Annotated in this window: 107 protein-coding genes, 1 other RNA gene, 1 pseudogene and 1 riboswitch (2 of these 110 cut by a window edge); of the genes and pseudogenes, 61 read left to right on the top strand and 48 right to left on the bottom strand. The window is 59.2% G+C overall.

Translation table 11 applies throughout. The annotated features are described in order from the left end of the window. Window positions 1–454, top strand: partial view of an acyloxyacyl hydrolase gene (locus tag PspR84_RS24155; protein WP_141127540.1) — the 3' portion only. 65 nt of this gene lie to the left of the window's left edge; only the last 454 of its 519 coding nucleotides appear in the window; its start codon lies beyond the left edge, outside the window; its stop codon occupies window positions 452–454. 92 nt (window positions 455–546) lie between these two features. On the opposite strand, the gene PspR84_RS24150 is transcribed toward PspR84_RS24155, so the two are convergent. The 12 genes from PspR84_RS24150 to PspR84_RS24095 form a co-directional block, all read right to left on the bottom strand. Beyond that, window positions 547–852: a YkgJ family cysteine cluster protein gene (locus tag PspR84_RS24150; protein WP_077574517.1), complete on the bottom strand. Its 306-nt coding sequence runs from the start codon at window positions 850–852 to the stop codon at window positions 547–549. 52 nt (window positions 853–904) lie between these two features. Further along, window positions 905–1,396 (bottom strand): DUF2878 domain-containing protein, encoded by a 492-nt coding sequence (locus PspR84_RS24145; protein WP_160059391.1) that lies wholly within the window; start codon window positions 1,394–1,396, stop codon window positions 905–907. Next, a complete protein-coding gene (locus tag PspR84_RS24140) occupies window positions 1,389–2,654 on the bottom strand; it encodes a cyclopropane-fatty-acyl-phospholipid synthase family protein (RefSeq protein ID WP_160059390.1) in 1,266 nt (421 codons plus the stop codon). Before PspR84_RS24140 ends, PspR84_RS24145 begins: the two co-directional genes overlap by 8 nt. Further along, window positions 2,641–3,456 (bottom strand): DUF1365 domain-containing protein, encoded by an 816-nt coding sequence (locus PspR84_RS24135; protein WP_160059389.1) that lies wholly within the window; start codon window positions 3,454–3,456, stop codon window positions 2,641–2,643. Before PspR84_RS24135 ends, PspR84_RS24140 begins: the two co-directional genes overlap by 14 nt. Next, window positions 3,453–4,700 (bottom strand): FAD-dependent oxidoreductase, encoded by a 1,248-nt coding sequence (locus PspR84_RS24130; RefSeq protein WP_160059388.1) that lies wholly within the window; start codon window positions 4,698–4,700, stop codon window positions 3,453–3,455. Before PspR84_RS24130 ends, PspR84_RS24135 begins: the two co-directional genes overlap by 4 nt. Next, window positions 4,697–5,479, bottom strand: a complete 783-nt coding sequence (locus PspR84_RS24125; RefSeq protein WP_160059387.1) for an SDR family NAD(P)-dependent oxidoreductase — start codon at window positions 5,477–5,479, stop codon at window positions 4,697–4,699. Before PspR84_RS24125 ends, PspR84_RS24130 begins: the two co-directional genes overlap by 4 nt. After that, window positions 5,476–5,898, bottom strand: coding sequence for a nuclear transport factor 2 family protein (locus PspR84_RS24120; RefSeq protein ID WP_016987206.1), 423 nt, complete (start codon window positions 5,896–5,898; stop codon window positions 5,476–5,478). The genes PspR84_RS24125 and PspR84_RS24120 overlap by 4 nt, the downstream gene beginning before the upstream one ends. Further along, window positions 5,891–7,336 (bottom strand): deoxyribodipyrimidine photo-lyase, encoded by a 1,446-nt coding sequence (gene phrB, locus PspR84_RS24115; protein WP_174244480.1) that lies wholly within the window; start codon window positions 7,334–7,336, stop codon window positions 5,891–5,893. The genes PspR84_RS24120 and phrB overlap by 8 nt, the downstream gene beginning before the upstream one ends. A gap of 20 nt (window positions 7,337–7,356) precedes the next feature. After that, entirely contained in the window at window positions 7,357–8,298 is a 942-nt protein-coding gene (locus PspR84_RS24110; RefSeq protein WP_160059385.1) for a MerR family transcriptional regulator, read from the bottom strand. Beyond that, a complete protein-coding gene (locus tag PspR84_RS24105; protein ID WP_160059384.1) occupies window positions 8,298–9,260 on the bottom strand; it encodes a DUF523 and DUF1722 domain-containing protein in 963 nt (320 codons plus the stop codon). Before PspR84_RS24105 ends, PspR84_RS24110 begins: the two co-directional genes overlap by 1 nt. A 213-nt stretch (window positions 9,261–9,473) precedes the next feature. Next, complete coding sequence (locus PspR84_RS24100) at window positions 9,474–9,689, bottom strand: TIGR02450 family Trp-rich protein (protein ID WP_160059383.1); 216 nt, start codon at window positions 9,687–9,689, stop codon at window positions 9,474–9,476. Beyond that, window positions 9,686–10,672, bottom strand: coding sequence for an FAD-dependent oxidoreductase (locus tag PspR84_RS24095; RefSeq protein WP_160059382.1), 987 nt, complete (start codon window positions 10,670–10,672; stop codon window positions 9,686–9,688). Before PspR84_RS24095 ends, PspR84_RS24100 begins: the two co-directional genes overlap by 4 nt. A gap of 197 nt (window positions 10,673–10,869) precedes the next feature. Here PspR84_RS24095 and PspR84_RS24090 point away from each other — a divergent pair, with 197 nt between their 5' ends. Together PspR84_RS24090 and hemH are read left to right on the top strand one after the other, a co-directional pair. Further along, on the top strand, window positions 10,870–11,772 hold the full coding sequence (locus PspR84_RS24090; protein ID WP_160059381.1) for a TIGR01777 family oxidoreductase: 903 nt from the start codon (window positions 10,870–10,872) through the stop codon (window positions 11,770–11,772). Between the two features lie 13 nt (window positions 11,773–11,785). Next, window positions 11,786–12,811 carry a ferrochelatase gene (gene hemH, locus PspR84_RS24085; RefSeq protein WP_160059380.1) on the top strand — a complete coding sequence of 342 codons (1,026 nt, stop codon included), beginning with the start codon at window positions 11,786–11,788 and terminating at the stop codon, window positions 12,809–12,811. Window positions 12,812–12,913: 102 nt separating this feature from the next. Here the strand turns inward: hemH and PspR84_RS24080 are convergent, their stop codons facing one another. Next, the gene (locus PspR84_RS24080; RefSeq protein WP_077574503.1) at window positions 12,914–14,188 is read right to left on the bottom strand and encodes a uracil-xanthine permease family protein; all 1,275 of its coding nucleotides are present in this window, start codon (window positions 14,186–14,188) and stop codon (window positions 12,914–12,916) included. A 2-nt stretch (window positions 14,189–14,190) separates the two neighbouring features. Next, window positions 14,191–14,829 (bottom strand): uracil phosphoribosyltransferase, encoded by a 639-nt coding sequence (gene upp / locus PspR84_RS24075; RefSeq protein ID WP_007912842.1) that lies wholly within the window; start codon window positions 14,827–14,829, stop codon window positions 14,191–14,193. 162 nt (window positions 14,830–14,991) lie between these two features. Here upp and PspR84_RS24070 point away from each other — a divergent pair, with 162 nt between their 5' ends. The 3 genes from PspR84_RS24070 to PspR84_RS24060 all read left to right on the top strand — a co-directional run bounded on the left by PspR84_RS24070 (window position 14,992) and on the right by PspR84_RS24060 (window position 16,512). Continuing rightward, a complete protein-coding gene (locus tag PspR84_RS24070; RefSeq protein ID WP_064387625.1) occupies window positions 14,992–15,549 on the top strand; it encodes a hypoxanthine-guanine phosphoribosyltransferase in 558 nt (185 codons plus the stop codon). A gap of 132 nt (window positions 15,550–15,681) precedes the next feature. Continuing rightward, window positions 15,682–16,161 (top strand): hypothetical protein, encoded by a 480-nt coding sequence (locus tag PspR84_RS24065; RefSeq protein ID WP_137219522.1) that lies wholly within the window; start codon window positions 15,682–15,684, stop codon window positions 16,159–16,161. Between the two features lie 63 nt (window positions 16,162–16,224). After that, entirely contained in the window at window positions 16,225–16,512 is a 288-nt protein-coding gene (locus PspR84_RS24060; protein WP_127929737.1) for a PA4642 family protein, read from the top strand. A gap of 67 nt (window positions 16,513–16,579) precedes the next feature. On the opposite strand, the gene mqo is transcribed toward PspR84_RS24060, so the two are convergent. Next, window positions 16,580–18,088 (bottom strand): malate dehydrogenase (quinone), encoded by a 1,509-nt coding sequence (gene mqo, locus PspR84_RS24055; RefSeq protein ID WP_160059379.1) that lies wholly within the window; start codon window positions 18,086–18,088, stop codon window positions 16,580–16,582. Window positions 18,089–18,796: 708 nt separating this feature from the next. After that, window positions 18,797–19,030 (bottom strand): hypothetical protein, encoded by a 234-nt coding sequence (locus PspR84_RS24050; protein ID WP_007912834.1) that lies wholly within the window; start codon window positions 19,028–19,030, stop codon window positions 18,797–18,799. A gap of 204 nt (window positions 19,031–19,234) precedes the next feature. On the opposite strand from PspR84_RS24050, the gene PspR84_RS24045 reads away from it, so the two are divergent. After that, a complete protein-coding gene (locus tag PspR84_RS24045) occupies window positions 19,235–19,819 on the top strand; it encodes a YajG family lipoprotein (protein WP_160059378.1) in 585 nt (194 codons plus the stop codon). A gap of 241 nt (window positions 19,820–20,060) precedes the next feature. On the opposite strand, the gene PspR84_RS24040 is transcribed toward PspR84_RS24045, so the two are convergent. Then, complete coding sequence (locus PspR84_RS24040; protein WP_008083982.1) at window positions 20,061–20,267, bottom strand: hypothetical protein; 207 nt, start codon at window positions 20,265–20,267, stop codon at window positions 20,061–20,063. A 193-nt stretch (window positions 20,268–20,460) separates the two neighbouring features. On the opposite strand from PspR84_RS24040, the gene PspR84_RS24035 reads away from it, so the two are divergent. Further along, complete coding sequence (locus PspR84_RS24035; RefSeq protein WP_077574500.1) at window positions 20,461–20,739, top strand: hypothetical protein; 279 nt, start codon at window positions 20,461–20,463, stop codon at window positions 20,737–20,739. 60 nt (window positions 20,740–20,799) lie between these two features. Here PspR84_RS24035 and PspR84_RS24030 read toward each other — a convergent pair whose 3' ends face one another. Next, window positions 20,800–21,963 carry a 1-acyl-sn-glycerol-3-phosphate acyltransferase gene (locus tag PspR84_RS24030; RefSeq protein WP_174244479.1) on the bottom strand — a complete coding sequence of 388 codons (1,164 nt, stop codon included), beginning with the start codon at window positions 21,961–21,963 and terminating at the stop codon, window positions 20,800–20,802. A 142-nt stretch (window positions 21,964–22,105) separates the two neighbouring features. Between PspR84_RS24030 and PspR84_RS24025 the strand changes: the two genes are divergently transcribed. The 3 genes from PspR84_RS24025 to PspR84_RS24015 are packed head-to-tail and all read left to right on the top strand — an operon-like array spanning window position 22,106 to window position 23,218. Next, window positions 22,106–22,288 (top strand): CPXCG motif-containing cysteine-rich protein, encoded by a 183-nt coding sequence (locus PspR84_RS24025; RefSeq protein ID WP_160059376.1) that lies wholly within the window; start codon window positions 22,106–22,108, stop codon window positions 22,286–22,288. 9 nt (window positions 22,289–22,297) lie between these two features. Continuing rightward, window positions 22,298–22,558: a DUF2007 domain-containing protein gene (locus PspR84_RS24020; RefSeq protein ID WP_007912819.1), complete on the top strand. Its 261-nt coding sequence runs from the start codon at window positions 22,298–22,300 to the stop codon at window positions 22,556–22,558. Between the two features lie 36 nt (window positions 22,559–22,594). Then, on the top strand, window positions 22,595–23,218 hold the full coding sequence (locus PspR84_RS24015) for an SOS response-associated peptidase (RefSeq protein WP_160059375.1): 624 nt from the start codon (window positions 22,595–22,597) through the stop codon (window positions 23,216–23,218). A gap of 77 nt (window positions 23,219–23,295) precedes the next feature. Here PspR84_RS24015 and PspR84_RS24010 read toward each other — a convergent pair whose 3' ends face one another. Next, complete coding sequence (locus tag PspR84_RS24010) at window positions 23,296–25,437, bottom strand: methyl-accepting chemotaxis protein (RefSeq protein WP_160059374.1); 2,142 nt, start codon at window positions 25,435–25,437, stop codon at window positions 23,296–23,298. 262 nt (window positions 25,438–25,699) lie between these two features. Between PspR84_RS24010 and PspR84_RS24005 the strand changes: the two genes are divergently transcribed. Then, window positions 25,700–26,518: a M48 family metallopeptidase gene (locus PspR84_RS24005; RefSeq protein ID WP_007912815.1), complete on the top strand. Its 819-nt coding sequence runs from the start codon at window positions 25,700–25,702 to the stop codon at window positions 26,516–26,518. Window positions 26,519–26,533: 15 nt separating this feature from the next. Here the strand turns inward: PspR84_RS24005 and PspR84_RS24000 are convergent, their stop codons facing one another. The 4 genes from PspR84_RS24000 to PspR84_RS23985 form a co-directional block, all read right to left on the bottom strand. Then, window positions 26,534–27,070, bottom strand: coding sequence for a hypothetical protein (locus PspR84_RS24000; protein ID WP_160059373.1), 537 nt, complete (start codon window positions 27,068–27,070; stop codon window positions 26,534–26,536). Window positions 27,071–27,204: 134 nt separating this feature from the next. Further along, complete coding sequence (locus PspR84_RS23995) at window positions 27,205–27,792, bottom strand: TMEM165/GDT1 family protein (protein WP_160059372.1); 588 nt, start codon at window positions 27,790–27,792, stop codon at window positions 27,205–27,207. Window positions 27,793–27,880: 88 nt separating this feature from the next. Beyond that, a riboswitch (yybP-ykoY riboswitch) is annotated at window positions 27,881–28,003 on the bottom strand. Window positions 28,004–28,054: 51 nt separating this feature from the next. After that, on the bottom strand, window positions 28,055–29,053 hold the full coding sequence (locus tag PspR84_RS23990; RefSeq protein WP_160059371.1) for a class I SAM-dependent methyltransferase: 999 nt from the start codon (window positions 29,051–29,053) through the stop codon (window positions 28,055–28,057). Between the two features lie 32 nt (window positions 29,054–29,085). Beyond that, window positions 29,086–30,051 (bottom strand): 2-hydroxyacid dehydrogenase, encoded by a 966-nt coding sequence (locus PspR84_RS23985; protein WP_160059370.1) that lies wholly within the window; start codon window positions 30,049–30,051, stop codon window positions 29,086–29,088. A gap of 91 nt (window positions 30,052–30,142) precedes the next feature. Here PspR84_RS23985 and PspR84_RS23980 point away from each other — a divergent pair, with 91 nt between their 5' ends. Then, the gene (locus PspR84_RS23980) at window positions 30,143–30,772 is read left to right on the top strand and encodes a LysE family transporter (RefSeq protein ID WP_129395456.1); all 630 of its coding nucleotides are present in this window, start codon (window positions 30,143–30,145) and stop codon (window positions 30,770–30,772) included. Between the two features lie 88 nt (window positions 30,773–30,860). On the opposite strand, the gene PspR84_RS23975 is transcribed toward PspR84_RS23980, so the two are convergent. Beyond that, complete coding sequence (locus PspR84_RS23975; RefSeq protein WP_160059369.1) at window positions 30,861–31,625, bottom strand: helix-turn-helix transcriptional regulator; 765 nt, start codon at window positions 31,623–31,625, stop codon at window positions 30,861–30,863. A gap of 85 nt (window positions 31,626–31,710) precedes the next feature. Here PspR84_RS23975 and PspR84_RS23970 point away from each other — a divergent pair, with 85 nt between their 5' ends. The 5 genes from PspR84_RS23970 to PspR84_RS23950 all read left to right on the top strand — a co-directional run bounded on the left by PspR84_RS23970 (window position 31,711) and on the right by PspR84_RS23950 (window position 41,390). Next, window positions 31,711–32,895: an MFS transporter gene (locus tag PspR84_RS23970; protein WP_160059368.1), complete on the top strand. Its 1,185-nt coding sequence runs from the start codon at window positions 31,711–31,713 to the stop codon at window positions 32,893–32,895. 146 nt (window positions 32,896–33,041) lie between these two features. After that, window positions 33,042–34,724 carry a fatty acid--CoA ligase gene (locus PspR84_RS23965; protein WP_160059367.1) on the top strand — a complete coding sequence of 561 codons (1,683 nt, stop codon included), beginning with the start codon at window positions 33,042–33,044 and terminating at the stop codon, window positions 34,722–34,724. Between the two features lie 337 nt (window positions 34,725–35,061). Continuing rightward, the gene (locus tag PspR84_RS23960; RefSeq protein ID WP_160059366.1) at window positions 35,062–36,951 is read left to right on the top strand and encodes a DUF1302 domain-containing protein; all 1,890 of its coding nucleotides are present in this window, start codon (window positions 35,062–35,064) and stop codon (window positions 36,949–36,951) included. A gap of 26 nt (window positions 36,952–36,977) precedes the next feature. Continuing rightward, on the top strand, window positions 36,978–38,342 hold the full coding sequence (locus PspR84_RS23955; protein WP_160059365.1) for a DUF1329 domain-containing protein: 1,365 nt from the start codon (window positions 36,978–36,980) through the stop codon (window positions 38,340–38,342). A gap of 315 nt (window positions 38,343–38,657) precedes the next feature. Next, on the top strand, window positions 38,658–41,390 hold the full coding sequence (locus PspR84_RS23950) for a LuxR C-terminal-related transcriptional regulator (RefSeq protein WP_160059364.1): 2,733 nt from the start codon (window positions 38,658–38,660) through the stop codon (window positions 41,388–41,390). Window positions 41,391–41,490: 100 nt separating this feature from the next. Here the strand turns inward: PspR84_RS23950 and PspR84_RS23945 are convergent, their stop codons facing one another. Then, complete coding sequence (locus PspR84_RS23945; protein ID WP_160059363.1) at window positions 41,491–46,023, bottom strand: M10 family metallopeptidase C-terminal domain-containing protein; 4,533 nt, start codon at window positions 46,021–46,023, stop codon at window positions 41,491–41,493. Window positions 46,024–46,224: 201 nt separating this feature from the next. Here PspR84_RS23945 and PspR84_RS23940 point away from each other — a divergent pair, with 201 nt between their 5' ends. Further along, window positions 46,225–46,869: an MBL fold metallo-hydrolase gene (locus PspR84_RS23940; protein ID WP_160059362.1), complete on the top strand. Its 645-nt coding sequence runs from the start codon at window positions 46,225–46,227 to the stop codon at window positions 46,867–46,869. 118 nt (window positions 46,870–46,987) lie between these two features. Continuing rightward, the gene (locus tag PspR84_RS23935; protein ID WP_160059361.1) at window positions 46,988–47,725 is read left to right on the top strand and encodes an OmpA family protein; all 738 of its coding nucleotides are present in this window, start codon (window positions 46,988–46,990) and stop codon (window positions 47,723–47,725) included. Between the two features lie 226 nt (window positions 47,726–47,951). Here PspR84_RS23935 and PspR84_RS23930 read toward each other — a convergent pair whose 3' ends face one another. Then, window positions 47,952–48,386, bottom strand: a complete 435-nt coding sequence (locus PspR84_RS23930; protein WP_160059360.1) for a DUF1043 family protein — start codon at window positions 48,384–48,386, stop codon at window positions 47,952–47,954. A 144-nt stretch (window positions 48,387–48,530) separates the two neighbouring features. Here PspR84_RS23930 and PspR84_RS23925 point away from each other — a divergent pair, with 144 nt between their 5' ends. From PspR84_RS23925 to zapE, 3 genes are all read left to right on the top strand, one after another. Then, complete coding sequence (locus tag PspR84_RS23925; RefSeq protein WP_160060136.1) at window positions 48,531–49,160, top strand: alpha/beta fold hydrolase; 630 nt, start codon at window positions 48,531–48,533, stop codon at window positions 49,158–49,160. Between the two features lie 24 nt (window positions 49,161–49,184). Further along, window positions 49,185–50,540 (top strand): tryptophan--tRNA ligase, encoded by a 1,356-nt coding sequence (locus tag PspR84_RS23920; RefSeq protein WP_160059359.1) that lies wholly within the window; start codon window positions 49,185–49,187, stop codon window positions 50,538–50,540. A 90-nt stretch (window positions 50,541–50,630) separates the two neighbouring features. Next, window positions 50,631–51,725 carry a cell division protein ZapE gene (gene zapE / locus PspR84_RS23915; RefSeq protein WP_160059358.1) on the top strand — a complete coding sequence of 365 codons (1,095 nt, stop codon included), beginning with the start codon at window positions 50,631–50,633 and terminating at the stop codon, window positions 51,723–51,725. 186 nt (window positions 51,726–51,911) lie between these two features. On the opposite strand, the gene PspR84_RS23910 is transcribed toward zapE, so the two are convergent. Next, the gene (locus PspR84_RS23910; RefSeq protein ID WP_174244530.1) at window positions 51,912–52,808 is read right to left on the bottom strand and encodes a GlxA family transcriptional regulator; all 897 of its coding nucleotides are present in this window, start codon (window positions 52,806–52,808) and stop codon (window positions 51,912–51,914) included. A gap of 249 nt (window positions 52,809–53,057) precedes the next feature. Here PspR84_RS23910 and PspR84_RS23905 point away from each other — a divergent pair, with 249 nt between their 5' ends. Beyond that, complete coding sequence (locus tag PspR84_RS23905; RefSeq protein WP_160059356.1) at window positions 53,058–54,194, top strand: acyl-CoA dehydrogenase family protein; 1,137 nt, start codon at window positions 53,058–53,060, stop codon at window positions 54,192–54,194. A 101-nt stretch (window positions 54,195–54,295) separates the two neighbouring features. Here PspR84_RS23905 and PspR84_RS23900 read toward each other — a convergent pair whose 3' ends face one another. After that, window positions 54,296–55,336, bottom strand: coding sequence for an NADP(H)-dependent aldo-keto reductase (locus PspR84_RS23900; RefSeq protein WP_160059355.1), 1,041 nt, complete (start codon window positions 55,334–55,336; stop codon window positions 54,296–54,298). A 245-nt stretch (window positions 55,337–55,581) separates the two neighbouring features. Between PspR84_RS23900 and rplM the strand changes: the two genes are divergently transcribed. The 7 genes from rplM to PspR84_RS23865 all read left to right on the top strand — a co-directional run bounded on the left by rplM (window position 55,582) and on the right by PspR84_RS23865 (window position 60,467). Continuing rightward, window positions 55,582–56,010 carry a 50S ribosomal protein L13 gene (rplM, locus tag PspR84_RS23895; protein ID WP_007917032.1) on the top strand — a complete coding sequence of 143 codons (429 nt, stop codon included), beginning with the start codon at window positions 55,582–55,584 and terminating at the stop codon, window positions 56,008–56,010. A gap of 14 nt (window positions 56,011–56,024) precedes the next feature. After that, a complete protein-coding gene (gene rpsI, locus PspR84_RS23890; RefSeq protein ID WP_008080273.1) occupies window positions 56,025–56,417 on the top strand; it encodes a 30S ribosomal protein S9 in 393 nt (130 codons plus the stop codon). 270 nt (window positions 56,418–56,687) lie between these two features. Further along, complete coding sequence (petA, locus tag PspR84_RS23885) at window positions 56,688–57,281, top strand: ubiquinol-cytochrome c reductase iron-sulfur subunit (RefSeq protein WP_160059354.1); 594 nt, start codon at window positions 56,688–56,690, stop codon at window positions 57,279–57,281. Continuing rightward, window positions 57,281–58,492, top strand: coding sequence for a cytochrome bc complex cytochrome b subunit (locus PspR84_RS23880; RefSeq protein ID WP_034156481.1), 1,212 nt, complete (start codon window positions 57,281–57,283; stop codon window positions 58,490–58,492). The genes petA and PspR84_RS23880 overlap by 1 nt, the downstream gene beginning before the upstream one ends. After that, entirely contained in the window at window positions 58,492–59,274 is a 783-nt protein-coding gene (locus tag PspR84_RS23875) for a cytochrome c1 (RefSeq protein ID WP_160059353.1), read from the top strand. Before PspR84_RS23880 ends, PspR84_RS23875 begins: the two co-directional genes overlap by 1 nt. A gap of 145 nt (window positions 59,275–59,419) precedes the next feature. Continuing rightward, on the top strand, window positions 59,420–60,037 hold the full coding sequence (locus PspR84_RS23870; RefSeq protein WP_007917025.1) for a glutathione S-transferase N-terminal domain-containing protein: 618 nt from the start codon (window positions 59,420–59,422) through the stop codon (window positions 60,035–60,037). 16 nt (window positions 60,038–60,053) lie between these two features. Continuing rightward, a complete protein-coding gene (locus tag PspR84_RS23865; RefSeq protein ID WP_007917024.1) occupies window positions 60,054–60,467 on the top strand; it encodes a ClpXP protease specificity-enhancing factor in 414 nt (137 codons plus the stop codon). A gap of 134 nt (window positions 60,468–60,601) precedes the next feature. Here PspR84_RS23865 and PspR84_RS23860 read toward each other — a convergent pair whose 3' ends face one another. The 4 genes from PspR84_RS23860 to PspR84_RS23845 all read right to left on the bottom strand — a co-directional run bounded on the left by PspR84_RS23860 (window position 60,602) and on the right by PspR84_RS23845 (window position 64,048). Further along, on the bottom strand, window positions 60,602–61,180 hold the full coding sequence (locus tag PspR84_RS23860) for a BON domain-containing protein (RefSeq protein WP_007917023.1): 579 nt from the start codon (window positions 61,178–61,180) through the stop codon (window positions 60,602–60,604). Further along, the gene (locus PspR84_RS23855) at window positions 61,177–61,770 is read right to left on the bottom strand and encodes a phosphoheptose isomerase (RefSeq protein WP_007917022.1); all 594 of its coding nucleotides are present in this window, start codon (window positions 61,768–61,770) and stop codon (window positions 61,177–61,179) included. The genes PspR84_RS23860 and PspR84_RS23855 overlap by 4 nt, the downstream gene beginning before the upstream one ends. Before the next feature lie 104 nt (window positions 61,771–61,874). Next, the gene (locus PspR84_RS23850; RefSeq protein WP_160059352.1) at window positions 61,875–62,237 is read right to left on the bottom strand and encodes a YraN family protein; all 363 of its coding nucleotides are present in this window, start codon (window positions 62,235–62,237) and stop codon (window positions 61,875–61,877) included. Beyond that, window positions 62,237–64,048, bottom strand: a complete 1,812-nt coding sequence (locus PspR84_RS23845; RefSeq protein ID WP_016985144.1) for a penicillin-binding protein activator — start codon at window positions 64,046–64,048, stop codon at window positions 62,237–62,239. The genes PspR84_RS23850 and PspR84_RS23845 overlap by 1 nt, the downstream gene beginning before the upstream one ends. A gap of 177 nt (window positions 64,049–64,225) precedes the next feature. Here PspR84_RS23845 and rsmI point away from each other — a divergent pair, with 177 nt between their 5' ends. From rsmI to lpxC, 18 genes are all read left to right on the top strand, one after another. After that, the gene (gene rsmI, locus PspR84_RS23840; protein WP_160059351.1) at window positions 64,226–65,131 is read left to right on the top strand and encodes a 16S rRNA (cytidine(1402)-2'-O)-methyltransferase; all 906 of its coding nucleotides are present in this window, start codon (window positions 64,226–64,228) and stop codon (window positions 65,129–65,131) included. Between the two features lie 73 nt (window positions 65,132–65,204). After that, window positions 65,205–65,558: RNase P RNA component class A (gene rnpB / locus PspR84_RS23835), an RNA gene on the top strand. A gap of 402 nt (window positions 65,559–65,960) precedes the next feature. Next, complete coding sequence (gene mraZ / locus PspR84_RS23830) at window positions 65,961–66,416, top strand: division/cell wall cluster transcriptional repressor MraZ (protein ID WP_090286131.1); 456 nt, start codon at window positions 65,961–65,963, stop codon at window positions 66,414–66,416. A gap of 2 nt (window positions 66,417–66,418) precedes the next feature. After that, on the top strand, window positions 66,419–67,360 hold the full coding sequence (gene rsmH, locus PspR84_RS23825) for a 16S rRNA (cytosine(1402)-N(4))-methyltransferase RsmH (protein WP_086935987.1): 942 nt from the start codon (window positions 66,419–66,421) through the stop codon (window positions 67,358–67,360). Further along, complete coding sequence (gene ftsL / locus PspR84_RS23820) at window positions 67,357–67,650, top strand: cell division protein FtsL (protein WP_007917008.1); 294 nt, start codon at window positions 67,357–67,359, stop codon at window positions 67,648–67,650. The genes rsmH and ftsL overlap by 4 nt, the downstream gene beginning before the upstream one ends. Further along, window positions 67,650–69,389 (top strand): penicillin-binding protein 2, encoded by a 1,740-nt coding sequence (locus PspR84_RS23815; RefSeq protein ID WP_174244529.1) that lies wholly within the window; start codon window positions 67,650–67,652, stop codon window positions 69,387–69,389. The genes ftsL and PspR84_RS23815 overlap by 1 nt, the downstream gene beginning before the upstream one ends. Beyond that, the gene (locus tag PspR84_RS23810; protein ID WP_160059350.1) at window positions 69,389–70,852 is read left to right on the top strand and encodes a UDP-N-acetylmuramoyl-L-alanyl-D-glutamate--2,6-diaminopimelate ligase; all 1,464 of its coding nucleotides are present in this window, start codon (window positions 69,389–69,391) and stop codon (window positions 70,850–70,852) included. Before PspR84_RS23815 ends, PspR84_RS23810 begins: the two co-directional genes overlap by 1 nt. Continuing rightward, a complete protein-coding gene (gene murF, locus PspR84_RS23805; RefSeq protein WP_160059349.1) occupies window positions 70,845–72,212 on the top strand; it encodes a UDP-N-acetylmuramoyl-tripeptide--D-alanyl-D-alanine ligase in 1,368 nt (455 codons plus the stop codon). Before PspR84_RS23810 ends, murF begins: the two co-directional genes overlap by 8 nt. Further along, on the top strand, window positions 72,212–73,294 hold the full coding sequence (gene mraY / locus PspR84_RS23800) for a phospho-N-acetylmuramoyl-pentapeptide-transferase (protein ID WP_008082775.1): 1,083 nt from the start codon (window positions 72,212–72,214) through the stop codon (window positions 73,292–73,294). The genes murF and mraY overlap by 1 nt, the downstream gene beginning before the upstream one ends. Before the next feature lie 5 nt (window positions 73,295–73,299). Further along, complete coding sequence (murD, locus tag PspR84_RS23795) at window positions 73,300–74,646, top strand: UDP-N-acetylmuramoyl-L-alanine--D-glutamate ligase (RefSeq protein WP_160059348.1); 1,347 nt, start codon at window positions 73,300–73,302, stop codon at window positions 74,644–74,646. Between the two features lie 2 nt (window positions 74,647–74,648). Next, the gene (ftsW, locus tag PspR84_RS23790; RefSeq protein WP_174244528.1) at window positions 74,649–75,860 is read left to right on the top strand and encodes a putative lipid II flippase FtsW; all 1,212 of its coding nucleotides are present in this window, start codon (window positions 74,649–74,651) and stop codon (window positions 75,858–75,860) included. Then, window positions 75,850–76,920 (top strand): undecaprenyldiphospho-muramoylpentapeptide beta-N-acetylglucosaminyltransferase, encoded by a 1,071-nt coding sequence (murG, locus tag PspR84_RS23785; protein WP_064392864.1) that lies wholly within the window; start codon window positions 75,850–75,852, stop codon window positions 76,918–76,920. Before ftsW ends, murG begins: the two co-directional genes overlap by 11 nt. Then, window positions 76,913–78,373 carry a UDP-N-acetylmuramate--L-alanine ligase gene (gene murC / locus PspR84_RS23780; RefSeq protein ID WP_160059347.1) on the top strand — a complete coding sequence of 487 codons (1,461 nt, stop codon included), beginning with the start codon at window positions 76,913–76,915 and terminating at the stop codon, window positions 78,371–78,373. Before murG ends, murC begins: the two co-directional genes overlap by 8 nt. Beyond that, window positions 78,370–79,329, top strand: a complete 960-nt coding sequence (locus PspR84_RS23775) for a D-alanine--D-alanine ligase (protein ID WP_160059346.1) — start codon at window positions 78,370–78,372, stop codon at window positions 79,327–79,329. The genes murC and PspR84_RS23775 overlap by 4 nt, the downstream gene beginning before the upstream one ends. 4 nt (window positions 79,330–79,333) lie before the next feature. Continuing rightward, complete coding sequence (locus PspR84_RS23770; RefSeq protein WP_160059345.1) at window positions 79,334–80,200, top strand: cell division protein FtsQ/DivIB; 867 nt, start codon at window positions 79,334–79,336, stop codon at window positions 80,198–80,200. A 15-nt stretch (window positions 80,201–80,215) separates the two neighbouring features. Continuing rightward, a complete protein-coding gene (gene ftsA / locus PspR84_RS23765; protein ID WP_007916987.1) occupies window positions 80,216–81,475 on the top strand; it encodes a cell division protein FtsA in 1,260 nt (419 codons plus the stop codon). 104 nt (window positions 81,476–81,579) lie between these two features. Next, on the top strand, window positions 81,580–82,776 hold the full coding sequence (ftsZ, locus tag PspR84_RS23760; protein ID WP_016986475.1) for a cell division protein FtsZ: 1,197 nt from the start codon (window positions 81,580–81,582) through the stop codon (window positions 82,774–82,776). Between the two features lie 112 nt (window positions 82,777–82,888). Then, window positions 82,889–83,800: a UDP-3-O-acyl-N-acetylglucosamine deacetylase gene (lpxC, locus tag PspR84_RS23755; protein WP_007916984.1), complete on the top strand. Its 912-nt coding sequence runs from the start codon at window positions 82,889–82,891 to the stop codon at window positions 83,798–83,800. A 178-nt stretch (window positions 83,801–83,978) separates the two neighbouring features. Here lpxC and PspR84_RS23750 read toward each other — a convergent pair whose 3' ends face one another. The 7 genes from PspR84_RS23750 to PspR84_RS23720 all read right to left on the bottom strand — a co-directional run bounded on the left by PspR84_RS23750 (window position 83,979) and on the right by PspR84_RS23720 (window position 94,038). After that, window positions 83,979–85,487: a sensor domain-containing diguanylate cyclase gene (locus tag PspR84_RS23750; RefSeq protein ID WP_160059344.1), complete on the bottom strand. Its 1,509-nt coding sequence runs from the start codon at window positions 85,485–85,487 to the stop codon at window positions 83,979–83,981. Window positions 85,488–85,696: 209 nt separating this feature from the next. After that, complete coding sequence (locus PspR84_RS23745; RefSeq protein WP_160059343.1) at window positions 85,697–87,013, bottom strand: OprD family porin; 1,317 nt, start codon at window positions 87,011–87,013, stop codon at window positions 85,697–85,699. 197 nt (window positions 87,014–87,210) lie between these two features. Then, window positions 87,211–87,432, bottom strand: coding sequence for a hypothetical protein (locus tag PspR84_RS23740; RefSeq protein ID WP_122599107.1), 222 nt, complete (start codon window positions 87,430–87,432; stop codon window positions 87,211–87,213). A 294-nt stretch (window positions 87,433–87,726) separates the two neighbouring features. Continuing rightward, window positions 87,727–89,091, bottom strand: coding sequence for a heavy metal sensor histidine kinase (locus PspR84_RS23735; RefSeq protein ID WP_160059342.1), 1,365 nt, complete (start codon window positions 89,089–89,091; stop codon window positions 87,727–87,729). Further along, window positions 89,081–89,758 (bottom strand): heavy metal response regulator transcription factor, encoded by a 678-nt coding sequence (locus tag PspR84_RS23730; RefSeq protein WP_007916978.1) that lies wholly within the window; start codon window positions 89,756–89,758, stop codon window positions 89,081–89,083. Before PspR84_RS23730 ends, PspR84_RS23735 begins: the two co-directional genes overlap by 11 nt. Before the next feature lie 9 nt (window positions 89,759–89,767). Then, window positions 89,768–92,881, bottom strand: a complete 3,114-nt coding sequence (locus tag PspR84_RS23725) for a multidrug efflux RND transporter permease subunit (RefSeq protein ID WP_160059341.1) — start codon at window positions 92,879–92,881, stop codon at window positions 89,768–89,770. After that, the gene (locus tag PspR84_RS23720) at window positions 92,878–94,038 is read right to left on the bottom strand and encodes an efflux RND transporter periplasmic adaptor subunit (protein ID WP_160059340.1); all 1,161 of its coding nucleotides are present in this window, start codon (window positions 94,036–94,038) and stop codon (window positions 92,878–92,880) included. Before PspR84_RS23720 ends, PspR84_RS23725 begins: the two co-directional genes overlap by 4 nt. 1,177 nt (window positions 94,039–95,215) lie before the next feature. On the opposite strand from PspR84_RS23720, the gene PspR84_RS23715 reads away from it, so the two are divergent. The 4 genes from PspR84_RS23715 to PspR84_RS23705 all read left to right on the top strand — a co-directional run bounded on the left by PspR84_RS23715 (window position 95,216) and on the right by PspR84_RS23705 (window position 96,463). Continuing rightward, window positions 95,216–95,578 (top strand): DUF6124 family protein, encoded by a 363-nt coding sequence (locus PspR84_RS23715; RefSeq protein WP_093430677.1) that lies wholly within the window; start codon window positions 95,216–95,218, stop codon window positions 95,576–95,578. Between the two features lie 229 nt (window positions 95,579–95,807). Beyond that, window positions 95,808–95,993: a hypothetical protein gene (locus tag PspR84_RS29735; protein ID WP_238785167.1), complete on the top strand. Its 186-nt coding sequence runs from the start codon at window positions 95,808–95,810 to the stop codon at window positions 95,991–95,993. After that, window positions 95,990–96,112, top strand: coding sequence for a hypothetical protein (locus PspR84_RS29815; RefSeq protein ID WP_275113757.1), 123 nt, complete (start codon window positions 95,990–95,992; stop codon window positions 96,110–96,112). Before PspR84_RS29735 ends, PspR84_RS29815 begins: the two co-directional genes overlap by 4 nt. A gap of 111 nt (window positions 96,113–96,223) precedes the next feature. Then, window positions 96,224–96,463 carry a hypothetical protein gene (locus tag PspR84_RS23705; protein WP_102901568.1) on the top strand — a complete coding sequence of 80 codons (240 nt, stop codon included), beginning with the start codon at window positions 96,224–96,226 and terminating at the stop codon, window positions 96,461–96,463. Window positions 96,464–96,567: 104 nt separating this feature from the next. Here PspR84_RS23705 and PspR84_RS23700 read toward each other — a convergent pair whose 3' ends face one another. The 5 genes from PspR84_RS23700 to norR all read right to left on the bottom strand — a co-directional run bounded on the left by PspR84_RS23700 (window position 96,568) and on the right by norR (window position 101,149). Further along, the gene (locus tag PspR84_RS23700) at window positions 96,568–97,317 is read right to left on the bottom strand and encodes a YkgJ family cysteine cluster protein (RefSeq protein WP_160059339.1); all 750 of its coding nucleotides are present in this window, start codon (window positions 97,315–97,317) and stop codon (window positions 96,568–96,570) included. A gap of 83 nt (window positions 97,318–97,400) precedes the next feature. After that, window positions 97,401–97,727, bottom strand: coding sequence for a hypothetical protein (locus PspR84_RS23695; protein WP_160059338.1), 327 nt, complete (start codon window positions 97,725–97,727; stop codon window positions 97,401–97,403). A 147-nt stretch (window positions 97,728–97,874) separates the two neighbouring features. Continuing rightward, a complete protein-coding gene (locus tag PspR84_RS23690; RefSeq protein WP_160059337.1) occupies window positions 97,875–98,333 on the bottom strand; it encodes an N-acetyltransferase in 459 nt (152 codons plus the stop codon). A 27-nt stretch (window positions 98,334–98,360) separates the two neighbouring features. Then, complete coding sequence (locus PspR84_RS23685) at window positions 98,361–99,263, bottom strand: chemotaxis protein (RefSeq protein ID WP_007916955.1); 903 nt, start codon at window positions 99,261–99,263, stop codon at window positions 98,361–98,363. A 326-nt stretch (window positions 99,264–99,589) separates the two neighbouring features. After that, window positions 99,590–101,149 (bottom strand): nitric oxide reductase transcriptional regulator NorR, encoded by a 1,560-nt coding sequence (gene norR / locus PspR84_RS23680; protein ID WP_160059336.1) that lies wholly within the window; start codon window positions 101,147–101,149, stop codon window positions 99,590–99,592. A gap of 164 nt (window positions 101,150–101,313) precedes the next feature. Between norR and hmpA the strand changes: the two genes are divergently transcribed. The 8 genes from hmpA (at window position 101,314) to PspR84_RS23640 (ending at window position 109,817) form a co-directional block, all read left to right on the top strand. After that, window positions 101,314–102,495, top strand: coding sequence for an NO-inducible flavohemoprotein (hmpA, locus tag PspR84_RS23675; protein ID WP_160059335.1), 1,182 nt, complete (start codon window positions 101,314–101,316; stop codon window positions 102,493–102,495). Between the two features lie 255 nt (window positions 102,496–102,750). Continuing rightward, window positions 102,751–103,260 (top strand): disulfide bond formation protein B, encoded by a 510-nt coding sequence (locus tag PspR84_RS23670; protein ID WP_160059334.1) that lies wholly within the window; start codon window positions 102,751–102,753, stop codon window positions 103,258–103,260. Between the two features lie 840 nt (window positions 103,261–104,100). Further along, window positions 104,101–105,042: a ubiquinol oxidase subunit II gene (cyoA, locus tag PspR84_RS23665; protein WP_007916947.1), complete on the top strand. Its 942-nt coding sequence runs from the start codon at window positions 104,101–104,103 to the stop codon at window positions 105,040–105,042. Between the two features lie 3 nt (window positions 105,043–105,045). Then, complete coding sequence (gene cyoB / locus PspR84_RS23660) at window positions 105,046–107,076, top strand: cytochrome o ubiquinol oxidase subunit I (RefSeq protein WP_007916945.1); 2,031 nt, start codon at window positions 105,046–105,048, stop codon at window positions 107,074–107,076. Between the two features lie 3 nt (window positions 107,077–107,079). Further along, window positions 107,080–107,703, top strand: coding sequence for a cytochrome o ubiquinol oxidase subunit III (gene cyoC, locus PspR84_RS23655; RefSeq protein ID WP_016985612.1), 624 nt, complete (start codon window positions 107,080–107,082; stop codon window positions 107,701–107,703). After that, window positions 107,703–108,038: a cytochrome o ubiquinol oxidase subunit IV gene (gene cyoD / locus PspR84_RS23650; protein WP_007916940.1), complete on the top strand. Its 336-nt coding sequence runs from the start codon at window positions 107,703–107,705 to the stop codon at window positions 108,036–108,038. The genes cyoC and cyoD overlap by 1 nt, the downstream gene beginning before the upstream one ends. An 11-nt stretch (window positions 108,039–108,049) precedes the next feature. Further along, window positions 108,050–108,937, top strand: coding sequence for a heme o synthase (gene cyoE, locus PspR84_RS23645; RefSeq protein ID WP_007916939.1), 888 nt, complete (start codon window positions 108,050–108,052; stop codon window positions 108,935–108,937). A gap of 388 nt (window positions 108,938–109,325) precedes the next feature. Next, a complete protein-coding gene (locus tag PspR84_RS23640; RefSeq protein WP_034156086.1) occupies window positions 109,326–109,817 on the top strand; it encodes a RidA family protein in 492 nt (163 codons plus the stop codon). Between the two features lie 288 nt (window positions 109,818–110,105). On the opposite strand, the gene PspR84_RS23635 is transcribed toward PspR84_RS23640, so the two are convergent. The 4 genes and pseudogenes from PspR84_RS23635 to PspR84_RS23625 all read right to left on the bottom strand — a co-directional run. Beyond that, window positions 110,106–110,807, bottom strand: a complete 702-nt coding sequence (locus tag PspR84_RS23635) for a hypothetical protein (protein ID WP_095048382.1) — start codon at window positions 110,805–110,807, stop codon at window positions 110,106–110,108. A gap of 117 nt (window positions 110,808–110,924) precedes the next feature. After that, window positions 110,925–111,089 (bottom strand): annotated as a pseudogene (locus PspR84_RS29730) (two-component sensor histidine kinase); the annotation flags it as partial. Between the two features lie 39 nt (window positions 111,090–111,128). Then, the gene (locus PspR84_RS23630; RefSeq protein WP_160059333.1) at window positions 111,129–111,644 is read right to left on the bottom strand and encodes a DUF6622 family protein; all 516 of its coding nucleotides are present in this window, start codon (window positions 111,642–111,644) and stop codon (window positions 111,129–111,131) included. Window positions 111,645–111,704: 60 nt separating this feature from the next. Then, on the bottom strand, window positions 111,705–111,852 hold the final stretch of the coding sequence (locus PspR84_RS23625; RefSeq protein ID WP_160059332.1) for a GNAT family N-acetyltransferase. Its footprint extends 257 nt past the window's final position; the window shows 148 of its 405 coding nt (coding positions 258–405); the start codon falls outside the window, past its right edge; it ends in the stop codon at window positions 111,705–111,707.

Raw genomic sequence — 111,852 nt, 5'->3', positions numbered from 1 at the left:
AGCGGCAGGTGTTGAGTTCGCAGTGGGGGCCACCAGCGACTCGACCATGACGTACCGCCTGGGCATGAATTTCGACTGGGACAAGAGCTGGCTGCAAAGTGATGTCGGTCGTCTGACCGGTTACTGGAGCGGCGCCTATACCTACTGGGAAGGTGACAAGACGTCGAGCAACAACAGCCTGTCGTTCTCGCCGGTGTTTGTTTACGAGTTTGCCGGTCAGTCGGTCAAACCGTATATCGAGGCGGGGATTGGCGTCGCGGCGTTCTCCAACACCAAGTACGAGTCGAATAACCTCGGCGGCTCTTTCCAGTTCGAAGACCGTTTCGGGTTTGGCCTGCGTTTCAATGGCGGGCATGAAGTCGGGATTCGTGCGACACACTATTCCAACGCCGGCCTGGCCAGTGACAACGACGGTGTAGAAAGTTACTCGCTGCATTACACGATGCCGCTCTAAAAAAGATCAAAAGATCGCAGCCTTCGGCAGCTCCTACATGGGAATGATTTCTCCTGTAGGAGCTGCCGAAGGCTGCGATCTTTTGCTTTAAATCAGCGGTAGGCAGTCGTGATGCCTTTGCGCTCTTCAATGCACTCTGGCGCGCCCATCTCGAACTCGCGGCAAATCAGCGGACGCTTTTCGTAAATCGTGCACATCATCGTGTCGCGATCCAGCGCCGCGCACCAGCCGTCGTCAAGACGCAGCATCACTTCGCCGCCCCATTCATCGGTATCGATAAAGCGATCAGGCACGCCGGTGTCGGTGATCAGCATCACTTCGAGCTGGCAGCAGCACGCCGCGCAGGTCGAGCAGGTGACTGCAGGCTCGGTGATTTGCTGGTGGGGAATGGTTTTCATGGCGGCAGTGTAAGGCAGTCGCCGCCGTGCGTGTGAAAGCTCTGACAGACGCTCAGTGCACCAACCGCCGCGCCATGGAGTGCAGCAGCGGAAACAGCAGTGCCCAGAGCAGTCCGATGCCGATCAATGTCGGCAGTTCACCATAGGGAAATTGCACCCCGGCCAGTCGCCCGCCAGCGTAATACGACAACGCGCCGCCGACCGCGCCCAGCACGCTGGCCAGCCACCACGGCCTGGCGCTCCATTGCAGGCAATGGCGCAATGTGGTCGCTAGCAGCGCCCAGAGCAGCATCAGCCACAGCGGAATCAGCGGCGACTGATCCTCAAACTCGAACACCCCGACACCACGCAACACACTGTCCACGGCTGTGCCGACAATCACCACGCTCAAAATCAAACGGCCTTCAGCCGCCCAACTGCTGATCCAGCGCAGATGAATCACCAGCACCGCCAACGCGACCAGCAACCACAAACTGTTGCCGCCGAGCACGCAGGTCAGCCAGCCGATCTGGAACAACAAGGCATTGGCGACACGCTCAAGCATCGAAGCGTCCGAGCAGCGGTGCGGTCATTGCGGCCGGTTTGGCCAGCAGCAATTGCGCGGTGCCAATGGTGCGTTCGAGGAATCCACCTTCGCAGTAACACAAGTAAAACTCCCACAGCCGCAGGAAATAATCGTCGTAACCCAACTCGCTCAAACGGCCGTGGGCGCGGCGGAAGTTCTCGTGCCACAGGCGTAGGGTTTTTGCGTAATGCAGGCCAAAATCTTCCATGTGCAGCAGGTTCATGTCGGTGTCGCGGCTGACCACTTCGAGCATTTTCTGCACGCAGGGCAGGGCGCCGCCGGGGAAGATGTAACGCTGGATAAAGTCGACGCCACGCTTGGCTTGTTCATAGCGTTGTTCGCGAATGGTGATCGCCTGGATCAGCATCAAACCGTTGCTCTTAAGCAGGTGCGCGCATTGTTTGAAGTAGGTCGGCAGGAACCGGTGACCGACCGCCTCGATCATCTCGATCGACACCAGTTTGTCGTATTCGCCAGTGAGGTCGCGGTAGTCCTTGAGTAGCAGTGTGACCTGATCCTGCAAGCCCAGTTGTTCGATGCGTTGCGCGGTAAACGCATACTGCTCTTTTGACAGCGTCGTGGTAGTGACGCGGCAACCGTAGTTCTGCGCCGCGTAGAGCGCCATGCTGCCCCAACCTGTGCCGATTTCCAGCAAATGGTCGCTGTCCTTGAGCGCGAGCTTTTGACAGATCCGCTCCAGCTTATTCAACTGCGCCTGCTCCAGGCTGTCTTCGGGCGTAAGGAACTGCGCCGCCGAATACATCATGGTCGGGTCGAGAAACTGCTCGAACAGATCGTTGCCCAGGTCGTAGTGAGCAGCAATGTTCTTCTGCGAACCCTTACGCGTATTGCGGTTGAGCCAATGCAGGCCTTGCACCAACGGCCGACCGAGTCGGGCCAGACCACCCTCCATGGCATCGAGCACGTCGAGATTGCTGACGAATACGCGTACCACGGCCGTCAGATCCGGTGAACTCCAATAGCCGTGAATAAACGCCTCGCCGGCACCAATCGAACCGTTGCCGGCAACCATGCCCCAGACGGCCGGATCCAACACATGGATTTCCCCGAGCAAGGCACTGCCCGGAGTACCGAACATCAGCCGTTCGCCATCCTCGATCACCAGCAGTTGCCCGTGTTTGAGTTGCGCCAATTGGCGCAACACGCCACGGCGCAGCAGCGATCCGGTCAGACCGTTGGCGCTGAACCGAATGACCGACAGACTAGAGGATTTCATGGCGGTGCTCCTTGGGAGGCACAGTGGCGGTTTGAAAGCTGCCGTCGGCAGTCTGATGAGCAAAGATCGGTGCGCGTTTGAGCAGCAGTCGCAGCGCTTGCCAGTAAATCGCCAACGCGGTTTTTGCGGTCATCCACGGAAAGCGCCGCAAGTAGCGGTGCAGGCTGCGACGGTCGAGACTTTCGCGTTGCAGATTGAGCGTGGCGTCGAACAGTTTGTGCTCGCCTTGCCAGTCGGCCATGTGCACACCGAGGTTTTGCGCGGCGGGACTGAAGCTCATGCGGTATTCGAGATCGCGGGGCAAAAACGGCGAAACGTGAAAGGCCTTGGTCACGGCGAAGTGCTGGTGAAAATCCTGCAGATTGGCGGGCGCACGCGCCGGCAGCACGTAGTGATAGCGCTCGCGCCACGGCGTGTTGGTGACTTCGCAGACAATCGCCGCCAGTTGCCCGTCGGCCTCATGGCAATAAAAAAAACTCACCGGGTTGAACGACAACCCCCAACTGCGCGCTTGGGTCAGCAGGCAGATCGAGCCTTGCGGTTCATGGCCGATGGCGATGCCGACCTGCTGCCGTACGGCGTCGATCAGGCGCATGCCTCGGCCGGTAAAGGTCTTCAGGTAGTCGGTCTCGCGAAATGAAAAGGGCGCAAAGCGACTGCGCCCGGCCAGCGGCGACAGTCCAAGTACGGCGTCCTGTTCGCTGAGGTCGAGGTAGAGCAAACCGATCCGGTAGCGGAATTCATGGCGGCGCGGCGAGAAGCGCCGATGGCCGATCCAGCCGCTGTACAGGGCGCTGTTCATAAGGTTTCCCCGAACGCGGCGGCCACGCGCAAGGCGCTGACCACACCGTCTTCATGAAAACCGTTGGCCCAATAGGCGCCGCAATAATGGGTGTGCTGCGCACCATCCAGTTCGCCCCAGCGATTCTGTGCCGCCACCGCCGCGAGGCTGAATTGCGGGTGGGCGTAGGTGTAACGGGCAAGCACTTTCTCCGGGCTGATGCCGGCGCTTTGATTGAGGCTGACGCAGAACGTGGTATCGCTCTGAATGCCCTGCAGAATGTTCATGTCGTAGGTGACGGCGGCGTGGGTGTGGCCGGCGCCGCTCAGCCGATAGTTCCAGCTCGCCCAGGCCAGTTTGCGTGTCGGCAACAGGCGCGTGTCGGTGTGCAGCACCACTTCGTTGTCGGCGTAGGGCAGGGCGCCGAGGATCGCGCGTTCGGCATCGCTCGGCACCGCCAGCAGTTGCAACGCTTGATCGCTGTGGCAGGCGAACACCACCTGGTCGAAGTGTTCGAGGCCTGCCGGGCTGTGGATAACCACGCCATGCACGTCACGATCAACCCGTGTCACCGGGCAATTGAGACGAATCCTGTCCTTGAACCCAGCTGTCAGCGGCGTGATATAGGCGCTGGAACCGCCTTCGATGACTTGCCATTGCGGCCGATCACTGACCGACAACAAGCCATGATTCTTGAAGAACCGCACAAAAAACTGCAGCGGGAAATTGAGCATTTCCGCCATCGGCATCGACCAGATCGCCGAGCCCATCGGCACGATGTAATGCAGGATGAAGCGTTCACCGTAACCGCCGGCCTTGAGGTATTCGTCGAGGGTGGTGTCGGCGGCGATGCGCAGCTCGACGAGGTCGCGCTGGGCTTCTTTATTGAAACGCAGAATATCGCGCAACATGCCCCAGAACCCGGGCGAAAACAGGTTGCTGCGCTGGGCGAAGAGGCTGTTGAGGTTGTTGCCGTTGTATTCCAGGCCGGTGTCCGGGTCGGTCACCGAGAAACTCATTTCCGTCGGTTTGAACGCTACGCCAAGCTGGCCAAGCAGACGGATGAAATTCGGGTAGGTCCAGTCGTTGAACACGATGAAACCGGTGTCCACGGCGTACTGGCGGCCATCGACGGTCACTGGCACGGTGTGCGTGTGGCCGCCGACCCAGTCGCCCGCCTCGAACACCGTCACGTCATGGCGGCGATTGAGCAGGTAGGCGCAGGTCAGCCCGGCGATCCCGCTGCCGACGATGGCGATTTTCATGTCGGATCCGTCAACGGAGGGGACTTGCGCACCATGCGCTTGCCGATCGCCAGTTGCACCCGCGCCGGCAGTTTCGACAGCGGCCACAACGCTGCCATGAACAGCGCCGGGAAGGCGATCTCCAGCGGCCGTTCCTTGAGCTTGGCGAAGATGTGCCGCGCGGCTTTATCCACCGGCCAGCTCAACGGCATGGGGAAATCATTCTTGGCGGTCAGCGGTGTTTCCACGAACCCCGGGCTGACCACGGTGACTTCAATGCCTTCATCGGCCAGGTCTATACGCAGCGATTCGAACAGGTAACGCAAACCGGCTTTCGACGCGCCATAGGCTTCGGCCCGTGGCAGCGGCAGGTAGGTCACCGAACTGGCTACACCGATCAGATGTGGCGCGGTGCCTTTGCGCAGCAGCGGCAGCGCGGCCTCGATGCAATAACTGCTGGCGAGCAGGTTGGTGCGCACCACATGTTCGATGATCGATGAGTCGAACTGCTTGGCATCGACGTATTCGCAGGTGCCAGCGTTGAGAATCACCGAGTCCAGCGAACCCCAGTCCGCCGCGATCTGCTCGCCGATTTCGCGCACAGTCTGGCTGTTGGTCAGATCTCCGGGCACCACCAAAACCTGCCCCGGATAGCGTTGCGACAAGACCTTGAGCGGGGCGATCTGGCGGGAACTGACCGCCAAGTGTGCGCCGGTTTTCAGAATTTCCTCAGCCAGTGCCGCGCCGATGCCACTGCTGGCCCCGGTCAACCAATAACGCCTTGGAGGTGTACGACTCATCCCATTCTCCTTTTCAGCCAGGCGATGACCCGGCCCAATACTGGCAAGTGTTCATACAGCAGCGCCCCGGCATCGAAATAATCCCGGTGGCGATAAACCTTGTCGTGCCACAACAGATGCGAGCAGCCGCTGACGCGAATGACGCGGCCACCCGCCAGGCGCGGGTGGCGATAACTCATGACCCAGCGCAGGTAGCCTTCGCAGTCGCCGATCTGGTCGAAACCATGAAAGTCGAAACGCAGCTCGCTGACGTTGGCGTACAGCTCGCCAAAATAATCGCGAAGCTGTGCCAGCCCCTGCACCTCGTGCAGCGGGTCGGTAAAGTGAATGTCATCGCTGTACAGCTCGCCCAGGCTTTGCAGGTTGTCTTTGTTCAACGCTGAAAATTGCCGGGCGAAGCGGCGCAGGAATTCACTCATCATCACCTCCTGAAGACGTACGCGATGGCAGATTCTTGAAGGCGGCCAGTGCCCGTTGGCGTGAGTCGCTGAGGTTGACGATCGGCGACGGATAATCCACCGCGCCGAACAATCCACCGAGGTTGGCCGGGTTGTGCACCTCTTTTTTGTTGAGGTCGGCCAGTTCCGGCAGCCAGTGCTTGATGAACAGGCCTTCGCTGTCGAATTTTTCCGACTGGCTCAACGGGTTGAAGATGCGGAAGTACGGCGCCGAATCGGTGCCCGTCGACGAACTCCATTGCCAGCCACCGTTGTTCGCCGCCAGATCGCCATCAATCAGGTGACGCATGAAAAAGCGTTCGCCTTCGCGCCAGTCGATCAACAGGTTTTTGGTCAGGAACATCGCCACGACCATGCGCAGGCGATTGTGCATCCAGCCGGTTTCGAGCAATTGGCGCATGGCCGCGTCGATGATCGGCAGACCGGTGCGCGCCTCTTGCCACGCGGCGAGATCGTCCGGCGCGTCACGCCAGGCCAGCGCCTCGGTTTCCGGGCGGAAAGCGCGATGGCGGGAAACGCGGGGATAACCGACCAGAATGTGTTTGTAGAACTCGCGCCACAACAGCTCGTTGATCCAGGTGACCGCACCGACCTTGCCGCTTTCGAATTCGCCCTGATTGCTTTGCAGGGCGGCGTGCAGGCATTGCCGCGGCGAAATTACACCGGAAGCGAGATACGCCGAAAGCTGACTGGTGCCAGGCTTGGCCGGGAAGTCGCGTTCGCTCTGGTAGTAATCGATCTGCGCGTCGGTGAAGGTGTCGAGGCGGCGTCGGGCTTCCTGTTCACCGGCCGGCCACAGATCGCGCAAGGTCTGGCTCGGCGTCGAGAAGCCCGTGACCGAGTCGGGAATCGGGTCGCTGTCGACCTCAAGTTTTTCCTGTTTGCCGGGGGCTTTGACCAGGGCAGGCATCGAGCGGTGCAGGCGTTCGTAGCAAACCTTTCTGAACTGGCTGAATACCTTGAAGTAACTGTCGGTCTTGGTCAGCACCGTGCCGGGTTTGAACAACAGTTGATCAAGATAGCTGTGGAAATCGATGTCCTCGGCCTTCAGGGCTGCGCCTACCGCTGCATCGCGACGACTTTCATGGACGCCATATTCTTCATTGACGTGCACCGCCGCTATCTTCAGCTGCCGGCAGAGCTTGAGCAGTTCCGCCGGCGCCTGATCCCAATGGGTTGCAGTGCGAATCAGCAAAGGGATGTTGAGTTTGCCAAGGCTTGCGCTCAGCTCACGCAGGTTGCGCAGCCAGAAATCGACCTTGCAGGCGGCATCGTCATGCTCAAGCCATTGCTGCGGACTCAACAGATACACGGCGACCGTCGGGCCGCGCGCTGCGGCGGCCGCGAGAGCGGTGTTGTCATGTTGGCGCAAATCGCTGCGCAGCCAGATCAATTGCATGTCGGAACTCACTGCGTCCATCAGATCAGCCCACGCTGAACGAGCACCTGGTGCGCTACAAGCGCGTCTTCAGCCAGGAACACATCAGCCATCTCGGAAGTTCTTACGGACAACTCGGCGTGGTGGATGCATACCGTTGGTCCGACCAGCATTTTCGGGCAACTGACTCCGTTCAATAGTTTCGGCAACTGCGCAAGGTTCATGGCTTTGCTGGAATACAGCAGTAAGCCACGGGCTTGCAGATGTTCGACCGCCAGCGCCAGTTCAGCGGCCGGCAGCGGCCAGTCAAACACTTGCACCGGACAATCAGCGCTACTGATCAGCCACGCGCACAGCCACAGATGAGGTTCCAGTGGCAGGTCGGAATGATTGATCAATAACAGCGGGGCGCCATGTAACTGACGATTGTTATGGTAGATGCGTGTGCCGAATTTGCTGCGTAACCACGAATAAAAGAACACCCGCTCCATCTGCGCGCCGAACTGGCCTTGCCAGCGCTGCTCCAGTTCCGCCAGCAGCGGCATCAGCAATTGCTCGCACAAGGTGCGTGGCGGGTAGAGCGCCATGGCCTGATTGACGCTGTCATCCAGGCTGCGTTCATTGAGTTGGGTGACGGCGGCAAGCAGGGTTTGGCGCAAGCGCTGCCAGTCGTTTTCCACCGATTCGCTGAACGCCTGTGGTGCGTCGAGCAGCGGTTTGACTTGGCTGACTGCGACGCCACGGTTGAGCCAGGTAAGGATGGTCAGAATTTGCTGCACATGCTCGGCCGAATACAGCCGGTGCCCCTTGGGCGTGCGTTGCGGGACGACCAGCCCGTAGCGGCGTTCCCACGCACGCAGGGTGATTGCATTGACGCCGGTCTGCCGGGCGACTTCGCGGATCGGCAGCCAGCCCTCGTCGAGGGCTTTTTTAAAATCCGCGCCGAGGTCTTCCTGGGCGCTGGTATCCATTTTCTCGTTCATTAGATTGCGTTTCGCAGGCTGAGGTTTTCCGGGTGCGGCTGCAGGTAAACCTGTTGCGCGATGTACGAATCCGGATGGAGGCGAAAGTGATGCTTGAGCAGCGTCAACGGCACCACCAGCGGCACGATGCCTTGGCGGTACTGGCCGATGACGTGTTGCATTTCCTGTTTGTCTTCAGCGCTGATTACCTGTTTCAGATAACCGCTGATGTGCAGCAGCACGTTGCAGTGCGTGCCACGGGTGGCGCATTTTTTCAGCGCCGCCATCAGTTCGCTGAAGTAGCGTGGGCCGAGTTCGACGGGATCGGTGTCGGCCATGTTGCCGAGCAGTTTGCCCAGCGCTTTGTATTGCGGCGGGTTGTGCGCCATCAGCAAATATTTGTAGCGCGAATGAAATTCGGTGAGGGCGCGACGGCTCAGGCCGCCAGCGAGGACTTGTTGCCATTCGCTGTAGGCGAACACACGGGTGATGAAGTTTTCTCGCAGCACCGGGTCGTTGAGACGCCCGGCTTCTTCCACGGGTAGATCCGGGTGCTGTGCGCAAAACGCCTGGGCGTAAATCCCGCGACCACCGCCGTTCACCGGGGCGCCGTTGGCGTGGTAGACCTTGACCCTTTCCAGGCCGCAGGACGGTGATTGCTGCATGAAGATGTAGCCGCAGAGGTCATCGAGTTCGGCAGCCATTTTCTCGCCGTATTCAGCCAATGGCTGAGTGACATTGATCGCCCGGTTCACCGTACCGACCGCTTGTGGATGCTCGGCATCGCCGACGAGGCGGATCGGTTCGCGCGGGATGCCCAGGCCGATGGCGACCTCCGGGCAAACCGGGACGAAATCGAAATGCTCGGTGAGGGTGCGGCTGCACAGGCGTGATTCCTTGTGCCCACCGTTGTAGCGCACCTCGGCACCCAGCAGGCAGGCGCTGATGGCGATTTTTGGCTTGGCTAGGCAAGGATCTGACATGGGCACCTCGAATCTGTACCTGTACAGAGGTAGATCTCTGTACAACTTTCTTCAGCATAGATTCGTGGGTGTACAAGTCAAATTATTTGTATAACTTTTTCGGTTGATGCGATTCCTGTAGGAGTGAGCCTGCTCGCGATAGCGGTATGTCATTCAATAAAAAATGTTGAATGGTCCACCGCCATCGCGAGCAGGCTCACTCCTACAGGGGCTTTATTGCCAACCCAATAACCAGTGAACGTCGTTCTTGAGGGCTTGCCAATCGAGGCGTTCGGCACGCTTGGTCAGCACCGCCTGCAATTCAACTTCCAGCACCGTGCCTTCCTCATCACGGAACAACTCGGTCACCAGAAAGTGTTTTTCACGGTTTTGCGGGTGAGCTGCTGTCCATTTCGACAGCAGCAATTTACGCGGATTGAGGCGGTTCATTGCAGATGTTCGTGCAAGCGGCGCGCGGCTTCCTGGCCACTGAGCCAGGCGCCTTCGACACGCCCGGACAAGCACCAGTCGCCGCAGGCATAAAGGCCCAGATCGGCATCGGCCAATGTGCCCCACTCGTGGCCCGTCGCCGGGCGCGCGTAGAGCCAGCGATGGGCGAGGCTGAAGCTCGGCGCCGGCATGGCGCTGTGCAGCAACTCGGCAAAGGCGCCGTGCAGTTGCTCGATCACCGCTTCCTTGGACAGGTCGATGTGCTGCCGGCTCCACGCGCTGGTAGCATGCAACACCCAAGTGTCGAGAGTGTTGTCGCGCCCCGGTTTACTGCGGTTACGCGCCAGCCAGTCGAGCGGGCTGTCCTGCACAAAGCAACCTTCGATGGGCGTGTCCAGCGGGGTGTCGAAGGCGAGGGCGACGGCCCAGGTCGGGTCCATTTTCACCCCGGCAGCCGCCCCGGCAAGCTTCGGTGCGGCGGCCAGCAAGGCAGTCGCTTGCGGTGCCGGGGTGGCGATCACGACATGGCTGAACGGCCCGTGAGTGAAACCTTCGGCGTCCTGCAAATGCCAATGTTCTTCACCGCGATAGACCTCGGTGATGCGGCAGGCAAAGTGCACTTCCAGACCGTCAAGCAGGCCACGGGTGATGGCGCTCATGCGCGGCGCACCGACCCAGCGAGTCTGCTCGTCCGGCGACAGATTCAGCTGCCCGCCCTGATAGGTGTAGAGCTGCGGCGTCCACTCGGCGACCCAGCCCAAGCTTTGCCAACGCTGCACTTCGGTGACGAAGCGGCGGTCGCGCGCGGTGAAATATTGCGCGCCCATGTCCAGTGAACCGGCGTCGCTGCGCTTGCTCGACATGCGCCCGCCGCTACCGCGACTCTTGTCGAACAACTGGACGGTGTGCCCGCTCTCTGTCAGAGCCTGGGCGGCGGAGAGTCCGGCGATGCCGGTGCCGATGATTGCGATAGGTACAGTCATAGGGGCCTCGTTTACCTTTCTGTACAGACTACGCCGTGGATGAAACCTGTACAATTTTGTTTTTTGGTATAACTTCTAGCATTCTCGTTCTGACAGCTTGGCCTATGGTTAAACAATAGAGCCTGCCCGATAGAAAAGATCCCTGTTTATAAAAATAGACTAGTGATCCGGGTTAAACGCCACGCGAGGAAGATGTCATGCACATATTGCTGACCGGCGGTACTGGTTTGATAGGACGTCAGCTCTGCCGATACTGGTTGGGGCTGGGACATCGCTTGACAGTGTGGAGCCGCAAGCCGGAGAAAGTCGCGAAAATCTGTGGTGCGCAGGTGCGTGGTATTGCGCGTCTGGAAGATCTTGGCGAAGAGCCTGTGGAGGCGATCATCAATCTGGCTGGCGCGCCGATTGCCGATCGGCCGTGGACCCATCGCCGCAAAGCGTTGCTGTGGAGCAGCCGTATCACCCTGACGGAAACCCTGTTGGCCTGGCTGGAAGCGCGATCAAAAAAACCGGCGCTACTGATCTCCGGATCGGCGATCGGCTGGTACGGCGACGGTGGTGAGCGCGAATTGACCGAAGATTCGCCGCCGGTGATCGACGACTTCGCCAGTCAGTTGTGCATCGCTTGGGAAGAGACCGCACTGCGCGCCGAAGCGCAGGGCATTCGTGTAGTGCTGGTGCGCACCGGGCTGGTGCTGTCGGCTGAGGGCGGCTTTTTGTCGCGCTTGCTGTTGCCATTCAAACTCGGATTGGGCGGGCCTTTGGGCAATGGTCGGCAGTGGATGCCGTGGATTCATATCAACGATCAAATCGCCCTGATTGATTTTCTTCTGCACCGCGAGCAGGCCACTGGTCCTTATAATGCCTGCGCGCCGCAACCGGTGCGCAATCGCGAATTTGCCAAGACGCTGGGCAGCGTTTTACACCGCCCGGCGTTCATGCCGATGCCGACGCTGGCGCTAAAGGTCGGCCTCGGCGAGATGTCTTTATTGTTGCTCGGCGGCCAGAAGGCCATACCGACACGCTTGCTGGAAGCGGGTTTCACTTTCCAGTTCACGGATTTACGCGCGGCCCTGGATGATCTCTCCAGCCGCCTTTGAAATAGGACGTTGCATGACCGATCACGCCTTGCTTCTGGTCAACCTGGGTTCCCCGGCTTCCACCTCGGTGGCCGATGTACGCAGCTACCTCAATCAATTCCTGATGGACCCGTATGTGATCGACCTGCCATGGCCGGTGCGGCGTTTGCTGGTGTCGCTGATCCTGGTCAAACGCCCCGAGCAATCGGCTCATGCCTATGCCTCGATCTGGTGGGACGAGGGTTCGCCGCTGGTGGTGCTCAGCCGTCGTCTGCAGCAGCAGATGACCACGCAATGGACCCACGGCCCGGTAGAACTGGCCATGCGTTACGGCGAACCGTCGATTGAAACCTGTTTGCTCAAGCTGGTCGCGGCGGGGCACAAGCGCATCACGCTGGCGCCGCTATACCCGCAGTTCGCCGACAGCACGACCACCACGGTGATCGAAGAAGCGAAACGGGTGATCCGGCAGAAGAAACTCGACGTGCAATTGTCGGTGCTGCAACCGTTCTACGATCAGCCGGAATACCTCGAGGCGCTGGTCGAAAGCGCCCGGCCGCATCTGCAGCAGGACTACGATCATTTGCTGCTGAGCTTCCACGGTTTGCCTGAGCGGCACCTGACCAAACTCGATCCGACCGGCAATCACTGCTTCAAGAATGATGACTGCTGCAAAAACGCTTCGCCTGCGGTATTGGCGACCTGTTATCGCGCGCAATGCCTGCGGACAGCGGCGTTGTTCGCCGAGCGCATGGGCCTGCCGGATGGCAAATGGTCGGTGTCGTTTCAGTCGCGTCTGGGCCGGGCCAAGTGGATCGAACCCTACACCGAGGCACGGCTGGATGAGCTGGCGAAAAGCGGCGTGAAGAAGATTCTGGTGATGTGCCCGGCGTTTGTCGCCGATTGCATCGAGACGCTGGAGGAGATTGGTGATCGCGGCAAGGAGCAGTTCCGCGAAGCGGGGGGCGAGGAGTTGGTGCTGGTGCCATGCCTGAATGATGACCCGCAATGGGCCAAGGCCTTGGCGACCCTCTGCGAAAGAGCACCGCTGGCGCTCTAAAAGCAAATCGCGAGCAGGCTCACTCCCACATTTGAATGCATTCCAATATGGGAGCGAGCCTGCTCGCGAAAGCTATTTTTCAGGCAGCGACGATCTAAAGGCTTAGATCAGCGGCTCATCCGCCTTCTTGTTCTTCCAGCCATCATTGCCCGGCAGAATCAGGTTCAGCGCAATCGCCACCACCGCGCACAGCGCGATGCCTTTGAGGCCGAAATCATCCGGGCCAGTCCCGGTGCCGACCAGCACACCGCCAATCCCGAACACCAGCGTTACCGACACGATCACCAGATTGCGCGCCTCGCCCAGATCGATCTTGTGCCGGATCAGGGTGTTCATGCCCACCGCCGCGATCGAACCGAACAACAGGCACAGAATCCCGCCCATCACCGGCACCGGAATGCTCTGCAGCAGCGCGCCGAACTTGCCGATGAACGCCAGGCTGATGGCGAAGATCGCCGCCCAGGTCATGATTTTCGGGTTGTAGTTCTTGGTCAGCATCACTGCGCCAGTCACTTCGGCGTAAGTAGTGTTTGGCGGACCACCGAACAGACCGGCTGCGGTGGTGGCAATGCCGTCACCGAGCAGGGTGCGATGCAGGCCCGGCTTCTTCAAATAGTCGCGACCGGTCACGCTGCCGACGGCAATCACGCCACCGATGTGCTCAATGGCCGGCGCCAGTGCCACCGGAACGATGAACAGAATCGCCTGCCAGTTGAACTCCGGCGCGGTGAAATGCGGGATGGCAAACCATGGCGCTGCGGCAATCTTCGCCGTGTCGACCACGCCGAAATAGAACGCCATGGCAAAACCGACCAGCACACCGGAAATGATTGGCACCAGACGGAAGATGCCTTTACCGAACACCGCCACGATCAACGTGGTCAGCAGCGCCGGCATCGAGATCAGCATTGCGGTCTGGTAATGGATCAGTTCAGAACCGTCGCCAGCCTTGCCCATCGCCATGTTCGCGGCAATCGGCGCCATGGCCAGGCCGATGGAAATGATCACCGGACCAATCACCACCGGCGGCAGCAGACGGTCGATGAACCCGGTGCCTTTGATCTTCACGGCAAGGCCGAGGAAGGTGTAGACGAAACCGGCCGCCATCACACCGCCCATGGTCGCGGCGAGGCCGAACTGGCCCTTGGCGAGAATGATCGGGGTGATGAAAGCGAAGCTCGACGCCAGAAACACCGGCACCTGACGCCCGGTGACGATCTGGAACAGGATCGTCCCAAGACCTGCGGTAAACAGTGCCACGTTCGGGTCCAGGCCCGTGATCAGCGGCATCAGCACCAGGGCGCCGAAAGCCACGAACAGCATCTGGGCGCCGGACAGCACCGTGCGCCAGAGCGGATCGTTGAACTCTTGCTGCATGGTTACGCGTCCTTCTGCTTGGTGCCGAAGATCTTGTCACCGGCGTCGCCAAGTCCAGGGATGATGTAACCGTGCTCGTTCAAGCGCTCATCGATGGACGCGGTGTAGATGGTCACGTCCGGGTGAGCTTTTTCTACTGCAGCAATGCCTTCCGGCGCGGCAACCAGCACCATCGCACGGATGTCTTTGCAGCCGGCTTTTTTCAACAGGTCAATGGTCGCAACCATCGAGCTGCCGGTGGCGAGCATCGGGTCGATGATCATCGCCAACCGTTCGTCGATTTCCGGAACCAGTTTTTCCAGATAGGTGTGCGCTTGCAGGGTTTCTTCGTTACGGGCGACGCCCACAGCGGAAACCTTGGCACCCGGGATCAGGCTCAGTACGCCTTCAAGCATGCCGATACCGGCGCGCAGGATCGGCACGACGGTGATCTTCTTGCCGGCGATCTTCTCGACCGACACGGTGCCGCACCAGCCCGCAATATCGTAGGACTCCAGCGGCAAATCTTTTGTAGCTTCATAGGTCAACAGGGCGCCGACTTCCTGAGCGAGCTCACGGAAGTTCTTGGTGCTGATATCGGCGCGGCGCATCAGGCCGAGTTTATGACGGATCAGCGGATGGCGGATCTCGAGGATGGGCATGGAAAAACTCCGGCGGCGGGCAAAAAAACCGGCCTAGATTAATCTATCCGAGGGTGATGTCCTATAGGACATTCTGTACGTTAGTCCATAAAGGCTTGATTCGGCCTCAATGGATGCGTACCTTTGCCCGCTTTTCCAATTCCGCCACCCCTGGAGAGCGCCATGTCCGCTGATCTCGAGCATATCCGTCAAATCATGCGAGAGGCTGACTGCCTGTACACCGAAGCTGAAGTCGAAGCGGCCATCGCCCGTGTCGGTGCACAAATCAACGAACAACTGGCTGACAGCAACCCGGTGGTGTTCTGCGTGATGAACGGCGGCCTGATCTTCTCCGGCAAACTGCTGACCCATCTGCACTTCCCGCTGGAAGCGTCCTACCTGCACGCGACCCGTTATCGCAACGAAACCAGCGGCGGCGACCTGTTCTGGAAAGCCAAGCCGGAAGTCTCGTTCATCGACCGCGACGTGCTGATCATCGACGACATCCTCGACGAAGGTCACACCCTCGGCGCGATCATCGACTTCTGCAAACATGCCGGCGCACGCAAAGTGCACACCGCCGTGCTGATCGACAAGGACCACGACCGCAAGGCGCGTCCTGACCTGAAAGCCGATTTCGTCGGCCTGCCGTGCATCGACCGCTACATCTTCGGTTATGGCATGGACTACAAAGGCTACTGGCGCAATGCCAACGGGATCTTTGCCGTTAAAGGCATGTAAGCAAGATCAAAAGATCGCAGCCTTCGGCAGCTCCTACATGGGATTGATGTCCACCCTGGAGCTGCGGAACGCTGCGATCTTTTGCTTTTAATCCCATGCTAGAGTGCTCGGCCCCGCCCTCCGGAGCCTGTCATGCGCCTCTTGATCCGCAGCTTTGCCGCCCTGTTGCTGGCCCTCAGCCTGCCGCTGTCCGCCGCGCCGATGCACAGCCAGTTCCTGCCGCCGGATGATCTGACCGTGCGCGATGCCGAACCCGAGCAGCAGCAACTGCTGCAGGTCACCGATTACTCCGTGGTGGTCGGCGCGCAACGCCAGTCCAATCAGCAGCCGATCCCGGTCACCTCGCCGCTGATGATCCGCCTCAAAGGTAAATCCCTGAACAAGGGCGCGACGATCACCCAGGTGCTGGTCAATTTCGACGGCGAAAGCAAAAGCCTGAAAAAGCCGATCTACGACGACAAGAGCAAAACCCTGACGTTGTTTTATCCACAGGCCCAATACCGCGTGATCATCGATCTGCTGCGCAATGACACCGTGTATGTGCAGTTCCTCAGTTACGCCAACGGCCACATCTGGGCCGATTTGCACACCGGGGCGGTGCGATCGCGTTGAGCCGGGCGGCCGCGCAGGGGTAAACTGCCCGCCCCGTGTAATGTCTGCGAGCTGGAGTCGGCAATGCGTAAAGATAAGAAACAAGTGATTGGTGACGAGATCGGCGATGAGCAGATCAAGCTGTTCCTCGATTTTGAGCCGGTCGACGCCACTTCGCCGTCGCTGCACAAACTGATCAAGGCCTACCGTGGCCTGCGTATCGACGACTTCGAACGCTTTCTGGGTTTCTTCGTTGCAGCTGGTTATGACGTGGATGGCAAGGACGAGCAGGGCAAGACCTTCGTTGAGGTGATAGCCGATCAGCGCAACGCCCCGGAATACATTGAGCTGATCGAAAAGTCCCGCACCTGAGGCTTTTCCCAGGCATAAAAAAACGCCCCGCGCTCACTGAGTACGGGGCGTTTTTTATGCGGCAAGATCAAGCGTAGCTTGGGGTCTCGCTGCTTTCTTCAACCAGTTCCAGCGCGATGTTGTTCTGCGTGTTGATCTTGCGATACAGCGCAGCATCGGTTTCCAGGACCTTTTCACGGGCCGGGAAGATTTCCGCCAGTTTGCCGGCCCACTCACCCTTGGCCTTGGCCGGGAAGCACTTCTCGATCAGTTCGAGCATGATCGAAACGGTTACCGACGCGCCTGGCGAAGCACCGAGCAGGGCGGCGAGGGAACCGTCCTTGGCCGACACCAGTTCGGTACCGAACTGCAGGATGCCGCCCTTTTTCGGGTCTTTCTTGATGATCTGCACCCGTTGGCCGGCCACTTCCAGGCGCCAGTCTTCGGCTTTCGCCTCCGGGTAGAAACGGCGCAGGGAATCCAGACGCTGTTCCATCGATTGCATCACTTCGCTGACCAGGTACTTGGTCAGGTCCATGTTGTTTTTCGCCACGGCCAGCATCGGCCCGATGTTACCGGCGCGAACCGACAGCGGCAGGTCCATGAAGGAGCCGTGCTTGAGGAACTTGGTGGTGAAACCGGCGTATGGCCCGAACAGCAGGGATTTCTTGCCGTCGACCACGCGTGTGTCCAGGTGCGGCACCGACATCGGTGGCGAACCTACGGCAGCCTGGCTATAAACCTTGGCTTGGTGGTGCTTGACCACTTCCGGGTTGTCGCAACGCAGCCACTGGCCGCTGATCGGGAAGCCGCCGAAGCCTTTGCTTTCTTCGATGCCCGAGGCTTGCAGCAGCGGCAGCGCCGCACCGCCAGCGCCGAGGAAGACGAATTTGGCATCGACTTCACGGGTGTTGCCGTTGTTGACGTCCTTGATGCTGACGGTCCAGCCGGCGCCGTTACGCTTGAGGCCAGTGACGCGCTTGCAGTATTTGACTTGAGTGTCCGGGGCGCTGGTCAGGTGCTTGAGCAACTGATTGGTCAGGGCGCCGAAGTTGACGTCGGTGCCGTTCATCACGCGAGTGGCAGCGAGGACTTCGTCCGGCGAGCGGCCCGGCATCATCAGCGGCATCCACTCGGCCATCTTGGCCTTGTCTTCGGTGTACTCCATGTCCGCGAAGGCGTGGTGCTTGCTCAACACGTCGAAGCGCGATTTGAGGAAAGACACGCCGCTGTCGCCCTGGACGAAACTCAGGTGCGGCACCGGGCTGATGAAGGATTTGCACGAGCCGAAGGTGCCTTGCTTGGTCAGGTACGACCAGAACTGCTTCGACACCTCGAACTGGGTGTTGATGTGCACGGCTTTCTTGATGTCGACGGTGCCATCGGCGGCTTGCGGCGTGTAGTTCAGCTCGCACAGGCCGGCGTGACCGGTACCGGCGTTGTTCCAAGGGTTGGAACTCTCCGCAGCACCGGAATCCATCAGCTCGACGACTTCCAGCTTGATCGCGGGGTCGAGCTCTTTGAGCAGCACGGCCAGGGTGGCACTCATGATGCCCGCCCCAACCAGAACTACGTCGACTGCTTCGTTATGCGCCATTTAACGCGTCTCCAAAATCTGCAGCACCAAATTGTCGGCATGGCTGCCAGGCGTTCCGGGACAGATCAGTTATGCCCCAGCTATCCGTGGTCAGGTCGCCATGTCCGAATCTTCGCAATTTTTCGCAACTTCGACGGATGTATGCGGCTTGGCTTTCAAGAGCTCCATGAACTCATTTCAGCGCACAGCTGGCAATTCGACTTATGGTCGAGACATCCGTTTTTGTGCAACCAAATCCGTAGCGGACAGGCTTCAGGCTCCGATATTCGAGGTATACCCGGTCCTGTGTCGTTGGGCTGTTTCAGACGCTAATGGTGCATGTTCAGACGCAAAACTTTTCATTTGCTCGCCACACTCTTGTGAAGTTGTGAAAACCCGTTTTTTTCACGCTCTTTTGAAGACGTGAACCTCAAAAAAGGGCTGTCCAGGCCTGGCACCTTGCCCGAGGGCAAAAACAACGCGGTGGCCGAGCGTCATGACAGCTCTGCAGATTCGCGAAAAGCGGGGTTTTTGCCGGAAGAACAGGCAAGCGCGCCAACTTCACTCGATCTGTGTGGGCGGCTCTCTGTGGGCGATTTTGATGTCAAATGCATGCGCATTGACGCTGTTGCGGGGCCCGATCAGGAGACGTCCTTATAATCGGGGGGAGATTGTATCGAAGAAATGCGGGCAGTTGCTCGTGTTTAATGACTTTTATTAGGCATCCGGTCAGATGCTCAACATCGCTTGCACCCGTGCACGGGGCTGCGACGCTATGACGCGGGCGCTGGCGGGCAGTGGCTGGTGCAACCAGTTGAGGCGGATTTCTTCGATTTCCACCCAACCGTCGCCCATTGGTTGCAGGCTGCACTGCTTGAATGCCTGGCAATGGCCGTTGCGATCGAGCAGGGCGAAGCTGCGGTGCAGCGGGCGCGGTGCGAACAACGAGATCAGATAACGCATGGTTGAGTACCTTGTGGGGGACTGATTGCAAGGTTGCCAAGGTGCCGTGACGTGAACGTGTATGGCGGGTGAATAATCTGTGACAGGAACCGCTTTCCCAAGGGTTTGTCAGACATTTCAGTATTCACTGCCGGGCGCTGGTTACCCGCAGTGGCCCACCGCTATACTGCCGGCCTGTTTGTGCCTGATTCTGGAGAGAAGAGCATGTTGCAACGCCTGTTGTTCGGTTTGATCACTGTGGCCGGTTTGACCCTGGCCGGCTGCGCCCACAGCCCGCAACAACTGAACCCGGAGCCGAAGCTGACCACCCAGCTGCCAGCGGTCGGCCGTGGCCAGCCAGTGGTCGTGCGTGTTGTCGACGGTCGGCCGTCGCCAACCCTCGGTACCCGCGGCGGCCTGTACCCGGAAACCAGTGCCATCACCGTGCAGCGCGAGCAGATCCTGCCCAAGCTGCAGGCTCAGGCCGAAGCTGCCGTGCGCCTCTTGGGTTTCACCCCGACCAGCAACGCACCGAATGCTCCGCAGCTGACCGTGACTCTGGCCGAGCTGAAGTATCAGTCGCCGAAAGAAGGCATGTACGTGACTGAAGCGACCATCGGCGCGACCTTCCGCTCCGACGTGCAGAACGCCAACCGTCGCTACAGCGGCCGTTATGGTGCGTCGCTGGACCAGCGTTTCGGCATGGCGCCGAATCAGGAAACCAACACCAAACTGGTCAGCGATGTATTGAGCGATGCGCTGACGCGTCTGTTCAAGGATCCGACGGTGGGTCAGGTTCTGGCTGAGTAAGTTTTCGGCGGATGTGAAAAAGCCCGGGATCAGTTATGGCCTCGGGCTTTTTTGTCGGGCATGAAATCGTACCCCCTCACCCCAGCCCTCTCCCCCAGGGGGGGCGAGGGGGAAAGGGAGCCGATCGGCGGTTTTTCAGAACCGGAGTTCACTCGAGTTTTTCAGGTCGATGTACCTCGACAGAACAACCCGGTCAGTCCCCTCTTCCTCCGGGAGAGGGCTAGGGTGAGGGGCTTTTTGCTCAGGCAGCCTGGGAGTAGAAGTCGAGAACGCTGACACCCGTCAGCAAATCCGTCTCTGGCAAGTCCGCATGCTGATGCCCGCCCAGCGCGCAATACACCAGCCAATGGCGATCCTGAACATTGAAGGCAAGGCTGCCGACGAGGCTCTGTTGTTCGTCGTAAGGGGTGATGAGGTACAGACGATCCTGGTTTTCAGCGTGAAGCATGTCGCGTTCCATGTGTGTTTCGAGGCGCGCAGGGTGGCCTATCCATATGACGATGCCGTGACACAGGACAGCCATCGGTCGATTGTCAGGTAATTTGTCGCAAAGGCTGGGGCAGGGGAGCAAGGTTTGGGTAGAATCCGCGCCGCAGTCGTCGATCTGGCGTCTGCCATACCGGTTCAGATAGAGGTCTGTGATGTCGCTGCACTTGATGACGCTGTTTACCGCCCATCCCGCCAAGTTGATCAACCTGCTGGCGCTGTTGTTGGCGTTTCCGGGCAGTTGGCTGCTGCACGCCACTCGCCGCCGTGAGCAGCGCGCGATGGCTAGCATTGCCGCCCAGCGTCAGGCGCAGCCGAATGCCGAGCCGATACTGGATTGGGCGACTTTGCGCATGAACCGGTTTTTCTATCGCTTCGGTTTTGCTTGCCTCGCTCTGGCCCTGGTCGTTTCCTGGATCAGCACGCGCTTCTAAAAGCTTCAGGCATAAAAAACGGCGCCCGAAGGCGCCGTTTTTGCGTCAGGTGGAAACCGCTTACAGCGGCAACCCAGCCTTGACCCGGTACTGATTGCGCACCGGCGTCGCATATTGCAGCACCAGATACGGACGGTGCTCTGCAGGGCACGCATCCAGCCGGCTCTGCCATTCTTCCTGCGCCTTGGCCAATTCATCCGCCGGGAACACTTCGACAGCCTTAGGCACATTCAATTGCGGATCGGCATCGGCCCACTGCGCGTACGCCAGGTAATGCACCGGAAATAACCGGTAGCCGCCGAGAATCTGCTTGTCCATCTCGATCGCCAATTGCTTGGTGTCTTCGAACAGCTCGGTGATCGGCGCGGCAAAGTTCACGTGCACGCGGCCCTTGTAGCCGGTGATGCCCTTGGCGATGCTCACATCGTCCTCGCCCGGCGCTTTCGCGTAAGTGCCGGTGGTGGCGCGGATGTACAACTCGCGGGCCTTGGCCTGGTCGCACGGGTCGTATTCGTAGCTGATCGACACCGGGGTGACATTCAGCGAGCGGATCACTTCACCGAACGGCTCGTCCTTGCGGCTCATGTGGAACATCTTGAGAATCGCCGACTCGGTACGGTCATCGCCATCCTTCGCCCGACCTTCTGCCTGAGCGATCCAGATCGAGGCGCAATCGTTGCGGATCGAGTGGTTGATGTACGCCGACAACAGTTGATACGCGGCCATTTTTTCGCGACGGCCGGTGATCGAACGGTGGACGATGAAGCTCTTGTTCAAGCGCATGAGGTCGCTGACAAACGGTTTTTGCAGCAGGTTGTCGCCAATCGCGATGCGCGGCGTCGGCAGGCCGGCGTGGTACACGGCGTAGTTGACGAAGGCCGGGTCCATCACGATATCGCGATGGTTGGCGATGAACAGATAGGCGCTGCCGGACTTGAATTGCTCGACACCGGTGTAGGTCACGCCGTCGGTGGCGCGCTCGATGGTGTGGTCGACGTAGGACTCGACCTTGTCCTGCAACGTCGCCACCGACGTCACGTCGGCGAACTCACGACGCAGCCGATGGGCTATAAGTGGTTTGAGCATCCAGCCGAAGGCACCGGCAAAACGCGGGAAGCGGAAGTGGGTGAGGATATCTAGAAACGCCTTGTCGCCGAGCAGTCTTGCCAGTACCACAGGTACTTCGCTGTCGTCGTAAGGTCGGATGGCATCGAATTCGCCCATCATGCTCTCTTGTTGGAAACGGCTAGGGTAAGTAAAGGTTTTGATCGAAAACCCGCGGGGCACGGTCTGAAAAAGTAGCCAGACAAAAATAGCCCTGCAAATAGACCGGCGATTATACGCACAAGTCACTTGGGAGACCGCGATGCTGGAAACCGCTGAATACGAATGTCCTTATTGTGGGGAAACGGTCGAGACGTCAGTGGACCTGTCCGGCGGTGATCAGACCTATATCGAAGATTGTCAGGTGTGTTGCTGCCCGATAACGTTCGTGTTGCAGGTCCACGAAGAGGATTGGTTTCTGGAAGTTTTCAGCGAAAACGAGTGAGGGCCGCGTATGCAGCGAATCTATGAGCCGGAAAACCTGATGGAAGGTGAAATGCTCAAGGGCATGCTCGCCAGTGAAGGCATAGAAGCGCACTTGATCGGCCGCGATTTGCTCGGTGGCACGGGCGAGTTACCGATTTTCGGTCTGCTGGGACTGTCCGTCGATAACGATCAGGCCGAATACGCCCGCGAGCTGATCACCGCGTACAATGCCGCGCTGCCGCTGCCCGGCGATGAACCGGAGAGCTTCCCCGGGACGCTGGTCTGTTAGGCTGAGCTTCGTTTTACTTCAGAGTCGTGTTGCCCCATGTGTGGACGTTATGCCCTGTTTCGCTGGAACCGCGATTTCGCGGCCCTGCCAGGTTTTCCCGCCGATCAGCAGGCGCAGTGGAACATTTCCCCCAATGATTCGGTGTTGATGCTGCGTGCCGGTGAAGATGGCCAGCGCACCCTGGCTCGCGCTCGTTGGGGGCTGACACCGCCGTGGCTGACTGATCTGTCGAAGACGCCGGCGCATGCCCGTGCGGAAACCGTTGCGGAACAGCCGATGTTTCGTGAGGCGCTGCGTCAGCGTCGCTGCCTGTTGCCGGCCAATGGTTTTTACGAGTGGCGCGGGACCCAGCGCAAGCGGCCGTACTGGCTGACGCCGGGGGAGGGCTCGTCGCTGTTTTTCGCGGCGATTTGGGAGGCGTATCCGGTGCAGGAGCAGGTCTGGTTGAGCACGGCGGTGATTACTCAACCGGCGTCGAGTCAGCGGCGGCCGCTAATTCTTGATGAGGTGGGGCAGGCGGCGTGGCTGGATCCCGAAACGCCTTTGCATGTGTTGCAGGGGTTGCTGGCCAGTGAGCCGGGTGCGTTGCGCGAGCGGGTGTTGGCGAATCTGATCAATGATCCGAAACTCAATGGGCCGGAGTGTTTGACCCCGGGTTAAAGCCTGTAGATCAAAAGCCCCTCACCCTAGCCCTCTCCCTCTGGGAGAGGGCTAGGGTGAGGGGGGCTCTTGGCTTTTCAGACCTTGAACTGATTGATCAACCGCCGCTGTTGCTCCGCCAGTTTGGTCAAATCCGCACTCGCCGAACTCGACTCATCCGCGCCGCCCGCCACTTCATTCGCTACTTGGCCGATATTGATCACGTTGCGGTTGATGTCATCGGCTACAGCGCTCTGCTCTTCCGCCGCACTGGCGATCTGCGTATTCATGTCGTTGATCACCGACACCGCCTGCGTAATGGTCTCCAGAGCCTCAGCCGCTTTCGCCGCGTGCTGCACGCTTTCATCAGTGCGGTTCTGGCTGTCTTCCATGACCCGCACCACATCGCGCGTGCCCTGCTGCAGCTGCTGGATCATGCTCTGGATTTCTTCGGTGGCTTTCTGGGTTTTCTGCGCCAGATTGCGCACCTCGTCGGCCACTACGGCAAAACCGCGACCTTGCTCACCGGCACGTGCCGCTTCAATCGCCGCGTTCAGCGCCAACAGGTTAGTCTGCTCGGCAATCCCGCGAATCGCCGTGAGAATCGCATTGATGTTCTCGCTGTCCTTGGCCAGCGTCTGCACCACGTCTACGGCCTTGCCGATTTCCACCGCCAGCATGCCAATCGAGTTCGATGTGTCACGAACAATCTGCATGCCCTGACTCGCCGCCTGATCGGCATGGTTGGCCGCTTGCGCAGCCTGAGTCGCATTACGCGCGACATCCTGTGCGGTGGCGGTCATTTCCTGCACCGCCGTGGCCACCTGATCGATCTCGGCCATTTGTTTCTGGATACCGATGTTGGTGCGAATCGCGATGTCAGCGGTGTGCTCCGAGGAATCGCTGACGCTCTGCACCGACGTCACCACCTGCGTGATCATCGCCTGCAACTTGGCCAAAAAGGTGTTGAAGCCCTTGGCGATCGAGCCCAGTTCATCACTGCGATCGCTGCTCAGGCGTCGGGTCAGATCACCTTCGCCCTGCGCGATGTCATTGAGCATGGCTACCATCTGCTTCAGTGGTCGGGCGATGCTGTGGCCGACCAGCCAGATCACCAGCAGGCCGAGGCCGGCGATCAGTAGACCGACCATGGCCATGCCGAAGGTGTCGGATTTGCGTTGCGCATCGAGGTCGGCCTGCAGTTTTTGCAGATCCGCCATCACGGCGTTGAGCGGCAGTTGCAGCATCAGCGTCCAGCGCGCGTCGGTCTGACCGATGCCGAACGGCAGGTACAACTCGATGCGCCCCTTGTCCTTGTTGACCGAGTAAGTCACTTCACCGCGCTTGAGATTGGCCATGTTGGCAATCTGCTCGGCATCGAGGATATCGCTGACTTTTTCGCCGAATTTGCTGGTGTCTTTGGTGTAGGCAACTATGCGGCCATTGCCGCCGATCAGAGCCATTTGCCCGGCGCCGCTGTAGAGCTTCTGGTTGGCAGCGAGGAGCATTTCCTGGATGAAGTTCACCGACAGATCGGCGCCGACGATGCCCTGGAAGGCGCCGTTGAGCATGATCGGTTCAATAAAGGAGGCGAGCATGACGATCTTGTCGCCGACCTTGTAGGGCGCCGGATTGATCACGCAGGATTTTTTGCTCTCTTTCGAGCACAGGTAGTACTCGCTGGCGCGCACACCGGTGGACAGGGTTTTCTGGTCGTCGACGTCAACCAGTTTGTCCAGGCCGAGGGTGCCGTCATCGTTGCGGAACCACCACGGCAGGAAGCGCCCGTTGGCCGCGTCGATGCCAACCACGCTGGTGCCCACATAAGCTGCGTCATTGTGATCGAGGGCGTTCTTCTCCCAGCCGATGTAGGTGCCGAGAATTTTCGGGTTCTGCTCGACGTTCTCTTTGATCAGGCTGATCAGTTGCTCGCGGCTGACGCTCAGGCGCGGCTGGCCATCGGTGCCCGGCGTGCCGAGCAGGGCGTTGACCCGTACCAGTCCGCCGGCAATCAGCAGCGGTGCTTCGAGTTCGCGCTGGATCTGGCTGACCTGGGTTTGTGCCAGCGAAGTCAGGCGCTGTTCGATGACTTGCTCGAACTGCGCCTGGGTGCGCTGTTGCACCATCTCTTGAGTACGGGCGCCGGAAAACAGCGCATACAGCACCAGCGCGGCCACCACGCTAAGCACGATGGCGCCGGCCAGGGCGGCGACGGAAAACTGGATCGACTTGAACTTCATGGGAGCTCCGCACGCAAGAGGACGTCTGCGCTGATGTATCGGCAGGCGGGATTGGGCCATGAGTGCGAGCCGGTGCAATTGCAAGCCGATGTCGCAAATGGGTCCGTGCACGACGCAGTTGCTGCGGGCTTGGTGAACGCTGTGAATTTTTTACGACAGTTTTGGCGGGAAACGTCTGAAAGTCGCTGCAACACGTCCGTTGTATCTGGCGTCGATACAATTACCCGCCTAGGATACGCGCAGGTTTTCAGGGAGCTTTTGAATGAACAAGACATTGGTTGTAAGTGCACTGAGCGCAGCGCTGTTGCTGGCCGGTTGTCAGTCGGTCAACACCACCAGCGGCGGTGCCGTGGGTGTGGAGCGCAAGCAGTACATGTTCAGCATGCTGTCCTCGCAAGAGGTCGACCAGATGTATGCCCAGTCGTATCAGAAGACCGTCGGCGAGGCCTCCAGCAAAGGTGTGCTGGACAAGACCAGTCCCGAGGCCAAGCGGGTTCAGGCGATTGCCAACCGCCTGATCGCCCAAGCGCCGAACTTCCGTCCGGATGCGGCGCAATGGCAATGGGAAGTCAATCTGATCAAGAGCGATGAACTCAACGCCAATTGCGGGCCTGGCGGCAAGATCATTTTCTACACCGGGCTGATCGACAGCCTGAAACTCACCGACGATGAAATTGCCGCGGTCATGGGCCATGAAATCGCCCACGCCTTGCGCGAGCACGGTCGTGAAGCGATGTCCAAAGCCTACGGGATTGAAATGGCCAAGCAGGGTGCGGGTGCGTTGCTCGGTCTGGGTCAGGACAGCCTGGCGCTGGCCGACACCGTGGCCAACTACGGCATGACCCTGCCGAACAGTCGTGCCAACGAAAACGAAGCTGATCTGATTGGTCTGGAGCTGGCCGCTCGTGCGGGCTACAACCCGAATGCCGCGATCACTCTGTGGAACAAGATGAGCAAGGCGTCGGAAGGTTCGCCGCCGGAGTTCATGAGCACTCACCCGGCTTCGACCAGCCGGATCGCCTCGTTGCAGGCGGCGATTCCGAAGGTTATGCCGTTGTACGAACAGGCGCCGAAATCCTGAGTAAAAAAGGTGCTCTCACAGCGAGAGCGCCTTGACCCGTTTTATTTGCCGGGCTATGCATTTGGCAAAGTTGTCTCTTAGCACGGAGCCTGGTGAGGGCAGTAGATAATCGATGAAGATGTAGTTACCGCGCGGGTCGTAGTCATGATCTTTCCCAAACACGAGGAAGAACTCGCACTCGAACTTGAACTCTCGAGCGTTTTTCTTTGTGAAGTTGATCCTGAACGGGTTTCCCGCACCGTCTGAAATTGTGAAGTGGGTCGGCGTGCCTGCGGCAGGAAACGTCCAATAGTAACTGTCGGATGAGTCACTCCCGTATTCAGTAGCACGACTCCTGTAACCACCAAAGTTTTGAGCGAGCAGGTCAGCTCTCCCGTCCAGGAATGCCAATTCTTTCAGACCGTTTTCAGTGAGCCCTGTCAGCAGGAAATGCACCCGCTTCGGATCAAATTCATCGACGGTTATCTTGTACGCGCAAGAATGGCTGAAAGGCATGTAGGGAATGATGATGCCGGACTTGCTTAGTTTGGAGTAATGCTTGGGCTTGCTCATGATTACGATCCTTGTGAAGTTCAGTGAGATCAGAAGTCATGAATGTAGGCCCGTTAATACGGTGACGATAGCTGTCAACTCTGACAGCTATCGATCGCCTTATATTGATAGGTAGTTTGTATCGTCGGTTAGCGTTATCCAACCCATCCGCTGCTCTGCATCGCCTTGTACACCGCAACGATTGCCAGAATCATGAACGCCGAAGCCGCAAGGCGACGGATCAAGGTCAGGGGCAATTTGTCCGCAGCAAAATTACCCGCCAGCACCACCGGCACGTTGGCAATCAACATGCCCGCAGTGGTACCGATAATTACCAGCCACAGATCCGGGTATTGCGCCGCGAGCATCACCGTCGCGACCTGAGTCTTGTCGCCCATCTCCGCCAGGAAGAACGCAATCAGCGTGGTCAGGAACGGCCCGAACTTGCGCGCGGTGCTGGTTTCATCGTCATCCATTTTGTCCGGGACCAGCGTCCACAACGCCGTGGCTGTGAAGCTCGCCGCGAGGATCCAGTGCAGTGTCGCATTCGAGAAGAAACTGCCGAACCAGGCGCCTACCGCACCGGCTGCTGCGTGGTTGGCCAGGGTCGCAGCGACAATGCCGGCAATGATCGGCCAGGGTTTGCGGAAGCGAGCGGCGAGAATCAGCGCGAGCAGTTGCGTCTTGTCGCCGATTTCGGCCAAGGCAACGATTGCGGTGGGAACGAGTAACGAGTCCAGCATCAGGATTTCCTAAGGGGCGGGTCGACACGGCTATGACACGTACAGCCTTCCCGCCCCGGGTAAGGTGTGCGTGTCATAGGTCTTGTCAAACCCTGCGATCCGTCTGCTGCGGACGCTTGGGTCGCATACGCCATGATCTGAGGATCAAGTATGTTGACGTATGCCGGACGAGCATGGCGCTCGTGGGAGACTACTCCCCTAGGACGGAGCGGATTCTGCCTAGGCAAATCCGATTGAGCAAGCCTCTTTTTTAAAAGAGGTTTCAGCCGCGCTTGGCTCGGTAAATCCGGAAACCATTGCCTTCGGCCTTGATTGCACAGACGCCCAGATGCTCTTCGATCAGCGGTTGATACTTGAGGAAGCTGTTCGCCACCAAGCGCAGTTCGCCGCCATTTTTCAGATGTTTGGCTGCTTTTCGCAGCAGGTTCTCGGTTGCGAAGTAATCGGTGTGCACGCCGACATGGAACGGTGGATTGCTCAGAATCGCACTCAAACCCATCGGCGCGGCATCGATACCATCACCAGTCAGCACTTCAGCTTCCAAACCGTTGGCCGCCAATGTCAGGCGGCTGCTGGCGGCGGCGAAGGCATCGACATCGAGCAGGGTCACCTGATTGTGCGGGTAGCGACGTTTGACCGCAGCGCCCAGAACCCCTGCACCGCAGCCGAAGTCGAGCAGATGGCCGCTCGGCAGTTTGTCCAGATGCTCCAGCAGCAGGGCACTGCCGCGATCCAGTCGACCGTGGCTGAACACGCCCGGCAGACTGATGACTTTCAGCGGGCCTTCGGCCAGTGGCAATTCATAGGTCTGCGCCAGGCTCTCCAGGGATTTCGCTTCCGGTGCGCTTGCCACGGTGACCTGCCAGAGCTGGCAGTGCCGCGCGCTGTCGAGTTTGCGCGGCTTGCCGAACGGGTTGAGCTGCTTGGATGCGCCTTCGATGCCGCTGCGCTTTTCCCCGACCAGAAATACTTCACGCCCGGCCAGACGCGAGGCCACGGCATTGAGGATGTAATCGGTCAGGTCTTTGGACTTGGGCAGGAACACCACGGCGCTGTCGAACTCGCGCTCCGGCACGTTCACGCCGAAATGGCTGCGGCCTTCGAAACGGGCGTCCAGCGCGGCCTGGTCGCCGGCATGCCAGCACCAGCCGAATGCGTTGGGCAGGCGCCCGAGCAAATCGTCGGCGGGCAAACCGGCCAAGAGCAACGAACCTTGAAACAACTCGGGCTGACGAAGCAGTACTTCACTGCGCGGATCCATAACTGCTCCTCAAAAAAAAGTGCCGCAGTTTATCAACTGACGACCCGCAGCGCCTTACCGCTGAAGAACGCCTGAGCGTTTTCGGTCAATTGGCCGACGATGCGTTGCCGTGCTTCGCGACTACCCCAGGCGTTGTGGGGTGTAACGATCAGGCGTGGGATGTCCGCCGCGAGCAACGGATTGCCTTGGGTCGGCGGCTCGACACTCAACACATCGGTAGCCGCGCCGCCGAGGTGGCCATTGCGCAAGGCATCGGCCAGCGCCTGTTCATCGATCAGACCGCCACGGGCGGTGTTGACCACGAACGCGCCTGGCTTCATCGAAGCCAGTTCGCGGGCGCCGATGAAATGGCGAGTGTGTTCGTTGAGCGGACAGTGCAGGGTGAGGGCGTCGATTTGCGGTAGCAGTTCATTCAGCGGCAAACGATCCGGGCGAGCAGGGCGGCCCGGAATCTGCCCGAGCAACACGCGCATGCCGAACGCTTCGGCCAGCCGCGCCACAGCGCCGCCGAGTTCGCCATGACCGAGCAAACCGAGGGTTTTGCCCTCCAGTTCGACAATCGGGTAGTCGAGCAGGCAGAACTGTTTGGCCTGCTGCCAACGACCTTCGCCGACAGCTTTCTGATAATCGGCCAGACGCGTGGCGAGGTTGAGCAGCAACATGATCGTGTGCTGCGCCACCGACGGCGTGCCGTAACCCTGACAGTTGCACACGGTGATGCCCTGAGCGCGGGCGGCAGCAAGGTCGACGTTGTTGGTGCCGGTGGCGGTGATCAGGATCAGTTTCAGATCGGGATTGGCGGCCATCGCGGCGGCGTCGATCAGGATCTTGTTGCTGATCGCCACGCTGGCACCTTGCAGGCGCTCGGCAACTTGCTCGGGCAAGGTCTGGGCGAATAGCTGCAGATCGCTGAAACACTCGCGCAACGGACTGAGGTCCAGATCGCCGAGATCCAGCGAAGGGTGATCAAGGAATACCGCGCGGCGCGTGTTCGTCATCAACTGTACCTTTTGTGCTGTGAGCGTTGGGCGTAATCTGCCGAGCCTACCAGATGAAACAAATTGATACGCTTGGCCGAAAGGAGCCCCCATGTACTGGACCGAGTTCTTGACCGTTGCACTGATCCACTTGCTGGCCGTCGCCAGCCCTGGCCCGGACTTTGCCGTGGTGGTGCGCGAGAGCGTGACCCACGGTCGTCGCGCCGGTACCTGGACCGCGCTGGGCGTAGGCACGGCGATTTTCCTGCACGTCGGTTATTCGCTGCTCGGCATCGGCCTGATCGTGTCGCAATCGATCGTGTTGTTCAACGCGTTGAAATGGGCAGCGGCGGCTTACTTGCTGTACATCGGTTTCAAAGCCTTGCGTGCGCAACCAGCAAAAACCGTGACCGATGATCTGCACAAGGAGGCCGGTGTGCGCACCGCTCGCGGCGCGTTCACCTCGGGCTTTGTGACCAACGGTCTGAATCCGAAAGCCACGCTGTTCTTCCTGTCGCTGTTCACGGTGGTGATCAACCCGCACACGCCGCTGGCGGTGCAGGCCGGTTATGGCGTTTATCTCGCCGTTGCGACGGCCATCTGGTTTTGCCTGGTGGCGATGCTGTTCAGCCAGCAACGCGTGCGTGCCGGTTTCGCCCGCATGGGTCACTGGTTCGATCGCACCATGGGCGCGGTGCTGATCGCTCTCGGCGTGAAAATCGCGTTTACCGAGATGCATTGATTGCCTTTTGTAGGAGTTGCCGAAGGCTGCGATCTTTTGATCTTGTCTTTTTACAACAAAATCAAAAGATCGCAGCCTTCGGCAGCTCCTACACGAGTTCGCTGAGCTTGCTCAGTGTGTTGAGGTAATCGCGGGGATTCTCCCCGAGCAAACGGCGGAACATCGCGCTGAACGCCCGCGCGCTGCCGTAACCCAGATCCCGCGCCACACGCTGCACGCTGTCCCCGGCGAGCAGACGTGGCAGGGCTTCCATCAAGCGCAGTTGCTGGCGCCAGGCGTTGAAACTCATCTGCACTTGTTGCTGAAACAGCCGCGCTAACGTCCGTGAGCTGGCGCCGACCTGCTGCGCCCAGTCTTCCAGCGTATTGGGGTGATCGGGCGTGTGCAGCAGCGCCAGACAGATGTTTTGCAGGCGCCGGTCGGTGGGCATCGGAATGTGCAGTGGCAGGTTTTCCAGGCTGGCGAGTTCTTCCAGCATCAATTGCTGAATCAGCGGATTGTCGGCATGCGGCGGCCCTTGCACCGCGCGCAGGATCAGCTCTCGCAGCAACGGCGTCACCGCCAGCACACAGCATTGTTGCAGGGCGGCCGGCGACAGCGCGGGCGAGATGAACAGCGAGCGCATCTGCACGTCGCCGCTCATGAAAATCTCGTGCGCCACCTCGGGCGGAATCCACACTGCACGACTCGGTGGAATCACCCAGGCACCCGATTCCGTGACCACGCGCATGATGCCACTGACGGCATACAACAACTGCGCCTCACGATGCAGATGCAACGGCTGGTGCGCGCCGTCCAGGTAATCCCGGGGGTAGGCGCTCACCGGACCGTATTCGAAATGGCTGATCAACATGTCTGATTGAGTGACTTATGTGGCAGGAATGCGCTTTTTCGCCAACTTAGCATAGGTGGTACACAACAACGTAAAGCGTGCCGCCATGAATCAATCCAGAAACGTCATTCGCTATATCAACGCCGCGCATGTGATCGATCACATGTTCATGCTGATTTTTCCCGCCGCCGTGCTCGGCATGACTCAGGCCTTCGGTCTCGATTACGCCGCGCTGATCGGCTTGTCGCTGGGCGGCTTCATTGCCTTCGGCGCCTGTTCGCTACCCGCTGGTTGGCTCGGCGATCACTGGAGCCGGCGGCAGATGATGCTGGTGTTTTTCTTCGGTATCGGCGCTTCGGCGATCTTCACCGGGCTGAGCAACAGTCCGAGCATGCTGGTGATCGGCCTGACCCTGATCGGTATTTTTGCCGCGATTTACCATCCGGTCGGCACGGCGATGCTGGTGGCTTATGCGCAAAACCGTGGCCGTGAAATCGGCATCAACGGCATGTGGGGCAATCTGGGCGTGGCGTTTTCGGCGCTGATCACAGGCTTGCTGGTGGCGCAGTTCGGCTGGCGCTCGGCGTTTCTGATGCCGGGCGCAGTGGCGATTGTGCTGGGGATTAGCTTCGCCTTGCAGGTGCGTGAAGAACCCATTCCGAAGCGCCTGCACACACCACTCAAAGGTGCCGCCGGCCAGCGCATTTCGATGGTCATGGTGTTCGGCGTGCTGGCGCTGGCCACCGCCACTGGCGGCGTGGTGTTCAACGCCACCACCATGACTTATCCGAAACTGTTTGAGGAACGTTTGCATGAGCTGTTCGCTTCGCCGCAAACCCTCGGCGTGGTGGTCAGTCTGGCCTATGCCTTTGGCGCGGTGGCGCAGTTGAGCATTGGCCGGGTGTTGCATCGTCTCAGCCTGAAATGGCCGTTCATTGTCCTGACGCTGTGCCAGGCACCGCTGTTATTTGCGCTGGCCTATGCCGATGGCTGGGCGGTGATCGCCCTTGGGGCAGCGTTCATGTTCGTGGTGTTTGGTCAGGTAACAGTGAACGATGCGATGGTCGCCAACTTCGTCGCCCCGCAATGGCAATCGCGAATCTTCGCCCTGCGTTATTGTTTATCGTTCGGCGCCAGTGCTACGGCGATTCCACTGATTTCCTATGTCGAACCGCGCCATGGTTTTGTAGGCCTGTACTTGATTCTTGCGGGTTTCGGAGCTTTGACCTTCCTCGCTGCGGTGGTTTTCCCACGCACGCCTTCTGAAGAGGCTGTGGGACAAACCGCCTGACCGAAGACGAAAACCGGCAAATGCTGGCGCAAAGCTAGCATTTGTACGGCTTTGCAAATCATTCCTTTGGCTGATTTGGCAGGCGTATAAGGGTTCTAGAGTACCAATCTCTACGCCAACACCGTGCAGTCAGAAAAGGGATTCTTATGTTGCAGACTCGCGTCATTCCCCCGGCCGATGGGGCCTACCAGTATCCATTGCTGATCAAACGGCTGCTGATGTCCGGGGCCCGTTACGAGAAAACCCGCGAGATCATCTACCGCGACCAGATTCGCTATAGCTACCCGACCCTGATCGAGCGCGTGGCGCGGTTAGCCAACGTGCTGACGACGGCCGGTGTGAAGGCCGGTGACACTGTGGCGGTGATGGACTGGGACAGCCATCGTTACCTGGAATGCATGTTTGCGATTCCGATGATTGGCGCGGTGATCCACACGATCAACGTGCGCCTGTCGCCGGAGCAGATCCTCTACACCATGAACCATGCCGAAGACCGCTTTGTGCTGGTCAACAGCGAGTTCGTCGGACTGTACCAGGCGATCGCACCGCACCTGACTACGGTCGAGAAAACCCTGCTGCTGACCGATCTGCCGGAGAAAACCGCCGATCTGCCGAATCTGGTCGGCGAGTACGAGCAACTGCTGGCGGCGGCGAGTCCGCAGTACGATTTCCAGGACTTCGACGAAAACTCCGTCGCCACCACGTTTTACACCACCGGCACCACCGGCAACCCGAAGGGCGTGTATTTCACCCATCGGCAACTGGTGCTGCACACCATGGGCGTGTCGACGATCATGGGCTCGATCGACAGCGTGCGCCTGCTTGGCACCAACGATGTGTACATGCCGATCACGCCGATGTTCCACGTCCACGCCTGGGGCCTGCCGTACGTGGCGACCATGCTTGGCCTTAAACAGGTTTATCCGGGGCGCTACGATCCCGAGTTTCTGGTGGAGCTGTGGCGCAAGGAAAAGGTCACCTTCTCCCATTGCGTGCCGACCATCCTGCAGATGCTGCTCAATGCCAAAGGGGCGCAAGGCACCGATTTCGGCGGCTGGAAAATTGTCATTGGCGGCAGTGCGCTCAACCGCACGCTGTATGAAACCGCGAAGGCGCGCGGCATTCAGCTGACTGCCGCGTATGGCATGTCGGAAACGGGTCCGCTGGTGTCCTGTGCGCACCTCAATGACGAGTTGATGGCCGGCACCGAAGACGAACGCACCACTTACCGGATCAAGGCCGGTGTACCGGGGCCGCTGGTGGAAGCGGCGATTGTCGACGGCGAGGGTAACTTTCTCCCGGCCGATGGCGAGACTCAAGGCGAATTGGTGCTGCGTGCGCCGTGGCTCACCGAAGGCTATTTCAACGAGCCGCAGAAGGGCGCCGAGCTCTGGGCCGGCGGCTGGTTGCACACCGGCGATGTCGCCACGCTCGACAGCATGGGCGTGATCGACATCCGCGACCGCATCAAGGACGTGATCAAGACCGGCGGCGAGTGGATCTCTTCGCTGGACCTCGAAGACCTGATCAGTCGTCACGTCGCGGTACGCGAAGTAGCAGTGGTGGGCATCGCCGACCCGCAGTGGGGCGAGCGCCCGTTTGCCTTGCTGGTGATCCGCGAAGGGCATGTGATCGGGGCACGTGAGCTCAAGGAGCACCTCAAGCCGTTCGTGGAATTGGGCCACTTGAGCAAGTGGGCGATTCCGAGTCAGATCGCCCTTGTTACCGAAATTCCCAAGACCAGTGTCGGCAAGCTCGACAAGAAGCGCATCCGCCTCGATATCACCGAATGGCAGGCCAACAACAGCACCTTCCTCTCGACACTTTAAGTGTCTGCTGGCGCGCCGAAAACGGCGCGCCAGACCCACCAAGCAAGCGCTTGGCTTGTGAAATCGAAAAAATCAGCCATTCTTGCCGTGCCGACATGCGTCGGTCTGGCGAAAGGACTGTTCCAGAGTGGCCGGCAGCTGCAAATCACACTTTAGAGGGATCAAGCGGTACCACCTGCTGGCTATAGTCCGCTCAAGGATTTTTAAGAACGGAGCACACGCACAAATCGGGGCGATGCATCTTTGAAGTGATTTCGGGTTGTCTCTGGCACCCGGTCCTTCAGGCGTTTTTAAAAGTACTCACTGCCATAACAATAATGCACATGGAGTAGCGTCGATGACCTCAGTAAACCAGTTCTGGCGCCGGGCGAAACTGCCTCTGGCAGTCAGTCTTGCCTCTTCGCTCGCCGGGCCCGCATTCGGCGTCAGTTTCAACGTCGGTGAAATCGAGGGCCAGTTCGACTCGTCCCTGTCGATCGGTGCCAGTTGGTCTACTCAGAGCCCGAACAAGAACCTCATTGGCGTCAACAACGGCGGCCACGGCCTGTCGCAGACGTCCGATGACGGTCACGCCAACTTCAAGAGCGGTGAAACCTTTTCGAAGATCTTCAAGGGCATCCATGACCTTGAACTGAAATACGGCGACACCGGTGTGTTCGTCCGTGGCAAGTACTGGTACGACTTCGAACTCAAGGATGAAAGTCGCGAGTTCAAGGACATCAGTGATTCGGGTCGCAAAGAGGGCGCCAAGTCGTCCGGCGGGCAGATCCTCGACGCCTTCGTCTACCACAACTACGCGATTGCCGATCAGCCGGGTTCCGTGCGTCTGGGCAAGCAGGTCGTGAGCTGGGGTGAAAGTACCTTCATCGGCGGCGGCATCAACTCGATCAACCCGATCGACGTTTCCGCGTTCCGTCGTCCGGGCGCCGAGATCAAGGAAGGCCTGATCCCGGTCAACATGTTCTACGTGTCCCAGAGCCTCACCGAAAACCTGTCGGCCGAAGCGTTCTATCAACTGGAATGGGACCAGACCGTCGTCGATAACTGCGGCACGTTCTTCTCGCAGCCGGACATCGTCGCCGACGGTTGCAACGACAACCTGCGCGTGCTGAACAAGCGTTCGCAAATCCCGGCCGTGGCCCTTGGCCCATTGGCCGCCAACGGCGTCAGCGTCAACGAAGAGGGCGTTCTGGTGCGCCGTGGCCCGGACCGCGATGCGCGTGACAGCGGCCAGTGGGGCGCGTCCTTCAAGTACATGTACGAGCCGCTCGATACCGAGTTCGGCGCCTACTTCATGAACTACCACAGCCGTGCGCCGATCTTCAGCGCCACCGGTGCGCCGCAATCGGTCTACAACACGGCGCGCGCGCTGCCGGGGCCGTTTGCGGCACTTGCACCGCTGCTGGTCGCGGGCAATTCGAACTACTTCATTGAATACCCTGAAGACATTCGCCTCTACGGTCTGAGCTTCTCCACCACCCTGCCTACCGGTACGGCGTGGAGCGGTGAGATCAGCTACCGTCCGAACGCGCCGGTGCAACTGAACTCCACCGACATCCTGTTCGCCGGTGTGCGTCCGATCGGCGGCGCACTGACCAACGCTTCGATACTCAATGGTGTGCCGGGTCAAGACCTGCACGGTTACGAGCGCAAGGAAATCACCCAGATCCAGACAACGTTCACGCACTTCTTCGATCAGGTCATGGGCGCCAGCCGTCTGACCCTCGTCGGTGAAGTCGGCGCGACCTACGTCGGCGGGCTGGAAAGCCGTTCCGACAAGCGTTATGGCCGCGATCCGGTGTATGGCCCGGGCGAGTTGCCGGCCACTGGCACCACCAACACCTGCGCCAACATTCTCAACGCCAGCACCATCAACGGTGCAGGACCGGGTTCGCCGCAGAACAACCGCAGCCGCAATTGCGATAACGACGGCTTCACCACCTCGATGTCGTGGGGCTACCGCGGTCGCGCCATCTGGGAATACAACGACGTCTTCGCCGGTGTGAACCTCAAGCCGAACGTGGCCTGGTCCCACGACGTCAGCGGTTACTCGCCAGGCCCTGGCGGCAACTTCGAGGAAGGTCGCAAAGCGGTCAGCCTGGGCGTCGATGCCGAATACCAGAACACCTACACCGCGAGCCTGGCTTACACCAACTTCTTCGACGGCAAGTACACCACTGTGGATGACCGCGACTTCGTTGCGCTCAGCTTCGGCGTGAACTTCTAAGCACTGCATTCAGGACGAACGAATTTATGAAAATAACAAAGAGTCTGTTCCACGCCGGTGTTCTGGGCCTGTCGCTGCTGGCGACCGGCGTCATGGCCGCGGTGCCTGCTGCCGAAGCGGACAAGCTGGGCAAGAGCCTGACGCCGATGGGCGCGGAAATGGCCGGCAATGCCGACAATTCGATCCCGGCGTGGAAGCCGCTGCCGAAAAATGCCGGCAGCGTCGATGCGCGGGGCTTCCTGTCCAACCCTTACGCCAGCGAACAACCGCTGTTCACCATCACCGCCAAGGATGTCGACAAGTACAAGGACAAACTGGCGCCGGGCCAATACGCGATGTTCAAGCGTTACCCGGAGACCTTCAAGATGCCGGTTTATCCGTCCCACCGTGGCGCAACCGTGCCGGATGACGTGTTCGCCGCGATCAAGAAAAACGCCACCACCACCAATCTGGTGTCCGGCGGCAACGGTCTGGAAAACTTCGATACGGCAGTGCCGTTCCCGATTCCGAAAAGCGGTGTGGAAGTCATCTGGAACCACATCACCCGCTATCGCGGTGGCAGCGTGACCCGTCTGGTGACCCAGGCCACGCCGCAACCGAACGGCTCGTACAGCCTGGTGTACTTCCAGGATCAGTTCGTGTTCCGCGACAAGATGAAGGACTACGACCCGAAAAATCCGGGCAACATCCTGTTCTACTTCAAGCAGAAAGTGACCGCGCCGGCGCGTCTGGCCGGTGGTGTGCTGCTGGTGCACGAGACTCTCGATCAGGTCAAAGAGCCACGTTCGGCGTGGGTCTACAACGCCGGCCAGCGTCGTGTGCGTCGTGCGCCACAAGTCTCCTATGACGGTCCGGGTACTGCGGCGGATGGCCTGCGGACTTCCGACAACCTCGACATGTTCAACGGTGCGCCGGATCGCTACGACTGGAAGCTCGAAGGCAAGAAAGAGATGTACATCGCCTCCGATAGCTACAAGCTCGACGATCCGAAACTGAAGTACGCCGACATCATCAAGGCCGGCCACATCAATCAGGATCTGGCGCGTTACGAGCTGCGCCGCGTGTGGCATGTGGTAGCCACCCTGAAGGAAGGTCAGCGCCACATCTACGCCAAACGTGACTTCTACATCGACGAAGACACCTGGCAAGCCGCGGTGATCGATCACTACGACGGTCGTGGCCAACTGTGGCGCGTTGCCGAAGCGCATGCCGAGAACTACTACGACAAGCAAGTGCCGTGGTACGCCCTGGAAACCCTCTACGACCTGCAGTCCGGCCGCTATCTGGCACTGGGCATGAAGAACGAGGAAAAGAGTGCGTATGACTTCGGCTTCACTGCCACCACCAGCGACTTCACCCCGGCCGCACTGCGTCAGGATGGTGTTCGCTAACCCGCTGTAATTCGAGGCCGCATCCTCGTGAAAACGCCCCGACTGGTTCGGGGCGTTTTTTTTGCTTTTTCTGGCGCACTGTTGAACCGCTTTTGTAGGAGCTGCCGCAGGCTGCGATCGTTTGATCTTGCTTTGGATTTTGAAAGGTCAAAGTCAAAAGATCGCAGCCTGCGGCAGCTCCTACGGGGTTGGGTTCAAAGGTTCGTGTAGCCTTTTTGTAGCCATTTGTAGCAGCAACCTTCATAACCGGTTCGTTTAAGGCTAGTCTGCGGACATCTGCAACGCCGCCAACAGCAATTCGAACAAGAGCCGGCCATGACTGATCTGTCCCCACTTCCGGGTCCCGCAAGTGTTGCTGTCGCGGCATTGGACGGGCGTTTTTTTCGCCCTCCGTTGCCCGACGGTTACGTCTTGCGACCACGTCTTTGCGAGCGCCTGCAGGCCGGGCTCGGTGGGCGGCTGTTGCTGGTCAGCGCCCCTGCCGGGTTCGGCAAGAGTTCTCTGGCGGTGGAGTTCTGTCAGAGTCTGCCGCCGCAATGGCAAAGTCTCTGGCTCGGCCTGAGTCCTCGCGACAGTGACCCCGGCCGCTTTCTCGAGCGTTTGCTCGAAGGCTTGCAGGACTACTTTCCGCAACTGGGCAGTCGCGCACTCGGCCTGCTGAAAATGCGCCAACGCCATCAGCCATTTGCCTTCGAAGAGTGGCTCGACGGTTTGCTTGATGAGCTGGCGCTGCACCTCGATTCCGCTGCACCACTGCTGCTGGTGCTCGACGATTATCATCTCGCCCAAGGCCCGGTGCTTGACCGTTGCCTGCAATTTTTTCTCAATCACCTGCCTGATGGCTTGCTGGTGATGGTCACCAGTCGCCAGCGCCCGGACTGGCATCTGGCGCGCTTGCGTCTGTCCCGACAGTTGCTGGAGTTGCATGAACAGGATCTGCGCCTGACCCACGACGAAGCGCTGACCTTGCTTGATCGCCACAGCAGCTCACTGCGCGGTGAAGCGCTGGAAAACCTTATCCAGCGCAGCGAGGGCTGGGTCGCCGGTTTACGTTTCTGGCTGCTTGCGGTGTCTGAGGCCGGCAGCGATGCGGCGTTACCGCAAGCGCTGAACGGCGGTGAAGGGCTGATCCGCGACTATCTGCTGGAAGAGGTCATCGACTGTCTGCCAGCAGAAGTGCAAGCCTTTCTCTACGAGACGGCGCCACAGGAACGCTTCTGCAGTGAGCTGTGCGATGCCGTGCGCGAAGCTCATGACAGCGCCGAGATCCTGCGTTTCCTTTTGGCGCATCAGGTCTTTCTGGTGCCGCTGGACGAGCACGGTCACTGGTATCGCTATCACCATCTGTTCTCGGATCTGCTGCGCAGCCGGCCGATTGCGCAAGCGATGGTGCCGACTGCAACGCTGCATTTGCGTGCCTGTCGCTGGTTCAACGCACAGGGGCTGCTGGATGAAGCGGTTGAACAGGCGTTGCGCGCCGGTCACCTCGATGTCGCCGCGAACCTGGTGCAGAACCTCTCCGAGGAGCAACTGCTGGCCGAGCAAAACGTCGGCATGCTGCTGCGTTGGAAAATGGATTTGCCCGACAGCCTGCTGATCAGCACGCCGCGGCTGATCGTTCTCTACAGTTGGGCGCTGGGGCTGGCCTGCCAGCTCGATGCCGCCGAGGAGTTGTCCAGCCACTTGAGCCGCTTCCTGCCGGCACCTTCGGCCACCGCGCAAAAGTCGATGCTGGCGCAATGGCTGGCACTTAGCGGAATCATTGCCCGTGGTCGCGGCCATCGTGAGCTGACGCTCAGATACTGCAGTGAAGCTTTGGAAAGCCTGCCGGCGAAACGTTATGGCCAGCGGCTGATGTGTTTATCGACCCTGTCTAATCTGGCCATCGCCGACGGCGATCTGTGGCGTGCACGCGGTCTTAACCGTGAATCCCTTGAACTGGCGCAACGGGTCGGCAATCCGCTGTTCGAAGCTTTGGCCCATTACGACCGTGCACGGGTGTTGCAATCACGTGGTGAAATTCTGCGCGCACTGGATGAAGTCCATCAGGGTCTTGAGCGCCTGCGCGGTCTATCGCCGCAACGCCTGTACGCGGTGCGCGCACGGCTGACCCTGTACGAGGGCTTCCTGTTGGCCATGCGCTTGCAGCCTCAGGCCGCGCGCGCACGTTTGATGGCCGGGATCGGCGAGGCACGGGCCTGTCGCGATATCAGCGTGTTGATCGGCCACTGCGTCATCGCTCGACTGGACGGCAGCAGTGGCGAGTTCGCCAAGGCCTTTGCCGAACTCGCCGAAGCCGAACGCCTGATGCATATCTGGGACGTGCCGCCGATCTACTATCTGGCGATGATCACGCTGGTCAAATGTGAACTGTGGCTGGCGCAGGGGCGCACTGATCTGGCCGAGGCCTGGCTCGCACGGCTTGGTCAGACGTACACGGGTGAACGCGCCGCTGCGCCGCCAGAGTTTCATCCTCAGTTGCCGTTGCATGTTGAACTGCAACAGGCGTTGCTCGACATGATTCAAGGGCATCCGATGCTCGCCGAAGGGCGGCTGAATGTATTGCATGAAAACGGTCAGCAGACCGGGCGGCAGTTGCTCAGTGTGATGGCGTTGACGCAAAAAGTGGCGTTGCTGTTGGTGGGTGGACGAGAGACTGAGGCCCGCAAAGCATTGAGTCAGGCACTGGAAGCGGCGGCGGGGGGCGTGCTGCAACCGTTCGATACCTTGGTGAAGGGGCATGCGGACTGGTTGCGCGGGCAATTGCAGATGATACCGACATTATCAGGGCAGCAATTGCTGGAGCATTTTCCGCCTGCGGCGGGACGTCCAGTCGTTGAGTCTGGTGCCGCCGAACAGCTCAGTAGCAGGGAGCTTGCAGTGCTACGCCTGATCGCCCAAGGCTGTTCGAACCAGCAGATCAGCGAGCAGTTGTTCATCTCGCTTCATACGGTGAAAACCCATGCCAGCCATATCAACAGCAAATTGGGGGTGGAGCGTCGAACTCAGGCGGTCGCGCGGGCCAAGGAGCTAGGTGTTCTTGATTAGCCGCCGTACCAGTCAATAAAAAAAACGCCCCGAACCAGTCGGGGCGTTTTTTGTGGCTGCGGTCTCTTCTACAGACCGGCCGGTACAAGCGCGACGAAGATCACGCCACCAGATCAGTGGCGTTGAAGTTGTTGACACCGACCAGCTGGATTTCAAAATCCGCACCGACGTTGCCGCTGACGTTGCCCGACAGCACTTGGTCGACGAAGCGCAACTGGCCTGCGCCGGTGAAGTCGTTGGCGCCAATGAAGGAAAAACCATTGAAGCCCGCGGTCAGCAGGTTGGCATCGAAGTGGGTCAGATCGATCTTGTCACCTTGGGCACTGCTAAAGTCCGTGATGACATCGCGCAGGCTGCCAAGGCCGCTCTCGTTCCAAGCGTTGAAAATGAACACGTCCGCACCAATGCCGCCGGTCAGCGAATCTGTCCCGAGTCCGCCGATCAGAAGGTCATTGCCCGCGCCGGCATTCAGCAAATTGTTACCGTCGTTGCCGGTCAGGCTGTTGTTCAATGCGTTACCCGAGCCATTGAGGTTGGTGCTGCCGGTGAGTACGAGGTTTTCCAGATTGTCGCCCAGGGCCCAGTCGATGGAGGCGCGTACAGTGTCGATTTCGCCCGCCAGGGTGCTGGTTTCAATCGTGCTGTCGTAGACGTTGTCGACGATATAGGTGTCGTTGCCCAGACCGCCAATCATGGTGTCGCCACCCATGCGTCCGTCCAGCACGTTGTCGCCAGCGTTACCGATGAGGGTGTTGTTGGTCCAGTTGCCGGTGCCGTTGATGGCGTTGCCGATCAGGATCAGTTGCTCGACGTTGGCCCCCAAGGTGTAGTCGATGGAGGAGTACACCTGGTCGATGGCGGTCAGCGAGGTATCGGTTTCGATGACGACATCGCCGATGTTGTCGACGTAGTAGGTGTCGATGCCGTCGCCACCGATCATGGTGTCAGCGCCGAGGCCGCCGTTGAGCACGTTGTTCAGTGCATTACCGGTCAGCGTGTTGTTCAGTGCGTTGCCGTTGCCATTGATGGCCGAGCCGGTCAGCACCAGGTTTTCCAGATTGGCCCCCAGGGTCCAGTTGACGGAAGAACGTACGGTATCGATCTCACTGATCAGGGTGCTGTTTTCCCTTACGATGTCGGAGACGTTGTCGACGATGTAAGTGTCGTTGCCCAGACCGCCGACCAGCACGTCGGCACCCACGCCACCGTCAAGGACGTTATCGCCATCATTGCCGATGATGCCGTTGTTCACCGAGTTGCCCGTGCCGTTGAGGTTGGCATTGCCGGTCAGTATGAGGTTTTCCAGGTTGGCGCCCAGGGTCCAGTCAATCGAGGCGCGTACAGTGTCGATTTCGCCCGCCAGGGTGCTGGTTTCAATTGTGCTGTCGTAGACGTTGTCGACGATATAGGTGTCGTTGCCCAGACCGCCAATCATGGTGTCGCCACCCATGCGTCCGTCCAGCACGTTGTCGCCGGCGTTACCGATGAGGGTGTTGTTGGTCCAGTTGCCGGTGCCGTTGATGGCGTTGCCGATCAGGATCAGTTGCTCGACGTTGGCCCCCAGGGTGTAGTCGATGGAGGAGTACACCTGGTCGATGGCGGTCAGCGAGGTATCGGTTTCGATGACGACATCGCCGATGTTGTCGACGTAGTAGGTGTCGATGCCGTCGCCACCGATCATGGTGTCAGCGCCGAGGCCACCGTTGAGCACGTTGTTCAGTGCGTTACCGGTCAGCGTGTTGTTCAGTGCATTGCCGTTGCCATTGATGGCCGAGCCGGTCAGCACCAGGTTTTCCAGATTGGCCCCCAGGGTCCAGTTGACGGAAGAACGCACGGTATCGATTTCGTCCGCCAGAGTGCTGGTTTCAATCGTGCTGTCGTAGACGTTGTCGACGATGTAGGTGTCGTTGCCCAGACCGCCAATCATGGTGTCGCCACCCATGCGGCCGTCCAGCACGTTGTCGCCAGCGTTACCGATGAGGGTGTTGTTGGTCCAGTTGCCGGTGCCGTTGATGGCGTTGCCGATCAGGACCAGTTGCTCGACGTTGGCCCCCAGGGTGTAGTCGATGGAGGAGTACACCTGGTCGATGGCGGTCAGCGAGGTATCGGTTTCGATGACGACATCGCCGATGTTGTCGACGTAGTAGGTGTCGATGCCGTCGCCACCGATCATGGTGTCAGCACCGAGGCCGCCGTTGAGCACGTTGTTCAGTGCGTTACCGGTCAGCGTGTTGTTCAGTGCGTTGCCGTTGCCGTTGATGGCCGAGCCGGTCAGCACCAGGTTTTCCAGGTTGGCGCCCAGGGTCCAGTCCACCGAAGAACGTACGGTATCGATCTCACTGATCAGGGTGCTGTTTTCCCTTACGATGTCGGAGACGTTGTCGACGATGTAAGTGTCGTTGCCCAGACCACCGACCAGGACGTCGGCACCCGCGCCACCGTCGAGGATGTTATCGCCATCGTTGCCTGCGATGTCGTTGTTCGCCGAGTTGCCCGTGCCGTTGAGGTTGGCATTGCCGGTCAGTACGAGGTTTTCCAGGTTGGCGCCCAGGGTCCAGTTGACCGAAGAGCGCACGGTATCGATTTCGCCCGCCAGAGTGCTGGTTTCAATCGTGCTGTCGTAGATGTTGTCGACGATGTAGGTGTCGTTGCCCAGACCGCCAATCATGGTGTCGCCACCCATGCGGCCGTCCAGCACGTTGTCGCCGGCGTTACCGATGAGGGTGTTGTTGGTCCAGTTGCCGGTACCGTTGATAGCGTTGCCGATCAGGACCAGTTGCTCGACGTTGGCCCCCAGGGTGTAGTCGATGGAGGAGTACACTTGGTCGATGGCGGTCAGCGAGGTATCGGTTTCGATGACGACATCGCCGATGTTGTCGACGTAGTAGGTGTCGATGCCGTCGCCACCGATCATGGTGTCAGCGCCGAGGCCGCCGTTGAGCACGTTGTTCAGTGCATTACCGGTCAGCGTGTTGTTCAGTGCGTTGCCGTTGCCATTGATGGCCGAGCCGGTCAACACCAGGTTTTCCAGATTGGCACCCAGGGTCCAGTCCACCGAAGAACGTACGGTATCGATCTCACTGATCAGGGTGCTGTTTTCCCTTACGATGTCGGAGACGTTGTCGACGATGTAAGTGTCGTTGCCCAGACCGCCGACCAGCACATCGGCACCCACGCCACCGTCAAGGACGTTATCGCCATCATTGCCGATGATGCCGTTGTTCACCGAGTTGCCCGTGCCATTGAGGTTGGCATTGCCGGTCAGTATGAGGTTTTCCAGGTTGGCGCCCAGGGTCCAGTTGACCGAAGAGCGCACGGTATCGATTTCGCCCGCCAGGGTGCTGGTTTCAATCGTGCTGTCGTAGATGTTGTCGACGATGTAGGTGTCGTTGCCCAGACCGCCAATCATGGTGTCGCCACCCATGCGTCCGTCCAGCACGTTATCACCGGCGTTACCGATGAGGGTGTTGTTGGTCCAGTTGCCGGTGCCGTTGATGGCGTTGCCGATCAGGATCAGTTGCTCGACGTTGGCCCCCAGGGTGTAGTCGATGGAGGAGTACACCTGGTCGATGGCGGTCAGCGAGGTATCGGTTTCGATGACAACATCGCCGATGTTGTCGACGTAGTAGGTGTCGATGCCGTCGCCACCGATCATGGTGTCAGCGCCAAGATTGCCATTGAGCGTATTGTTCAGTGCGTTACCGGTCAGGATGTCATCGAAGACAGAGCCGACCGCGTTCTCGATCTTGGCACCATAGGCAATCGCCAGGCCGTCGTTGATCGCTGTCAGAGTGTTGTAATCGACGAACGCCTTTCCGATTTGGCTATAGGCGCCTTCATTCAAGTTGATGCTGACGGGCGCAAGTTGATTGCTGCCATCGATCGTGTCGTTGCCACCGGCATCCCAGATGGTTTCGAAAATCGACTGGTCCGCCGCCCATTTGTACAGGTTGTCACCGGCCTGCCACGTCATATTGGCGCCGTACAGGCTCTGGATCGCCAAGATGTCCAGAACCATCGGTGTGGTCGGTTGATAGGAATAGTTACTGTTGTAACTCATGACCGTGAAGTGCACATCGTCGAGCGAAGGGGCCAGCAGAGTCTTGTTGGTAGCACTGGTGTCGAACGGATGCTTGAGGCCCAGCGCATGACCGATTTCATGCACGAACGTCATGAAGTCGTAACTGCCTTTGACGGGATTCGGGTCATTGGTTGCCTCGCCGACCCAGACATCGCCACCCGCAGGCAGATTCTCAGGAAAATAGGCCCAGGCCGCTGTTTTGTCATCCATCAACCGATAGCCGCCAAAACGCAGGTCGCCAACGTTGGTCAGGGTGTCGCTGGTCAACGTGAAGTTGAGGTTGGCAACCGCGCTCCAGGCACCCAACGCACCGGTTATTGCGGTTTTCTGTGCCGCCGTCAGCTCATACAGAGCGTTGTATTCATTTTTTGGGCTGTAGTCGGTGACGAAGTAAGAAGTTACCGGCGCCATGAAGCTGTAGCTCAAATTAGTCGCCCCGGATGGACTCCAGCCGGATCCCAGCCAGAATTTTCCGGAAATAAGGCTGTCGACGATAGCGTTGCCAGTCAATGAGGCAGGGAAGGCGAAGGAGTAAGTCTTGGGCGTTGGCATGCGGAATTTCCTGAGTACTATGCGGCCCTTCCTGAATGCGACCGCTACAAAAAATGCGATTTTGCACCAGATTTTGTGCGTTTGATATCATTGAGCCATTATTTTCTGATTAATGGCGCCAAATATCTGGCCTGGCGTTCTTTATCGGCCCTTGCAGTAGAATCCTGAGCAAACGCTAATTACCGTCTGTCGAGGATGTTTATGTCTGTTGCCACAACCGCGCTGATTCGCGAAACCTTCCCCGTCGGTCCCCTTCAGTGCAATTGCACGATCATCGGCGATCCCGTTACCAGGAAAGCCATCGTTGTCGACCCGGGCGGCAACTCCGACCTGATCATGGCGCGTCTCGATGCGCATGGCCTGAAAGTCGTCAGCATCATTCACACCCACGCGCATCTCGATCACTTCCTCGCCTCCGGGCAGATGAAGGAAAAAACCGGTGCGACCTTGCACTTGCACAAGGAAGACCAGTTTCTCTGGGACAACCTCGAAATGCAGTGTCAGATGTTCGGTGTCCCGTACACCCCGGTGCCGTCACCGGATCGCTGGTTGAGCGACGATGAAGAACTGGCCTGCGGTTGCGGCGTTGCCCTGCACACGCCGGGACATACACCCGGTTCCATGAGCTTTTGGTTTTCCGAGGCTAAGCTGTTGATAGCGGGCGACACGTTGTTTCGTCGCGGCGTAGGGCGCACGGATTTGTGGGGCGGCGATCAGGCGACCATCGTGCGTTCGATCAAGCAGCGGCTATACACCTTGGACGAGGACGCGACCGTGGTGACCGGACATGGGCCGGATACGCGTCTGGGTGATGAAATGCGCGAAAACCCGTTTGTGCGCGCCTAAATATTTTGTCACGAGTGCCCGGCGGAATTTTTGTGCATTGTCATGATCAAACGCCCGCGCAGGTCCATTTAACCCAGTGGCCGCTGCACCACAGAATGCGAAAAACCAGGAGCTCTCCATGTTCACCACGCGTCGTTTGATTATTGTCGCTACTGCCGTGGCCTTGCTGTCCGGCTGCGCCTCGCCTAACCCGTATGACAATCAAGGCCAGGCCGACGGTGGCTCGCAAGGCATGAGCAAAACCGCCAAGTATGGTGGCCTCGGTGCACTCGCCGGCGCACTGGCCGGTGCCGCCATCGGTCACGACAACCGCGGCAAAGGCGCATTGATCGGCGCCGCTGTGGTCGGTGCTTCCGCTGCCGGTTACGGTTATTACGCCGACCAGCAGGAAAAGAAACTGCGCGCGAGCATGGCCAACACTGGTGTTGAAGTGCAGCGCCAGGGCGATCAGATCAAGCTGATCATGCCGGGCAACATTACGTTCGCCACTGATTCGGCGAACATCGCCTCCAGCTTCTATCAGCCGCTGAACAATCTCGCGGGCTCGTTGAAAGAGTTCAGCCAGAACCAGATCGAAATCGTTGGCTATACCGACAGCACCGGCGCCCGCCAGCACAACATGGACCTGTCCCAGCGTCGTGCGCAGAGCGTGGCAACCTACCTGACTTCGCAAGGTGTCAGCGGTGCCAACCTGTCGGCCCGTGGCGCCGGTCCGGATAACCCGATTGCCAGCAACGGTGACGTCAATGGCCGGGCGCAGAACCGTCGCGTTGAAGTCAACCTGAAAGCGATTCCGGGTCAGCAGTATGGTGGTCAGCAGCAACAGCAGCCGGGTACGGTTCAGCAGTATCCGTAACTGAATGCCTGAATGAAAAAATGCCCGGTCCTGTGATCGGGCATTTTTATGTCTGGCCTGTGTCGGCCCCTTCGCGAGCAGGCTCGCTCCCACATTTGAAATGCATTCCCCTGTGGGAGCGAGCCTGCTCGCGAAGGGGCCGCTACAAACACCGAAGATTACAGACACAAAAAAGCCCCCGGACACATCACTGTCCGGGGGCTTTTTGTTTGTCAGCGAAGACTGATTATTTCTTCAACCCGTAATGCTCATCGAGCATGCCCGGCGAGTTCGGGGTCTTCGGTGCGTAGTCGCGCGGTGGCTCCTGATCGCGCGGAGGCGTCAGGCGTTCGCGTGGCGCCGCTGCAGCGTCAGCGTGCAGGGCAGCGATCAGGCGCTGGCGGGTCTGCTCGTCCAGGGCCAGACGATTGGCGCCCTCGGCGAGATGATCCTGCACTTCCTGATAGCTCTGGGTCAGTTTCTTGACCAGCATCGCGGTGCTGTTGAAGTGGGTGACCACCTCGTTTTGATAACTGTCGAAACGCTCCTGGATATCATCCAGTTGACGCTGCGTACGGCTCGGCGCGGCGTTCGGCGCAACGCGCGCGATCAGGAATCCAATGGCGACACCCACAACCAGGGCAAGAGTCGGTAACAACCAAACTAAGAGCGAGTGTTCCACGAGTCCTTCCTCTATAAACGGCTTTGCTTTACGTTAACGGCTCGAACCTGCGCTGTATACCGCGATTCACTCGCAATAGATTGGCACAGACAATTTGCTAGACGAGTCGACCCGATTCGAGGTCACGGAGTTCCTTCCTTGCTGATGCGTGAAACCCCTGTAGTGATTGACGGCCCGGTGGGTCAACTTGAGTCTCTGTACCTGGATAACGAGCAGCCAATCGGCATCGCGCTGATCTGCCATCCGAACCCGGTGCAGGGCGGCACCATGCTCAACAAAGTCGTCTCGACCCTGCAGCGCACCGCGCGCGACGCGGGCCTGATCACCTTGCGCTTCAACTATCGCGGCGTGGGTGCCAGCGAAGGTTCGCACGATATGGGCACCGGCGAGGTCGACGATGCTCAGGCTGCCGCTGCATGGCTGCGTGAAAAACATCCGAATCTGCCACTGACCCTGTTCGGTTTTTCCTTCGGCGGATTTGTTGCTGCAAGTCTCGGCGGCCGTCTCGAAGCGCAGGGCGTGCAGCTAAAACATCTGTTCATGGTCGCGCCGGCGGTCATGCGCCTGGGCGAGCAGGATCAACTGCCACAGCACGGCGAACTCACGGTGATCCAGCCAGAAACCGACGAAGTCATCGATCCGCAGCTGGTTTACGACTGGTCGGAAAAACTCCAGCGCCCCCATGAGCTGCTGAAAGTGGCAGAATGCGGACACTTTTTTCATGGCAAGCTGACCGATCTCAAGGATCTGATCCTGCCGCGTCTCTCGAATTGATTGCAGTCTGACAAGCGATTACCCATGACGAACCGTACCCGTATCCTCACCGGCATCACCACCACCGGCACGCCACACCTGGGCAACTACGCCGGCGCCATCCGCCCGGCGATACTCGCCAGCCGCGACAGCAATGCCGATTCGTTCTATTTCCTGGCCGACTACCACGCCTTGATCAAATGCGATGACCCGCTGCGCATCCAGCGCTCGCGTCTGGAAATCGCTGCGACCTGGCTGGCCGGTGGCCTCGATGTCGACCGTGTGACCTTTTACCGCCAGTCCGACATCCCGGAAATCCCTGAGCTGACCTGGCTGCTGACCTGCGTTGCCGCCAAGGGCCTGCTCAACCGTGCGCACGCTTACAAGGCCTCGGTGGACAAGAACGTCGAAACCGGTGAAGACCCGGATGCCGGCATCACCATGGGCCTCTACAGCTACCCGGTGCTGATGGCCGCGGACATCCTGATGTTCAACGCGCACAAGGTGCCGGTCGGTCGCGACCAGATCCAGCACGTGGAAATGGCCCGCGATATCGGCCAGCGCTTCAACCACCTGTTCGGTCAGGGCAAAGAATTCTTCACCATGCCCGAAGCGCTGATTGAAGAGAGCGTGGCGACGTTGCCGGGCCTCGACGGTCGCAAGATGTCGAAGAGCTACGACAACACCATCCCGTTATTCTCCAGCGCCAAAGAGATGAAGGACGCGATTTCGCGGATCGTCACTGACTCCAAAGCGCCAGGCGAAGCGAAAGATCCGGACAACTCGCACTTGTTTACGCTGTTCCAGGCTTTCGCCACACCGGCGCAGGCTGACGAATTCCGTAGCGAATTGCTCGGCGGTCTGGGTTGGGGCGAGGCGAAGAACCGTCTGTTCCAGTTGCTCGACAACGATCTCGGCGAAGCGCGCGACAAGTATCACCAGTTGATCGAACGTCCGGCAGATCTGGAAGACATCCTGCAGATCGGCGCCAGGAAGGCCCGCGCCGTGGCAACGCCGTTCCTCAACGAACTGCGCGAAGCCGTTGGCCTGCGCTCTTTCGTCAATCAGGTTCAGGTTGCTGCGACCACCAAGAAGAAAGCCGCGAAAGCCGCGCGTTTCGTCAGCTTCCGCGAAGACGATGGCAGCTTCCGTTTCCGTCTGTTGGCGGCCGATGGCGAGCAACTGCTGTTGTCGCGCAACTTCGCCGACGGCAAAACCGCCGGGCAGGTGACCAAGCAACTGCAATCCGGCCAGCCGCTGGACGTGCGCAGCGAAGACCTGAGCTTCAGCGTGTGGCTGGAAGGCGAGTGCGTTGGCGACAGCCCGGCATTCGCCGACGATGCTGCGCGGGATGCGGCCATCGAGGCTCTGCGCGTCGCGCTGACCCCGGTTCAGGACTAATCGGCGGCACGGTCCGACCAAGGGCCGATTGCCATTCCCACGGGCCATCGCTACAGTGACGGCCCGTTTTTGTTGCCTTGCTAACGAATTATGACGCCCCTAGAACGATACCAAGCTGATCTGAAACGCCCGGATTTCTTCCATGACGCCGCGCAGGAAACCGCTGTGCGTCATTTGCAGCGCCTGTACGACGATCTGATCGCCGCCGATCAGAGCAAGCCGGGTCTGCTGAGCAAACTGTTCGGCAAAAAAGATCAGACGCCGGTCAAAGGTCTGTATTTCTGGGGCGGCGTAGGTCGCGGCAAAACTTACCTGGTCGACACCTTCTTTGAAGCGCTGCCGTTCAAGGAAAAGACCCGCACCCACTTCCACCGCTTCATGAAGCGCGTGCACGAAGAGATGAAAACCCTCGGCGGCGAGAAAAACCCGCTGACCATCATCGCCAAGCGCTTCGCGACCGAGTCGCGGGTGATCTGCTTCGATGAATTCTTCGTCTCCGACATCACCGACGCGATGATCCTCGGCACGCTGATGGAAGAACTGTTCAAGAACGGCGTGACCCTGGTCGCGACCTCGAACATCGTTCCGGACGGTCTGTACAAGGACGGCCTGCAACGCGCGCGTTTCTTGCCGGCGATTGCGCTGATCAAACAGAACACCGAGATCGTCAACGTCGACAGTGGCGTCGACTACCGTCTGCGCCACCTCGAACAAGCGGAACTGTTCCACTATCCGCTCGACGAAGCCGCTCACGAAAGTCTGCGCAAGAGCTTCAAGGCACTGACGCCAGAGTGCACCGCAGCGGTCGAGAACGACGTGCTGATGATCGAAAACCGCGAGATCCGTGCCCTGCGCACCTGCGATGACGTGGCCTGGTTCGACTTCCGCGAACTGTGCGACGGCCCGCGTAGCCAGAACGACTACATCGAACTGGGCAAGATCTTCCACGCCGTGCTGCTCAGCGGTGTCGAGCAGATGAGCGTCACCACCGACGACATCGCCCGCCGCTTCATCAACATGGTCGACGAGTTCTACGACCGTAACGTGAAACTGATCATTTCCGCTGAAGTCGAGCTGAAGGATCTGTACACCGGCGGCCGTTTGAACTTCGAGTTCCAGCGCACGCTGAGCCGACTGTTGGAAATGCAGTCCCACGAATTCCTGTCGCGGGCGCACAAGCCTTAAACAATTTTGCGAGACAAAAAAAGGGCCTGCAATTGCAGGCCCTTTTTTTATATCCAGAATTCACCGCAATACCCTGTAGGAGTGAGCCTGCTCGCGATAGCGGTGGATCAGTCACATAAGTACTGCATGGACGGACGCAATCGCGAGCAGGCTCACTCCTACATGGGTTTGTGTATGGGCAGAGGGCTACGCAGCCTGCTGAAACTGCTGCCGATACTGATTCGGCGACAGCTCCGTGTGCTGGCGGAACAACCGCGCAAAGAAGCTCGCATCGTCGTAGCCGACCTCATAACTGATGGTCTTGATGCTTTTGCGGCTGCCGGACAGCAAGCCTTTCGCGGTCTCGATACGCAGCCGTTGCAAGTAATGCAGTGGCTTGTCGCCGGTAGCGGTCTGGAAGCGCCGCATGAAGTTGCGGATGCTCATGCCGTGCTCGCGAGCGACGTCTTCGAAGCGGAACTTGTCGGCGAAATGCTCTTCGAGCCAGTGCTGGATCTGCAGGATGATCACATCCTGGTGCAGCTTCTGCCCACCAAAACCGATGCGTCCCGGCGAATAGCTGCGCTGCACTTCATAGAGAATGTCGCGCGCCACCGCTTGGGCGACGTTGGCCCCGCAGAAGCGCTCGATCAAGTAGATGTACAGGTCGCAGGCTGAGGTGGTGCCGCCGGCGCAGTACAGGTTGTCGGCGTCGGTCAGGTGCTTGTCCTGGTTGAGGTAGACCCTGGGGAAACGCTCGGCAAATGCGTTGAAGAAACGCCAGTAGGTGGTCGCTTCCTTGCCATTGAGCAAGCCGGCCTCGGCCAGCCAGAAGACCCCGGTGGCTTCGCCGCACAACACGGCGCCGCGCGAGTGTTGTTCGCGCAGCCACGGCAGGACTTGTGGGTAACGGCTGCACAGCGTATCGAAATCGTCCCAGAACGCCGGGAGGATGATGACATCGGCGTTTTCCAGGCCACCATCGACCGGCATCACGACGTCACTGAAGCTGTTCACCGGTTTGCCGTCGGGGCTGACCAGGCGTGTTTCGAATGCCGGTGTCAGGCCGTGGCCCAGTTGTTTGCCATACCGCAGGCTGGCCAGATGGAAGAAATCCTTGGCTTGCATGAGAGTGGAGGCGAAAACCCGGTCGATTGCCAGGATGCTGACGCGCCGCAAGGGCGTGGAGACTTGCTTGGACATAATTCAACTTTTGTTTTGTTTTTATAAGGGAAAGTGGTCACCAGACGGCTGGATCGTCTTATTTTTTGTCGGATGTGTCCAGTGTCCTGTGTCAGAGGGGAGGCTTAGTCTCTGAAGGTCATCTCCTCCAACAACAAAGAAAGGTGCCGCATGATCCCCAGAACCTTGTTCAGCTCCGAGCACGAATTGTTTCGCGACAGCGTACGAACCTTCCTTGAGAAAGAGGCGGTGCCGTTCCATGCGCAATGGGAGAAACAAGGCTATATCGACCGCAAACTGTGGAACAAGGCAGGCGAGGCGGGGATGCTCTGCTCGCACCTGCCGGAAGAGTACGGCGGGTTGGGGGCGGACTTTCTTTACAGCGCTGTGGTGATCGAGGAGGTCGGTAGATTGGGTTTGACCGGGATCGGCTTTTCGCTGCACTCGGACATTGTCGCGCCGTACATCCTGCATTACGGCAGTGAAGCGCTGAAGCACAAATACCTGCCGAAACTGGTCTCGGGCGAGATGGTCACGGCCATCGCCATGACCGAGCCGGGCGCCGGTTCCGACCTGCAAGGCGTGAAGACTACCGCTGTGCTGGACGGTGACGAGTATGTGATCAACGGTTCGAAAACCTTTATCACCAACGGCTTTCTCGCGGACCTGGTGATCGTCGTCGCCAAGACCGACCCGAAGGCCGGCGCCAAGGGCACCAGCCTGTTTCTGGTGGAAGCGAATACGCCGGGCTTCGACAAGGGCAAGCGTCTGGAGAAGGTCGGCATGAAGGCCCAGGACACCTCGGAATTGTTTTTCCAGGATGTGCGTGTGCCGAAGGAAAACCTGCTGGGGCAGGCCGGGGCAGGGTTTGCTTATCTGATGCAGGAGTTGCCGCAAGAACGACTGACAGTGGCGATCGGTGGCCTGGCCTCGGCCGAAGCGGCTTTGCGGTGGACGCTTGATTACACCCGCGATCGCAAGGCCTTCGGCAAGGCGATTGCCGACTTCCAGAACACTCGCTTCAAGCTCGCAGAGATGGCCACGGAAATTCAGATCGGCCGGGTGTTCGTCGATAAATGTCTGGAGCTGCACCTGCAAGGCAAGCTGGATGTGCCGACGGCAGCGATGGCGAAATACTGGGGTACGGATCTGCAATGCAAGGTGCTCGACGAGTGCGTGCAGTTGCATGGCGGCTACGGCTTCATGTGGGAATACCCGGTGGCCCGGGCGTGGGCGGATGCGCGGGTGCAACGGATCTATGCCGGCACCAATGAAATCATGAAGGAGATCATTGCGCGGTCGCTTTGATCTTCGCTGCATTGGCAGGCTTCTTCGCGAGCAGGCTCGCTCCCACAGTGGATCACCGTACCTGTGGGAGCGAGCCTGCTCGCGAAGCTTTTAGCGTTGAATCAAGGCGCAGGATTCGGATGATCCTTGTGAATCGCCTCAATCCCTTCCAGTACTTCATCCGACAGCTTCAGATCAAAACTGGCAATGTTGCTGTCCAGTTGCTCAAGCGTCGTCGCCCCAATGATGTTGCTGGTGACAAACGGTTGCTGCGTCACGAACGCCAGCGCCATTTGCGCCGGATCCAGGCCATGTTCACGGGCCAGTGCAACATAGCGGCTGCATGCTGCTTCCGACTGCGCATTGAAATAGCGGCTGAAGCGACTGTAGAGGCTCAGGCGTCCTTTCGGCGGACGCGCGCCACCCTCGTACTTGCCTGAGAGGAAACCAAACGCCAGCGGCGAATAGGCCAGTAGGCCGCACTGTTCGCGGATGGCGATCTCCGCCAGGCCCACTTCAAAACTGCGGTTGAGCAGGTTGTACGGGTTCTGGATCGATACCGCGCGCGGCCAGCCACGGGCTTCTGCCAGTGCGAGAAAACGCATGGTGCCCCACGGCGTTTCGTTAGACAGGCCGATGTGGCGGATTTTGCCGGCTTTTACTTGTTCGTCGAGTGCTTCGAGGGTGTCTTCGAGCGGCGTCAGGTTGGATTCGATCTTGTGCTTGTAGCCCAGTTGTCCGAAAAAGTTGGTGCTGCGCTCCGGCCAGTGCAATTGATACAGATCGATGTAGTCGGTTTGCAGGCGCTCGAGGCTGGCATCCACCGCTGCGGTGATGTGCTGACGGTTATGGCGCAGGTTTTTGTCGCGGATGTAGTCGATGGTGTTGCCGGGACCGGCAATCTTGCTGGCGAGTATCCAGTCGGCGCGATCGCCGCGACTTTTGAAGTAATTGCCGATATAGCGCTCGGTGGTGGCATAGGTTTCGGCTTTCGGCGGCACCGGGTACATCTCGGCGGTGTCGATAAAATTGATCCCGGCTTCCTTGGCCCGTTCGATCTGCGCGAAGGCTTCAGCTTCAGTGTTTTGCTCGCCCCAGGTCATGGTGCCGAGGCAGATTGCACTCACGTTCAGGTCGGTACGGCCTAGCTGGCGATAGTCCATCAGGTGCTCCTTGGGCAAAACAATCATAAAAGCAGGTTGAAATATTTTTCGCAATCTGCATAATTGCCGACCTCTTTCTGCAGTGGAAGTGATGCGCCGCCGCCGAAGAATCTTGCCGTTGAACGGACGCGCCGACCCGAGCCCCCGAAAGCGTCTGTATCCGGCTGCCTTTGACTTGTCAAAGTACGCACTATTCAGTAAGATCCGCCGTCTAATTTACAGGGCGGCCCCTGAGGCTATAAAGAATGAAAACTTTTACTGCTAAACCGGAAACAGTAAAGCGCGACTGGTTTGTCGTCGACGCTGCTGGTCAGACCCTGGGTCGTCTGGCCACCGAAATCGCGAGCCGTCTGCGTGGCAAGCACAAGCCTGAGTACACTCCTCACGTTGATACCGGCGACTACATCGTCGTAATCAATGCTGAGCAGATTCGTGTTACCGGTGCTAAAACCACTGACAAAATGTACTACTCCCACTCCGGTTTCCCGGGCGGCATCAAGTCGATCAACTTTGAAAAGCTGATCGCTAAAGCCCCTGAGCGCGTGATCGAGACCGCGGTTAAAGGCATGCTGCCTAAAAACCCACTGGGTCGCGACATGTACCGTAAGCTGAAAGTCTATGCGGGCGCTGCACACCCACATACTGCTCAGCAGCCCCAAGAACTGAAGTTTTAACGGAATAGTACATTATGTCGGCGACTCAAAATTACGGCACTGGCCGTCGCAAGACCGCAACCGCACGCGTTTTCCTGCGTCCGGGTACTGGTAACATCTCCATCAACAACCGTTCGCTGGAAAACTTCTTCGGCCGTGAAACTGCCCGCATGGTAGTTCGCCAGCCGCTGGAGCTGACTGAGACTGTCGAGAAGTTCGACATCTACGTCACCGTGATCGGTGGTGGTGTAAGTGGTCAAGCTGGCGCAATCCGCCACGGCATCACTCGCGCTCTGATGGACTACGACGAAACCCTGCGTGGCGCTCTGCGCAAAGCTGGCTTCGTTACTCGCGATGCCCGTGAAGTTGAACGTAAGAAAGTTGGTCTGCGTAAAGCGCGTAAGCGTCCGCAGTACTCGAAGCGTTAATTCCGCTTCCGCGTTCAAAAAGAACGCCCGCCTCCTCACGGAAGCGGGCGTTTTTTTATGCCTGCGATTTATCAAAGAATTGCGCTGCGACAACTTGCCACTTCCGTAGACCCCCTATACTGCAAGGCTTGAGGGTAAGAGCTCCGGGTAATTCCCTTGTCAGAATTGGGGCTTTTCATTACCATTCGGCAAAATTTTTATAAGTAGCATTTGATTTATTTAGTAGATGCCTGATTTAACAGGCCACAAAAGCTGATGGGAGAGGACTGAATGAGCAATGACGGCGTGAATGCAGGCCGGCGTCGCTTCTTGGTAGCAGCCACATCCGTGGTGGGTGCTGCAGGAGCGGTGGGGGCTGCGGTCCCGTTCGTGGGGTCATGGTTTCCCAGTGCCAAGGCGAAAGCCGCCGGTGCACCGGTGAAAGTGAATATCAGCAAAATCGAGCCAGGACAGCAGATGATTGCTGAGTGGCGCGGCCAGCCGGTGTTCATTGTCCGCCGTACTGCGGAAATCCTGGGGAATCTCAAGAAGATCGAGGGCCAGCTCTCCGATCCAACCTCCAAAAACTCCACGCAACCCACCTATGTCGACCCTGAAGTGCGCTCGATCAAGCCGGAAATTCTGCTGCTGATCGGAATCTGCACACACCTGGGTTGCTCACCAACCTTCCGTCCCGAAGTGGCACCTGCGGATCTCGGTAAAGACTGGGTCGGTGGCTATTTCTGCCCTTGCCACGGTTCCCACTACGATCTGGCTGGCCGCGTCTACAAGTCGCAACCTGCGCCTTTGAACCTGCCAGTTCCCCCGCATTCCTATGAGACCGATGACCTGATTGTCATTGGCGTCGATACGGAGAAAGCGTGATGAGCAAGTTCATGGATTGGGTTGATGCGCGCTTTCCTGCGACCAAAATGTGGGAAGACCATCTCAGCAAGTATTACGCTCCGAAAAACTTCAACTTCTTCTATTTCTTTGGCTCTCTGGCGCTGCTGGTGCTGGTGAATCAGATCGTCACCGGTGTCTGGCTGACGATGAGTTACACGCCGTCGGCAGAAGAAGCCTTCGCCTCCGTTGAATACATCATGCGTGACGTCGAGTACGGCTCGATCCTGCGTCTGCTGCACTCGACCGGCGCTTCAGCGTTCTTCATCGTGGTTTATCTGCACATGTTCCGGGGCTTGCTTTACGGCTCGTACCAGAAGCCGCGCGAGCTGGTCTGGGTGTTCGGCATGCTGATCTACCTGGCGCTGATGGCTGAAGCGTTCATGGGTTACCTGCTGCCATGGGGTCAGATGTCCTATTGGGGCGCCCAGGTGATCATTTCGTTGTTCGGTGCGATTCCGGTCATCGGCAACGACCTGACCCAGTGGATTCGTGGTGACTATCTGATCTCCGGAATCACCCTGAACCGCTTCTTTGCCTTGCACGTTGTCGCGCTGCCGATTGTGATTCTCGGCTTGGTGGTGCTGCATATTCTGGCGTTGCACGAAGTGGGTTCGAACAACCCTGACGGCGTCGACATCAAGAAGCACAAGGACGAAAACGGCATCCCGCTGGACGGCATTGCCTTCCATCCGTACTACACCGTGAAAGACATTGTCGGTGTCGTGGTGTTCCTGTTTATCTTCTGCTTTATTGTGTTCTTCTTCCCGGAAATGGGCGGCTACTTCCTCGAAAAACCAAACTTCGAGCAAGCTAACCCGTTCAAGACACCAGAGCATATTGCGCCGGTTTGGTACTTCACACCGTTCTACGCAATCCTGCGTGCGATCCCTGACAAACTCATGGGCGTTATCGCCATGGGGGCGGCGATTGCGGTGCTGTTCGTGCTGCCGTGGCTTGACCGCAGCCCGGTCAAGTCGATGCGCTACAAAGGCTGGCTGAGCAAAATCTGGCTGCTGGTGTTCTGCATTTCGTTCGTGATTCTCGGTGTTCTCGGTGTTCTCGCTCCGACACCGGAGCGAACCTTGCTCTCGCAGGTCTGCACCTTCCTGTACTTCGCCTACTTCATTCTGATGCCGTTCTACACCAGGCTCGAGAAGACCAAACCGGTTCCGGAAAGGGTGACTGGCTGATGAAAAAGTTATTTTTTGCTCTGATTTTTGCTGCGTTGCCTGTGCTGTCGTTCGCTGCTGAACACGGTGGTCCGGAGCTGGAAAAAGTAGACATTGATGTCTCCGATAAAGCTGCCCTGCAGGACGGTGCGCGCACCTTCGGCAACTATTGCATGGGCTGCCACAGCGCCAAGTTCCAGCGTTATGAGCGCGTCGCCGATGACCTCGGTGTGCCGCACGAACTGATGCTGGAGAAGCTGGTGTTCACGGGTGCCAAGATCGGCGATCACATGACCATTGGCATGCAGCCGGCTGACGCCAAGACCTGGTTCGGCGCGGCACCACCGGATTTGACCCTGGTGGCGCGAGTGCGTGGCACCGACTGGCTTTACGGTTACCTGAAGTCGTTCTACGAAGATCCGGCACGTCCGTGGGGCGTAAACAACAAGGTTTTCCCGAACGTCGGCATGCCTAACGTACTGGTCGGTCTGCAAGGTCGTCAGATCATAGACTGCAAGCAGGTGCCGATCGTCGAGGACGGCAAGAAGCAATATGACCCACTGACCGGTACGCCGTTGACGCATGAGGCGTGTGATCAACTGGTCATCGTGCCGAAGACTGGCGCTCTGAACGAAGAGCAGTTCGATGAGAAGGTCAAGAATCTGGTAACCTTCCTGGCTTACTCGGCTAACCCGGTTAAGCTGCAACATCAGCGCATCGGTACTTATGTCTTGCTGTACCTGGCGTTCTTCTTTGTGTTCGCCTATCTGCTCAAGCGTGAATACTGGAAAGACGTGCACTGATACGCTTCAAGCATTGCTGTTAATCGCGCGCGCCCAAGGGCGCCTCCGATAGCGCAACTCTGGTCAGCCAGACGTTGCGGGAGGCGCCCTCTGGGCGCGCGCGTTTTTCCGGTTCCGATAATTTCAACAAGCGAGGAGGATCGCCATGGGCGTGACCAATCGGTTGGCCTGTTACTCCGACCCCGCCGACCACTATTCCCACCGAGTGCGCATTGTGCTTGCAGAGAAGGGTGTCAGCGCCGAGATCATTTATGTGGAAGCTGGTCGCCAGCCGCCTAAACTGATTGAGGTAAACCCTTACGGCAGTCTGCCAACGCTGGTCGATCGTGACCTGGCGTTGTGGGAGTCGACCGTGGTGATGGAATATCTGGATGAGCGTTACCCGCACCCGCCGTTGATGCCGGTTTACCCGGTGGCGCGTGCCAACAGCCGTCTGCTGATTCATCGTATTCAGCGCGACTGGTGTGGTCTGGTGGATCTGATTCTGGATCCCAAGTCCAAGGAGGCCGCGCGAGTCGTGGCGCGCAAGGAATTGCGTGAAAGCCTGACGGGCGTGTCGCCATTGTTTGCCGACAAGCCGTTTTTCCTCAGTGAGGAACAAAGTCTGGTGGATTGCTGCCTATTGCCAATACTCTGGCGTTTGCCGATTCTGGGTATTGAACTGCCGCGGCCAGCCAAGCCGCTGCTTGATTATATGGAGCGCTCGTTTGCGCGTGAGGCTTTCCAGGCGAGTCTGTCTGGTGTCGAACGCGATATGCGCTAAGGCTTAAGGAGCCGCTATGAACTCCAGTCGACCTTATCTGGTCCGCGCGCTCTACGAGTGGATTGTTGATAACGATTGCACCCCGCACATGCTGGTCAATTCCGAGTACCCGGCAGTGCAGGTACCGCAAGGTTTCGCCAGTGACGGGCAGATTGTCCTGAACATCTCGCCGAGTGCTGTGCGTCATCTGCACATGGACAACGACGTGGTGACCTTCGAAGGTCGCTTCGGTGGTGTCCCGCACAGCTTGTACGTGCCGATCAGCGCGATCCTGGGGATCTACGCCCGGGAGAACGGTCAGGGTATGGTGTTTGATCTCGAGTCGCCGATGGATGACGAAGAAGAGATCGAGTCGGACGACGACTTGCCACCACCGGACAGTGAGCCACCGCGTCCTAGCGGCCGGCCTAGTTTGAAAGTGGTGAAGTAATAAAAAAGGCGATCCGGATGGATCGCCTTTTTTATTACGTAGGAGCTGCCGAAGGCTGCGATCTTTTGATCCTGATCTTTTAAAAGCAAGATCAAAGGATCGCAGCCTTCGGCAGCTCCTACAGAGATCGTGTATCAGTCGATGTATTCGAACAGCTTGACGATTTTCTGCACGCCGGAAACACCCTGAACCAGATTGGTTGCCTGAGTGGCTTCCTGTTTGGTCAGCAGACCCAGCAGGTAGACGATACCGTTCTCGGTCACGACCTTGATGCGCGAGCCAGGGATGCTGGCGTCGGTGAGCATTTGCGTCTTGATCTTGGAGGTCAGCCAGGTGTCGTTCTGGCGAGCCAGGAAACCGGATGGCGGTATGACTTGCAGTTCGTTATGAACGGTTTTTACCCGTTGGACCGCGGCTGCTGCCTGTTCGGCTTTGGCTTTCAGGTCTGCTCGAGGTGTTTGGCCGGCCAGCAGTACGACGCCGTTGAAGCTGGTGACGACGATGTGCGAATCGTTGTCCAGGGCCGGGTCGGCTTTGGCTACGTTCACGCCCACTTTGGTTTCAATCAACGAGTCGTCGATCTTGCTGCCGAAGGTGCGGGTGCCACGATCGTCGTCGATCGGTGCTTCACGGCTGGCGTTCACCACCGAGGTGCAGCCGCTGATGCCGAGGCACAGGGTCAAGGCCAGAAGGCCAAGGCGATTAGGGGTCATTCTTCACTCCCGAACAGTTGGCTGTCGATCAGATCGCAAAGGCAATGGATCGCCAGCAAGTGGACTTCTTGAATACGTGCAGTGACATTGGCCGGTACGCGAATCTCGACGTCCTCGGGCAACAGCAGCGACGCCATGCCGCCGCCATCGCGTCCGGTCATAGCTACGACAATCATTTCGCGATCATGTGCGGCCTGGATCGCTTGAATAATGTTCGCCGAGTTGCCGCTGGTCGAAATCGCCAGCAAGACATCGCCTGGCTGACCGAGCGCACGGATCTGTTTGGAGAATACTTCGTTGTAGCTGTAGTCGTTGGCGATCGAAGTAATCGTCGAGGTGTCGGTGGTCAGGGCGATCGCCGGCAGACTCGGACGCTCGCGCTCGAAGCGGTTGAGCAGCTCGGAGGAGAAGTGCTGGGCATCGCCGGCCGAGCCGCCATTGCCGCACGAAAGCATTTTGCCTTCGTTGAGCAGGGCGTTGACCATGATCTGGCTGGCTTGCTCGATGTGCGGTGCAAGTACGTCCATCGCCTGTTGCTTGGTGTCGATACTGGCCTGGAAAAGCTGGCGAATTCGGGATTGCATGTCCATCTGTGTGACCTTAAGTAGCGCGGCTGTCCGGCACATGAATGTGCAGCCCGCAAAGCAAAGAGCAAAATTTGTCGGTGGGATTGTCCGGGTCGCAACGCCGCCGATCAACTGTCGAAAGCATTCTGCAACCAGTTCAGCTGATCCGGATGGCTGTCGATGGCCACCACGTCGAAGCGGCAGGGGGAATTGGCCCAACGCGACTCGCGCTGAAGAAAATACTGTGCAGCGAAAATCAGTTTCTGCTGCTTGCGCCCATCGATGCTAGCGAGCGCGCCACCCCATTGAGTGTTTTTTCTGTAGCGAACTTCAACGAATACTACTGTATCGCCATCAAGCATGACCAGATCAAGCTCGCCGCGTTTACAAAACCAGTTCTGCGCCAGCAGGCGCAGACCTTGTTGTTGCAGATGCTCGAGCGCCAGGCGCTCGGCATCCTTGCCGCTTTGCGAGCGTGACCTGTCGGGCATCAGCGCGGAGTGTCCGGCAGGCGCTGTACCTGGCCGCTGACGAACTGCGCCCAAGGCAACTGACGCACAACACGCTGGGTCTGGGTCATGCCGAGGCTGCCCGACTCACCATCGATGCGGCTGTCCGGCAGGGCTTTGAGTTGACCCAGGCGCGGTGCCAGACGATAGGCATCCACACCCATCGCGTACAGGCGGCCGAGGCTGCCGGCGGCTTGCGGCCACTGTGCAACCACTTGCTGACGCAGTGGATCGCTGTTGTCGAGCAGCCACGGCGTTTCGCAGAAGCGAATGCCGTTCATGTCGTTGTACTGGTTGACGTCGCCACTGGCGCTGTAAACGTGCGAAGTCGCGTAAACGGGAACGTCACCGGCGTACTGGAAGTTCAGGGTCGGCTTGATCTGCTGTGCCTGTTGCGGCGTGGCAGCGAGGAAGATGAACTCGATGTCCTGACGACGCGAAGGCTGCGCGGCTACGTTGGTGCCAGCGGCATTTTGCAGGCTCTTGGCGCGGGCTTCGCTTTGACGCAGCTGGAACATGTCGGCGATTTGCTGGGCCAGTTGCACCGGCTGATCAACACGCTCGGTCGCTACGATGCTGCCACCGTTAGCCTGCCAGTCCTGGCTGAAGGCACGCAGGACGCGGTCGCCCCATTCGCCTTTCGGTACCATGATGGCGGCGCGATGCAGGCCATCGGCACGGGCGCGGCGCGAGACTTCGCGGGCTTCGTCTTCAGCGGCCAGACCGAACTGGAACAGTTGCGCCGGGCCTTGATCACCTTCGCTGTAGTTCAGCGCGAGGGTGGTGATCGGCAGTTGCGGGCGAGTGCTCAGTTGTTTGACCAGTGGTTTTTCCAGCGGGCCAACGACCAGTTGCACGCCGTCAGCCTGAGCCTTGCGGTAGAACTCGTCCATCGAGGTCAGCTTGGAGCTGTCGTAGAACTCGATCGCTGGCGGCTTTTGTCCGGCCTGCTGAGCCTGGTAGTGCGCAGCCATGAAGCCTTCGCGCAGTGCTTTACCGACCGCTGCCAACTGACCATCTTGCGGCAGCAGCAGGGCGATTTTGCTCAGGGGCTGGCTGGCCAGTTCCTTGAGTTTGGTCAGCGGCAGCGGCAGGTTGATTGCGGCCGGGTGCTTTGGATTCTGTGCACGCCAGGTGTCGATCGCGGCTTGCTGCTGTTCCAGTGTGCCGGCAGATTTCACAGCCAGTGCCAGACCCATCCAGCCGCCGAGGTCGTCGGTGGTGTTGGGTTGCAGTTGATCAGTTGGCAGCGAGCCGATCAGGGTCCAGATGGCTTCGTGGTTCTTGCTCGCGGCTTCGCCTTGCAGCATCGGTGCGATGAATACGCGCTCGCGAGCAGCAGCCAGGGTCTGGCCGTCGGCCTCAAGGGCGCGGGCGTGGACGGTGCCGGTGCGCACTTGCTGCTCTTCTGGCATTTCGCCCAGGTGTTGCAGGCTTGGATGGCTCAGGGCAGTCAGCGCGGCTTTCGGCTGATTGCGAGTCATCGCCAGTTCAGCGTTCAAGGTGCTGGCGAAAATCTGCTGGCCTGGCTTCAGTTGCTCCATCGGCACTTGTTGCAGGATTTGCGCGGACTGTCCGGCATTGCCCTGGCGGTAAGCCAGATCTGCAGCGCTGAGGCGCAACAGAGCGGCTTTTTCCGGGGTTTTCGCCTGGGTCGCCTGTTCGAGCAGTTGCTCGATGCTGGCATCCGGGGTCCGTGGAAGTTCGCCAAGGCTGGAGGAAGGGGAGCTGGCGCAAGCCGCCAACAGGGCAGCGAGGCAGAGGGCAGTGAACAGCCGCAGGCAAGCGATCATGTAAGTGTTCCTGATACTCGATCAAATTAGCGTCGAATTGTACCCAAGCACTGGCCGGGGCGCGATGTTAGTGGCGTGAAACGGACAATTTAGCTGGAGTAAATGTTGCGGCGGCGCACAACGGCGTGCAAAACCGGGTTCGGCTTGAGCGCATCGCAAGCCTCGTGACGCGCTACAATGGCCGCTTTTACCGATCACGAGGTGTGCGCTTTGACTGCTCCAGGTTCCCTGAATTCCGCTGCTGGCTCGCTTTATGTGGTGGCGACGCCCATCGGCAACCTGGACGACATCAGCGCCCGGGCCCTGAAGATCCTCCGCGAAGTGGCATTGATCGCCGCCGAAGACACCCGCCACTCGGCGCGGCTGATGCAGCACTTCGGGATTGGCACGCCGCTGGCTGCCTGTCACGAACATAACGAAAGAGATGAGGGTAGCCGCTTTATTACCCGTCTGCTGGCGGGCGATAACGTCGCGCTGATTTCCGATGCGGGGACACCGCTGATTTCCGATCCGGGTTATCACCTGGTGCGGCAGGCTCGTGCGGCTGGAATCAATGTGGTGCCGGTGCCGGGTGCCTGCGCCCTTATCGCCGCACTGTCGGCGGCCGGTCTGCCGTCCGACCGCTTCATCTTCGAAGGTTTTCTGCCGGCCAAATCGGTCGGGCGCAAGGCGCGACTGGAAGCCGTCAGGGAAGAGCCGCGTACATTGATCTTCTATGAAGCACCGCACCGCATTCTTGAATGCCTGCAGGATATGGAAGCAGTGTTCGGCGGTGAGCGTCAGGCATTGCTCGCCCGGGAAATCACCAAAACCTTCGAGACGCTAAAAGGTCTGCCGCTGGCTGAGCTACGCGCGTTCGTCGAGTCGGACAGCAATCAGCAGCGCGGCGAATGCGTCGTGTTGGTGGCTGGCTGGACGGCGCCGGAGTCCGAAGACGCCGTCAGCAGCGAAGCGATGCGCATCCTCGATCTGTTGCTTGAAGAGATGCCGCTCAAGCGTGCTGCCGCGCTGGCAGCGCAGATCACTGGCGAACGCAAAAACGTCCTGTATCAGGTTGCGCTGGATAAACAGAAAGGCGTGTAAGCCGTCGCCCATAGCGGTCTTGAGGCTTTTAGCGCTTGTTCTTCGGGCGCTCTGCCGTTAACCTTCGCGGCGGAGAGTCGATCGGACAGTCGCTGCCCTCTATGAAAATTAGTGGGGGGAGGAAAGTCCGGGCTCCATAGGGCGAAGTGCCAGGTAATGCCTGGGAGGCGTGAGCCTACGGAAAGTGCCACAGAAAATAACCGCCTAAGCGCTTCGGTGCCGGTAAGGGTGAAAAGGTGCGGTAAGAGCGCACCGCACGTCTGGCAACAGTTCGTGGCTAGGTAAACCCCACTTGGAGCAAGACCAAATAGGGTCCCAAGGCGTGGCCCGCGCTGGGACCGGGTAGGTTGCTAAAGATGTCCAGTGATGGCCATCGTAGACGAATGACTGTTCAAGACAGAACCCGGCTTACAGATCGACTCTCCACCTTTTTCTTTCCCTGCTTGAATCATTGGCAACAGGGCTGTGTAATATCAGCAGGCCTGCTCTGAAAGTTCGGCAGCGGCACACGCAGTAATAGCCATTTCCCACCTTGCTTCAATCAACAGCAGAAGCGCTTTCGTAATACCGAAAAAATCTTACTCTTAACAAATTACTTTAACTTTCGAGCGCAGCTATCAGTGCTGCATCAAGTTATGGGTCGAAAGTCTCCGCCAAATTGTCGTTACTCCTCCTTTTATGCTCCTAAATCTCCGTTCTGTAAGGGTTTTCCTTTAATCCGCGCCTTGACGGTGTGGTGGGCGCATTCCTATAGTGTGCGCAAGTGGCGGAAAGTGGCATGAAGTGGGTTTTTTGAGCTCAAAACGATAAAAATTGGAGAAACGCAGACGTGTTTCGCGGAGCTAACGCTATCAGTCTCGACGCAAAGGGCCGTCTCGCTATGCCGAGCCGGTACCGTGACGAGCTCGATTCGCGCAGTTCCGGCCAATTGATCGTGACCATTGATGCCGTTGATCCGTGTCTGTGTGTCTATCCGCTCGACGAGTGGGAAATTATTGAAACCAAGTTGCGCGCACTCCCTTCGCTTCGCGAAGAGAACCGCCGCTTGCAGCGTTTATTGATCGGCAACGCCGTCGACCTCGAGCTCGATGGCAGTGGCCGTTTTCTGGTTCCACCGCGTTTGCGCGAATACGCCAGGCTCGATAAGCGCGCGATGCTGGTAGGCCAACTGAACAAGTTCCAATTGTGGGACGAGGATGCATGGAATGCGGTATCTGCCGCTGACCTTGCTGCCATTCAACAACCGGGCGCGATGCCTGATGAACTGCGTGATTTGATCCTGTGACTATTGATAGCGGCTTTAACCACATCACCGTACTGCTTGACGAAGCCGTCGAGGCTCTCGCCGTACGTCCTGATGGCTGCTATCTGGACGGCACGTTCGGGCGCGGCGGACACAGCCGGTTGATCCTCAGCCAGCTTGGCACGGACGGTCGGCTCATCGGATTCGACAAAGATCCACAAGCGATTGCCACCGGGCAAACGCTAGCGGCCGAAGACGGCCGCTTTGTCGTTGTGCAGCGCAGCTTTGCCGAGCTCGGTTCCGTCGTCGCTGAACAAGGTCTGAGCGGCAAGGTCAGCGGTATTCTGCTCGACCTCGGCGTGTCTTCGCCGCAGCTCGATGACGCTGAGCGCGGCTTCAGTTTCCTTAACGACGGCCCGCTGGACATGCGCATGGATCCGTCCCGCGGCATCAGCGCTGCCGAGTTCGTCAACACTGCGCCGGCTGAAGAAATCGCCCGGGTGTTCAAGGAATACGGCGAAGAGCGTTTCTCCGGTCGCATGGCCCGTGCCGTCGCCGAGCGTCGCGATATCAAGCCGTTCGAGCGCACTGCCGATCTGGCTGAAGTGTTGAAAGTCGCCAACCCGGCATGGGAAAAGGGCAAGAACCCGGCCACCCGTGCCTTCCAGGGTTTGCGCATTCACGTCAACAACGAACTGGGTGATCTGGAAGCCGGCCTCGAAGCCGCACTGGATGCTCTGGAAGTTGGCGGCCGTCTGGTGGTGATCAGCTTCCACTCGCTGGAAGACCGTATCGTCAAACTGTTCATGCGCAAGCTAGTGAAAGGCGAAGCCGACAACCTGCCGCGCAACCTGCCCGTTCGCCACGTCGCGTTCGAACCGAAAATCAAAGTCCATGGCAAAGCGCAGACGGCCTCCGACGCCGAACTCAAAGCCAACCCACGTTCCCGTAGCGCCGTCATGCGCGTCGCGGAGAAGCTGCGGTGAGCAAGCTTTTCGCCAAGCCACTGCCCGGCGGCAGCTTTCTGATGCTGCTGCTGTTCATCGGCGTGCTCGTCTCGGCCATCGCCGTGTCGTACAGCGCGCACTGGAACCGACAGTTGCTCAATACCCTTTATAACGAACTCAGCGTGCGCGACAAGGCGCAGGCCGAGTGGGGCCGTCTGATTCTTGAGCAGAGCACCTGGACCGCACACAGCCGCATCGAAGTGCTGGCCACCGAACAACTGAAAATGCACATTCCCGGCGCGGCTGACGTGAAGATGGTGGCGCCATGATGAAACTCGAAGGCGCACTGTTCCCATGGCGCTTCCGCCTGATGGTGGCGCTGCTCGGCGTGATGGTCGCGGCGATCTGCTGGCGCATCATCGACCTGCAAGTGGTTGACCGTGACTTCCTCAAAGGTCAGGGCGATGCGCGCAGCCTGCGTCACATTCCGATTCCGGCTCACCGTGGTCTGATCACCGACCGTAACGGCGAACCGTTGGCCGTGAGTACCCCGGTGACCACGCTGTGGGCCAACGCCAAGGAAATGCAAACGGCGAAAGAGAAGTGGCCGGCACTCGCTGCCGCGCTGGGGCAGGACCCGAAAGCCCTGACCGAACGCCTCGAAGCCCAGGCCAACAAAGAATTCATTTATCTGGTGCGCGGGCTGACCCCCGAGCAGGGCCAGTCTGTGCTCGATCTGAAAGTGCCGGGCGTTTATGGCATCGAAGAATTCCGCCGGTTCTATCCGGCCGGTGAAGTCACCGCACACATGGTCGGGTTTACCGACATCGACGACCACGGTCGCGAAGGTGTCGAACTGGCTTATGACGAATGGCTCGCCGGGGTGCCGGGCAAACGACAGGTCATCAAGGATCGGCGCGGACGGCTGATCAAGGATGTCCAGGTCACCAAAAACGCCAAGGCCGGCAAGCCCTTGGCGTTGTCCATTGACCTGCGTCTGCAATATCTGGCCAACCGCGAACTGCGTAACGCGATCATCGAGAACGGCGCCAAGGCCGGCAGTCTGGTGATCATGGATGTCAAGACCGGCGAGATTCTGGCCATGGTCAACCAGCCGACCTACAACCCGAACAACCGTCGCAACCTGCAACCGGCGATGATGCGTAACCGCGCGATGATCGACGTGTTCGAGCCGGGTTCGACCATGAAAGCCATCTCGATGGCCGCTGCAATCGAAACCGGCCGCTGGAAACCGAGCGACACCGTCGAGGTGTATCCGGGCTCCCTGCAGATCGGCAAGTACACGATCAAGGACGTTTCCAAGAGTGAAGGGCCGGTGCTCGACCTGACCGGCATCCTGATCAATTCCAGTAACGTTGGCATGAGTAAGGTCGCGTTCGATATCGGCGGCGAAACCATTTTCCGCCTCGCGCAGAAAGTCGGTCTTGGCCAGGACACCGGCCTTGGCTTCCCGGGCGAACGTGTCGGCAACCTGCCGAACTACCGCGATTGGCGCAAGGCTGAAACCGCAACGCTTTCTTACGGCTACGGTATTTCCGTAACCGCGATTCAACTCGTCCACGCGTTCTCGGCGCTGGCCAACAACGGTCGTCTCGCGCCGCTGACCCTGATCAAAACCGACAAGCCACCGCAGACCACGCAAGTGCTGCCGGAAGCCGTCGCGAAAACCTTGCAAGGCATGCTTACCCAGGTGATCGAAGCGCCACGCGGCGTGTTCCGTGCGCAGGTGCCGGCGTATCACGTGGCGGGCAAGTCGGGTACTGCGCGCAAGACTTCGGTGGGCACCAAGGGCTACGCGGAAAATTCTTACCGCTCGTTGTTCGCCGGTTTCGGCCCGATGAGCGATCCGCGTTACGCGATCGTTGTGGTGATCGATGAACCAAGCAAGGCCGGTTACTTCGGTGGTCTGGTTTCCGCGCCGGTGTTCAGCCGTGTGATGTCCGGCACCCTGCGTCTGATGAACGTGACGCCGGACAACTTGCCGACGACGCAACAAGCCAACGCTACCCCGGTCATTCCGCTGAAAGCCAATGGAGGGCGCGGCTGATGTCATTAAGTCTGAACAAGATATTCCCCCACGCCGGCCACGATCTGTTGATCCGTGAATTGGCGCTGGACAGCCGCAACGTGCGCGCGGGCGATTTGTTCCTCGCCGTGCCTGGCGGCAAATTCGATGGCCGTGCACACATTGCCGATGCCCTGCAACGTGGCGCAGCTGCGGTTGCTTATGAAGTGGAAGGCGCCACCGTGCTGCCGATCACTGACGTGCCGCTGATTCCGGTCAAAGGCCTGGCAGCGCAGCTGTCGGACATCGCCGGGCGTTTTTACGGTGAGCCAAGCCATCATCTGAACCTGATCGGTGTGACCGGCACCAACGGCAAGACCAGCGTGACCCAATTGGTTGCGCAGGCGCTGGACCTACTCGGTCAGCATTGCGGCATCGTCGGCACCTTGGGTTCCGGCTTCTATGGCGCACTGCAAAGCGGTCTGCACACCACGCCGAATCCGATCGCTGTGCAAGCGACCTTGGGCGACCTGAAAAAGGCCGGCGCCAAAGCCGTGGCCATGGAAGTATCGTCCCACGGTCTGGATCAGGGCCGCGTCACTGCGCTGGCGTTCGACGTCGCAGTGATGACCAACCTGTCCCGCGACCACCTTGACTATCACGGCACCATGCAGGCGTACGCAGAGGCCAAGGCCAAGCTGTTCGCCTGGAATGATCTGAAGTGCCGTGTGGTCAACCTCGACGACGATTTTGGCCGGCAACTGGCCGCTGAAAAACGCGAATCGCGCTTGATCACCTACAGCCTGCTCGACAGCAGCGCTTACCTGTTCTGCCGTGAAGCGCAGTTCGACGACCACGGTGTGCGCGCCACATTGGTGACGCCGCAGGGCGAGCATCATCTGCGCAGCACGCTGCTCGGCCGCTTCAATCTGAGCAACGTACTGGCAGCCGTCGGTGCCTTGCTCGGTCTGGATTACGCGCTCGACGAAATTCTCAAAGTACTGCCGAAACTCGAAGGCCCGGCCGGGCGCATGCAGCGTCTTGGCGGTGGCAATCAGCCTTTGGTGGTGGTCGATTACGCCCACACCCCGGATGCGCTGGAAAAAGTCCTGAGCGCATTGCGCCCGCACGTCAAAGGTCAACTGCTGTGCCTGTTTGGCTGCGGCGGTGATCGTGATCGCGGCAAACGTCCGTTGATGGCCGAAGTGGTCGAGCGTCTGGCTGATCAAGTGCTGGTTACCGACGACAACCCGCGTACTGAAGACCCTGCAGTGATTTTCGACGACATCCGCGCCGGTTTCACGGCTGTGGATAAAGTCACCTTCGTCGCCGGCCGTGGTCAGGCGATTGCACAACTGATTGCCGGCGCCTCGGCTGATGACGTGATTGTCCTGGCCGGTAAAGGTCATGAGGACTACCAGGAAATCAACGGCGAGCGCCATGCCTTCTCCGATCTGGTCGAGGCTGATCACGCCCTGACCGCGTGGGAGGTGGCCCATGCTTAAGGCCCTCAAACTCAGCGAACTGACCAACGCGCTCGACGCACGTTTGATCGCCGCCGATGCCAGCTTCGACGGCGTCAGCATCGACAGCCGCGCGATTCAGCCCGGCCAACTGTTTATTGCGTTGACCGGTCCGCGTTTCGACGGTCATGACTATTTGAATGACGTCGCTGCAAAAGGCGCCGTGGCTGCGCTGGTCGAGCGCGAAGTCGCCGACAGCACCTTGCCGCAACTGCTGGTCAAAGACACCCGTCAGGCCCTCGGCCAATTGGGTGCGCTGAACCGTGCTGCCTTCACTCAACCAGTCGCCGCGATCACCGGTTCCAGCGGCAAGACCACGGTCAAGGAGATGCTCGCGAGCATCCTGCGCACCCGCGGTCCGGTACTGGCGACCCGTGGCAATCTGAACAACGACCTCGGCGCGCCGCTGACCCTGCTCGAACTGGCCCCGGAGCACACCTCGGCGGTGATCGAACTGGGCGCCTCGCGTCTCGGCGAAATCGCTTACACCGTTGGCCTGACCAAGCCTCACGTGGCGATCCTCAACAATGCCGGCACCGCGCACGTCGGTGAGTTTGGCGGCCCGGAAAAAATCGTCGAAGCCAAAGGCGAAATCATCGACGGGCTGGCGGCTGATGGTGTCGCCGTGCTCAACCTCGATGACAAAGCCTTAGGTATCTGGAAGACCCGTGCGGGCGCTCGCAAGGTGCTGACTTTCGCCCTGAACAACGTTCAGGCTGACTTCTACGCCAGCGACCTGAGCACCGATGCACGCGGTTGCCCGGCCTTCAATCTGCACACACCTGAAGGTGTCGAGCGCGTTCAACTGAACCTGCTCGGCACCCACAACGTCGCCAATTCCATGGCCGCCGCCGCTGCCGCTCACGCCCTGGGTGTGTCGCTGTTCGGCATCGCCACCGGGCTTGGCGCCGTGCAATCGGTCAAGGGTCGCACCGTCGCGCAACTGGCGAAGAACGGTATGCGCGTGATCGATGACACTTACAACGCAAACCCCACCTCGATGTGCGCGGCCGTTGATATACTCGCCGGCTTTTCCGGCCGCACCGTCCTGGTGCTCGGAGATATCGGCGAGTTGGGCGATTGGGCGGAGCAGGGGCACCGCGACGTGGGCGAGTACGCCCGGGGCAAGGTTTCCGCGCTTTATGCCGTTGGGCCAAACATGGTTCACGCCGTAAACGCTTTCGGTGAACAGGCGTATCACTTCGGCACGCAAGCCGAACTGATTCAGGCCCTCGACGCCGAGCAGGACACAAACACCACCATTTTGATCAAGGGTTCGCGCAGTGCAGCGATGGAAAACATCGTTGCGGCTCTGTGCGGGTCCAGTCTGGAGAAACATTAATGCTGCTGCTGCTAGCGGAGTATCTGCAACAGTTCTACAAAGGCTTCGCGGTCTTTCAGTACCTGACCCTGCGCGGGATTCTCGGTGTGCTGACCGCGCTGGTTTTGTCGCTGTGCTATGGCCCGTGGATGATCCGCACTTTGCAGAACCGTCAGATCGGCCAGTCCGTTCGTAACGACGGTCCGCAATCGCACCTGTCCAAGTCGGGTACACCGACCATGGGCGGCGCACTGATTCTGTCGTCGATCGGCGTCAGCACCTTGCTTTGGGCTGACCTGAGCAACCGCTACGTCTGGACTGTTTTGCTGGTGACCTTGCTGTTCGGCGCCATCGGCTGGGTCGACGATTACCGCAAAGTCATCGAGAAGAACTCCCGTGGCTTGCCGAGCCGCTGGAAGTATTTCTGGCAGTCGGTGTTCGGCCTCGGCGCGGCGATCTTCCTTTATATGACCGCTTCCACGCCGGTGGAAACCACGCTGATTCTGCCGATGCTCAAGGACTACAGCATTCCGCTGGGCTTGGGCTTCATCGTGCTGACTTACTTTGTGATCGTCGGCTCGAGCAACGCGGTCAACCTGACTGACGGCCTTGATGGCCTGGCAATCATGCCGACCGTGATGGTCGGCGGTGGCCTCGGCATCTTCTGCTACCTGTCGGGTAACGTGAAATTCGCTGAATACCTGTTGATCCCTTACGTGCCGGGCGCGGGCGAACTGATCGTGTTCTGCGGCGCGCTGATCGGTGCCGGCCTCGGCTTCCTCTGGTTCAACACCTATCCGGCGCAAGTGTTCATGGGTGACGTCGGTGCACTGGCACTCGGCGCGGCACTGGGCACCATCGCGGTGATCGTCCGTCAGGAAATCGTCCTGTTCATCATGGGCGGCGTGTTCGTGATGGAAACCCTGTCAGTCGTCATTCAGGTTGCGTCCTTTAAGCTGACCGGTCGCCGTGTGTTCCGCATGGCACCGATACACCACCACTTTGAACTCAAGGGCTGGCCCGAGCCGCGCGTGATCGTCCGTTTCTGGATCATCACCGTGATTCTCGTGTTGGTCGGCCTTGCCACCCTGAAGCTGAGGTAGAACGAGTGTCTCTGATCGCTTCTGACCACTTCCGCATCGTTGTCGGCCTCGGCAAGAGCGGCATGTCCCTGGTTCGCTTCCTGGCGAACCGGGGCACGTCGTTTGCCGTGGCGGACACGCGGGAAAATCCACCGGAACTGGCCACGCTCAAGCGTGACTATCCGCACGTGGAAGTGCGTTGTGGCGAGCTGGACGTCGAATTCCTCTGCCGTGCCGACGAGCTCTACGTGAGCCCCGGCCTGGCGCTGGCGACCCCGGCCCTGCAAGCCGCCGCGGCCCGTGGCGTGAAACTGTCCGGCGACATCGAGCTGTTCGCGCGTAACGCGCGGGCGCCGATCGTGGCCATCAGCGGTTCCAACGCGAAGAGCACCGTCACCACCCTGGTTGGCGAGATGGCGGCTGCGGCCGGCAAACGCGTCGCCGTCGGCGGTAACCTCGGCACCCCGGCGCTGGATCTACTCAGCGACGACGTCGAGCTGTACGTGATGGAACTGTCGAGTTTCCAACTGGAAACCACCGACCAGCTCAACGCTGAAGTGGCCACCGTGCTGAACATCAGCGAAGACCACATGGATCGCTACAGCGGTCTGCCGGCGTACCACCTGGCCAAGCATCGGATTTTCCGTGGCGCGAAGCAGTTCGTGGTCAACCGTCAGGATGCGCTGACCCGTCCGTTGATGGGCGAGGGCCAGCCGTGCTGGACCTTCGGTCTGACCAAACCGGATTTCAAAGCCTTCGGTATCCGCGAAGAAGACGGCGAGAAATACCTGGCCTTCGAATTCCAGAACCTGATGCCCGTGCGTGAACTGAAGATTCGTGGCGCACACAACCAGTCCAACGCCCTCGCGGCATTGGCGCTTGGGCATGCCGTGGGCCTGCCGTTCGACGCCATGCTCTCGGCCCTGCGCACTTTCGCCGGTCTCGAACATCGCTGCCAGTGGGTACGTGATCTCGACGGTGTGGCGTATTACAACGATTCCAAAGCCACCAACGTTGGTGCCGCTCTGGCCGCCATCGAAGGCCTGGGTGCGGACATCGACGGCAAGGTCATCCTGATTGCCGGTGGCGATGGCAAGGGTGCCGAATTCAACGATCTGCGTGATCCGGTGGCGGCCAACTGTCGCGCCGTGATCCTGATGGGCCGTGACTCCGACAAGATCGGCGATGCCATCGGTGATGCCGTGCCATTGATTCGCGCGACCTCACTGGTTGACGCCGTTGCGCAATGCCGCTCTGCCGCCCAACCGGGTGACGTCGTGCTGCTGTCGCCGGCCTGCGCCAGTTTCGACATGTTCAAGAATTATGAAGACCGTGGTCACCAGTTCGTCCGCGCTGTGGAGGAACTGGCATGAGTCTGTTCAATATCATCAAGCCGTACCCGTCGCCGATCATCACCGGGCGCGGCATCGACCTCGATTTCCCGATGCTCGCCGGTTGCCTGGCACTGCTCGGTCTTGGCCTGATCATGATTGCCTCGGCGTCCACCGAAGTGGCGGCGGCGCAGTCGGGCAGCCCGCTGTATTACATGATTCGCCACCTTATTTATGTGGTACTCGGACTGGGCGCGTGCATCGTCACCATGATGATTCCGATCGCCACCTGGCAACGTCTCGGCTGGCTGATGCTGATCGGTGCGTTCGGCTTGTTGGTGATGGTGATCATCCCCGGCATCGGCCGCGAAGTGAACGGTTCGATGCGCTGGATCGGTTTCAGCTTCTTCAACGTGCAGCCGTCGGAAATCGCCAAAGTGTTCGTGGTGATCTACCTCGCCGGTTATCTGGTGCGGCGTCAGAAGGAAGTGCGCGAGAGCTGGATGGGCTTCTTCAAACCATTCATCGTGCTGCTGCCGATGGCCGGCCTGTTGCTGATGGAGCCGGACTTCGGTGCCACCGTGGTGATGATGGGCGCTGCGGCGGCCATGCTATTCCTCGGCGGGGTCGGGTTGTTCCGCTTCTCGCTGATGGTGGTGTTGGCGGTCGGGGCCGTGGTCTTGCTGATTCAAATGCAGCCTTACCGTATGGCGCGTCTGACCAACTTCGCTGACCCCTGGGCTGACCAGTTCGGCGCCGGTTATCAGTTGTCGCAAGCCTTGATCGCTTTCGGTCGTGGCGAATGGCTGGGTGTGGGCCTGGGCAACAGCGTGCAGAAGCAGTTCTACCTGCCGGAAGCGCACACCGACTTCGTGTTCTCGGTATTGGCTGAAGAACTCGGCGCGGTGGGTTCGCTGTGCACCGTCGCGTTGTTCGTGTTCGTGTGTATTCGCGGCATGTACATCGGCTTGTGGGCGGAGAAAGCCAAACAGTTCTTCGCCGCTTATGTGGCTTACGGTTTGTCGTTCCTGTGGATTGGTCAGTTCCTGATCAACATCGGTGTGAACGTCGGCCTGCTGCCCACCAAAGGTCTTACCTTGCCGTTCCTCAGTTACGGCGGCAGTTCGTTGGTGATCTGCTGTGCATGTCTTGGCTTGTTATTGAGGATCGAGTGGGAGAGTCGAACCCACTTGGGCAGTGAAGAGATGGAATTCCATGAGAGCGACTTCGCCGAGGAGCCGAATCATGGGCGCTAACGTATTGATCATGGCCGGCGGAACCGGCGGCCACGTGTTCCCGGCGCTGGCTTGTGCCCGCGAGTTTCAGGCGCGCGGCTACACCGTGCACTGGCTCGGCACGCCACGCGGAATTGAAAACGAACTGGTGCCGGCCGCAGGTCTTGAACTGCACCGCATCAACGCTACGGGCCTGCGTGGCAAGGGCAAGCTGTCGCTGCTCAAGGCGCCGTTCATGCTGCTGAAATCGGTATGGCAGGCGCGTGCGATCATTCGTCGCTTGAAGCCAGTGTGTGTGGTCGGCTTCGGTGGCTATGTGACTGGTCCTGGTGGTCTTGCCGCGAAACTGGCCGGCGTGCCGGTGATCGTTCATGAGCAGAACGCTGTGGCCGGCACCGCCAATCGGTTGCTGGTGCCGTTCGCCGCCCGGGTGTGTGAAGCGTTCCCCGACACCTTTACTCTGTCGGACACCCGCCGTACCACCGGAAACCCGGTGCGCAGCGAGCTGTTCCTCGACACATCGCGACCTGCTCTGGCCGGTCGCAAAGCGCGTTTGCTGATCCTCGGCGGAAGCCTTGGTGCAGAACCGTTGAACAAGTTGCTGCCTGAAGCCCTGGCCCAAGTCGCTGCCGATTTGCGCCCGGAAGTGTTTCATCAGGCCGGCAAAAACCACGATGAAGTGACTGCAGAGCGCTACCGCGCCGCCGGCGTCGATGCGCAGGTGCAGCCGTTCATCAAAGACATGGCCCAGGCCTATGGCTGGGCTGACCTGGTGGTGTGCCGCGCAGGCGCGTTGACCATCAGTGAGCTGGCTGCCGCCGGTCTGCCCTCGATGCTGGTGCCTTTGCCCCACGCGATCGACGATCACCAGACCCGCAACGCCGATTATTTGGCCCGTGAAGGCGCAGCCTTCCTGATGCCGCAAAGAACGACTGGTGCCGCGGACCTTGCCGCGCGCCTGACAGAGGTCTTGATGCAACCGCAACGACTCGAAGATATGGCCCAAGCGGCCCGCCGTCTGGCGAAACCCGATGCCACCCGTAGCGTGGTCGATACCTGTCTGGAGGTGGCCCATGGTTGAGAATCAGAAAGCCATGCCGCAACCGGAAATGCGCCGCATCCGTCGCATCCACTTCGTCGGCATCGGCGGCGTGGGCATGTGCGGTATTGCCGAAGTGTTGTTGAACCTGGGCTATGAAGTGTCCGGTTCCGACCTGAAAGCCTCGCCGGTGACCGAGCGTCTGGAATCGTTCGGCGCGCATATTTTCATCGGCCACCGTGCCGAGAACGCTGCGACCGCCGATGTGCTGGTGGTGTCGAGCGCTGTGAACACCTCCAACCCGGAAGTGGCGACTGCGCTTGAGCGTCGTATCCCGGTGGTGCCGCGCGCAGAAATGCTCGCTGAGCTGATGCGCTATCGCCACGGCATCGCCGTCGCCGGTACGCACGGCAAAACCACCACCACCAGCCTGATCGCTTCGGTGTTTGCCGCCGGTGGTCTGGACCCGACGTTCGTGATTGGTGGCCGTCTGAATGCGGCGGGCACCAATGCCCAGCTCGGCACCAGCCGTTACCTGATCGCCGAAGCCGACGAAAGCGATGCGAGTTTCCTGCATCTGCAACCGCTGGTGGCCGTGGTCACCAACATCGACGCCGATCACATGGCGACCTACGACGGTGACTTCAACAAACTGAAGAAAACCTTCGTCGAGTTCCTGCACAACCTGCCGTTCTACGGTTTGGCGGTGATGTGCCTGGACGATCCGGTGGTGCGCGAAATCCTGCCGCTGGTGAAACGTCCGACCGTGACCTACGGCTTCAGCGAAGACGCTGACGTGCGCGCGATCAATATCCGCCAGCAAGGCATGCAGACCTTCTTCACCGTGCTGCGCCCTGATCGCGAGCCGCTGGACGTGTCGGTGAACATGCCCGGCAACCACAACGTACTCAACTCGCTGGCGACCATCTGTATTGCCACCGACGAAGGCGTCAGCGATGAAGCCATCGTCCAGGGCCTGTCGGGCTTTCAGGGTGTCGGTCGACGCTTCCAGGTCTACGGCGAACTGCCGGTGGACGGCGGCAACGTGATGCTGGTCGATGACTATGGTCACCACCCGACCGAAGTCGCGGCGGTGATCAAAGCCGTGCGCGGTGGCTGGCCGGAGCGCCGTCTGGTGATGGTGTATCAGCCGCACCGTTACAGCCGCACCCGCGACCTGTACGACGACTTCGTCAATGTATTGGCCGACGCCAACGTGCTGCTGCTGATGGAAGTCTATCCGGCCGGCGAAGAGCCGATCCCGGGCGCCGATAGCCGCAAGCTGTGCAACAGCATCCGCCAGCGCGGCCAGCTCGACCCGATCTACATCGAGCGCGGCGTCGATCTGGCGCCGCTGGTCAAGCCGCTGCTGCGTGCCGGCGACATCCTGCTGTGCCAGGGCGCCGGTGATATCGGCGGTCTCGCGCCGAAGCTGTTGAAAAGTGAATTGTTCGCTGGCGCCTTGGCGGCGTCGGTCGAGGGGAAGTTGAAATGACTGCTGCCTACGCCAACCTGTTCTCCACCATCGCGCCGAAAGACTTCGGTCGTGTCGCCGTGCTCTTTGGCGGGCTGAGTGCCGAGCGTGAGGTTTCGCTGAAATCCGGTAACGCCGTACTTGAAGCGCTGCAAAGTGCTGGCGTGGACGCATTCGGCATCGACGTTGGCGACGACATTCTGCAACGTCTGCTCAGCGAAAAGATCGACCGCGCGTTCATCATTCTTCACGGCCGTGGCGGTGAAGACGGCTCCATGCAGGGCCTGCTCGAAGTGGCGGGCATTCCGTACACCGGCAGTGGCATTCTGGCCTCCGCACTGGCGATGGACAAACTGCGCACCAAGCAGGTCTGGCACAGCCTCGGGATTCCGACGCCGCGTCACGCCGTGCTGTGCAGCGAAGCCGATTGTATTTCGGCGGCGACGGAACTGGGCTTCCCTTTGATCGTCAAACCGGCGCATGAAGGTTCAAGTATCGGGATGGCCAAAGTGAGTTCTGCGTCCGAGTTGATCGACGCATGGAAAGCGGCCAGTACCTACGATTCGCAAGTCTTGGTTGAGCAATGGATTCAAGGTCCGGAGTTCACCATCGCCACCCTGCGTGACCAGGTGTTGCCTCCTATCGCCCTGGGTACACCGCACACGTTCTACGACTACGACGCCAAGTACATCGCCAACGATACCCAGTACCGCATTCCGTGCGGGCTGGATGCCGCCAAGGAACAGCAACTCATGGATCTCACGGCGAAGGCCTGTGAGGCGCTGGGTATTGCCGGTTGGGGCAGGGCGGACGTGATGCAGGACGCCGACGGGCAGTTCTGGTTTCTGGAAGTCAACACCGCACCGGGCATGACCGATCACAGTCTGGTGCCAATGGCGGCCCGTGCGGCTGGCCTGGATTTCCAGCAACTGGTTCTGGCCATTCTGGCCGCCAGTGTTGAAGACGCTCGAGGTTAAGACGATGCAAGGCGCTCAGCTCCGACATCAGCCTCCCGCACCCGGCCGCAAGCCGGTGCCACGGGGTGCCAGCCGAATGGTGGCGAAAGAGCCGATGTCCGCGCGCCTGCCGAAAGCCAATTTCAGCTTTCTGAAAAGTCTGTTCTGGCCGGTGCTATTGGTGGTGCTGGGCTTTGGGACTTACGAAGGTGCGACGCGTTTGCTGCCGTACGCCGACCGGCCGATCACCAAGATCGCCGTGCAGGGCGACCTTAGCTACATCAGCCAGCAAGCGGTGCAGCAGCGAATCGCCCCGTTTGTGGCGTCGAGCTTCTTCACCATCGATTTGGCCGGTATGCGTACCGAGCTTGAGCAGATGCCGTGGATCGCCCACGCCGAAGTCCGTCGCGTGTGGCCGGACCAAGTGGTGATCCGCCTCGAAGAGCAACTGCCAGTGGCACGTTGGGGCGACGAGTCGTTATTGAACAACCAAGGCCAGGCGTTTACGCCAAAGGAATTGGCGAACTACGAACACCTGCCACAGCTGTTCGGCCCACAACGGGCCCAGCAGCAAGTCATGCAGCAGTATCAGGTGTTGAGCCAGATGCTGCGGCCGTTGGGCTTCTCGATTGCGCGCCTGGAATTGCGTGAACGCGGGAGTTGGTTCCTGACCACCGGTGCCGGCAGTTCCGGCCCCGGCATCGAGTTGTTGCTGGGACGCGGCAACCTGGTGGAAAAGATGCGCCGCTTCATCGCCATCTATGACAAGACACTTAAAGACCAGATTACGAACATTGCGCGCATCGATCTGCGCTACGCCAACGGCCTCGCTGTTGGCTGGCGGGAACCAGTAGCGCCGACGACAGCCCAACCCGCTGTCGCAAAGAATTAAGAAGAGGCAGGACCCATGGCAAACGTGCAAAGCGGCAAAATGATCGTCGGTCTCGATATCGGCACCTCCAAGGTGGTGGCGCTGGTCGGCGAGGTCTCCGACGACGGCTCGCTGGAAATCGTCGGGATCGGTACCCATCCGTCCCGTGGCCTGAAGAAGGGCGTGGTGGTCAACATCGAGTCCACCGTGCAATCGATCCAGCGCGCGATCGAAGAAGCCCAACTGATGGCGGGCTGCCGCATTCACTCGGCGTTCGTCGGCGTGGCGGGCAATCACATCCGCAGCCTGAACTCCCACGGCATCGTCGCGATCCGTGATCGCGAAGTCAGCTCGGCCGACCTTGAGCGCGTCCTCGACGCCGCTCAAGCCGTGGCGATTCCGGCTGACCAGCGCGTGCTGCACACCTTGCCGCAGGATTATGTGATCGATAACCAGGAAGGCGTTCGTGAGCCGCTGGGCATGTCCGGCGTGCGTCTGGAAGCCAAGGTTCACGTGGTCACCTGTGCCGTCAACGCCGCACAGAACATTGAAAAGTGCGTGCGTCGCTGTGGCCTGGAAATCGACGACATCATTCTCGAGCAACTGGCCTCGGCCTACTCGGTACTGACCGACGACGAGAAAGAACTGGGCGTGTGCCTGGTCGACATCGGTGGCGGCACCACCGACATCGCGATCTTCACCGAAGGCGCGATCCGTCACACCGCAGTGATCCCGATTGCCGGTGATCAGGTGACCAACGACATCGCCATGGCGTTGCGCACCCCGACCCAGTACGCCGAAGAAATCAAGATCCGCTACGCCTGCGCCCTGGCGAAACTGGCCGGTGCCGGTGAAACCATCAAGGTGCCAAGCGTCGGCGACCGTCCACCGCGCGAACTGTCGCGTCAGGCCCTGGCCGAAGTGGTCGAGCCGCGTTACGACGAACTGTTCACGCTGATTCAGGCCGAGCTGCGTCGCAGCGGCTACGAAGACCTGATCCCGGCCGGCATCGTCCTGACCGGCGGTACTTCGAAGATGGAAGGCGCCACTGAACTGGCCGAGGAAATCTTCCATATGCCGGTACGCCTGGGCGTGCCGCATGGCGTGAAGGGCCTGGATGACGTGGTGCGCAACCCGATTTACTCCACTGGCGTTGGCTTGTTGATGTACGGCCTGCAAAAGCAGTCCGACGGAGTTTCGTTCTCCGGCATCGGCAGCCGCGACAGCTACAGCAACGAAGAGCCACAGGCGCCGTTGCTGGACCGATTGAAGAAGTGGGTCCAAGGCAACTTTTAAAAGCAGCTGGAAGCGTCAAGCTTCGGGCGGCAAGCAGTAGCAGTAGATGCACCGCGACAAAAATGCAGTAGGCGAAAAAACTAGAGAATGTAAGGAGAGGGAAAATGTTCGAACTCGTAGACAACATCCCCGCAAGCCCGGTAATCAAAGTTATCGGTGTTGGCGGTGGCGGCGGCAACGCTGTCAATCATATGGTCAAGAGCAACATCGAAGGCGTTGAATTCATCTGCGCCAACACTGATGCTCAGGCGCTGAAAAACATCGGCGCGCGTACCATTCTGCAACTGGGCACCGGCGTGACCAAAGGTCTGGGCGCCGGCGCCAACCCTGAAGTAGGTCGTCAGGCCGCTCTCGAAGACCGTGAGCGCATTGCCGAAGTCCTGCAGGGCACCAACATGGTGTTCATCACCACTGGCATGGGCGGCGGTACCGGTACCGGTGCTGCGCCGATCATCGCCGAAGTGGCCAAGGAAATGGGCATTCTGACCGTTGCTGTCGTAACGCGTCCGTTCCCGTTCGAAGGCCGCAAGCGTATGCAGATCGCCGATGAAGGCATCCGTATGCTCTCGGAAAGCGTCGACTCGTTGATCACTATTCCCAACGAGAAGCTGCTGACCATCCTCGGTAAAGACGCCAGCCTGCTGTCGGCTTTCGCCAAGGCAGACGATGTACTGGCCGGTGCCGTTCGCGGTATCTCCGACATCATCAAGCGTCCGGGCATGATCAACGTCGACTTCGCCGACGTACGTACCGTGATGAGCGAAATGGGCATGGCGATGATGGGCACTGGCTGCGCCAGTGGTCCGAACCGTGCACGTGAAGCCACTGAAGCGGCCATCCGCAACCCGCTGCTGGAAGACGTGAACCTGCAAGGCGCACGCGGCATCCTGGTGAACATCACCGCCGGTCCTGACCTGTCTCTGGGTGAGTACTCCGACGTGGGTAGCATCATCGAAGCCTTCGCTTCCGAGCACGCGATGGTCAAGGTCGGTACCGTTATCGATCCGGACATGCGCGACGAGCTGCACGTCACCGTGGTTGCCACCGGTCTGGGCGCGAAAATCGAGAAGCCTGTAAAGGTCATCGACAACACCGTTCACACTTCCATGGCTTCCGCCCAGGTGCAACAACCGGCTCCGGCCCGTCAGGAAGCGCCAGCGGTGAATTACCGTGACCTGGACCGTCCGACCGTCATGCGCAACCAGGCTCAGGCTGGTGCTGCGGCTGCCGCGAAGATGAATCCGCAAGATGATCTGGACTACCTGGACATCCCGGCTTTCCTGCGTCGTCAGGCCGATTGATGGAATGTATCAGGGCTATGAAGGTGATTGGTGTTCAGCAAAGGCATGGTCTGCTATCATCGCCAGCCTTTGTTGATACCAGTTCGCAATTTGCGCTGAAGCGGCCCAAGCCATGATTAAACAACGCACACTGAAAAATATTATCCGTGCCACAGGTGTAGGCCTGCACTCCGGTGAGAAGGTCTATCTGACCCTCAAGCCTGCGCCTGTCGACACTGGCATTGTGTTTTGTCGCGCTGACCTCGACCCTGTGGTGCAGATTCCTGCCCGCGCGGAAAACGTCGGTGAAACCACTATGTCGACGACGCTGATTAATGGCGACGTCAAAGTGGACACGGTAGAGCACTTGCTCTCGGCCATGGCTGGCCTGGGCATCGATAACGCCTACGTCGAGCTCTCCGCGTCCGAAGTCCCGATCATGGATGGCAGCGCTGGACCCTTCGTATTCCTGATTCAATCGGCAGGCCTGGAAGAACAGGACGCCGCCAAGAAATTCATCCGCATCCTGCGTGAAGTGACAGTGGAAGACGGCGACAAGCGCGCCACTTTCGTCCCTTTCGAAGGGTTCAAGGTGAGCTTCGAGATCGATTTCGATCACCCGGTATTCCGGGACCGCACCCAAAGTGCAAGCGTGGATTTTTCCAGCACTTCGTTCGTAAAAGAAGTCAGCCGCGCCCGTACCTTTGGTTTCATGAGTGATATCGAGTACCTGCGCAAGCACAACCTCGCACTCGGCGGCAGCGTTGAAAACGCAATCGTGGTCGATGCCGATGGCGTGTTGAACGAAGACGGCCTTCGCTATGAAGACGAATTCGTGAAGCACAAGATCCTCGATGCCATTGGCGACCTGTACCTGCTGGGTAACAGCCTGATTGGTGAGTTCAAGGGCTTCAAGTCCGGCCACGCACTGAACAACCAGCTGCTGCGCAAGTTGATTGAGCAGACAGATGCTTGGGAAGTGGTGACGTTCGAAGACGCCAGCACCGCACCAATCTCTTACATGCGCCCGGTTGCGGCGGTGTAAGTAAAAAACCTCTCTAGTTTTTTGAAGGCCATCCTTGGATGGCCTTTTTTTATGCCTGCAATTGCTCTAGTGCCTGATCTGGCCTCTTCGCGAGCAGGCTCGCTCCCACAGGGGAATGCATTTCAAATGTGGGAGCGAGCCTGCTCGCGAAGGCGTCGGTGCGATCGCCTCAGAACGTTCAGGCAGCCACCACCACCCGATTGCGCCCACTTTCCTTGGCCTGATAAAGCGCCTTGTCCGCCGCAAACAACAACTGCTCCAGCGTCATCTCACTCGCCGCCGTCCAGCTCGCGATGCCAATACTCACCGTCATCGGCCGCTCGGCCCCGTCGACCAATGGCAACTGCTCCACAGCCTGACGAATATGCTCGGCAATCTGCTGCGCGCCATGACCATCGGTCTCGGCGAGAATCACCGAAAACTCCTCACCCCCATAACGCGCTACCAGATCCGCTGGTCGCCGCACACTTTCAGTAATGACCCTAGCCAGCGTTTTCAACGCCTGATCCCCGGCCTGATGCCCATGCCGGTCATTGAAGGCCTTGAAGTGATCGGCATCGATCATCATCACCGACATCGGCTTGCCCGAGCGTTGGGCGCGGAACCACTCATGACGCAACGCTTGATCGAGCATCCGCCGATTGGCCACCCCCGTCAGTGCATCGGTGGCGGCCAGTTGCGCCAGCTCGCGCTCGGCCCGCTGGCGCAAGCGCAACTCGCGGGCCAGCAGCCAGGTCAGCCACAGCAAACCCACGCACAACACCCCCGTGGCGCCGCTGATCAACAGGGCGGTCCGACGCCATGTGCCGAACACCTCGTCGCTGGACAGCGCAACCATCACGATCAACGGCAGATTGCCGACCCGCGAATAGGTATAGAGGCGTTGTTGATGGTCGATGCTGGAAACGCTGTTGAAACTGCCATTGCCACTTTTGTCGCGCAGAATCCGTATGACGTTGGGCCGGTTGCCGAAGCTTTTGCCGATGGAATCACTTTGCAGATAAGGCTTTTGCGCCAGCAGGACGCCGTCGTTGTCGATGATGTTCAACGTGCTGTCTTTGCCAATGTCGAGGCTGTTGAACAACTGGTCGAAGTAATCGAGTTTCATCGACGCCACGGCCACACCGGCGAACTCACCGTTTTCCGAGGAGATCCGTCGACTGAAGCTGATTCGCCACTGGTTGGCTTCGTCGCAGTCGCAACGTGTCTTGAACGGGCGGCTGATAAACATGCCGACATCACGGTTGAATGCGTGGGCGAGGAAATAATCGCGGTCGGCAAAGTTGCCCGGTTTCGGCTCGACCCGCGAAGAGTCGGCAATGACGTTGCCGTGTTTGTCGAGCAGCAGAATGTCGCCCTTGAAGCGCGCGGTGGTGGAGCGGTCGAACAGCGCCAGATGACGGATCTGCGGTGAGACATCCTGCAGGTCATCACGCTGGGCTGCGGCGATCAGGCCTTGCAGCGTCAAGTCGTACAACTCGACGGTGCGCAGCACATCGGCGTCGATCAGTTGCGCGATGGTGGTGGCGCTGCGGGTGGCTGATTCCTGAGCGTTGGCGTGCTCGCGGATCAGCAGGAACGTGACGATGCACAGAATCGCGATCACGGTCAGCGAACTGCCGCAGATCAGCAGCAACTCGGGGCGTCCGGTCTTGCCCGCAACGGGTGGGGTACGGCTCGCGATCATGATTGGGCTGTCGGTTGGGGGGAGTCTTATAAGCGTAGTAGGCCAAACACCACAGCCGAAGCCAGAAACCATGCCCAATGTTGGAGCGAGCCTGCTCGCGAAAGCGCCATGTCATTCAACCTGGATGTCGAATGGTAGACCGCTTTCGCGAGCAGGCTCGCTCCCACAGGGTGCATCGCTGAATTCAAGACGCTGTTATGGCGCCGATCTTAGAAGACGTTGATCGGGTAGTCGATGATGACGCGGTATTCATCTGTATCCGAATCAATCACGCCGTAGCCGTTGCCGCCTCGGTTGGTCGCCCATTGCAGATGCAGCGCCAGATCCTTGGCCTGACCGCTCTGCACCACGTACTGCAAGTCGAGATCGCGTTCCCAGTGTTTGGCGTTGCGGCCATCGGCGCTGTACCAGTTGGAATAGCCTTTGCTGTCAGGGTCGACCTTGGTCAGATCCACCGTGCCGCGCGAGTAGGAGACCGACGAGGTCAGCCCCGGCATGCCGACACCGGCAAAGTCATAGGCGTATTTAAGCTTCCACGAGCGTTCGTTCGGGCCGTTGAAGTCGGAGTACTGCTGCGAGTTATCCAGATAAACGCTGTCGCCCTGGCTGATGTAATCGAACGGCGTATTACCGTTGACCCGCTGATACGCGGCGGTAACGCTGTGATTACCCACGCCAACGGTGAAATGCAGGCTGTAGGTGTTGTTGTCGATGTTGCCCAGCAGTGCATCGCCGGTGTCCTGCGTGTGATAGAAGTGCAGGCCCGGGTTGAGGCTGACCAGGTCGTTCAACTGCCAGGTGTAGTCGAGGTCGTAGTAGTACTGGTTCCAGATGTTCTTCAGCTCGGACGCGTAGAGGCTGCTGGTCAGACCTTCGACACCGCTCCAGGCCACGCCGGCCCAGTTCAGGTGCTGACTCTCGTCGCCCTCGGCCAATGTCCCGTAGGAAGTGCCGATGCGGGTGTGGCCGCTCTGGTTGTAAGGCTTGGTGAAACTGGCCTGGCCACCTTCAATCAACCAGCCATCGAAGCTGTGGTTGGTCAGGCTCACACCACGGAAGGTCTGCGGCAGCATGCGCGTGTCACCGCCGGCAATCACCGGGTTGGTGAGGAACAGGTCACCGGCCTTCAACTCGGTATCGAACGCGCGCATTTTCAGCGTGCCCCCTGCGGTGGAAAATGCCCCCGGTGCTTTGCCGCCGTTCTCTCTGACCGGCAGGATGCTCGAACCGTCGGTGCCGCCACCGCCATCCAGTTTCAGCCCGAGCATGGCGTGGGCATCAATGCCGAAACCGAGCGTGCCTTCGGTGTATCCCGACTGGAAAACCCCGAGAAAGCCCTGACCCCACTCGATGTTGTCGTCCGCTTTCTGCAAGCGGTTGCGATTCATGTAGTAGTTGCGGGCGTTGAGGTTGAGGCTCGAACCCTCGACAAAACCTTCCTTGGCAGGCTCGTCGGCGTGAGCGGCAGGGGCAATCGTTGCGGTAATTGCAATGAGCAGCGGGATGAAGCGAACTGGGTAACGCACGTGCAATGGAGCTCCTTGGGTCAACTGGCGCCTCTATATTTTGAGGCGCTCGATGTTTCTTGTTGTTACAGACGAACCAAACGGCTTTCAGACCACAACGAAAAAAGGCCGCTGAAAGGCAGCGGCCTGGAATGACGACGGTTGAACGGGAAGAGCCAAACAACCGCGTCGAGGGAAACGTTGGCGCGGAGCGCGACTCAGCTGTCTGTCTCGCTCGCTTGAGTCTGGGAAGTGGCAGCCTGCGGGGCTTGCGAGGCGTCCTGAGCCTTGGCCATCACTTCGGCCTGATGCTGATCGAAGGCCTGAGCGCGAGCGACATTTTGCGCCACGAACGACTGCGATTCTTCAGCCATCGCCATCGGCGACAGGATCAATGAGGACAAAACGAACGCGCTGGCAATACCCATACTGTTGGACATCTTGAAAACCTTCTCGCTTGGCGAGTGCTGTTTGGTGCGGGCAAAGATAAGGTCGCTGGGCGTTGGGAAACAGCGTGATTTTCATAAATGACTGTTACAGCAGAAGCAAAAGTCACCCCCTCACCCCAGCCCTCTCCCCCAGGGGGGCGAGGGGGAAAGGGAGCCGATCGGGGCTTTTCAAAGCCTGAGTTCGACTGGATATTTCAGGTCGGTGTACCTTGAAAGAACAACGCGGTCAGTCCCCTCTACCTCCGGGCGCTCCGAAGTTTTGGGAGGGCTAGGGTGAGGGGCTTTTCAGACCGGCAAATAAATCCCGAAGGTATTCATCCCCCGATCACTGCGCACAAACACATCCCCGCCATGCATCAGCGCAATCGCCTTGACGATCGCCAGCCCCAAGCCATGGTTATTACCGCTGTTACTACGAGACGCATCGACCCGATAAAAGCGCTCGAACAACCGTGGCAAATGCTCGCTGGCAATCGGCGATCCGGGGTTGGCCACTCCAATACTCACCTGATGTTCTTCAACCTCAATGTGAACCTCGATCACCTGACCCGGCCCGGTATGCTGCACCGCATTGCTCAGTAAGTTGATCAACGCCCGACGCAAATGCGCGACCTCGATCTGCACCAGTGCATCACCGCTGACCTGCACTTCAACCTGTGCGTCTTCAAGAATGAAATCCAGATATTCCAGCGTCGTCGCCACCTCATCAGCCAGCGAAGTGGAGGTGAGTTTGGTCGCCTTGTTGCCCTGATCGGCACTGGCCAGAAACAGCATGTCATTGATGATCGAGCGCAGCCGTTCCAGTTCTTCCAGATTGGATTGCAGCACTTCGAAGTAGTGTTCTGCAGAGCGTCCACGGGTCAGCGCCACTTGCGTCTGGCCAATCAGATTGGTCAGCGGCGAACGCAGTTCATGGGCAACGTCGGCGTTGAACGATTCCAGCCGCGAGTAGGCGACTTCAACCCGTTCCAGCGTCGAGTTGAACGAGTCGACAAATTGCTCAAGCTCCGGTGGCAGCGGTGACAAACGCAAACGCCCGGCGCGTAGTGGTGGCGCCAATCGCTGAGCCTCGTGGGACAGTTTGATCAACGGCTTCAAACCAATCCGGGCGACCCAATAACCTAGCGCCGAGGCCATCAGCACACCGACAATCGCCAGCCCGATCAGGGCGATCAACAGATTGTGCTGAGTCTCATGAAAGGTCTCGGTATCGATGCCGATCATGAAGCGCAGCGGCGGGCGCTGATCTTTGGCCGGCAGCTCGGTCAGCAGTACTTTCAACGGATAAGGATGGTTGGGCAACTGCAGGTCATGCATGCCCAGCGGGCCTTGGGCGAAGGCCCGAATCGCGGCGTCCGGCTGACCGTATTCGTAACCCGGATCGCCGCTCACCGCCCAGAACCGAATGCGTTTGTCCTCTTCGCCGAGCAGCTTCAACTTGGCGTTTATCTTCAGCCAATGCTCTGGCGTGCCAAAGCGATTGAGCGCCGATTCGAGCACGCTATAACGCGCATCCAGCTCGGCTTCCGGGAGCAATCCCAAGCCTTTGTCGACCTGCTGATACAACGCGCCGCCGATCAACAGAAACACCACTAACGCCACCAGCGTGAACATTCCGCTCAGGCGCAGGGCAATCGAATTACTGGACACCACGGCTCTCCAGCACATAACCCATGCCGCGAATGGTGTGCAGCAACTTCTCGTCGAACGGCCCGTCGAGCTTGGCGCGCAGGCGTTTGATCGCCACTTCGACGACGTTCGCATCGCTGTCGAAATTGATGTCCCAGACCATCTCGGCGATGGCGGTTTTCGAAAGAATTTCACCTTGCCGGCGGGCCAGTACGCTAAGCAGCGAAAACTCTTTGGCCGTCAGATCCAGTCGGGTGCCAGCGCGAGTGGCCTTGCGGCTGATCAGATCTATCCACAGGTCGGCGATGCTCACCTGCACCGGTTCATGCCCGCCACTGCGCCGGGTCAGCGCTTGCAGGCGCGCGACCAGTTCAAGGAAGGAAAACGGTTTGCCGAGGTAATCGTCGGCACCGTCGCGCAGGCCTTTGATGCGGTCTTCGACGCGCTCGCGGGCGGTGAGCATGATCACCGGGGTCTGCTTGCGTGCACGCAATGCGCGCAGTACGCCGAAGCCGTCGAGGCCCGGCAACATGACGTCGAGGACGATCACCGCGTAGTCGCTTTCCAGCGCCAGATGCAGACCCTCGACGCCGTCGCGGGCCAGATCCACGGTGTAACCCTGTTCCGTCAGACCGCGGTGTAGATAGTCCGCGGTTTTTTCCTCGTCTTCGATAATCAGAACGCGCATGACCCTGCCTCAGTCTGTGGTCGCCAATGCCGGTGCGGGCGATGGGGCTGGTGGGTGTGAGTGCCGGTGAAACAGCCGCTCGAGCCACAAGTATATGACTGGAGTGGTAAACAACGTCAGCATCTGGCTGACCAGCAAACCGCCCACCACCGCGATCCCCAGCGGCTGGCGCAACTCGGCGCCGGTGCCGTAACCGAGCATCAGCGGCAGGGCGCCGAGCAGGGCGGCGAGGGTGGTCATGATGATCGGCCGGAATCGCGTGATGCACGCCTCGAAAATCGCATCCTGCGGCGACAGGCCTCGGTGTCGTTGGGCTTCGAGGGCGAAGTCGATCATCAGGATGCCGTTCTTCTTGACGATACCGATCAGCAACACCAGACCGATCAGCGCCATGATCGAAAAGTCCTGGCCGCAGATCCACAGCATGATCACCGCGCCCAAACCCGCCGCCGGCAGCGTCGAGATGATCGTCAGCGGGTGCACGAAGCTTTCATAAAGCACACCGAGAATGATGTACACCGCCACCAGCGCCGCGAGAATCAGCCACGGCTGACTGGCCAGCGAACTCTGGAACGCCTGCGCCGCGCCCTGGAAATTGCCGCTGATCGCGGTGGGCATGCCGATCTCGGCCTTGGCCTGATTGAGCAGAATTACCGCATCACCCAACGCCACGCCGGGCGCCAGATTGAACGACAGGTTGGCGGCCGGGAACATGCCATCGTGGGCAATCGACAACGGGCCAATAGTCGGCGCATCGAACTTGGCCAGCGCCGACAGCGGCACCATCTCGCCACTCAGCGGCGAGCGCAGGTAAAAGTAGTTGAGGCTTTCGGCCTTGCCGCGTTGTTTGGTGTCCAGCTCCAGAATCACGTTGTACTGGTTGACCTGGGTCTGGAATTCATTGATCTGCCGTTGACCGAAGGCGTCGTACAGCGCCTCGTCGACATCGCTGGCGGTCAGGCCAAAACGCGCGGCGGCGCTGCGGTCGATGCTGATGTGGGTGATGCTGCCGCCCAGTTGCAGGTCGTTGGAAATGTCGCGGAACGCTGGGTTGCTGCGCAGTTTTTCGGTGAGGCGTTGCGTCCATGTCGCGAGGGTTGCGCCGTCGTTACTCTTGAGCACGTATTGATACTGCGCGCGGCTCGGGCCGGAGCTGAGGTTGATGTCCTGGCCGGCGCGCAGATAGAGGACGATGCCGGGGACTTTCATCAGTTGCGGACGGATGCGGTCGATGAACTGGCTGGCGCTGACATCACGGTCGCCGCGTTTTTTCAGGGCGATCCAGAAGCGGCCGTTGGCGATGGTCTGGTTGCTGCCGGACACGCCGACCGAATGGGAGAACGCCTGCACGGCCGGATCGGCAGCGACGATTTCGGCCATGGCCAAGTGTTTTTTCACCATGTCGCCGTAGGAAATATCCGCAGCGGCTTCGGTGGTGCCGAGGACGAAACCGGTGTCCTGCACCGGGAAGAAGCCCTTGGGGATAAAGATGTAACCGCCGATGGCCATGGCCAGCGATAAACCGAACACGCCGATCATCAGTTTCTGATGGGCGAGGGCGCGGCGCAGTCCTCGTTCGTACCAGCCGAGCAGGCGTTCGCTGAAACCCGGTTTGTCGTGGGCGTGGTGCACCGGTTTACGCATGAACAATGCAGCGAGAGTCGGCGCCAGGGTCAGCGAGACCACCACGGAAATCATGATGGTGGAGGTTGCGGTCAGGGCGAACTCCTTGAACAGACGCCCGACCACACCGCCCATGAACAGCAGCGGAATAAACGCCGCCACCAGCGAGAAACTGATCGAAACTACCGTGAAGCCGATCTCGCCGGCGCCCTTGATCGCCGCTTCGCGCATATCGTCGCCGGCCTCCAGATGCCGGTGGATGTTCTCCACCACCACGATCGCATCGTCGACCACAAATCCCACGGCCACCACGATCGCCACCAGCGTCAGGTTGTTCAGGCTGAAACCGAGGATATACATCAGCGCGAAACTGGCGATCAACGACACGCCGAGCACCGCCGAAACAATCAAGGTCGCTGACAATTGGCGCAGAAACAGCGCCATCACCGCGACCACCAGCAGGATCGCGATCAATAGGGTGATCTCGACCTCATGCAGCGAGGCACGAATGGTTTGGGTGCGGTCGATCAGGGTTTTCACTTGCACCGAAGCTGGCAACATCGCTTCAAGGCCGGGCAGGGCGGCTTGAATGCGGTCAACGGTTTCAACGATGTTCGCGCCCGGTTGACGCGAGATCACCAGATTCACCCCCGGTTGATCACCGGCCCACGCTTGCACGTAGGCATCTTCCGAACCGTTGACGACTTTGGCGACATCGCGCAGGTGAACCGGCGCGCCATCCTTGTAGGAAACGATGAGTTGGCTGTAGTCCTCGGGGTGGAACAACTGGTCGTTGGTCGACAGCGTCGAGATGCTCGATTCGCCGTACAGCGCACCTTTGGCCAAGTTAAGGCTGGTCTGCTGGATCGCCAGACGAATGTCGGCGAGGGTCAGGCCGATCGCCGCGAGTTTGTCGGCCGAGGCTTGTACGCGAATCGCCGGACGTTGCTGACCGGTGATGTTGATTTGTCCCACGCCGTCGATCTGACTGATCTGACGCGAGAGCAGGGTTTCCACCAGATCGCTGAGTTCGGTGCCGGGCATTTGCGTCGAGCTGACGCTGAGGATCAGCACCGGGCTGTCGGCCGGGTTGACCTTCTTCCAGGTCGGTAGCGTCGGCATGTCCTTGGGCAGTTTGCCGGCGGCGGTGTTGATCGCCGCTTGGACTTCCTGCGCGGCGGTGTCGATGCTTTTATCGAGGGTGAATTGCAGGGTCAAAAGGCTGGAGCCCAAGGCACTGCTGGAGGTCATCTGGGTCATGCCGGGGATGGCACTGAATTGCACCTCCAGCGGCGTGGCCACGGACGAGGCCATGGTGTCGGGGCTGGCGCCTGGCAACTGCGCGGACACCTGAATTGTCGGAAATTCCGCTTCCGGCAGTGGGGCAATCGGCAAGCGCGGGAAGGCAATCAAACCGACCAGCACCAGAGCGATGGTCAGCAGGATTGTGGCGACCGGGTGATCGATGCACCACGTCGAAACGCCTTTGTGCGCCTTCATGGTTTCGGCTCCGCCTGCACCACTTGCGGCGGCTCGCTCATGACTTGCACGGTCGAGCCGGGTTTGAGCCGCGACTGGCCGTCGGTGACCAGCACGTCACCGGCCTTCACACCTTTGATGATGTCCTGGCCGCTGCCTTGGTAAACCATCTGCACTTGCACGGCTTCGACCTTGTCGCCGTTCACGCGGTAAACGAAGTGTTGGTCGAGGCCACGTTGTACGACGGTGGGCGGAACCACCAGCGCATCTTTGTCGAGGGCTGTCTGAATTTTTACCGTGACCAGCAGGCCGGGCCAGAGCTTCTGGCTGGCGTTGGCGAATTCGGCTTTGGCACGGATGGTGCCGGTGTTGGCGTTGATCTGGTTGTCGATCAGGGTCAGGTGACCTTCGCCGAGCAGGTTGCCGGTTTCACCGTCGGTGTCGGCGCCGATGTACGCCTTGACCTGTGCGCGCTGTGGATCGTTGATCAGGCCTTGCAGGGTCGGCAGCATTTGCTGGGGCAGGGAAAATTCGACGGCAATCGGGTCGATCTGGGTGACGGTGAACAGGCCGGCGGTGTCGGTCATGCGCAGGAAGTTGCCTTCGTCGACGGTGCGAATACCGACGCGGCCGGTGACCGGGGAGCGGATCTGCGTGTAGGAAAGTTGTACTTGTGCGGAATCGATGGAGGCCTGGTTGCCTTGGGCGGTGGCCTTCAATTGGTTGACCAGGGCTTGTTGCTGGTCGTAGGTCTGTTTCGAGATGCCGTCGTCGACGGTGAGCAGTTTGTAGCGTTTGAGGTTGACCAGGGCGACTTGCAGTTGCGCCTGGCTTTCGCCCAGTTGCGCGCGGGCCTGGTCGAGGCTGGCGCGGATTGAGCGGTCGTCGATGGTGGCCAGCAGGTCGCCGGCTTTGACGAGCTGGCCTTCTTTGACGAGGATTTTGGTGAGGATGCCGTCTATTTGTGGGCGCACTACGACGCTGTGTAATGAGAGTACGGAGCCGATGCCGCTGGTGTAGCGGGGGACGTCTTTTGCGCTGACCGCTATGACTCGCACGGGGATGGCGGTGGGGGTGGCGAGTTTGGTGGGGGCGGGTTTCAGGGCGTACCACAGACCTGCGCCTGCGAGGGCGATCAATAGGGTGGCGAGCAGGGCTTTGTTCTTTTGGATTCGCATGCGGGGTGGGCGCCGGACGGAGTTTGGGCAGGGTTAGGGTCTTTATAAACTTGTTTGGGGGTCAGGAGGGTGACGGCTAGCTGTCGGCGCTGTCAGTTTCGCTGTGTACATATCCGTTGCTGCGGTAACGGCGGCTTAGGGTTTCGCCCTTACGGCGACTCACTTTTTTACAAGCGCCTAAAAAAGTAAGCAAAAAACGCTTGCTCCTACGTACGGCCCGCTCGCTGGGGCTCGGGGTTCCTTCGCTCCGGGATCGATCCGGGCGCAGCGCCTACGGTTTGCTTCGCTGCACCTCCTCTCGCTGTGTTTGGCTGCGCCAAACGGTCGCTGCGCTCCTACGCCCGGATCAATCCCTCCACTCAGCCTTCCGACGTCGCCCGCGGATCAAGATCAAGAGCAGGCGAGCTGACACTCGGCCTATTGAGTGGTGAGGAGCGGGTGTTCGGCTTTGGTTTTTTGGTGGATTTGCCCCTCACCCCAGCCCTCTCCCGAGGGAGAGGGAGCCGATTTGTGGGCTTTTCAAGATCTGAATTCAACGCGGCACTGCACGTCGGCGTAACTCTCCCAAACACCTCGGTCAGTCCCCTCTCCCTTCGGGAGAGGGCTAGGGTCAGGGGCTTTTGATCTGTTTCAGAATCTGAGTTCGGCTCGGTATTTCACGTCGACGTACTTCGCCCAAACACCTCAATCAGTCTCCTCTCCCTCCGGGAAAGGGCCAGGGTGAGGGGCTTTTGATCTGTTTCAAAACCTGAGTTCAACACGGTATCGCACGTCGGCGTAGCTCTGCCAAACACCTCGGTCAGTCCCCTCTCCCTTCGGGAGAGGGCTAGGGTGAGGGTTGGCTTTGGCTGTTTAAATTTGTGTCAAATAACCAGAACCTTCCCACAAGGTTTTCAGGTTGTCCGTCGGACGTGCGCTCTCTAGTCTTTGGCTGTCGCCGAAAACTCGGTGATCGGGTGTGAGAACCCTGAAAAATTAGTGAATCAGTCCATCAGTCCGCATAATTGCCGGCGGCTTGTCCGCTGCCTGCAAATGCTTCATGGCGGCTATGTGCGGGCAGACTTCGGTCTGGCCGGTTTCCTATTTTTCCGGTTTCTCACCCCGCACATAGCTGCCACCCACTTCGCCGCGTGAGAAACGGCAAGGGATGGCTCCCATTTGCAAAATAGGGTTTCCAATGACTAAGCCAGTTCCAGATCCACCCATCGATCCCACCACCCCACTCGAAGACGCCATCCGCGCTGACGACCAGATAAAAACCCGCGAAGCCATCAAGCGCGCTCTCGATTTCTACCTCTGTCCCGAACCGGTCAAACCGCGTCAGCCCAGTACGATGTTCCTCATCCACCCGAACATCGACACCGAAAGCCTACTCGCTCACGCCTGCGAATCGCTGGCTTCAGCCAATGTCATGGCCGGTGATCTGGCTGATCAGCTCAGTCGCCCGCAGCGCAGCACGGCGCTAGCGATCCAGCAGATTGTCATGCTTGCCGAGCTGGCGGTGAACCGGGCGCTGGATCGGGTTGATCCTCAGGGTTGAACACCGCTTCATCGTTCATCGCCAGCAGGCTGGCTCCCACAGTTAAAACGCATTCCAATTGTAGGAGTGAGCCTGCTCGCGATGGCGGTATAACGGTCCCAAAAAGGGACCGATCAGTCCCAATCAGGGACTTATTTACCCACTACGCTTCTCAAGATCCGTCCCTGCACGCGGATAAACATTGTGTAGCCCGGGTTCTCTGGGCCGCTCACCCCGGGAGTGTCTTGAAATGAAGCTGAAAACCGCTCTGCCATCTGTGCTCCTCTTGCTTCCACTCACTACGTTTGCAGCGCCTGCCAGTCAATCCGGCGAGATCCGCTTCGCCGGGCAAATCGTTGACTCGGGTTGTCAGGTCGGACCAGTCGGGGCGTTTGCGTCTCGTGAGTCTCGCCAGATCGAAATCAAGCCGGTGTGAAAGTCGATGTCGACACCGATCGCAACGCTTGCAGTCATCAGTCGCTGCCGATTTCCATGCGCTACGAAGCACTCAAGACCTCGACTGACAAAGGCATCGTCACCATCACCTACCTGTAAACCGTTCGGCGTGCGCTGCAAATCTTCAGGTGCCCAACCTTGGCGCACAGGTATACTGCGCGCCTTCGCGGCTCACTGATCGGGCCCGACTTTTTGCTTTCCGGAGCTTTTATGACTTCCCCGACCCTGCCGCCGGTTGACGACGCTGTTAGCGATGTCCCGGCTGAACTGGCCGACACCAGCGATACCAAAGCCGATATCCCGGCGTTCAAATTTCCGTTCAAACCGGGCGAACTGGCTTCTGCCAAAGGCTCGAACCAGCCGTGGTACAAGAACGGCGCCAAGAACGGCCACACCAAGACCCCGGGCATGGCGCCGCCGGGCACCCGTCGTTCGATGGGTAAGCGCTGAGTTTTAATCCTGCCTGCGCTCAACGCGGCGATTGATACTGCCTGTGCCGGACCTTTCGCTGGCTTGCCAGCGATGAGGCCCGGGCGGACGCTGAAGAAACTGGATCAAGCCGCCCGCAGCGAAATAAACGCATACGTCTGCGCGGGTTCAGTCACCACCTGCGCTCCGGCCGCCAACACTTGCCCGGCCACATCATCTCCGGACACATGAAACACCCACTCACTCGGAGCAGTTGCCAGCGGTTGCGCGGTAACCTGATCAATCACCGCAGCAAACGCCTCCATGTTCGGCAAGTACGCAGTAAACCCGTCTCCTTTCAGCGCTGTGGTACGAATCCCCAGCATCGCGCAGATCGCGTCCTTGATGCCGATATCATCTCGATCCGCCTGACGCGAGCGCTGAATCAACTCCACCAGTTCCTGATCCACCAACTCACCGCCAGCAATCAACACCGGCCCCTGTTGCCAGGACTCCGGCGGACAATCCTTGGCGGCCGGGTTGAGCGGTATATGCGGATTGATTTCCGCCGGATAGATGCGACACACCAACGGCCGCCGCTCGTAGATCCGGCACAGTTTGTCTTCGTCAAGATTCCGGCAGGGGCCGACGTTGTAAGCGGCGAAGGTGATCGCCACATGGGCGTTCGTTGCGCCGCTGCGAACGACCACTGAGCGCCGTTCGGCATGTTCACGCTGCTGCGCCGGTAAACCCAGGCCATTACCAAGAAAGGCCTCGACCAACACGATCACCTGACCGCCATCCGCCGCCCACATGCGGGCTTCGGCCAGGGTCAGCGGGACATGGTGATCGGTGCAGCATTTGCCGCAGCCTACGCAGGAAAACGTCGTATTCATTGAGCGATCTGTCTTCAATCAGGGTGTGAAACGGTGGCGGAAAACCACCGCACAGGCGCGGATCGAAGCAAGTTATGCGCCATTCACTGGGTTTTGCCGGTCGGACGGATCGAGTCCCACTCGGTGACGAAAGCAGTTTTCGATTTTTTGTTGTACAGGCACAGCTCGGCGCCTTGCTGGCCTTTCATGTGTTTTTGCGGGTATTGGCCTTGCAGCAGAATGGCGGTGTAGCCGACACGGTCATCGAATTGTGCGGGCGTGCCGACGGGTTTGGCGTTTTTCAGGCCGCTGGCTTTGGTGCAACTGGCGAGCACGGTTTTGTCGTAGGCGGCCCAGGCGTCGGGGCTGGAGGCGTGGGCTTGGGAGGTGAGGGCGGTGAGGCAGAGCAGGCTTGCGGTGAGGGTTTTCATGGTGGGCGTCCTTGGTCGTGGGTGGCCAAGGTTGGAGTGTGCCGGGGGTGAAAAGTTGTCTGGGGTGGCCCCATCGCGAGCAGGCTCACTCCTACATTTTGGAATGCATTCCCCTGTAGGAGTGAGCCTGCTCGCGATGACGGACTTTCAGTCCGGCACCAACTCCCGCCGGACCACATACATCCCGGCACTTTCATACAAGCGCTGCGCCCGCCGGTTGTCTTCCAGCACCTTCAGATCAACAAACCCTTCGCGGCGTTGCTGAAACACCTTGAATGCATTGAGCAGCAACGCCCGGCCCAGTCCGCGGCCCTGCATGCGCGGATGCACCACCAGATTCTTGATATAGGCGCTGGTCCAGCATTGCGCCACACCGACCACGCCTTCGCCATCACGGGCAATTAAACACAGCGTCGGATCATATTCAGGATCGGTCTCGAACTGTTGCTGCCAAGCGTCCAGTGCTGGTACCCGGCCGCCGCCTTCGTGATAACCGAGTTGCATCAAATGATGCACGTCCGCCGCCATTCCGACGGAGTACGTGCACAGTTCAATGTCTTGTGGCCAAGGTGCATCCGGCGCGTCCTTACCGAGGTCGCGCCGCATCAAAAAACAGTACGTCTCAGCCAAGACTCAGTGCCCGTGTGCCGCGACGTGTTTGGCCGCTTCGATCAGGCAGTGGGTCAGTTCCGGCGAGGAGAACTTGGTCAGTACGCCATTCGCCCCGGCCAGACGCGCTTTCTCGCTGTTCATCGCGCTGTCGAGCGAGGTGTGCAGCAGCACGTACAGATGGGCGAAGTCCGGGGTCTCGCGCAAAGTGCGGGTGAAGGCGTAGCCGTCCATCTCGGACATTTCGATGTCGGAGACAATCAGGTTGATTTGTTGCGCCGTGCCTTGCAGGTCGAGCAGGCAGTCGATGGCTTCCTTGGCACTGCGTGCGGTGTGGCATTGCAGGCCGAGGTTGCGCAGGGTGTGCACCGATTGCTGCAGCGCCACCTGGCTGTCGTCGACCACCAGAATCCGCGCGTTGCCGAGCACATCAGCGTCTTCCATGCTCAGGTCGGTCGGGGCCATTTCGATCTGCGCCGGGGCGATGCTGTGGATAACTTTTTCGATATCCAGCACCTGCACCAGTGTGCCGTCCACCGAGGTCACGCCGGTGATGTAGGCGCGCGAACCGCCGGAGCCGAACGGCGGCGGTTTGATGTCGGTGGTCAGGCAGTGGACGATTTTGCTCACCGCTTGTACGTGCAGGCCCTGCTTGGAGCGGCTGACGTCGGTGACGATCAGGCAGCCGCCGTTGGGATCTTCCAGCGGGCGCTCGCCGATGGCGCGGCTGAGGTCGATGACCGACAGCGAGGCGCCGCGCAACGTGGCGATACCTTTCACGTGCGGGTGCGACTCCGGCAGTTTGGTCAGCGGCGGGCAGGGGATGATTTCACTGACTTTCAGCAGGTTGATCGCCATCAACTTGCCGCTGCGCAAGGTAAACAGCAGAAGCGAAAGTGAGTCTGCGCGGGCTTTGGTGGAGGACATATGAACCTTCTGTGGAAAGGTGGTGGGCGAGGGTGCAAATCGCCAGAAACTATTGATGCCGGGTTATCGGCGTTAAAGGGGTGGGCTTTAGGTTAGTTGTCGGGTGGCGTGCAGATCAAAAGCCAAAGCCCCTCATCGGAACGCCGCCCGCCCAGCCCTCTCCCGGAGGGAGAGGGGGCCGATTGGGGGATATTGTAGTAATTCACCGATCTGAACCTGCTCTGCTGAATCCATAATCGACTCGATGTTTCAGGTCGGCGTATTACGCAAAACACCTCGGTCAGTCCCCTCTCCCTCAGGGAGAGGGCTAGGGTGAGGGTGTGCTTTTAGCTCTTCATCCCGAGCCGTTTGGCCATCCGCCCAAGATTCGCCCGATCCAGCCCCAACTCCCGCGCCGCACTCGCCCAGTTATCCTGATTACGCTCCAGCGCCGCACTGATCAAGCGCCGCTGATACTGCTCGGTCGCACTGCGCAAATCCCCACTGATCAGCGGCATCTCAGCCACGACACCGGCAACAGCCTCAACCGAGTTATCCACAACCTCGCGCGGCAAATCCAGATCCGCCGCGCTCAAACTGAGAATCTTCGGCCGCACCTTGCAGTTGCCCAGCGCCTTCAGCGCACTGCGGCCGATCAAGTGTTCCAGCTCACGCACGTTGCCTGGCCAAGTGTAGGCGAGCAGTGCTTCCTGGGCGTCGCTGTTCAGGCGCAGGCTGTTGAGGCCCATGCGCGAGCGATTCTGTTCGAGGAAGAAACCACTGAGCAGCAACACATCGCGGCCGCGATCACGCAGCGCCGGCACGCGCAACGGGTAGACGCTGAGGCGATGGTAGAAGTCGGCACGATAGCGACCGCTGCGCACTTCCTCGGCGAGGTCGCGGTTGGTCGCGGCAATCAGGCGCACATCGACCTGATGCTCCTTGTCCGAGCCCAAACGCTGCAACTGGCCGCTCTGCAAGACGCGGAGCAATTTCGCCTGCACGGTCAGGGACAATTCACCGACCTCATCGAGAAACAGCGTGCCGCCATTGGCCAGTTCGAACTTGCCACGCCGGTCGCTGGTGGCGCCGGTGAAGGCGCCGCGCACGTGGCCGAACAGTTCGCTTTCGACCAGCGTATCCGGCAGCGCGGCGCAGTTGAGGCTGATGATCGGTTTGTCGGCGCGCGGTGAGGCGGCGTGAATGGCTTGGGCGACCAGCTCTTTGCCAACGCCGGTTTCGCCGGTGATCAACACGGTCAGATCGCTGCCGCCGACCAGATTGATCTCTTCCACTAACTTCTTCAGCGCCTTGCTCTGACCGATCATTTCGCGATTCTGCTGGCCGCTCGCCTGACGATAAACCTCGGCGCGCTGATGTTCGTCTTCTGCGCGATTGGCCAGGCGTTGAATACGTTCGGCGGCATTGACCGTGGCCGAGGCCAGGCTGGCGAAGGCTTGCAAGGCATCGAGTTCGATCGGCTCGAACCGCTCGGGATCGAGAGCGTCGAGGGTAATCAGGCCCCAGAGTTTTTCATCGACGAATAAAGGACAGCCGAGGCAATCGTGGACTTCGAGGTGTTCGTCGAGGCCATCGACCAAGCCGTCATAAGGATCGGGCAAGTCGCTGTCGGCGGCGAATCGCGTGGGTCCGGCACCGCTCAAGAGTATTTCAAAGCGCGGGTGTTCGCTGACCTTGAAGCGCCGGCCGAGGGTGTCGGTGCTTAAACCGTCCACCGCCAGCGGCACCAGCGCTTCGCCGTCGAGGCGCAACAACGCTGCAGCGTCGCAGGGCAGCAAGGCGCGCATGGCTTCCAGTAAACGTCGATAACGCTCGCCCTCGGGCAGTTCGCGGGACAAGTCGGAGACGAGAGGCAGCAGGGCGGTCAGCAGGGATTTGGCGGTCATGGTCTTGTAGTCAAAGAGACAAGATGTAGTCCGGATGACTATAAGGGGCTTTGAGTCTTTATGACTACGATATTTTCAAGCTATTGATTTATATGGATAAATAAGTTGGCACGGAACCTGATAACCCTAAGGTAACTTTTCAAGAAAGCTCAGGAGTCATTCTTATGCTTAGCGTCCAGGATCGTGCCATCGTCAAATCAACCGTGCCTCTGTTGGAAAGCGGCGGTGAAGCGCTGATCACTCACTTCTACCGCATGATGCTCTCTGAATACCCTGAGGTCCGCCCGCTGTTCAACCAGGCGCACCAGGCCAGCGGCGATCAGCCTCGCGCCTTGGCTAACGGCGTATTGATGTATGCACGGCACATCGATCAGCTCGACCAGTTGGGCGATCTGGTGGCGAAGATCATCAACAAGCATGTGGCCCTGCAGATCCTCCCGGAGCACTACCCGATTGTCGGCGCCTGTTTGCTGCGCGCCATCTCCGAAGTGCTCGGCGAAGAGATCGCCACGCCAGAAGTGATGAGCGCCTGGGGCGCGGCGTACGGCCAATTGGCGGACATTCTGATCGGCGCCGAAACCGCCATCTACGACCAGAAAGAACAAGCCGTCGGCGGCTGGCGCGGGGCGCGTGAGTTCATCGTTGCGGCCAAGGTCGAGGAGAGTGCAGAAATCATCTCCTTCTACTTCGAGCCTGCTGACAAAGGCCCGATCCTCGCGGCCGAACCGGGTCAGTACATCGGCATGAAGCTGATCCTCGACGGCGAAGAAATCCGCCGCAACTACTCGCTGTCGGCCCTGGCGAACAAGGGTCAGTACCGCATCAGCGTCAAACGCGAACCGGGTGGTCGTGCGTCCAATCACTTGCACGATCAACTGCAGGTCGGCGCGAGCATCCAGCTGTTTCCACCATCGGGCGAGTTCACCTTGACCGCGAGCGATAAGCCGTTGGTGTTGATCAGCGGCGGCGTCGGCATCACGCCAACTCTGGCGATGCTTGAAGCCGCGCTGGAAACCAAGCGTCCGGTGCACTTTATCCACTGCGCGCGTAACGGCAGCGTGCATGCGTTCCGTGACTGGATTGATGATCTGGCTGAGCGTAATCCGCAACTCAAGCGTTTTTACTGCTACGCCGAAGATGACGGTGTCAGCCCGGCGGCGGACAAGGTCGGGATGCTGGATCAGGCACTGCTGGGCGAGTGGTTGCCGGCTCAGCGTGATGTCGACGCTTACTTCCTTGGACCGAAGGGTTTCATGGGTGCGATCAAGCGTCATCTGAAGGCGCTGGGTGTGCCGGAGAAGCAGAGTCGTTATGAGTTCTTCGGGCCGGCTTCGGCTCTGGAATAATCCTTAAGACTGAGTCGCCTTCATCGCGAGCAGGCTCACTCCTACAGGGGCTGTGGCGTACATGAGAATGGTGTACGACGCAGATCCCTTGTAGGAGTGAGCCTGCTCGCGATGGCCGTTACAGGATTCAGATTCTTGAAAAGTGTTTAAAGGTTAATCGTTTCTTAACCGCTTTATCGTTTATTCCCCCGGTGTAGACTTGCGACAACCTTCAGCCGCGAGCCGGTTGAACCATGGACATTAAAGGGAAACGCGATGAGCGAGGAAACGATTCGGTTGGGCCGTGAGCGGCGCTTTCTGGTGCTGTTGGGCATCATCTGCCTGGCACTGATCGGCGGTGCGCTGTACATGCAGATCGTGCTCGGCGAAGCACCGTGCCCACTGTGCATTTTGCAGCGCTATGCGTTGCTGCTGATCGCGCTTTTCGCGTTTATCGGCGCGGCCATGCGCAGCCGTCGCAGCATCACCGTGTTTGAAGTACTGGTGGTGATTTGCGCGCTTGCCGGGGCGGCTGTGGCTGGGCATCACGTGTACACCCAGTTCTATCCGGCCGTTAGCTGCGGCATCGATGTGCTGCAGCCGATTGTCGATGATCTGCCGCTGGCGAAGATCTTCCCGCTGGGCTTCCAGGTCGACGGTTTCTGCTCGACGCCGTACCCGCCGATCCTCGGTCTGTCGCTGGCGCAATGGGCACTGGTGGCGTTCGTGCTGGTGGTGATTTTGGTGCCGCTGCTGACCTCGCGTAACCGAAAAGCACTGCGCTGAGTCAACTATTCGGCTGTCTGGCCGATACAGAAAACGCCTCGATTTGCGTATCAGCATATCGGGGCGTTTTGCATTTCAGAGTGTTTGTGAAAACACCGTGACGGACGGCAAGGGAGGGTGTGGCAAGTGTGCGACATGTTGTCACACGCGCCGCGTCGCAGGGCTCTTGGGGGACGCGGAATCGGCCGCTGTTACAAAAAAGGATTGGTCTGTTTCGGGGTTTTTCGGCTTTAGCACGCGAGTGCCAGAGCAGGCAGTTTTAACAAGCGCTGGCATGTGGCCAAAAGCCTTGGGTTATCGGGGCTTGCGCTGTTCGAGCCTTCGGAAAAAGCCTTCAGAGCTGTCTGAACTGACGCGGGTACACCTACAATTTTTGGCGTTTTTGTTGAGAATTGATTTCGATAAGATGCGGAACTTTTGCAAAAATGGCGATGGATTGTTGCTCGAACGGATAAAAATTATTTCGGGATAAGACATGGTGTATAGGGCGCTACCTATCTACAATCGCCCGCACTGAATTCCCGGCACTGTTCAGCCTTTATTAAGGAACGCTTTTTTAAGGCGCTGCGCAGAAAGTCGGGTGTCGAGTGAGTCGCAAGGCTTTCAAGACACCCAGGTGTCGGTGCCTTCCAACTTTCCGCACCAAATGGAATTGGTCTGTAACAAGGCCTTTGACCACGAATTCGAATAAGAACTGACCGCTGTCCCAGGTTTTGTCGAGCGTCTGACGCGCGACGGGCGGCCCTTATTCAATCCAAAGAAAATGCCAACCCTTGGCAGGGTGAAGTGTTGGCGATCAAAACCCAACTGCATTGCGCAAGCTGCTTTAGAGGTCGTGAGATGAGTAAAAACAGGTACCCCAGATTACTAGGCCTAGTGCCGCTGCTCGGCACGTTGTTGCTGGGAGGCTGCAACATGACCTTGCTCAATCCAACGGGCCAGGTTGGCCTGGAACAGCGAAACCTGATCATCACCGCGACCCTGCTGATGCTGTTGGTCGTCGTGCCGGTTATCGTCATGACCTTCCTGTTCGCCTGGAAGTACCGCGCGTCGAACAAGAATGCCGTCTACACCCCGAAATGGTCGCACTCGACCAAGATCGAAGTGGCAGTCTGGACCATCCCGGTCCTGATCATCATTGCCCTGGGTTACATCACCTACATTTCGACCCACGAACTGGACCCGTATCGTCCGATCCAGTCCGACGTCAAGCCAGTGACCATCGAAGTGGTCGCGCTGGACTGGAAGTGGCTGTTCATCTACCCGGAACAAGGCATTGCCACGGTCAACAAGATCGTGTTCCCGGCACACACGCCAATCAACTTCAAGATCACCTCTGACGCTGTGATGAACTCGTTCTTCATCCCGGGTCTGGGCGGCCAGATCTACGCGATGGCGGGCATGCAGACCAAGCTGCACCTGATCGCTGACCGCAACGCTGAGATGGACGGTATCTCCGCCAACTACAGCGGCGCGGGTTTCACCGGTATGAAATTCAAGGCTATCTCCACCACTCAGGAAGATTTCGACGCCTGGGTAAGTGAAGTCAAGAAGTCACCTAAACAGCTTGATCAAGCTGAATACGCGGCCCTTGCCAAACCGAGCCAGAACAACCCAGTCGAGCTCTACTCCTCGGTCACGCCGAACCAGTTCCAGATCATCGTCGACAAGTACGAAGGTATGAAGCCGGGCAAGCCGCTGAAGCACGAGAAGAAAGAGAAAGAAGTGGCGGCCACGGAAATTGACTCGAGTTCGCATTCAGCTGCCGGGGCAGAGGAGTAAACGATGTTTGGTAAATTAAGTTGGGAAGCAGTCCCATTCCACGAGCCGATCGTGATGGTGACCATCGCCATGATCGCCCTCGGTGGTCTGGCGCTGTTCGCTGCAATCACCTACTTCAAGAAGTGGACCTACTTGTGGACCGAGTGGCTGACTTCGGTTGACCACAAGAAAATCGGCGTGATGTACATCATCGTCGCCATGGTCATGCTGCTGCGCGGTTTTGCCGACGCCATCATGATGCGTACCCAGTTGGCCATGGCCACCGAGGGTTCGCCTGGCTACCTGCCACCTGAACACTATGACCAGATCTTCACCGCTCACGGTGTGATCATGATCATCTTCATGGCGATGCCATTCTTCACCGGCCTGATGAACCTTGCAGTGCCGCTGCAGATCGGCGCGCGTGACGTTGCGTTCCCGTTCCTGAACTCCCTGAGCTTCTGGCTGCTGGTATCCGGCGTAGTGCTGATCAACCTGTCCCTGGGCGTCGGCGAATTCGCCAAGACCGGTTGGGTTGCCTATCCACCATTGTCGGGTCTGCAATACAGCCCTGGCGTGGGCATGGACTACTACATCTGGGCGCTACAGCTATCCGGGTTAGGTACGACGCTGACGGGGGTTAACTTCCTCGCGACCGTACTGAAAATGCGTACCCCTGGCATGAAACTGATGGACATGCCGATCTTCACCTGGACCTGCACCTGGGCAAACGTTCTGATCGTGGCTTCGTTCCCGATCCTGACCGCTACCCTGGCACTGCTGACCCTTGACCGTTACATGGATTTCCACATTTTCACCAATGAACTTGGTGGCAATCCAATGATGTACGTCAACCTGTTCTGGGCGTGGGGCCACCCTGAGGTTTACATCCTGATCCTGCCGGCATTCGGCATCTTCTCGGAAGTGATCTCGGCGTTCACCGGCAAGAAACTGTTCGGCCACCATTCGATGATCTACGCTTCGGGCGCGATCTCGGTACTGGGCTTCATGGTTTGGCTGCACCACTTCTTCACCATGGGTTCGGGTGCCAGCGTCAACGCCTTCTTCGGTCTGGCGACGATGCTGATTTCCATCCCGACGGGTGTGAAGCTATTCAACTGGCTGTTCACCATCTACCAGGGCCGTCTGCGCTTCACCAGCCAGGTTCTGTGGACCCTGGGCTTCATGGTGACCTTCGCCATCGGCGGCATGACCGGCGTACTGCTGGCCATCCCGGGTGCTGACTTCGTTCTGCACAACAGCCTGTTCGTGATCGCGCACTTCCACAACGTGATCATCGGCGGTGCGGTATTCGGTTACATCGCTGGTTTCGCGTTCTACTTCCCGAAAGCGTTCGGCTTCAAGCTGCACGAAGGCTGGGGTAAAGCAGCGTTCTGGTTCTGGATCTCGGGCTTCTTCGTCGCGTTCATGCCGCTCTATGCACTGGGCTTCATGGGCATGACCCGTCGTCTGAACGCCACCACCAACCCTGAGTGGGTACCGTACCTGTACGTTGCCATGTTCGGTGCGGTGATGATCGCTGTAGGTATTGCCTGCCAGCTGATCCAGCTCTATGTGAGCGTGCGTGACCGTAACAAGCCAGAGAACGTTTGCGATCACGGTGACCCGTGGAATGCACACACTCTGGAATGGTCGACCTCGTCGCCACCGCCGTTCTACAACTTTGCCGTGCTGCCTAAGGCTGACTGCATCGACCCGTTCACTGAAGCCAAGGAAAACGGTACTGCGTACCAGCGTCCGGCCAAGTACGAGCCGATCCACATGCCGAACAACACCGCCACTGGCGTGGTGATGGGCGCACTGTTGACCGTCTTCGGTTTCGCGATGATCTGGCACATCTGGTGGTTGGCGATCGCCAGCCTGGCCGGCACCGTCATCTACTTCGTGATCCACGCTGCACGTGACGACCAGGGCTATATGGTTCCGGTTGAAACGATCGAGCGTATCGAAGCCGAGCAGCACAAGCGTCTGGTTGCGGCAGGGAAAATCCCGGCCGGTGCCACCCGTGTTGAAACCTCGTTGGAACAGGCTTAAACCATGTCGAACTTAGTGACCAATGTTGGACACGCCCATGGTGACCATGGGCACGATGACCATCACCACGACTCGGGCGAGATGACCGTATACGGTTTCTGGCTCTACCTGATGACCGACTGCATTCTGTTTGCGTCGATCTTCGCGGTGTACGCAGTACTGGTAAACAACGTTGCCGGTGGCCCAGCGGGCCACGACATCTTCGAACTGCCATACGTGCTGGGCGAAACCGCTCTGCTGTTGTTCAGTTCGATCACCTACGGCTTCGCCATGCTGGCGTTGTTCAAAGGCAAGAAGCAGCAGGTTCTGGGTTGGTTATTCATGACCTTCCTGCTCGGCGCAGGCTTTATCGCCATGGAGATCAACGAGTTCCACCTGCTGATCTCCGAGGGCTTCGGTCCTAGCCGTTCGGGCTTCCTGTCCGCGTTCTTCACCCTGGTTGGTACCCACGGTCTGCACGTTTCGGCGGGTCTGATCTGGATGGGCATCATGATGTACCAGGTCAACAAGCACGGCCTGACGGCGACCAACAAGACCCGTCTGAGCTGCCTGAGCCTGTTCTGGCACTTCCTGGACGTGGTGTGGATCTGCGTATTCACCGTTGTTTACCTGATGGGGACTCTGTAATGGCTAATGCACACTCCCATGACAGCCATGATGCTGGCCACGGCAGCGTAAAGTCGTACGCCATTGGCTTCATCCTGTCGGTGATCCTGACCGTCATCCCATTCGGTCTGGTGATGTATCCGAGCCTGCCGAAAGCCACCACGCTGGCAATCGTTCTGCTGTTCGCAGTGATCCAGGTGATTGTTCACCTGTATTACTTCCTGCACCTGGACCGTTCCATTGCTCAGCGTAACAACGTGATTGCATTCGTCTTTACGGCGATCGTGATCGTGCTGCTGGTTGGCCTGTCGTTGTGGATCATGTTCAGCATCCACACCTACATGATGGCGAAGTGAGGTAAGACCCGATGTCGCTCAAGCACTTTATCCAAATCACCAAACCGGGGATCATTTTCGGTAACGTGCTTTCTGTGGCAGGCGGGTTTTTCCTGGCCTCGAAAGGGCATGTGGATCTGGCGGTGTTTCTGGCTGCCATGATCGGTACATCCCTGGTTGTCGCCTCCGGTTGCGTGTTCAACAACTGCATCGACCGCGACATCGACCTGAAGATGGAACGCACCAAGAACCGGGTGCTGGTGCAGGGCTTGATCTCCCTGAAACTGGCCCTGGTCTACGCGACCATCCTTGGTGTTCTCGGCGTTGCATTGTTGTACAAGGTGGCCAACCCATTGGCCGCTTTGTTCGCGGTGATCGGCTTCATCATCTACGTCGGCTTCTACAGCCTGTACCTAAAGCGCAAGTCGGTTCACGGCACGCTGGTGGGCAGTCTGTCGGGCGCCATGCCGCCAGTGATCGGTTACGTTGCCGTAACCAACAGCTTCGACATGGCCGCGCTGACGTTGCTGGTGATGTTCAGCCTGTGGCAGATGCCGCATTCCTACGCCATCGCGATCTTCCGCTTCAACGATTACCTGGCCGCATCGATTCCGGTGTTGCCAGTGAAGCGCGGGATTCAAGTGGCCAAGAAGCACATCCTGCTCTACATCCTGGCGTTCCTTGTAGCGACCTTGATGTTGACCTTCAGCGGTTACGCCGGCATGAGCTACCTCGCCGTCGCCGCGGCCATGGGCATGTACTGGTTGTACATGGCCTGGACCGGCTACAAAGCGGTGGATGATACGGTCTGGGCACGCAAGCTGTTCGTGTTCTCGATCTTCACCATCACTGCGTTGAGCGTCATGATGTCCCTGGACTTCAAGGTGCCCGCAGAGCTGCTGCTGACGTACGCGCCGTAAGGCTCAAAGGCTTGAAGAAAAACCCCGCACATTGAGAGATGTGCGGGGTTTTTTGTTGCCTGGCGTAAAGCCCCTCATCGGAACGCCGCCCGCCCAGCCCTCTCCCAGAGGGAGAGGGGGCCGACCGAGTTGTCTGGAGTCCACCGCCGACCTGCAAAGTCGTGGCGATTATGGATTCGGTAAAGTGCGTTCAGGTCGGTGTACGTCGTCAATATACTGCGTTCGGTTCCCTCTCCCTATGGGAGAGGGCTAGGGTGAGGGTTGCGAGTGGAGTTCAAAACCCCTAGATTTGGATCCAACCCCGACAGTGATAGCACCAAGCCATTTTTTCGGTGTTTTACTGCCGTGATTCGAGCTTCTTCATGCACTGATCATAAGGCTGGGCGAAATGACTGAGAGGATGACCTGCGACGAGCGTTTTATTGCCCTGGCCCAAGAGCTGAACTACGACATTTATGGTGAGAACACTGCTGGCGGCAATTACGCGCCGCTGATCCGTCATCATGATGAGCTGTACATCAGCGGTATGGTGCCACGCACTCACGGCAAGATTCAGTACCCCGGTCGGGTTGGGTTGGAGTTGACCCTCAAGGATGCCCAAGCCGCTGCGAGCATCAGTGCGATGCGTTGTCTGGCGCTGATCGTCGATGCTGTGGGTTCGCTGGACAAGATCAAGGCGTTGTTGCGGGTGACTGTGTATGTGAAGTCGACGCCGGACTTCGTTGACCTGAGTGAAGTGGCCAACGGTGCGTCGGACGTGTTCAGTCATGTGCTTGGCGATGCCGGTCGGCACACGCGCACCACAGTGGGGGTGTATCAGTTGCCGAAGAATGCGGCGATTGAGGTGGACATGATTGTAGCGTTGCACCCTTCGGCTTAAGTGTGGTTTAGCGGCTTGCCCTCACCCTAGCCCTCTCCCGGAAGGAGAGGGGACTGACCGAGGTGTCTTCCGCTATACGTCGACCTGACAGAGCGAGGCGATTGTGGATTCGGCACAGCACTTTCATTTCGGTGTACTTCTACAATATCCCCAAATCGGCTCCCTCTCCCTCGGGAGAGGGCTGGGGTGAGGGGCCTCGGTTTAGGCCATCTCACCCATCTCAAGCCGAAAACCAAAAAGCCCCGCCTGAATCCCAGTGCGGGGCTTTTTAATTTAGCGGCTGCGCTATTACTGCGCGGCGATGCTATATCCATCAAACGCAGTCTGCTGTTGCAGCGCGGTGATGATGTTCTTGCGGTTCACTGCCTGCTCGGTACCAGCGTTGTCGACGAAGACTTCGCTTTCCAGTTCCGCTTCCTCGCCTTCTCCGACGAAGGTGAAACCGAGGAACTCCAGCGCTGCACGGTCAACGTTCAGGCGCGAGCGGGGCGTGCGCAGAGGCAAGGTCACGCTGATGCCGTCTTTGCTGATGGTGAAGATTTCGACTTCTTTCTTCTTCGCAGCCTTGCTCTTGCCGCCGCTCGGATTGCTGATCGCCTGATGGGTCTGGTTCAGCACTTTCAGCGCGAGGCCGTAAACGATTTCCTGGAACGCCGGATCGTCCTTGAAGCTGGACAGGATGCGGCCGATCGAGAACTTGCTGCTGAGGTCGTCAAGCGCAGCGAGGTCGGCGGCTTCGGCATCTTTCAGCGCCTTGAGTTCGCCCATCAGTTCGTAGGCCTTGTCATCATCGAAGCTGTCGTGAGCCTGACGGATCGCCGCGCGCAGCTCGCGGATCTGGTCGCTTTCGCGGGTCGACTGGAACGCGTCCAGGACCATCTCGCTGATGATTTTGGCTTGTGGCAGGTGTTGTGAAAGATTGATGGAGTTTTCGTATTCCGCTTTGGACGATTCGGTGACTACGGATTCAGCGGTGTTGAAATCGGACATTGAAATTTCACTACTTTTTAACTTGAGTGGAGATGAGAAAACCAAGGGCTTTTTCAGGTCGACTAATTTAGGCGAGCGGGGCGGCGTTGTCACGGAGCAACGGGCCGGCGGTCTCAACTATTTGCCTGGGCTGTGCAAATTCATTGAACGCATCATCCATTGTTCGGCGCTTTGCTGATCTGTTGATAGCGAGAAGCGGAACGTCGCGCCACGCCCGCTCATGTCCAGTGACTGTATATCGCGCCCATGTAATTGCAGGATACGGTGCACGATACGCAGCCCCTCAGGAAAAACCGGTGTTGGTGAAAAGCGGTTCCTGAATCATTGGGCGCCCAATGGCGGGCGTTGAGCCTGAAGGGTGCGCAGCAAACGGTAATATTTCAGTGAGCGAGCGCTAATCAGACCACTGATAAAGCCTGATGCTGCGGCTTTGAACAGCAACATATCCGGGGCGGCAGCGCGCTCTGGGTGCACGTCATCCTGATAACCGAAGTAGTAGTTCACTGCAAAAAAAAGCAGGAGCAGAATCAGCGCTTTCCAAGTGCCCGGCACGATCAACCCGGTTTCCGGATCATCAAGATTTATCCCCTTGTTGGGGAAAATCAGCCATGCCGACAGAGCGCCCAGTAACAAAGCAATGAGCCAGCCGCTGAGGCTCAAGCCTGGATCAACCGTCAGGTTCAACGACAACAGCGACCAGCCCAACAACACCAGCGGGGTCGACAGCAGGGAAAACCGGCTTTCATGTTGGGGTTTGCGGGCCTTGAGGCCGAAATACACCAGAACCAGAAAAACCACATAAACCCACAAGGGAGTATTTTGAAGAGTGACGAGCATCGCACAGCGTCCATGCTGGAAAGAGAAGCTGATCATAGCCGTTGCCAGAGCGCATACCTGTTATTTCAATCGAGGTCGCTCCATGGCGATCACCGACGTCTCAAAACCCAGGCGGGCAAAAAAGGCTTCGGCGCCTTCTCTTCCTGCGCGCAGTACCCAGGTGATATCGGGGTTATCGCCCATGACATGCTCAACCAGTCTGCGGCCA

This window comes from Pseudomonas sp. R84 (assembly GCF_009834515.1).
Lineage (GTDB): Bacteria > Pseudomonadota > Gammaproteobacteria > Pseudomonadales > Pseudomonadaceae > Aquipseudomonas.
Note: the sequence above shows the minus strand (reverse complement) of the source record. Positions and strands in the feature narration are given on the sequence as shown.

What these genes read in the sequence shown, in the direction of transcription:
- PspR84_RS24150 (WP_077574517.1), bottom strand. Translation starts at nt 852, where the DNA reads ATGAAAACCATTCCCCACCAGCAAATCACCGAGCCTGCAGTCACCTGC.
- PspR84_RS24145 (WP_160059391.1), bottom strand. Translation starts at nt 1,396, where the DNA reads ATGCTTGAGCGTGTCGCCAATGCCTTGTTGTTCCAGATCGGCTGGCTG.
- PspR84_RS24140 (WP_160059390.1), bottom strand. Translation starts at nt 2,654, where the DNA reads ATGAAATCCTCTAGTCTGTCGGTCATTCGGTTCAGCGCCAACGGTCTG.
- PspR84_RS24135 (WP_160059389.1), bottom strand. Translation starts at nt 3,456, where the DNA reads ATGAACAGCGCCCTGTACAGCGGCTGGATCGGCCATCGGCGCTTCTCG.
- PspR84_RS24130 (WP_160059388.1), bottom strand. Translation starts at nt 4,700, where the DNA reads ATGAAAATCGCCATCGTCGGCAGCGGGATCGCCGGGCTGACCTGCGCC.
- PspR84_RS24125 (WP_160059387.1), bottom strand. Translation starts at nt 5,479, where the DNA reads ATGAGTCGTACACCTCCAAGGCGTTATTGGTTGACCGGGGCCAGCAGT.
- PspR84_RS24120 (WP_016987206.1), bottom strand. Translation starts at nt 5,898, where the DNA reads ATGAGTGAATTCCTGCGCCGCTTCGCCCGGCAATTTTCAGCGTTGAAC.
- phrB (WP_174244480.1), bottom strand. Translation starts at nt 7,336, where the DNA reads ATGCAATTGATCTGGCTGCGCAGCGATTTGCGCCAACATGACAACACC.
- PspR84_RS24110 (WP_160059385.1), bottom strand. Translation starts at nt 8,298, where the DNA reads ATGAACGAGAAAATGGATACCAGCGCCCAGGAAGACCTCGGCGCGGAT.
- PspR84_RS24105 (WP_160059384.1), bottom strand. Translation starts at nt 9,260, where the DNA reads ATGTCAGATCCTTGCCTAGCCAAGCCAAAAATCGCCATCAGCGCCTGC.
- PspR84_RS24100 (WP_160059383.1), bottom strand. Translation starts at nt 9,689, where the DNA reads ATGAACCGCCTCAATCCGCGTAAATTGCTGCTGTCGAAATGGACAGCA.
- PspR84_RS24095 (WP_160059382.1), bottom strand. Translation starts at nt 10,672, where the DNA reads ATGACTGTACCTATCGCAATCATCGGCACCGGCATCGCCGGACTCTCC.
- PspR84_RS24090 (WP_160059381.1), top strand. Translation starts at nt 10,870, where the DNA reads ATGCACATATTGCTGACCGGCGGTACTGGTTTGATAGGACGTCAGCTC.
- hemH (WP_160059380.1), top strand. Translation starts at nt 11,786, where the DNA reads ATGACCGATCACGCCTTGCTTCTGGTCAACCTGGGTTCCCCGGCTTCC.
- PspR84_RS24080 (WP_077574503.1), bottom strand. Translation starts at nt 14,188, where the DNA reads ATGCAGCAAGAGTTCAACGATCCGCTCTGGCGCACGGTGCTGTCCGGC.
- upp (WP_007912842.1), bottom strand. Translation starts at nt 14,829, where the DNA reads ATGCCCATCCTCGAGATCCGCCATCCGCTGATCCGTCATAAACTCGGC.
- PspR84_RS24070 (WP_064387625.1), top strand. Translation starts at nt 14,992, where the DNA reads ATGTCCGCTGATCTCGAGCATATCCGTCAAATCATGCGAGAGGCTGAC.
- PspR84_RS24065 (WP_137219522.1), top strand. Translation starts at nt 15,682, where the DNA reads ATGCGCCTCTTGATCCGCAGCTTTGCCGCCCTGTTGCTGGCCCTCAGC.
- PspR84_RS24060 (WP_127929737.1), top strand. Translation starts at nt 16,225, where the DNA reads ATGCGTAAAGATAAGAAACAAGTGATTGGTGACGAGATCGGCGATGAG.
- mqo (WP_160059379.1), bottom strand. Translation starts at nt 18,088, where the DNA reads ATGGCGCATAACGAAGCAGTCGACGTAGTTCTGGTTGGGGCGGGCATC.
- PspR84_RS24050 (WP_007912834.1), bottom strand. Translation starts at nt 19,030, where the DNA reads ATGCGTTATCTGATCTCGTTGTTCGCACCGCGCCCGCTGCACCGCAGC.
- PspR84_RS24045 (WP_160059378.1), top strand. Translation starts at nt 19,235, where the DNA reads ATGTTGCAACGCCTGTTGTTCGGTTTGATCACTGTGGCCGGTTTGACC.
- PspR84_RS24040 (WP_008083982.1), bottom strand. Translation starts at nt 20,267, where the DNA reads ATGCTTCACGCTGAAAACCAGGATCGTCTGTACCTCATCACCCCTTAC.
- PspR84_RS24035 (WP_077574500.1), top strand. Translation starts at nt 20,461, where the DNA reads ATGTCGCTGCACTTGATGACGCTGTTTACCGCCCATCCCGCCAAGTTG.
- PspR84_RS24030 (WP_174244479.1), bottom strand. Translation starts at nt 21,963, where the DNA reads ATGGGCGAATTCGATGCCATCCGACCTTACGACGACAGCGAAGTACCT.
- PspR84_RS24025 (WP_160059376.1), top strand. Translation starts at nt 22,106, where the DNA reads ATGCTGGAAACCGCTGAATACGAATGTCCTTATTGTGGGGAAACGGTC.
- PspR84_RS24020 (WP_007912819.1), top strand. Translation starts at nt 22,298, where the DNA reads ATGCAGCGAATCTATGAGCCGGAAAACCTGATGGAAGGTGAAATGCTC.
- PspR84_RS24015 (WP_160059375.1), top strand. Translation starts at nt 22,595, where the DNA reads ATGTGTGGACGTTATGCCCTGTTTCGCTGGAACCGCGATTTCGCGGCC.
- PspR84_RS24010 (WP_160059374.1), bottom strand. Translation starts at nt 25,437, where the DNA reads ATGAAGTTCAAGTCGATCCAGTTTTCCGTCGCCGCCCTGGCCGGCGCC.
- PspR84_RS24005 (WP_007912815.1), top strand. Translation starts at nt 25,700, where the DNA reads ATGAACAAGACATTGGTTGTAAGTGCACTGAGCGCAGCGCTGTTGCTG.
- PspR84_RS24000 (WP_160059373.1), bottom strand. Translation starts at nt 27,070, where the DNA reads ATGAGCAAGCCCAAGCATTACTCCAAACTAAGCAAGTCCGGCATCATC.
- PspR84_RS23995 (WP_160059372.1), bottom strand. Translation starts at nt 27,792, where the DNA reads ATGCTGGACTCGTTACTCGTTCCCACCGCAATCGTTGCCTTGGCCGAA.
- PspR84_RS23990 (WP_160059371.1), bottom strand. Translation starts at nt 29,053, where the DNA reads ATGGATCCGCGCAGTGAAGTACTGCTTCGTCAGCCCGAGTTGTTTCAA.
- PspR84_RS23985 (WP_160059370.1), bottom strand. Translation starts at nt 30,051, where the DNA reads ATGACGAACACGCGCCGCGCGGTATTCCTTGATCACCCTTCGCTGGAT.
- PspR84_RS23980 (WP_129395456.1), top strand. Translation starts at nt 30,143, where the DNA reads ATGTACTGGACCGAGTTCTTGACCGTTGCACTGATCCACTTGCTGGCC.
- PspR84_RS23975 (WP_160059369.1), bottom strand. Translation starts at nt 31,625, where the DNA reads ATGTTGATCAGCCATTTCGAATACGGTCCGGTGAGCGCCTACCCCCGG.
- PspR84_RS23970 (WP_160059368.1), top strand. Translation starts at nt 31,711, where the DNA reads ATGAATCAATCCAGAAACGTCATTCGCTATATCAACGCCGCGCATGTG.
- PspR84_RS23965 (WP_160059367.1), top strand. Translation starts at nt 33,042, where the DNA reads ATGTTGCAGACTCGCGTCATTCCCCCGGCCGATGGGGCCTACCAGTAT.
- PspR84_RS23960 (WP_160059366.1), top strand. Translation starts at nt 35,062, where the DNA reads ATGACCTCAGTAAACCAGTTCTGGCGCCGGGCGAAACTGCCTCTGGCA.
- PspR84_RS23955 (WP_160059365.1), top strand. Translation starts at nt 36,978, where the DNA reads ATGAAAATAACAAAGAGTCTGTTCCACGCCGGTGTTCTGGGCCTGTCG.
- PspR84_RS23950 (WP_160059364.1), top strand. Translation starts at nt 38,658, where the DNA reads ATGACTGATCTGTCCCCACTTCCGGGTCCCGCAAGTGTTGCTGTCGCG.
- PspR84_RS23945 (WP_160059363.1), bottom strand. Translation starts at nt 46,023, where the DNA reads ATGCCAACGCCCAAGACTTACTCCTTCGCCTTCCCTGCCTCATTGACT.
- PspR84_RS23940 (WP_160059362.1), top strand. Translation starts at nt 46,225, where the DNA reads ATGTCTGTTGCCACAACCGCGCTGATTCGCGAAACCTTCCCCGTCGGT.
- PspR84_RS23935 (WP_160059361.1), top strand. Translation starts at nt 46,988, where the DNA reads ATGTTCACCACGCGTCGTTTGATTATTGTCGCTACTGCCGTGGCCTTG.
- PspR84_RS23925 (WP_160060136.1), top strand. Translation starts at nt 48,531, where the DNA reads ATGCGTGAAACCCCTGTAGTGATTGACGGCCCGGTGGGTCAACTTGAG.
- PspR84_RS23920 (WP_160059359.1), top strand. Translation starts at nt 49,185, where the DNA reads ATGACGAACCGTACCCGTATCCTCACCGGCATCACCACCACCGGCACG.
- zapE (WP_160059358.1), top strand. Translation starts at nt 50,631, where the DNA reads ATGACGCCCCTAGAACGATACCAAGCTGATCTGAAACGCCCGGATTTC.
- PspR84_RS23905 (WP_160059356.1), top strand. Translation starts at nt 53,058, where the DNA reads ATGATCCCCAGAACCTTGTTCAGCTCCGAGCACGAATTGTTTCGCGAC.
- PspR84_RS23900 (WP_160059355.1), bottom strand. Translation starts at nt 55,336, where the DNA reads ATGGACTATCGCCAGCTAGGCCGTACCGACCTGAACGTGAGTGCAATC.
- rplM (WP_007917032.1), top strand. Translation starts at nt 55,582, where the DNA reads ATGAAAACTTTTACTGCTAAACCGGAAACAGTAAAGCGCGACTGGTTT.
- rpsI (WP_008080273.1), top strand. Translation starts at nt 56,025, where the DNA reads ATGTCGGCGACTCAAAATTACGGCACTGGCCGTCGCAAGACCGCAACC.
- petA (WP_160059354.1), top strand. Translation starts at nt 56,688, where the DNA reads ATGAGCAATGACGGCGTGAATGCAGGCCGGCGTCGCTTCTTGGTAGCA.
- PspR84_RS23880 (WP_034156481.1), top strand. Translation starts at nt 57,281, where the DNA reads ATGAGCAAGTTCATGGATTGGGTTGATGCGCGCTTTCCTGCGACCAAA.
- PspR84_RS23875 (WP_160059353.1), top strand. Translation starts at nt 58,492, where the DNA reads ATGAAAAAGTTATTTTTTGCTCTGATTTTTGCTGCGTTGCCTGTGCTG.
- PspR84_RS23870 (WP_007917025.1), top strand. Translation starts at nt 59,420, where the DNA reads ATGGGCGTGACCAATCGGTTGGCCTGTTACTCCGACCCCGCCGACCAC.
- PspR84_RS23865 (WP_007917024.1), top strand. Translation starts at nt 60,054, where the DNA reads ATGAACTCCAGTCGACCTTATCTGGTCCGCGCGCTCTACGAGTGGATT.
- PspR84_RS23860 (WP_007917023.1), bottom strand. Translation starts at nt 61,180, where the DNA reads ATGACCCCTAATCGCCTTGGCCTTCTGGCCTTGACCCTGTGCCTCGGC.
- PspR84_RS23855 (WP_007917022.1), bottom strand. Translation starts at nt 61,770, where the DNA reads ATGGACATGCAATCCCGAATTCGCCAGCTTTTCCAGGCCAGTATCGAC.
- PspR84_RS23850 (WP_160059352.1), bottom strand. Translation starts at nt 62,237, where the DNA reads ATGCCCGACAGGTCACGCTCGCAAAGCGGCAAGGATGCCGAGCGCCTG.
- PspR84_RS23845 (WP_016985144.1), bottom strand. Translation starts at nt 64,048, where the DNA reads ATGATCGCTTGCCTGCGGCTGTTCACTGCCCTCTGCCTCGCTGCCCTG.
- rsmI (WP_160059351.1), top strand. Translation starts at nt 64,226, where the DNA reads ATGGCCGCTTTTACCGATCACGAGGTGTGCGCTTTGACTGCTCCAGGT.
- PspR84_RS23815 (WP_174244529.1), top strand. Translation starts at nt 67,650, where the DNA reads ATGAAACTCGAAGGCGCACTGTTCCCATGGCGCTTCCGCCTGATGGTG.
- PspR84_RS23810 (WP_160059350.1), top strand. Translation starts at nt 69,389, where the DNA reads ATGTCATTAAGTCTGAACAAGATATTCCCCCACGCCGGCCACGATCTG.
- murF (WP_160059349.1), top strand. Translation starts at nt 70,845, where the DNA reads ATGCTTAAGGCCCTCAAACTCAGCGAACTGACCAACGCGCTCGACGCA.
- mraY (WP_008082775.1), top strand. Translation starts at nt 72,212, where the DNA reads ATGCTGCTGCTGCTAGCGGAGTATCTGCAACAGTTCTACAAAGGCTTC.
- murG (WP_064392864.1), top strand. Translation starts at nt 75,850, where the DNA reads ATGGGCGCTAACGTATTGATCATGGCCGGCGGAACCGGCGGCCACGTG.
- murC (WP_160059347.1), top strand. Translation starts at nt 76,913, where the DNA reads ATGGTTGAGAATCAGAAAGCCATGCCGCAACCGGAAATGCGCCGCATC.
- PspR84_RS23775 (WP_160059346.1), top strand. Translation starts at nt 78,370, where the DNA reads ATGACTGCTGCCTACGCCAACCTGTTCTCCACCATCGCGCCGAAAGAC.
- PspR84_RS23770 (WP_160059345.1), top strand. Translation starts at nt 79,334, where the DNA reads ATGCAAGGCGCTCAGCTCCGACATCAGCCTCCCGCACCCGGCCGCAAG.
- ftsA (WP_007916987.1), top strand. Translation starts at nt 80,216, where the DNA reads ATGGCAAACGTGCAAAGCGGCAAAATGATCGTCGGTCTCGATATCGGC.
- ftsZ (WP_016986475.1), top strand. Translation starts at nt 81,580, where the DNA reads ATGTTCGAACTCGTAGACAACATCCCCGCAAGCCCGGTAATCAAAGTT.
- lpxC (WP_007916984.1), top strand. Translation starts at nt 82,889, where the DNA reads ATGATTAAACAACGCACACTGAAAAATATTATCCGTGCCACAGGTGTA.
- PspR84_RS23750 (WP_160059344.1), bottom strand. Translation starts at nt 85,487, where the DNA reads ATGATCGCGAGCCGTACCCCACCCGTTGCGGGCAAGACCGGACGCCCC.
- PspR84_RS23740 (WP_122599107.1), bottom strand. Translation starts at nt 87,432, where the DNA reads ATGTCCAACAGTATGGGTATTGCCAGCGCGTTCGTTTTGTCCTCATTG.
- PspR84_RS23730 (WP_007916978.1), bottom strand. Translation starts at nt 89,758, where the DNA reads ATGCGCGTTCTGATTATCGAAGACGAGGAAAAAACCGCGGACTATCTA.
- PspR84_RS23725 (WP_160059341.1), bottom strand. Translation starts at nt 92,881, where the DNA reads ATGAAGGCGCACAAAGGCGTTTCGACGTGGTGCATCGATCACCCGGTC.
- PspR84_RS23720 (WP_160059340.1), bottom strand. Translation starts at nt 94,038, where the DNA reads ATGCGAATCCAAAAGAACAAAGCCCTGCTCGCCACCCTATTGATCGCC.
- PspR84_RS23715 (WP_093430677.1), top strand. Translation starts at nt 95,216, where the DNA reads ATGACTAAGCCAGTTCCAGATCCACCCATCGATCCCACCACCCCACTC.
- PspR84_RS29735 (WP_238785167.1), top strand. Translation starts at nt 95,808, where the DNA reads ATGAAGCTGAAAACCGCTCTGCCATCTGTGCTCCTCTTGCTTCCACTC.
- PspR84_RS23705 (WP_102901568.1), top strand. Translation starts at nt 96,224, where the DNA reads ATGACTTCCCCGACCCTGCCGCCGGTTGACGACGCTGTTAGCGATGTC.
- PspR84_RS23700 (WP_160059339.1), bottom strand. Translation starts at nt 97,317, where the DNA reads ATGAATACGACGTTTTCCTGCGTAGGCTGCGGCAAATGCTGCACCGAT.
- PspR84_RS23695 (WP_160059338.1), bottom strand. Translation starts at nt 97,727, where the DNA reads ATGAAAACCCTCACCGCAAGCCTGCTCTGCCTCACCGCCCTCACCTCC.
- PspR84_RS23690 (WP_160059337.1), bottom strand. Translation starts at nt 98,333, where the DNA reads ATGCGGCGCGACCTCGGTAAGGACGCGCCGGATGCACCTTGGCCACAA.
- PspR84_RS23685 (WP_007916955.1), bottom strand. Translation starts at nt 99,263, where the DNA reads ATGTCCTCCACCAAAGCCCGCGCAGACTCACTTTCGCTTCTGCTGTTT.
- norR (WP_160059336.1), bottom strand. Translation starts at nt 101,149, where the DNA reads ATGACCGCCAAATCCCTGCTGACCGCCCTGCTGCCTCTCGTCTCCGAC.
- hmpA (WP_160059335.1), top strand. Translation starts at nt 101,314, where the DNA reads ATGCTTAGCGTCCAGGATCGTGCCATCGTCAAATCAACCGTGCCTCTG.
- PspR84_RS23670 (WP_160059334.1), top strand. Translation starts at nt 102,751, where the DNA reads ATGAGCGAGGAAACGATTCGGTTGGGCCGTGAGCGGCGCTTTCTGGTG.
- cyoA (WP_007916947.1), top strand. Translation starts at nt 104,101, where the DNA reads ATGAGTAAAAACAGGTACCCCAGATTACTAGGCCTAGTGCCGCTGCTC.
- cyoB (WP_007916945.1), top strand. Translation starts at nt 105,046, where the DNA reads ATGTTTGGTAAATTAAGTTGGGAAGCAGTCCCATTCCACGAGCCGATC.
- cyoC (WP_016985612.1), top strand. Translation starts at nt 107,080, where the DNA reads ATGTCGAACTTAGTGACCAATGTTGGACACGCCCATGGTGACCATGGG.
- cyoD (WP_007916940.1), top strand. Translation starts at nt 107,703, where the DNA reads ATGGCTAATGCACACTCCCATGACAGCCATGATGCTGGCCACGGCAGC.
- cyoE (WP_007916939.1), top strand. Translation starts at nt 108,050, where the DNA reads ATGTCGCTCAAGCACTTTATCCAAATCACCAAACCGGGGATCATTTTC.
- PspR84_RS23640 (WP_034156086.1), top strand. Translation starts at nt 109,326, where the DNA reads ATGACTGAGAGGATGACCTGCGACGAGCGTTTTATTGCCCTGGCCCAA.
- PspR84_RS23635 (WP_095048382.1), bottom strand. Translation starts at nt 110,807, where the DNA reads ATGTCCGATTTCAACACCGCTGAATCCGTAGTCACCGAATCGTCCAAA.
- PspR84_RS23630 (WP_160059333.1), bottom strand. Translation starts at nt 111,644, where the DNA reads ATGCTCGTCACTCTTCAAAATACTCCCTTGTGGGTTTATGTGGTTTTT.